We start from the raw sequence: 115343 nt of genomic DNA, 5'->3' as shown, positions 1-115343 counted from the left end.
CGATGAATAAAGACAGCCCAATTCAAGCTTCTCCCACATTATTATGTATTCCTGATATAAGTGGATTTACCAAATTTATGAGTGATACAGACTTTGATTTAAGTTCTGCAGTGATTCCATCGTTATTAAACAAAATCATTTATGCTAATACGATCGATTTAAGAGTTTCTGAAATAGAAGGAGATGCTATTTTCTTTTATAAAACGGGAAAGCTTCCTTCTTTTAAAGATTTAATACATCAATGTAGAGAATTTTACGTCGCATTTTATAAAGAATTAAAACGTTTAAAAATAGCATATAAAGATCACGATCAAGTAAACAAAATACCAGCTATTTTAGGTCTGAAGATTGTTTTACACTATGGAAATGAAATTGGAACTGTTCAAATTGGAAAAAACATAAAACTCTTAGGAGAGGATGTTATTATTGCACATCGCTTACTCAAAAATGATATTTCACAAGACGAATACCTACTACTCTCTCAAGACTTAATGGATCAATATAAAGATGATGTCATAGAACGTAATTTTGGATGGGGAACACTAAAAGACGGTGATGATAAGTATAAACATATTGGAATTGTAAATTATAGCTATATCAATCTAGAACCGCTAGTAGATTAAAGAAATACTCTAATTTATAGCATTTGTTTTTGTACATTTAAATCAAAAATGACACCTCTAAAACAACTGCTATGATTTTTAACCCTTTTAAGACCTCTTCTACCTTACTTTTATGTGGAATTTTAGTACTCTCAAGTATTTCATGTAAAAATGAAACGACAAAAAAAGAAACTGAAACAACAGTCACTAAAAAAGTAAATCCTAATAATGCATCCTTAAAAAATGCATTAACACTCTATGCATCTTTTGATAATGGAGTCAATGCCGATTTTGCATTGGGAGATGCGCAATTATATTCTGTCCCTAATCGAAAAGCAAGAGACTCTGCACAAGTAGGACTGCATAAACAAGGAGTTAGCATTTCTAAAGGAGAAGGACATTTTGGAGATGCCCTCTTATACGCTGAAGATAGCCGCGGATATATCTACTACCCGAGTAAAAATAATATTGCATATAACACAGAAAATTGGGAAGGTGCTATTTCGTTTTGGCTAAGCCTTGATCCTGCGACAGATCTTGATCCTGGCTATTGTGACCCTATTCAGATTACAGATGTCAGTTATAATGACGCTGCGATTTGGGTGGATTTCACAAAAGAAAACCCTAGAGACTTCCGCTTAGGTGTCATAGGAGATCGAGATAGTTGGAACCCAGAACCAAAAGGTCCTGATAATGAAAATCCAATTTTTATAGAACAATTGAAAGGCGTTTCTAATCCGCCGTTTGCTAAAGGAACTTGGACGCACATCCTTATTAATTATACAGGCTTAAATACAGCACAAGGAAAAGCTGCTCTTTATATGAATGGCGAACTTAAAGGCATTCGAAAAGACATCAAAGACCCATTTACCTGGGAGTTAGAAAAATCTAATATTTACTTAGGTCTAGGATATATAGGTCTTATGGATGAACTTTCTATCTATAATAAGCACTTATCTCAAGAAGAAATTACAACGCTATATTCATTAGAAAAAGGCGTACATCAATTATTAAAGTAATGTTTTATACGCTTTCGCGAAAGCGAACTTGTGAGGTTCATGACCAGAGGGAAAGCGAAGCGTTAAAGCGTATACCACCACCATCATATTAACAACACACCACCATGAGACTCTATTCACTCTTTCTCTACACTGCATTTTTGCTTATCATTTCTTGTAAAACAGAACCTACAAAAACAGCAGAACAACAACGATGGGATACCCACGTTAAAAACACAACGATCATTAGAGACGATTTTGGAGTCCCTCACATCTATGGAAAAACAGATGCCGATGCTGTTTTTGGACTACTCTATGCGCAAAGTGAAGATGATTTTAATCGTGTGGAACAAAATTACATTTGGGCAACAGGACGTCTGGCAGAAGTTGAAGGGGAAGAAGCGATCTATAGTGATGCGCGCGCAAAATTGTATATGACCCAAGAAGAAGCGATTGCAAACTATGAGCGTAGTCCTGAATGGCTTAAAGAATTATGTATTGCCTTTGCAGATGGGATTAATTACTATTTAGAGACGCATCCAGAAGTGACGCCACGTTTACTTACACATTTTGAGCCTTGGATGCCTATGTATTTTAGTGAAGGATCTATAGGAGGTGATATTGAACGTGTGTCTACGCGTAAAATAAAAGCAATGTATGAGGCTGGTATAGAGATCCCTGAAGCAACAGCTATTGCCATGCAACACGAACTAGAAATGCAAGAACCACAAGGATCTAATGGTATTGCGATTTCAGGAAAGCTCACCAAATCTGGAAACCCGTTATTACTTATTAATCCACATACGTCCTTTTATTTTAGAGGCGAGGTTCATGTGGTAAGTGAAGAAGGACTGAATGCCTATGGCGCCGTTACTTGGGGGCAATTTTTTGTTTACCAAGGATTTAACGAAAAAACAGGCTGGATGCACACCTCTACCTATACGGATGTCATAGATGAATTTGTAGAAACTATAGAAAAAGACGCTAATGGGAAATTGGTTTATAAATATGGAGATGAATATCGACCTGTAGTGCAATATGATATGACGATACGTTATAAAGATGGAGAAGAAATGAAAGAAAAGATACTTCCTGCTTATCGTACACATCATGGTCCTATTACACATCTAAAGGATGGGAATTGGGTTGCTTCTGCGCTGATGTGGGATCCAGTAAATGCTCTAGAGCAATCTTATATTAGATCTAAACAAGATGGCTATAAAGGGTTTAGAGAAATGATGGACATTCGCACCAACTCTTCAAACAACACCGTATATGCTGATGCCGAAGGGAATATTGCGTACTTCCATGGAAATTATATTCCTAAACGAGATACTTCTTTTGATTATACACAACCTGTAGATGGTAGTAATCCAAAAACAGATTGGCAAGGCTTACATACTGTAGATGAAACGATCATGTTGTTAAATCCTGAAAATGGGTGGTTACAGAATTGTAATTCAACGCCTTTTACGGCTGCCTTGGAATACAGTCCTAAAAAAGAAGACTACCCCTACTATATGTCTATAGATAGAGAGAATTTTAGAGGGGTACATGCGATTGAGCTTTTAAAAGAAGGGAAAGACTATACCTTGGAAAGTCTTATCGAATTGGGTTATGATTCGTATTTACCAGCTTTTGAAGCATTAATTCCTGGGCTTGTAGAAGCGTATGACAAAGTAGATCGTACGAAAGAAATAGGTGCTTATATAGAACAACTCAGAAATTGGGATTATAGAACCTCTACAACCTCTATGGCAATGACTTTAGCGCATTATTATGGAACAGCCTATTTTAAAAATGGACAACGTCCTGAACAACGATTATCTGCTATGCACCTCCTCTCCTACTTTGGAAATGAGTCGCCTTTGGAAGAACGTATGGAGATTTTTAAAACGGTCATTAACCAATTAGAAACCGATTTTGGAACGGCTTTAATTCCTTGGGGAGACGTGCATCGTTTTCAACGTATCAATGGTGATATACGCCAGCCTTTTAATGATGACCTTCCAAGTACGCCTGTTGGTCTCGCATCTGGCCGTTGGGGAGCACTCGCAGCTTATGGGGAACGTTATAATAATGGTACTAAAAAAATATACGGTACTCGTGGTAATAGCTTTGTGGCTGTGATTGAATTTGGCGATAAAGTAAAAGCAAAAACAAGCCTCGCAGGTGGACAAAGTGGTGATCCAGACTCTCCGCATTTTGATGATCAAATAGAAGATTACGTAAATGGAAAGTTTAAAGAAGTGGCGTATTACAAAGAAGATGTTTTAAAAAGAGCTAAGAAAACATATCATCCTGGGGAGAAATAAAATTAGGTATTATTCAACGTTGTTTACCCACGTTTGAAAATTTATGAATGATCAACACATGTAGCATATAGGCAGGTTTATATGTTTCAGGTTTAAAAGTTTATATAATTTTTTACTGTTTTTTTTACTTCAACATTGTAATGATAACACTTTGCAATTATCTAAATTGTATTATAGATCTATCATTTTTTTATAGACGTATATTACTACTAAATACAACATAATTAAATGATTATCAATTATATCGCTATATTTGAAGGCATTCTTGTATTAGAGATTTGTTATTGATATACGTGTATTGTAAATAATAAAAATAAAACTGTAATTAAATTTGAAAACTGACATTCTTGAGAAATACAGCATGCCTACATATGTACTGATTTTGATTTTTTCAATTCTATTTTATTTTTTATTGTGGGGAGCTTCTGGACATAAATTGAATATTCAATTAACAGAGATATTAGGACTGATTTTCATGCTCTTTGGAATTATAATTGTACCAAATTATAAAAGTAAACGAATTAATAAAACAAAAAAATTAATTCAAATATTATCATTATTAATATCTGTCGAAACTATAATCCCTGGAATTGTAGTATTAATATATCTTTTCGGATTTAAATTTGGAGACGATATTAGTCCTATTGCAATCGTACTATTTTACTTAGTCCCACTGGTTTTTATAATCGCTAATGGAACAATAATAAAAGGAATTCTCACAGAATTGCGGAAGTAATATTGACTTCATCTAATTCAGTCTAAAGTATTATGAAAATACTACGAACAAATGCTCATAATTCAGAATTTAAAAGGCTGGTTCACTTACTAAATGCAGATCTTGCAGAAAGAGATGGTAAGACACATCCTCTAGCGCAATTCAATGACATCTCTAATTTAAATCATGTAGTTTTAGTATTGAAAAACGATAGCGCTGTTGGTTGCGGAGCAATTGCTACATATGATGTTAATACTATGGAGATTAAAAGAATGTATGTGTCACCAGAAACAAGAGGTCAAAGAATTGGAGAGAAGATTTTATCTGAATTAGAAAACTGGTCTAAAGAATTAGGATATTCTAGATGCATCTTATTTATGGGCTCAAAACAGCCCGAAGCTTGTAAACTCTATCAAAGAAACAAGTATTATCCTATAGAGAAATACGGTATACTTAAGAATATCCCGGATAGCATATGCCTTGCTAAAGATGTATAACTAAATACCAATAAAAAAATACGCTTTACCTTATCCTCCTCGTTTAATCAAAGAAAAATGTCCTCTGAAGGTACGGCCATCTGTGAAGGTAATAAGGTACCAATAATCATTAGAAGGCATAATTTCACCTTGATAGGTTCCATCCCAACCATTACCCATACGACGTCTTGAGAATAAGATTTTACCATAACGATCAAAAATCACAAACTGTTCTGTTGGATTTAATGTATTGGTGGCTCCATCTACTTTCCAAGTATCGTGTATGCCATCACCATTAGGTGTGAAAAAGTTTGGAAAACCAATGACAGCAACTTCTCCTGATACGATACCACACCCATTTCTATCTCTTACATATACGGTATGAAAACCTGAGGATACATTGGTAAATATGGGAGACTCAACAAATGGCCCTAAAATGTTATCTAAAGCATAGTCATAATCTCCTTCCCCAGAAACCGTCACTGTAATGGTACTACCATCTACCATGATACTTTCTATCGTAGCTATGTTTGAAGGCTGTACAGAAATACTCCGAGTCGCACTACAGTTCGTCGCATTTGTTACGGTTACTATATAAATCCCCGGTTCATTAATCGCAATAACTGGTGTCATAGCATTCAAAGTACTCCCATTAAATGTCCAACTATACGTAAGTCCATTTGTATTTCCTTGTACTCCACTATCTATATTGATCGTGTTTGGAAAGTTATTTAAACAATACTGAAGGGATATATCTTCAGCTAGTTCTGGTGTATCTAATACTTCAAGAGAAACCGTTCCAATAGCAATACAATCAGTTTCACTAAAAACCCTCACAAAGATCTCTTGTGTGTTTACAATGGTATTTATAAATGATGATCCTAATCGGTTTTGATCTAATGAAGCATCATTTTGCGATATATAATATTGTACAACAGCATCTACAGGTAACTGATCATTAAACGTAGCTGTAATCTCTGATAAAGAAAAACTAGTAAACCCATCAATGATCTCATCATCGCACAAAGCAAAAGGATCGATTTGTAAAGGAGTCACCGTTGTCGTTACTGTAATGATAACTTCTGCAATAGCAAAACATCCTGATTGGTTTTCTACTCTAGCATATACAACTTGACTAGGGCTTATAACTTCATACGCTTCGGGCATCGCTATTGGATTTGTATCTAACATGGCATCTGACGTATTTAAAAAGAAATCTGAAATAAAAAGAGCACTATCATTATTGGTAACTGCATTTGTGGTCGCAAATAAATTATAGGTAACACTTCCATCTTGATCGATGTCACAAACTTCTATAGACGTATCTACAACAGTCGGCGTGTCGCCAAATTCAATAATAACCTCTCCAAAAGATTCACAACCATTTTGTAATGCAACAGTTACTTCATAAACTCCAGGCCCATCTACCATTAACATTTCAGAGGTTTCTGCCGGTAATAATACACCATCTCTAAACCAAGTGTACCCAGTTGCATCTATTTCTGTAGCGTCTAACGTCAAAGCATCATTTTCACATAAAGCATTTCCTGTACTTAATAATCGATTGGGTCCTAAATCTGTAGCCAATTCGAAACTACCAGCTTCTAAAAACACGGCAGAATCAAATCTGAAATTTTGTTCATCAGCAATCACAAGTTTTACTTCATAGATCGTATTAGGAATAAGTTGTGCTGTTGCTTCAATGACTTTCGTTTGTCCATTAAAGTTAATAGGCACATTAGGGCCATTAAAACTTTCAAAGAAGAATTCGTTTACGGCTTCGCATCCATTAGGAATCTCTGGATGTACCGTTGTCACTTTTACAGGTGTCTCGGTATCGGGCACTAATGCAATATTCTCATATTGTTGTTCTCCTAAAGGGCGAATTAAAAAACCAAACAAATCCGAAAACCGACAGGTATTAGGATTCCCTTCTTGATATTCTTCTGAAGCAAAAATATATCTAAAGCTTATTTCTGATGCCGATGAGCTAAATTGAAACTCTAGTATCGTAGCATTGGTTGTATTAGATTCATTAAGTACTGCTTCTAGATCTGCATCACCTATCCATCCTGGCGCATCATCATCACTTAAACTAGTATTAGGACCCTGTGTGTTTTGTAATCTTCCTGTACTAAGTACAATCCCTTCTGCAAAGGGAAATGTGGTATTCGTCGCATCAAAATATCCATAACTCTGCTCATTTCCTCCAAAATTACCGCCTACCACATTGGTGACCAAAACTGTATCTATACAATCACTATCAATAAGAATATCTTCTATTAATTCTTGAGGAGAAAAACTCTGACTATCCACTTGTATGTTCTGAGAAAACATACAAAGCGAAAAGAGAGAAAATAAAAATAAAATAAGATGTTTCATTCTTTACTATAGCCTTGCAAAAATAAACAATCATAGTCCTTTCCAACCTATGAACTGCTATATTTTAATGTTAAGATATAGATATGTAACTAATGAATTTTGCTGTTTTTTTATACGCTTTCGCGAAAGCGTACTATTAATTTTTACCATTTTAGACACTAAAATAGCGATGATTTTGTATTAAAAAATCAATCATTTTTAAGCAAAAAACCGTCGTTTTCACAATGGTAAAACCGTAAATATTCATGAAAATCACCATAAAATCGATACGTTTTTTCCTTTTTTAGAAAGATTTTTCCGTAAAAATTGTGGAGTTAAACGATTTTTTTATTGCAGTTATCGAAAAGTGAGCAAAATAGTAAAATTGAGCCTTTTGTTTTACATAGTTTTGTCTCACCCAAATCTGATTAAAATGAAAAAGTTACTTATAGTTACTATGTTAGCTGTTGCATCTTTTGCAAATGCTCAAATTGGAGTTAATACAACAGAACCCACAAAAACACTGGATGTAAATGGCGAATTAAGAATTCGTACAACACCCGTAGAAGGTGCGACTCCAGCTACAACACTTGCTGTAGACAACAATGGAAATGTGGTAAAATCAAACAGATTGTCGCTTTATGATATTGCTACTATAGAAGCTGCAAATAGTATTAGAACAACACTTAGCTCAGGAACTGAAACTGTAAATAATATCGATATTGGATTGGCACAAACCATAACAATTCCGGCTAATTATGAAGCCGTTATCAAAGTAACTTATTCCGTTCCTATGGGTGCAGAAGTAGAAGATATGCCACTGGGAACATACATGGGAATTCGTTTTTTGAAAAATGGTGTTGAGGCACAAGCAGGATCACGAAAATTTTCATTACCACTTCAAGGTGATGCAGCGGGTCATTCTTCACAAATTGCAAAAATGAATACACTCTCTGCTTTATACACAGAGATACTTTCTGCAACTTCTTCTGATCGTACGTTTACGTTTTCCTTAAACGGATACATAGAGCAAAACGAAGAAATAGAAAATATTACCTATGTATTTAATAGATATGCTCAATCAGGAGAAAATTATAATTGGGGTAATGCAAACATGACAGTAGAAGTTTATATTAAATAACCTCTAAGGTTATTGAGTATCTTGCATCTATAAAAACACTATCTATTTTGCATCCCAATAACCTTCATAAATCATCGTATGACTTTGAATTATTACAAAAATGTAATCCGCTTTTAAAAGCATACGTTTTTGTAAATGAGTATAAAAACAAAACAATTGATTTTTCAAATGCGCTCGCTGTAAAAGCTCTTAATAAAGCTTTATTAATCCAGTATTATAATATCAATAATTGGGATATACCTAATGGGTACCTCTGCCCTCCTATTCCTAATAGAGTTGATTATATACATTATATAGCAGACATTATAAATACTAAGAAATACTGTAGGGGGCTAGATATAGGGGTAGGTGCAAACTGTATCTATCCTTTACTAGCAACACAACTCTACAAATGGGATATGGTTGGGGCCGACATCAGTAAGTCTTCAGTTGCTATTGCAAAACAAAATGCAGCTGAGGCTTTAACTGATATTGAGATACGGCTACAAGAAACTCCAGCAAATATCTTTAAAGGGATTATTAAAGAAGGGGAATATTTTGATTTCACTATGTGTAACCCTCCCTTTTACACTTCTGCAGAAGATGCTCAAAAAGCAAATACTCAAAAAAACAAAAAACTACAGATAAGTAAAACTACCTCTCGTAATTTTGGAGGTGTCTCTAATGAATTATGGTGCAATGGTGGTGAAGCGCTATTTGTAAAGAGAATGATCAAACAAAGTGTTGACTTTAAGCACTATGTTGGTATTTTCACAACCTTAATATCTAAAAAAGAGAATCTCCCAAAACTTATAAAACAATTAAAAAAGCTTCAAGCAACACCTCAAGTAATTGAGATGCAACAAGGGCATAAAAAAAGCCGTATTCTTATATGGAGTTTTACTGATTAAAACTGAGTATAAGGCAGCTACAAAGGTTATTCGTATTTGTGCTAATATATTTTTCTTTATATTTAGTTCAACTAACTAAATAATCATGAAATATTGGAAGACTACCCCTAGAAGAATTCTAATCATATTTCTTTTAGCGATTATTACTGTATCGTGTACGAAATCTACTATTTTAACTCCAGAGGAGCAAGATTGGTTAGCTAAAAATGATACTATTAAAGTAGCTGTTTTCCCCTACTACCCTCCTTATAACTTCAAAAATAAATCAGGTCAAGTAGAAGGTGTATTAATAGACTATTTATCAATTATAGAAGAAAAACTAGACTATACATTTGAACGTGTTGAGTATAATAACTTTACAAATGTATTACAAGATGCAAGAGATCATAAAATTGATCTCATATTAGAAATTCAAAGAAATGAAATTAGGGAAGAGTATTTAAATTTTTATGATAAACTTTTTGAGACTCCTTATGTCATTGTAAGTAATATAGATACTCCATTTGGTATTACATTAGAAGATCTTGAGGGTGAGACTGTAACTATGCCACAAGGGTTTGCCACCATAGATTATGTGAAAAAAAATTACCCAAAAATTAATATTGCAGATAATTGTAATCTAGACCTATCATGCCTCAAAAGTGTACAAAATGGTGAAGTACAATATTATCTTGGTCCCAAGGCTGTTACTAATTATTTTATTAAATCTCAGCAATTTGATAATCTAAAAATAGTTTCAGAATTAGATTATAATTACACCCCAGGAATAGCGGTTACAAAAACACATCCAGAACTAAGTGATATTATTTATAAAGCAACAGAGAATATTACATTTGAAGAGCGAAACAATATATTAGAAAACTGGTTATATAATATTGTGTCCCCTTTTTATACAAAAGCAAATTTCTGGATGTATATTCTAGGAGTTGTAGCCTTCTTGTTAATCACTATTATAGGCATTAACCGTTATCTTAGATGGAAAATTAAAGATCGTACGATAGAACTTGAAAAGGCTAAAAAGAAAGCTGAAGAAAGTAGTAAACTCAAAACATCATTTATTAATAATATCTCTCATGAAATGCGCACTCCAATGAATGCTATTATGGGGTTTACTGGTTTACTTAATAAAACAGGAATTACAATAGAAGAACAAGAAGAATATTCTAGCATTATTACAGATGGCTGTGCTCGCTTAATGGAAATGATGGATAATGTCCTAGAAATTTCGCTATTACAGAGTAGTCAAGTAACTCCACAAAAGAGGCATGCCAACATAAAAAAAGTGGTCAAAAACTCATTTGACAATTATACATCTAAAGCATTAAAAAAAGAAATTAATTACGAACTTATCGACACTATTTCAGAAGAAGATAGTAGTATTCTAATAGACAAAATCAAACTATCAAAAGCTATTAACTACCTAATAGACAATGCTATAAAATTTACACAGGAAGGTCATATCAAAGTTATAGTTAGTAAAGAAGAGAGCCGCATACATATTAGTATTGAAGATACTGGAATAGGTATTTCTGAAGAGCATTTAACTTCTATATTTGATAATTATTCAAAGTCTAGTAAAGAAGATTCTAACTTATTTGAAGGTTTAGGCTTAGGACTTTCTATTACAAAATCATATTGTAACATTATGAATGGACACCTTTCTGTAAAATCAGAAATAGGTAAAGGAACTACTTTTACACTAGATATTCCTTACCATCCCTCTAGTGTAATTACGACATCAACCAAAGAAAAGGTTATCAATGATTCAAAAGATGATGAGTATACTATTCTCATCGCTGAAGATGGAGAAGTAAATTATTTATTTCTAAAAACCATTTTAAAAAGATATGATAATCATAAATTATCTATCTACAGAGCCAAAAATGGAAAAGAAGCTGTCAATATATACACAGAAAACAATATAATAGATCTTGTATTTATGGATATTCAAATGCCTATTATGGACGGACACGAAGCAACAAAAGCATTAAAAAAAATAAATCCTCAACTACCTATAGTTGCCCAAACAGCATATTCTACGCAAGCTGACATCCAAAGAGCTTTTAAATCTGGTTGTGATGATTTTATTTCAAAACCTGTAGATCCAGCAGCAATTAGCAAAGTATTACATCGTTTTTTAAATTAAATTTCTTTGTTTACAAATTTCTAATCTTTGATTTCAATATATGCCAGAGCATTCTCATTTCAAATTATACAAACCTTATGGCTATATCAGTCAGATGCTGAGTAATGATGAGCGACAAGCACGTAAAAAGAAATTCTTACGCACATTATATGATTTCCCGAAAGGGATAATGGCAATAGGAAGACTTGATGAAAAGTCTGAAGGCTTATTACTTCTTACTACCGATGGAAAGTTAAGTGATACCATAAATCGATCGGGGATAGAAAAAGAGTATTATACACAAGTAGATGGAGCTATTACACAAGAAGCTATTGATGCTTTATCGAAAGGAGTAGAAATAGGTTTTAATGGAAAAAAATATCTAACAAAACCTTGTGTAGTTTCAAGACTAAATACAATACCCATCCTACCAGAGCGTTCTAAAAAGCTTCGTGATAATCGTCATGGACCTACTACTTGGATACGAGTTATTATTAAAGAAGGAAAATTTAGACAAGTACGCAAAATGACCTCAGCAGTAGGATATCCAACACTTAGGTTAGTACGTATTCGCGTAGGAAATATCACATTAGATGGATTACAACCCTCTGAAGTGCAAAAAATAACCACCTCTCAAATAGAAGGTATTAAATCCTAGGGCAAGTCCTGGACCTGATAAAAGGAATCGACCCAAGGGTTGAAATATTAAACCAAGATCCCGCTAAAAAAGAGGGATTAATTCAACTATCTATTTCATATGCGTCTTACAGACTTTATAAAATAGTGTTTCACTAATAAAAGATCAGATACTAACGATCAGCTCTTTGTAAGTAATGTCTCATCTATATATGCCAAGGTACCTCGGTATCGAATTCCATCTCTCTTGGTACTATTTACAAAAATGGATGTACTTCCACTACTAAATACAGTCATACTGATATCGTACGATTCGGAAGGTGATTTTGCAATAAATGTAATCACAGAAGATCGTTTTTCATCATTATGAACAACCTTATAGTCAGATACTGCTCCATTATGTTGTATGCCACCTGACTGATTAAACCCTCCCCCTATTCGTACAACACCAAAATAAGGCAAATGTATTTTTACCGAATCTGTAGAGGTAAATCTAATAATACCTGGATTATTAATTAAGTTGATTTGATTCATTGAGCGAGGATATACCCAATCTGCATTAAAGAAAAATGCTCCACTATCTACCAATGATTTTACTTTTTGATAGTCTTTGGTTTCAGTTTCTATTTTAAGCGTTTTTTTTTCTGATCGAGATTGTGACCATGTTACTTGAGAAATGGTTAACAGGAAAGTAAAGGCGAGCAAATACGTTTTCATAAGTAATCAATTTATTCAAATTACTAATTTATAATCAAAAATCATTCCTTAAAATCTATTTTTCTGAGTACGCTTTCGTACTTCGTCTCAGCTCAGCATAAACTTCTACGTCACTACGTTCCTTGAAAGCATATATATACCCTTTTAAAATAGAACTGTAACATTTCATTTTTCTTCGGGTCTCTACTACAAATAAAAACAAAACATCAATCTCAAAACTAATAATTATGACTTTCAAATCCATTATCACCATCGTTCTCGTAAGTTTTTTTAGTATGCAAGCCTTTGCACAGAAGCCTCTAAAGCTTTCTACAGATACGACCACAAAATCTTTTGATTATTCAGGATATACACAACTAGATGTCGCTAGTGATTTTCATGTAAATGTTTCTTTAGGACAACAAGATGCTATTACTGTAAATGCAAATAGTAATCTTATGGAATATGTAAACATCTATAAAGAAGGAAATACGTTATTTCTACGATTAAAGAAACATACGTGGTTTAAAGGAAAAATGATTTTAGATGTCACACTTTCTACAGATATGATTACAGATTACAATGCATCTTCAGATGCGATAGTAACTCTAAACACACCACTTAAAGCTGACACCATACGTATAAATTGTAAAGGAGACGCAGTATTTAAAGGAGATATTACCACTGATACTTTACTTATCAACGCAAAATCTGATGCGCAAATAAAAATAACAGGATCTGCAAAAACAATGAATGCAAATTTAAAATCTGATAGTGAATTTAAGAATAAAGACTTTACCGTACAGGACTTAACGATTGTACTGAATGGTGATAGTGAAGCGGTTGTTACTGTAACCAAAACACTAGATGCAATTGCAAGTGGAGATAGCGAATTACGTTATGCTGGAAACCCTTCAAAAGTAAAACAAAGTGCTAGAGGTGATTCTGATATCACTGCGATACGATAACAACAAGAACTTCCATTATATACAGAAAGAGCAGCATATCTTGAGATATACTGCTCTTTTATTTTGTTTAATTTCCAGCTGTGAGAATGTATTGAAAAAATTCCATTCCCATTTGTTCTCCATAACTTGAGTTTGTAAATAAAACAGCACCCCATTTACTTTCTGGCACAAAGAAAAACAAGGATGTAAATTTTTTGTCATTATTTCCTCCATGTCCATATACCTCTCCAAAAGGAAACGTACCGTTATAGAACCCTAAAGTAAGATGAGAGATTCCCATAGCTTTATTGGGATTATCATCAGGCAACTCTGTTTGTTTTTTAAATAATTCTGCATATCCATCTGAACTCAATCCATCTTTATTCATCCATGCAATCATGAGTTTTGCCCAATCTTTTGCTTCTGAGTTTACACCATACGCAGCTCCAAATTGCTTATTTCCTTGGTTACTCACAGGAAGCCATTCTCCATTTTTAAACGCTTGTGCTTTATTCTTTTGATTTTTAGTATTCGGAATATAACGTGTAACCGATAGTCCAAGAGGTTTTGCTACTTGTTTATGAAATCTCTTTTGAAGTCCTTTTGCATCTGTTTTTAATAGTTTTTGTAATACCAACGCTAGGTATTGGTATCCTTCTCCTGAATATTGAAATTGTGTGCCAGGTTCAAAATCTATGGTAAGCCCTGTTCTTCCATTTTCATCTCGCCAATTTGGAAATCCAGTGGTATGTGATAACACCATACGTGCTGTCATTTTTTTATATCGTTCATCATGCGCAATATCCTTATAAGGAAGATATGTATATAAAGGAATATCTAGCTCCAGAACTCCTTTCTCTACAAGTTGCATCACAAAAAATGCAAATAACGGTTTGGATAAGGAAGCGCCTTCAAAAATTGTTTTTGAGCTCATAGGTGTATTTGGCCCTTGTTTTCCTTTAACAGTATGATAAACAATCTCTCCATTATTTATAATTGCCAGAGATAGACCAGGCGTTCCTGTTTTTTTCATTTGCGCTTCTAAAAAAGTAGTAATAGCTTCTTCAGAAACTGTTTGACCAATTGGATTTTTAATAATTTGTCCATGTACCGAAAAGCTTATCAGGCCAATTACAATCCATTTAATAAGTGTTGTCATAACGAAGTTGATTTTTTGATTCATCCTCAAAAATCAAAAAATAAGTACAGATAAGAAAGCAAGAATAGATGAGTTGGGTTAAAATTAGGATCAACTAGAGTGATATGCATATTACCTATCCAGCCAAAGCCTAAAATTTGCTGTAGTACCAGAACTTGTCATCACTTTTTCTTTCACACCTTTCATGGTGAGTAATAATCTATTTTTAAAATGACTCTCCATTTCAAGGATATAAGACAGCTGTATAACTTGGCTCCTATTAATTCGGAAAAATTGATGCGGATCTAAGGTCGCATAGATATTTCCTATATTTTGAGAATATAAATGTGTAGCACCCTCACAATCTATCAGTTTACAAAAATCTCCTTCGGCATGAATTAGCGCAATTTTTGCGCTTTCTAATAGATGTAAGCCTTTTTTACTTTTAATGACAAATCGTTTCTTATAGGTACTATCCCCTTCTGATAATGAAGATTTTATATCACTGTATACTTGAGGGTTAAGAGGTTCTGCAAATAAGGTTGTATACTTAGTAAACGCCTGACTAATATCTTCTTGATTATAAGGTTTTAAAATATAGGCAATACCATTACTTTTAAATGCATCTAAGAGATATGCATCATATGCTGAACAAAAAACGATAGGAATTGTAATGGGTATTTTTTCAAAAACTTCAAATGAAAGTCCATCCAATAATTTAATATCAGAAAAAATAATAGTGTATTGATGTGTTTCTAAAAAATGATGCGTTTCTGTAATTGATCGAGCCCAGTCATAGGTAAATTCCCCTTTTAAGTGGTCTGATATATGCATACGTAATTTCTCAAAAGCAGGGATCTCGTCTTCTATGATTAGAATATGCATTGTTTAATCAATATTAGTTAGGGTTACAAGTGGCAAACATACTTCAAAATGGGTGTTTGTATCTGTAATTGAAATTGTTTTACCTACCAGTAACTCATAGCGTTCTTTTAAGTTTTTGAGACCTGTACCCATAGATTCAACGGCACTCTTCGCGTCACTATTTTTAGAATTTGTGAGTATGATAGCTTCTTCTGTAATTCTAAGATATATATGAATAGAAATACCATGTGTAATCTTATTATGTTTTACGACGTTCTCAATAACGGTTTGAAGTGCTCCTGATGGTATATAGGCCTGTACACTTCGGCTATACTCAGTATAAACTTCTGCATCGCTAGACATCTTGATAGCGGACTCATCAACTACTTCAAAAGTATACGCATCACCATATCGTGTTTGAATTAAATAAAAGTAATCTTTTGCCATCTTGAGCTCTTCCTGTAAAAGAACTATATCATCCTCTTTTGTTTTTATAAAATAACGATATAAAGAAGATAATCTTGCTATATATGTTTTAGCTTTTTGCGTATCAGAATCTATAAGCGCATCTACCGTATTAAGGTTATTAAACAAAAAATGAGGGCTTAATTGTGAACGAAGTAATTTTAATTCTGCATCTTTTTGTTTTTCTTTTACAACAGCAAGTGATGTTTGATTCTCAAAGTATTTCTTGATCATAATTACTAAAAATGGCATCGCTAAATCTGCTGATGAATAATAAAAACTATGCACGATAATATACCCAACAGATGGCAAATCACTCCAAGTACGACCAGATCCTAAATAATCACGTAATAAGTCAACAAACCCTGTGATAACAAGTGCAGCTATGCCTAAAATTAAAAATAAGAAGTACTGCTGTCTCTCTACAAAAAACTTTTGAGCGATCCAACGTAACATGAATAAAGCCGCTAGGGTTTTAAGTATGATAATTGGAATATCAAATAGAATCTGACCTAATGAATAGTTTTCTGTATAAAACTTTAAAGCCAGCCATATCGTCATTATAATCGTAAAAATGACAATTAGCTTATAATCGGATTTATTAAACTTGAGTGAAATCACAGCTTAAAAATAAGATACTATTTCCCAACTTAGCACATATACACCTTAGTAAAACGATGAATCGGGTTAAAAAAACGTTTAATAGAATAGAGTAAAGTATAACTCCACGTAAATGTATTTGACAAGCGTATTAATTTCTAGTGTCAAAAACACCGGTATACCAGATTTCAATACCATCACTATCAGTAATCTTGAGTTTAGGTTTTTCTCCGAAAGCAATTTCATTGACAAATGAATAACGTTTACCATTAATGACTCCTTGATAAGAAGCTGTCATTTTCTGACTATTACTTGAAGGAACCACATAATAGTTTATGATATTAAAATCGTTATTTAGTCGTACTGTTTCATTTATTGAATTATACCATACTACCTCATCAAGTTGCCCCTGATCGCCTCTTACGTATACAATACCTGCAACAAAATCTTTCGTACCAATATTTGAAGAAAGTAATTTACGTATCGCAAAACCAAACTGCCCAATTTCCATTGCTTTTTTTTGAGCTTCAAATTTTGCTTTTTTCTTTTCAAGCTTGATTTCCTTTCTAGATTTCTTTTCTTGTGAAAAAATAGGATTCATAGTAAATGCTAGTAGTAATAGCATAAAGATCTCTTTTTTTACGATTATACCTTGATTACCTGATGTTGCCTTCATATATAACGGGTTCTCTTTTATTTGTAGTTATTTTAACTATAGTTGATTCTCCTTTATGTACTATAATTTCTAAATGATAATTCTCTCCTGTTTGTGTAGTATCAAAAGTAACTATTATTGTGTTCTCATTATTTTTATACGTAAGTGAATAATTTGTGATCTTTGAAGCTAATGATATAAAAGTAAAAAGCTTTTGGATTATCATAGTAATTACTTATAAATGCTTACTCGTATATTCATGAATACAGATACACTAAATTATAGCTATGAATACTATCTATCGTACATGTGTCTTTATACGCTTTCGCGAAAGCGTATACAACAAAACGTATAACAAATAAACACTATTCATTAAAACGAAAGCTTTGCTATAATCTCCTCATTATCGGCTTTGGTAAGGCGTAAAAGTTGTGTTTCCTTGGTTTCTTTAATTGTTCCATAATACTTGAAGATGGTTACTTTCATAAAAGTTGGGTTTTCTACCTTTTGATATCGATCTCCATAATACCGAACCTTAATAAAGTAATCTCCCTTTATTGCTTTTTGAACAGTGTATTCTTCTGGACCAAACCCTTGTGTCATATCTTCAGACATCATCCCTCCTATCGTTGTTTTATTATGACTATAATAACACTCTTCTAAATTAGGGTCTATAATATGCAGATCTATATCAGTATCATTATGATTCCAATCTACCACAACACGAACATCATAGGGCATTATATCTTTATAATACGGCGGAACACTATCTAATTTCAAATCATCTTTATATTCATAAACAAGATGCTCGATTTCTTTTTCTGAAATGGTTTTAACGCCGTTAAATACACGTCGCTGATTATTCTCATAAATACTTCCATCTACAATAGACATCAATAAATCTAAAGCTTCTTGGCATTTTCCTATCGTTTCATAAGCAAGTGCTAAGTCTCTATAAGATTGTGAATCTTCAGGGCGTAATTCTAGTATTCGCTCAAAAATATATGCTGCAATATCATGAGCTTCTTCTAATTGCATCTGATATCCAAATACTTTTAGTAATTCGTAATCATCGCCATCCATCTCTGGAATATTAGACACAATACGTCTTGCATATATTGGATGATTAAATGTGTTCTTAAAGAAGTTAGCTACATCTATAAAATAAGCAGGTTCTTTTTGATACGAAGTACGTTGTATGAGATAGTATTCATAGGCTTTTCCCACATCTTTTATCTCACGTAATTCATTCAGATATGGTGTACTAATGCTTCGATCTTTTACACTAAGTTTCCCTTTATATTTTGGATATGCAGGAGTTATTGGCGTTTGTCCGTTATCTGGAATAATAATCGTAATTGGTAATGAATATACGACCTCGACTCTTTTCTTATTTTGCTCTCCAGGGCGCATTTTAGGAAGACTTTTTACTACACGTATCGCTTCTTGTTGTAAAATAGAATTTCCTGCTCTAGCGTTCGCATCTTTTATTTGTCCAAGGGTATCTATTTTAAACGTAATTAATATTCTTGATCTACCGGGTTGTAAGATTTGTTCATTAGCATACACCTCTTCATTAAAATTTTGCATCACAAAATCACCCACGCTATCTCGGAAACAGTTATTTTTATTGGAAGCATCTTCACAGCCAGGATATATTGGAGGGATATCTAATGCTACAAAAGGAACACCTCCATCTAAAAACCCATCAACTGGCATTGCATTTAAATCATTTGCTTCTCTCTGATAAACCAATGCATTTGGAGCTTCTGAAAAACCATATGAAATCGCCTCTACCTCTTCTATTCCGATAATCTCTTCTTCAATAATTTCTTCGTCATCTACAACTTCTATGATTTCAGGTGCTGGCGGAGGTGGTGGACTGTTTGAAGAAATTCCCATCATATCCAATGGTTCTCCCTCTGAAACCCTTGCTCTTCTTTCAGATGCCGTATTATCGATTCTTTGATCACCATTAACTACAGCCTTTGCTACTCCAACATTCTTTTTTTGAGATACAATTCGGTTGTATTCCTCTTGTAGTTCTTCCGGTGGTGTGATTTTATAACGCACATAATCCATCACATCATCAAGTACAATTAATGACGTATAATCTGTTACTAATTGATAGGTCGTTCCTAATGCTGTAATAACTTCTTTATTTTCTTTTACGTTTTGTGCTAGTATTTGGAGTTTTTCTTTTGCCCAAAGACGTTTTATGATATCGCTTTTCGCGAAAGCGTTATCAACCACAATCTCAACTTTATGAGATACCTTTCCATCATATCCAAACTGCAACGTAATACGATCTCCATTTTTAAGGTTTTTTCCAGCCATTGAAAAATCATTAGTCACTGCCTGTGCTGTATTTGGATAGATCTCTGCGTGTGTATTTGTAGATGTATATCCTAAAAACTGAAAAGATTGCTCGGTAAGTATAGATATGCCTTCTTTTGTCTCTGTATTTATAAGATTTATATAGGCTCCATGCGTTGTCGTTGCTAGTTGACGTAATGCTTGGTGATTTGCCTTCACCACACTATTTACAGTAAAAACAGGTATTTTACTATACATATCAAGCGTACTTAGTGTATGCATCCCATCGGTGAATAATAAGATGGCATCTCCTTTGAATTTTTGATCCGTAAGTATAGAATAGTCGGTTCCTCCATCATAGACTGTAGTCTCTAACGCATTTTTGAGAGCTGCCCATTGTTTGTTTTTTACTCTATAAGTAGCTGTTGATCTAATCGCATTACTATATGTGACAAGTGTTACATCTACATTTGAAAGGTCTTTGAAATAGGCATCTAAAAGATCGAATTCCTTTTTTAGACCTCTAGTCTTCATGCTTAAAGAAGCATCCCATAATAAGGTGATTTTTTTAGGCTTTCTTCGTGTTCTTTTCTGCTTGTTTACTGTTGTATACACATAGATGTATTCATCATTTCGCAACTTTTTTGCAACAGTTTCTTCTATAGGAATTTGAATACGAATAGGCTTGTTAGCTATATAGTTTTCTTTATGTACTGCCGTTGTGAAGTTTTGTTGCCATGGCGTGAACCCTAAACCATCGATTGTTCCTTTTTCTATAATAGGTTTTGTTTTTTGATCAAATACCGTGATTTTAAGATCAAAATTTTCTAATTCATTTTGAAACGCTAGCGGTATATCATAGTAATGTTTACCTTCTGATAATTTCAACTCTTGTTCATAAGCAAGTACAATACGTTTGTAACCTTTGGCTGGTATTGGATAGATACGTGCTTTATAATTATTTCCCGTTCCTTTTTCTAATAATGCGGGATCTACACGTCTACGCACGACAGCTTCGAAGGCAACACGTCCTAGTTCTTTATCTACTACAACAGCTTCTCTGAGTTTTCCATTAATATCAAGTGCAAATCTAGATACCGAAAACCTATCTCCTAACGGGAAATCTAGAGCACCTTCTAAAACAGCATTTGTTGGGTTGTAAAATTGCATATCGTATGTCGTTGTGGCAATATTACCGGTAACGACTACGTCTATATTCAGAGAAGAAAGCCCAAGAGGTTTATCATCTACTTTTAGAGTAGGAATTTTTTGAGCATGAGAAATGGAATAAAGACATAACAGTCCTAAGAGAATTACTTTTTTCATAATTGATGGTTTAAAAAATGAAGCTCTGGATGGTTGCTACCCTTCAAATCAAGTATTATGCCATTTGTAATTGTATGTGAAAATTAGGCTCTAAATATCCAATATCATATTTATTTTACGGCTACTGCCCATTTCGTTTTAAAATGGCTTGTCTCCATTTTTAAAAGTTGTTCTTCTATTTGTTCATCGGTCATTCCTGCTTCTTTCATATAGGTAACGGTACGTTCATCACGTAGCATTTTTTGTCTCAACACGCCTGTCGTCCCTACTATAGCAACCCACCCATGTGGCTTATTATTGACAAGAAACATAGAAGGATCCTGATTAAACTCAGGTTGTACAGCCGAAGAGCCTTGTCCATAGATAGAGGGAATTTGGGCAAATACATGACCTTGATGTATAGAGATAAAACCAGCATCAGACCAGTGTTCTAACACATATGTACTTTCATCTGTAGGGTTTTGTAATTCCATTTCCCACCCTACTCGTATAGGATTTCCACTTTGTACCAATGCGATTAACGTCTCTAGATCTCCAGATAATTGATTCCCATCTTTATCGGCTTCATAGATTACTTTATACGCGCTTTCTGTAGAAACTTGTGCTTGGGACAAACTGAAACATAATGCTAAAGCATAGTAGATAATTCTTTTCATGATATGGTTTTTAGTTGCTACGAAAATATCTAACTAGATGTAAGAGTCGTGCCAATGTTATGGTAAATATGTCTCAAGAGTTTGTTAAACAGAAGTTCTCTATTTTTAATTAGACCCAGTCAATAGTCATCCATATCACTATAAAGACAGAGAAACACTTAACATTTCTTTCACGCATGTGTATTTGCATTTTAACTACTTTTATCATAAAACCACCAAAATGAGAAAGATACTATTCACTATGGCATTAGGGCTGTTGTTAACACCCCTATTTGCAAACACTTCGATCACAGATGGATTTATCACAGGAAATCCTGAAATAGGCTCTATAAACGCAATGACCTTCAGCCCTGAAGGTGTTTTATTTATAGGAGATAGTCAAGGCGCTCAAATCGTTGCTATCGATATGAGTACAGCTCCAAAAGCAACGAATGAGAAATTACACATTCCAGATGTAGAACTCCTTTTAAGCGAACTTTTAGGAGCTGATAGTGACCAATTACAAATTGTAGATATGGTTGTCAATCCTGCAAATCAGAATATCTATATTGGTACACAGCATAGCTCAGGGAAATCAATCCTTTTTCTAGTGAATAATAATTCTCTAGAAATGGTACCATTACAATCGGTTTCGTATACGACCTCTGATGTTTCTAATGCAGTTGCCCCAGAAGCAAAAGACCGTCGCGGAAGATCATTACGCAAATGGGCTATTTCTGATATAAAATACGCAAACGGGCAAGTGATGTTATCTGGGTTAAGTAATGCTGAATTTGCTTCTACTTTTAGAGCTATTCCTTTTCCATTCACTCAAAAACAAAAAGCTAGTTCTTTAGAGATTTATCACGCTGCGCATGGGCAATATGAAACGGCTTCACCTATAAAAGCATTTACAACTACGCAAATCAATAATGAGCCACATCTTATCGCAAGCTATACGTGTACACCATTAGTGGTATTTCCATTAAGCGAATTAAAATCAGGAGCGCATACCAAAGGCCGTACAGTTGCTGAGTTAGGGAACTGGAATACTCCCTTAGATATTATTGAAATGGAAAAAGAAGGTGCTCGTTATATCTTAATGGCAAATACCAATAGAGCATTGATGAAAATTAAAGTAGCAGATATTGAGTCTTTTGGAGATTCATTAACAACACGTGTTCCTGAACGTGCAGATACCGCTGGTGTTGATTTTATCAACTTACCATTTGTAAATGTGCAACAATTAGATAAGCTTAATGATACTGAATTTGTATTTATTCAACGAGAAGCTTCTGGAAAATTAGCACTGAAAACAAGTAATAACCGTTGGTTATAAACGATCTATATAAAAAAAGAAGTATCCTGAGTATACTTCTCGTAGTAATAGCCTTGGAGATGAATGCTCAATCTCCAAGGTTTTCTTTTACTAGTGATACCATAGCTTTAAAAAATGATAATGACTCAAAAAAATCACTTTTTAAAGTATATAAAGGTTCATATACTTCTATAGATCAAACCGTATCTAAAAAGGCAATTCTAGGAAGGTATTCTCAAAACGATACGGAGACTTATTTTATTCCCATACTCCCCTTTCAAAAAAATAGTCACTATACCGTCGTTTATAATAACGAAGTCTTTCCTTTTACACTAGCACTAGAATCGTCTTACACCCATTTGCAGATACAAGCTTTATATCCTAATTCAGATACACTGCCTGCTAATTTTTTAAAATGGTATGTACAATTTTCAAAACCTATAAACCCTTCAAAAGTTTATGACCACATCACGCTTATCAATAACCGTGATATGACTAAAGTAGATAGAGCATTACTTCCATTAGAAACGCCTTTACTATCTAATGATGGAACATTACTTACCTTGTGGATTGAACCTGGACGCCAAAAAAGAGATTTAGGACCTAATAAACGTCTTGGAGAAGTACTTATACCCAATGAATCTTATACATTGATTATTGACAAGAGCTTAAAAGATCGTCAAGGAATCCCTATGGAAACAGATTTTAAACATTCCTTTACAGTGATTACTTCAGATCGTACAAAGCCTTCTATTACTACTTGGGAACTACAACCTCCCCTAGCGAATACAAAAGCCCCATTAGTAATACAGTATGAAGAACTTTTAGACTATGGAAGTCTTCAAAATTCCTTACACATTGTAGATCTCTCTGGAAAAAAAATTAAAGGAAAATTCACAATTCAATCCAATCAAAATAAAATTATTTTCTCACCACTAAACAATTGGATTAAAAATACTTACACTATAAAACACAAACCTATCATTGAAGATGTTTCTGGTAATAATTTAGAACGATTATTTGATCAGGATATTACCATTACAAAAGTGCCTCCAATACTAGAACTATCTTTTAGTATAGAGTAAGGATCTATATAAAATCACTAAGCACTTTTACACTTTCAATTTTCCTGTATACATCGTAGTCTCTCTATCACTCCCTTCGAGTTTTAAAATGTAATCTCCATCTAGTGTAGCACTAAACGTATATTCATAGGTATTTCCTTTATAGGCACTTACAAAACTTGTTTGAACTTTTCTACCTTGATCAAGATATGAAACAACATAATTAGTTATATTCATTTCGGTTTCTAAATATTGGGGATTGTTATTTGTATATGCCGCTTTTATAGTAGCTAAATGCGCATTTACTTTATCTCCATATACCTTTACAATACCTCTTCCTGTTGCATTAGAAGTGACTCGAATATGACTCCCTCGTACTGAAATTGATTTCACCTCAAAAGTAAATGTTGCATTTTCAAAAGAGGTTTTGATGGCTTCAAATTTTTCTATCTTTTTTTGTTCTTTTCGTTGTTTTTTACTCGTTTTAGATTGCGCAATAGTAGTACAGCTAAAACTTATTAAGACAAGAACTACGATAAGTTGTTTGATAAACATAAGCTATTGATTTTTAGATTACAATAGACACAATAACGAACTTAACTTCATTTTAGAAGTAAGCTTTTATAATAAAACACCTATCAATTACTTAAATTCATGAAAATCGTAATCAATAAAAAAGATAATTATGATTGATGCTCATCTAGCCATTGTATATAATCTATCACTTTCTGTAACGCACCATTACTTTCATCATTGGTATGGTTAATCGCTATAGAACAATTGTATGCTGGAAAATGTATAAATAACGTACCCCAAAAACCAGAATGCATATAGGCTTCTATATCAGATTTTTTTCCTTTAATATACCCAAAACCTAAACGATACTCAGTCAACGGATCACCAGAAAATTCAGATTTTAAAAGCATTACGGGTAAGGTTTCAGATTGTTCATAAATCTTATCTGAAAATAATGCTTGTAAGAAGGTTGCTAAATCTCTTGTTGTAGACTGTAATCCTCCACCTCCATATAAATCTACAGAGTTATCCCATACAGTTGCATCTATAGTATCCATGTATCGTCTTACAGAAGTTGGTAATCCATTAGGGCGATCTTCTAGTGATTCTAACCATGTAGAAGACATTCCTAATTGGTCAAATTTCAGTAATTCTCGCATGCCTTGTGCAAGGCCTTTACCTGTCTGTTTTTCTATGATTTCTCCTAATAATACATAGCCCGTGTCACTATAGTGATAGTTTTCTCCTGGTGCTCCTTGCGGCGTTCCATGATCCATGGCCCATTGTATTTGTTCGGTACGTGTCCATCGTTTATTAGGATCTTTAGAGGCTTCAGTGATGTAATCCATATTGCCTTCGGCATAATCAAAAAGACCACTCGTATGCATCATACAGTGTTTTACTGTGATTTTAGAAGGGATATACCCGCCTTTTTTTAGAATAGCAATGTGCTCTTTGGAAATATAGTCCGTAATTGGATCGTCTATTGATACAAGTCCTTTTTCGCGTAAGCGTAAAATACTCGTAGAAACAAAGGTTTTAGTTAAACTCGCAATTCGGAAAGGTTGATCTGGAGATAGCATTTGGTTTTTAGTCGTACTGTCATAGCCAGATGCGCCTGAAAAATTGATTCCCAATTGAGGGGAGATCACGGTGAGGGAAACTCCAGCAACGTTGACATCTGTCGCCTGTACTTCTTCTTCTAAAATACGGGTAAGTACTTCTTCTGGAGAATCTTCATAATTTACTGCTGTTTTTTGATTTTTGCAGCTTAAAAGACATAGTGCCATGCATAAAAGGTAATATCTGATCGTCATTATAGTATTGTTTTTTGCAAAGATTACGCTTTCGCGAAAGCTACCATTGTAAAAATTCGTCATGAATACTTTGGGCGGACTTGTATAAAGGCAGGAGTTTTTAATAATTGCGCGGGTGTAAATGACGTATACCGCTTTATTTCTTTGATAAAATGACTCTGATCATAATACCCATAGGCATCTATATAATGCTGCCAATCTGCATTTTGAGTGGTGTATAATTCTCGAACCGCTTGCTTATATCGTTGTAATGATTGAAATTTTTTAGGAGTCAATCCTGTATCTCTTTTAAAATGACGCTCTAGAGTGGAATACGAATACTTTGTGGCTTCCATAATGGTTTTAAGATCGCAGGTAGCGCTTATTTCTTGTGCCATTTCAACTACAAATCCTTCTCGCTCTCTTTTATAATGCGCAATCAACCATTGATCTAGTTCTATAGCTATTTCTGGGGCTGTTAACGTTTGTAAGTGTGATCTAAACTGCTCTATTTTAGCATCAAATACATCATTTGTATATGCAACTGAATCTCGCATAAGAGTATCTGAATCAAGATCTAAAAAAGGTTTTAACGAAGAAAGTCCGCGGGATTTAAATTTAATAATAACACAGGCTTTAAGATGCGTTAAATCCATAACTACTTCTTTATGAATGAAACTAAACAACTGACTTTTATTAGATTTGAAACGTTTCCCCATATAATCAATGGTATAATACCCTCCCAATACAATAATCATATCTGGAGTAATTCCAGGATAAGCATATAATTGGTGATTCCCAAAAGACAACTGCGCAATATCATCTATAATCCAATAATGATCGATGTGACGTTGCAATTCTGGAATTTGAGGTTCAAATAACATAGAGAATGATTAGCTATACTAAGATAGACGCTTTTTGTAACGTTTTGTGACATAAAATGCTTTTTATTTTTAACCACACCTTTCATAAAACACCTTCACCACAGGTAAATACACCTTAGCACAAAAAGGGCTTCTAATACCTAATAATGAGTCATTTACCTTGCAGATTATTATAGTTAAATCTTGAATTTTGTTATCTATTATTTAAACTATAAAGCAATGAAAACGACATTTAAAGAGAATATTCTTGTGAAGCTACAAGGAAATCTTCAGGTAAACTCAGAAGAAGAAGGAAAAAGAGACTTTATTGAAGGAGAGATGAAACTCCAAATTGTAGAAAAACATGACAAAAGTATTTGTATTAAACTAGCAAAGCTAGGATGGTATGGTCTAGGTGTAGCATCAAGAGGAAAGAATACTGGCAAAATAAGTGGTATGGCTCATTTTGGAAAAAACACCTTAAAACGAGATAAAGAAGGGCTTTCATTTACCATACAAACTACCTCAGATATTGTATATAAAGCTATTGAAAATGAATTAGGAGTTACTTGGATTAGTGACCATGTGACTACTGTTGAGTCTGAAACTTTTGAAACCATCGTTTCTGGAAGGTTTGATATCTCTTCTGATAATGAAGGGAAATATCAATTAAGAGACCTTACCATTACAATGCGTTACAAAAATGGAGGTATTCATCTAGTAGATACCTTAGAATTATATCAAAAGCGCCCATCTACATTTCTTTTAGCTGGTTCTACATTAGGAGATATTGCCAATATAGGAAATTGTCATCCTGATCTAGAGGTAAATGAACGCACACTAACGATTCAACCTGTAGGATATAGAAGTAGTACTTCTGATATGTCTCCTACGGGACAATCTGTAGCGGTTCAAATGGCATCTGCAAGCACTGTTTGGGGAAAATGTTGTATTAATTTTAATGTATTACCTATTCACATTATTACAGATGCAACCCTTAAAACAAGTAGTAATATTGCTAACATCAGAGCCTCGTATACGTCTCCAAATGCAAATGCCATTGAAGTATTTGTAGTAGACAATAATTTACCTTCTATAGGAGGAGGTGTTGCCAATGCGTGTAACTCTATATTAGGGAATGTAGTAATGAGTGATAACAATGCCGGAAACCCACAATTATTAGCACATGAACTAGGACATATTCTAGGCTTAGGACATCCTGGAGCTACTTTTTCAGGCTGTACAGAACCAGATGATAATACCGTAATGACACCGTCTGGCTCTCCAAATATCCCTAATTCGACAAATAATACACATTGGAACTGTATTAATGTTGCAAATCCTGCACTTAGTACATCTACAAATACATGTTGTTTAATGCATGATATTCCAGATACCGTATTAAAAGATTTCCCAGAAGATGCTGGTATTGAATCAAATCCTGGATTTCCTGGAAGAAACTTCTACGCTATGTCAAATGTATGGAACCGTCAGGCAAATGTAGCTGGAGGTTTAAATGCAGATGGAACTCCAGATCATGAAAACCCTGCACGATTTGAAATGGACGGAGTTACCTTACACACCAACTATTTATTTGCAAAAATTGATGTATTAGAAAACCTACGTGTAAGAGATGCCGAAGTTCGTTTTTATTTAAAACATCCTGGTGCAGGTGGCGGAGCCGCAAATATTCAATTATTAGGAGCTGCTCCAATTACAGGAACGCTTACACCTGGAACAACACAAACAGTATCGCTTCCATGGACAATACCAAATGGTAGTCCAACACATAGTTGTGTCTTTGCAGTGGTGCATACACCAGCAGAACCTGGCGAAGATATCACCGCTCTTACATGGGCACAGACAGAGCAATTGGTTAGAGATAATAATGATTGGGCGCAAAGAAATCTAACGATCGAAAGCACATTGATGAATTTTGGTAATATCGCTGAAGATCAACTTTCTTTTCAACCTATCATCATAGATTATCCAGACGAAAAAGGACTAAAAACGGTACCATTACAAGTAGCTGTAACAATAGCAGAAAATAAAATGATTGATGCTGTTGAATTAGTGTTCTCAAGTATGGATAAATGCATCATGGTCAAACCAGGAGAAGACCCAACTATCGAAATTACAGATTCATTACGCCCAGGCACTAAAGTATTGATGGTTGTAAGAGCAAAACTCAACAAAGCAAATGTTGAAATTGGTACTGTTCAAGAAATGGTAGGAATAACGCCTATCCTCGGTGAAACAAAAATTGTAGGTTATGGTTTTAGTTTAAAAACTGATAAAAACTCAAATGCAATAGCTCAACTCGTAGATAGAATACAAGGCGCTTTTACTGATTTTGGTGAAATTTCAGGAACGACAGATTGGGATTGTTTATGTAAAGAGTTACAAGAAGTACGAAGAAATGGTTGTTCCTCTCCTACTACATTAACAAAGCTATTCAGAAATAAAGTGGATAGTGTAAAAGCATTACAAGAGGTGTTACAAAAGAATGTAGAAGAAGCATACCAATTTGCAGATATGGACTATGCCTTTGAAAAATTCTATCGTACTATCAAAAATCAAGAATCAGATGCGCGTCTTTTTGATTCCATTCGAGACTTGATGAATAGATTTGAAACACTCAACTGGTGTCTATACTTATCTCACAAAGGAACTCCCTTATTACAAGATGAAGATTGTTAAAGATACGCCTAAAGGGACATGATATTTGGATAAAAAATGTTTACCTAAATATTCTAAGTAGGAAATCATCTTTTAATTTTAAAAGCTATACGTTTAGTACGTATAGCTTTTGTTTACATAAAAAAGAACATACATGTGATGCTAAAAAGTATGCATCTTTTTAATGTTTTAAAAAAGATGACATTCATTTCTGATACATCTAGAGTCCCAACCGCCTCCGCAATCTTCATTTGTATCGCAATAAATACCACTAGCACAAGATCCGCCTCCTGTTACTGATTTCTGTTTTGATGTCTCTAATTGTTGTACACCTTCTTGATTTAAAATGTTCTTTAACATTACTTAAAAATTTTAAATGATTATTAATACTTCAAATGTATACAACTAACTGAATGACAATAGCTAACACCGATAGGCGCTTACTAGCTAAAACAGTGACTACTAGCGTAAATTATTCAAAATACGGTGTAGTAAAAAGAGTGAGAAATGGTATAATTGTAAGTTATTTATGCAGTTTGGATACTACTTTATACGCTTTCGCGAAAGCGTATTCATTACAATTACCAATGAAAAGCATATCTCTTGCCGTTATATCTTCGCCTGATACGTATATAAATCAAAATACCTCCCTTCTTTGGCTATAAGCTCATCATGTGTTCCTTGTTCAACGATACGACCTGCTTCTATCACCAGAATTTGATCAGCTTTTTTAATGGTGCTTAAACGGTGAGCAATGACAATTGTAGTTCGGTCTTTTACAAGCTCAGTTAATGATTTTTGAATTAAGGCTTCACTTTCTGTGTCTAGATTGGATGTTGCTTCATCTAGAATAATAATCTTAGGATCGGCGAGAATGGCTCTCGCAATGGCAATACGCTGTCGTTGTCCTCCTGAAAGTTTCACACCTCGCTCTCCAATTAAGGTATCTAATCCCTCTTCAAAACGATCTGTAAATTCATTCACATACCCTGCTTTGACCGCTTGCAATAATCGTTCTTCACTAGCATCTGGTCTTGGGAATAAGATATTCTCACGTATCGTCCCTTCAAACAAAAACTCATCCTGTAAAACAACGCCTAAATGTTTTCTAAAACTACTTAGCTTGACTTTAGACAGATCCTGATGATCTATAGAAATTGTTCCAGAATCTGGGTTTAAGAAGGTCGCACTCAATCCTGCAATGGTAGACTTTCCAGAACCTGAACTTCCTACTAGTGCAATCACAGAACCCGCAGGCGCTTTAAAACTAATATCGTGTATGACCTCTTTCCCTTCTTCATAGGCAAAAGAAACCTTATCAAACTGTAGATTGCCTTTAAATTCTGTTAAGGTTACTGTACGATCTCCTACTTCATCTTCAGGAGTCATATTCATCAATTCTTCTGTACGATCTAATCCTGCTAGCGCTTCTGTAAGTTGGCTCCCTATATTACTCATCTGTACAATAGGTGCGATCATCAGTCCTAAATACAACGTAAAAGATAAAAACTGACCCGTTGTCATTTCGCCTTGAATCATAAAATAACCGCCTATTCCCATAATACCTACAGAGGCTAGCCCTAATAAGAAAGTTGATGAACTTGTCATTATTGCCGTTGCCGTTAGACTCTTCTTTACATTCTGAAATAAAAGGTCTACACCTTTCTCAAAGGATTTATTTTCTTGATCTTCTGCATTAAACCCTTTAATAACACGTACCCCAGCTAGTGTTTCTGTTAATCTCCCTTTTACTTCAGCATTAATCTTTCCTCGATTTCTGAAAATAGGTCGTATATACTTAAATGCTCGTAACGCAACATATCCAAAAATGGTGACAGGTAAGAAAACAAATAAAGTCATCCAAGGATTAATTTGTATTAATAATACAATAGAGACCACCGCTGTAATGGTACCTCCTACCAATTGTACCAATCCCGTTCCAATTAAATTACGAACCCCCTCTACATCGCTCATAATACGAGACACTAATGCCCCTGATTTTGTGTTATCAAAAAAACTAATAGGAAGTGACAATACCTTTTTCTGTACTTGCGCTCGTAATTCTGATATTACATATTGTGCTTGTACACTTAAAATGCGAGTTAATAAAAAAGAGGTGATCGCTTGTACTAGAAGTGCGCTTCCGACAAACCATAAAACATTATCTAGTCTATCTAAATATTTACAAAACACAATCTCATCTATTAATACTTGTGTTTGCCATGGTAATACTAAGCTAGCTAATCGGCTAATAGCAATAAGGATTAATCCTATAAATACCAATTTACGACGTGGCCAAATAATGGTTTTAAATGCTTTTCCTATTGTGATTCTAGACTTTTTATCTTTTTTAGTATTCGTTGAAGCGTTTTGTGCAAATTCTCTCATAAATCTATAACTACATAATGTATATCAAAGATAGGTATACTTCTAAGTATTTATTCTAAAGTTTACCATAGATATATTTTAAGAAACTGTTGATTTTGAAACTGATAAAAAATACTTATTTTTCATACTTCGAAATAGACTTACAGTACTAATTACCTATTAAAATAAATTCTATGATTAAAAATAACATTGCTTTGATATTGACAAGCTTCGTCATTCTATGTTCATCTATACAATTACAAGCACAAGAAGTTCCAGACGGATGGCATTTATTGGATAAGAAAAAAGATGGATATCCCGGAATAAGCCTAGATAAGGCATATAAATTATTAAAAAACAGAACTCCACAACCTGTAATTATTGCTGTCTTAGATTCTGGATTAGATATCGAACATGAAGATTTAAAAAATCGTGTTTGGAAAAATGAAGATGAAGTCGCAGGAAATAATACAGATGATGATGGCAATGGGTTTATAGATGATACCATCGGATGGAATTTTATAGGAAACGCTAATGGAGAAAGCTTAGTGGCAGAAACCCTAGAGATGACAAGAATTTATAGAGACTACCTAAAACGTTTTGGCACGAAAGATAAGTATACCATTACACCTGAAGAAAGAGAAGACTATCTTATATTTCTTGGTTTTAAAGAAAAATATGAAGAAGCAAAACAAACATGGCAAGAGCGATATAATGATACTAAAGAAGAAAGTGATTTTTTAGAATCGCTGGTGCCACCATTACTAAAAGCATTAGATAAAGAATCTTTTAGCAGAAAAGAGCTTGAAAAATTTAAACCTCGTTCTTCTAACATCGAAAAATTAAAAGCAACCTATTTAAGAATATTGGATCGTAATAATGGACGACTTACTTCTGAAGGACTTATAGATAGGTATACTTCATCTGTAAGCCGACTAGAAGAAGTTGAACTTCGCCTCAAATACAATTACAGCCTAGATTTTGATGGACGTACTATAGTGGGAGAAACAACATCAGGATATGGAAATTCTGATGTCTCAAAACGATCTGAGCACGGAACTCATGTTTCAGGAATTATAGGAGCTCAAAGCGATAATAAAATTGGTGTTAGAGGAATTGCACCAGAAAGCATTATTATGCCTATACGTAACACGCCTATGGGTGACGAAGCAGATGTAGATGTGGCTAATGGAATACGATATGCTGTAGATAACGGAGCGCGTGTCATCAATATGAGTTTTGGTAAAGACTATTCTCCACAAAAAGAATTGGTAGATGCGGCTGTAAAATATGCGCAAGAAAAAGGCGTATTACTAGTACACGGAGCAGGAAATGATAATACGAATATCGATTATTATTACAATTTCCCTTCTCCATTACTTTTAGATGGAACTGTGGCAACCAATTGGATTGAAGTAGGTGCCACATCTGGTAACTATAATGAAGATTTTGTCGCTAGTTTTTCAAATTATGGAAAAAAAGGAGTTGATGTTTTTGCGCCTGGTGTTGATATTTACTCGACCTTACCAAATAATGAATATGGAAACCGTAGTGGTACGAGTATGGCGTCTCCCGTAGTTACAGGAATTGCAGCTTTATTACTTTCTTATTTCCCAGAGTTAACTCCTGAAGAAGTTAAAAGTATTATTGAGGACTCTGCAGTATCTGCATCATTAGAAGTACATAAGCCTGGTACTGAAGAACCAGTTCCATTTGACACATTATCTAAAACAGGAAAAGTAGTCAATGCCTATGAAGCCGTAAAACTAGCATTAGAACGCACTAAATAAGTAATTAGAAGAGCTACGTTATTCCATGGAGTAACGTAGTTTTTTTAAAACTATTTATGTCCGCTCCATAATTTATTTCCAATAATGACAGGCATTACTTCTTTTTTATAATTTCTGCTCAACGGAATTTTATACTCACGTATACAAATCTCATGCGATTCTATCGCGTCTATTTTTGCAATAGCGACTACATACGATTTATGAACTCTAATGAAAGCTTTTTTATCTAACTTTTCTATCACATTTTTGAGAAAAAGTAAAGTTATATAACGTCTTTCTGTGGTTTGAATAATCACATAATTCTGCATGGCTTGTACAAAAAGAATCGTATTCACATAAATCTTTTCATACTTCCCATCACTTTTAATAAAAAAACAATCTTGTTCTTCTTGAATCAATACAGTATCAGTTGCAGATTGTTGTAATGCATACTGCTTTTTTGCTTTTGTGACTGCAGCAAAAAACCGATTAAACGAAATAGGCTTTAATAAGTAATCCAATACGTTCAATTCAAAACCTTCAATAGCATAATTAGGAAAGGCCGTAGTAAGAATCGTAATAGGCGGACTTTTAGTCATTTTCAAAAAATCCAATCCATTAATAACCGGCATTTGAATATCTAAAAATAACACATCTACATCTTCAATACTCAGTGATGAATTCATTTCTAATACGGTAGTAAAACTCCCTACACAACTAAGAAAATCAATCTCTTGAATATAATTTGTAATACATTCTCTTGCCAAAGGCTCATCATCTACAACTATACATCGTATCATGCGGTTACTTTTTGAAGTTGAACATGGACCTGTTTTGATAGAACTAAGGAAAGTTGTACTGTATACCGATCTTTATTTTCTGTTACTATCAAAGTATACGTATCTGGATATACTAAATCGAGTCGACGTTTTACATTTTTAAGTCCTAGACCTTTATAAGAAGCATCTTCTAACGTATGTGTCTGAATTTGAAAATTAGCGCTATTGGCTATAAAAAATGTCAGCACACCATCTTCTATACGCAAATCAAATTGAATCCATTTCTTTAATTGATGATCTTCTGCCAAATGTTTGAACGCATTTTCTATAAATGGAATCAAAATAAAAGGAGCAATCATAAGATCTGTTGGTACGGTTTCAGGATACGATTCTTCTAAAGAAAAATTATCGTTTTGTCGCAAGCTTTCTAACTCTATAAAACTCTTAATATACTGTATTTCATTACTCAATTGAATGGTAGGTGTATTACATTCATACAATTGATACCGTAATAAGCTAGAGAATTTTACAAGGGATTCTGAAGCCATTTCTGTATTCTTATTGATCAAAACAAAAATGGAATTAATCGTATTAAATAAAAAATGCGGATTAAATTGAGATTTTAAAAATTTAAGCTCTGTCTCTAATTTTTCTTTTTCTAGGAGCTGTTGTTGTTTTTGAGATAACAACCAGTTTTTAGCCAATTTAATACTCATTCCCAATGTCATTGCTGCAACACAAGAAGGAAACGCATTATTCTTAAAAATAGTAATTGGAGAAGCTGGAGTTATCTTAAACAGTTCATATGGAGAAATTCCTACAATAGCACCCGATATATAATAATTGCAGGTAATAAATAATGCCGTTCCTATTAACGTAGCTATAAGACTTCCAAAAAAATAAATATACCTGCGTTTTTCTAAAAATTTAGGAATCAACACATACAAACAAAAGTAAACACCTAGCGCTTGAAAAATAACATATCCTAAATACTTAATGATATTTTGAGGTTCTAGTAATGTAGTAAAAACACGAATGATACTCCCCTCATAAACAGACCACCAAACAAAATGATATAAGGCCCATAGTGCAATATGATGCCCTTTATATTTCATGATCTGAGAAATAATAGATTCTAATCGTTTAGTCATTCTATAAAAATACAATAAGACCTAAGTAATTACTATAGATTATTTGACAAGAAGTAAGAAATAATTGATAAGTGGCTATTTACACCTAAGTATCGTCTGCAAATGCTTGTTTTTAGCATGATATACCGCTTATAAAGAATCTTCTACCTCTTAGCAATCCTATTTTCTTTCTATGAATTCTCTGTAGTTATTGCGGTATCAACAATCCAAGATTATGAGAATACATATCCTTTTAATAGTATTAATAATTACATATACTGGCTATAGTCAAGTAACGGGTCATGTCATAGATTCAAGCGAAAATCCAATTCCTTTCGCTAATGTAATGTTATTCACAAGCGATACCCAAGAACTTATAAAAGGGGTTATTACAAATGAAACGGGTGATTTTAAAATAGACGATATCCCAACAGGTCAATATACCTTACAGGTGAATTTATTATCCTATCAAACATGGAATTCGGAGTCGTTCGCTTTCGCGAAAGCGGACACAAAAACAATCCCAATCATTACACTATTAGAGGAAGCTACCGCTTTAGATGAAGTTGCTATCGTCGCCAAAAAGAAGCTCATCGAACGCACACAGGAAGGCAGTATTATTAATGTACAGAGTAGTATTCTTACCAAGGGAAGCTCTGCTTTACAGGTATTAGAACGCTCACCAGGTGTCATTTTAGATCAACGAAATAATAGCTTTTCACTAAATGGAAAAAGTGGAACTACGATTATGATTAATGGAAAAACACAACGAATTCCGACTTCAGACCTTATTACACTATTACAAGGAATGAGCGCCGACAATATTAAAAAGATAGAACTCCTTACCAATCCTTCTGCACGTTATGACGCCGATGGGAATGCCGGAATTATAAATATTGTGCTCGATAAAAATGAAGCATTAGGCACAAGAGGAAATGCAACCCTATCGGCTGGATATGGAGAAGGGTTTAAACAAACCACCAGTCTATCACTTAATTATGGAACCGAGAAAACTACTGTATACGGTACATATTCATTTTCTTATGACGATACCTACAGTACTTGGAATGGTCTCGGAAGGACTAATATACCTGTATTTGGAGGAGAAACTTTTATAGACTTCACCAGTGAAACATCACAACTTAATAGAAGTCATAATATCACATCTGGCTTTGAGCATCAACTTACAAAACAATCTCTTTTTGGTGTAAGTCTTTTATACAATCAATCCAACCCTGCGATTACTACAGATAACCGCGGACTCTATAACTTTCCAACAAATCCATTTCTAGATGCGCGTATTAATTTACAAGCTGATGGACAATGGAAAAATTATAATACCTCAGCCTTCTTTGAAACCAAAAATGACAAACATACCTTTGGAATCACTGCAGATTATATAAATTACAAAAATGATACACCAAACAACGTACAAAGTATCTATTTAGATGAAAATGGAACGCCCTTTCAACCTGAAGGGGAGATTTATAACAATGGAAATCGAGGCACCAATAGCACTTCTATTGATGTAGGTGTTTTAAAAGTAGATTACAGTAGACCTATCAATAATAAACTAAGCTTAGAAGGAGGCCTAAAAGGGTCATTGTCTAAAACAACAAACAATGCACGTATTGAAATTCAAGAAGGAGATACCTTCGTCACCGATCCTCGATTTATAAATATCAATGAAAATACAGAGCAAATTGGAGCTATTTATGGAATTGCAAATTATCAACTAAGCCCTACAATCAATACCCAACTTGGTCTTCGCTATGAATATTGGAATCAAGAATTTGATGATGCCAGCTTAGATAGACGTTTTGGACAATTATTTCCTTCGCTATTTATTACCAAAACAGTATCTGATACTAAAAGCTGGAATTTTGCTTATACACGTAGAATCACAAGACCTAATTATACAGACCTCGCTTCTTTCTTAAGTTATAATAGTCCTACATCGGTTTTTAGTGGAAATCCGCAGCTTTCTCCTGCCATTACAAATACGCTCACAGCTACTTATGCCTATAAGTCCTATAGTTTCTCTTTAATTGCGACACAAGAAGACAATCCATTGGCGCGTTTTCAAGTAACCGAAGATGATCGTAGTGATCTTGCTATTATAGCTCCTCAAAATTTGAAATATCAAAATAGTATAGACTTCCAATCCAATATCCCTGTCAAAATAAATAACTGGTGGCAACTGAATCTTAATGGTACGATTGGGGTACGACAATTTAAATTACTACATACGAGAGACCAGCTTACACATGACTATGTACATTACAATTTTAATGGCAGTCAGACCATACAATTTCCTTCAAAAATTTCACTAGAACTATCTGGGTGGTATACGTCAAAGCATTTTAATGGAAGTGCTACGGTGAGAGGATTTGGGTCTGTAAATGCAGGAGTAAAAAAGGAATTTAAAAATGGGAGTAGTCTACAATTGAGTGTCACCGATATCTTTAAAAGTATTGATATCAAATCACAAGTCGGTGATCTTACAACAGAAGTCTATGACAATGTCTTTGATGTACGCTTCCGGCCAGAATCTACAATTTCTAGTATTTGGCGTATTAGTTTTTCATACCCATTTGGAAATACAAAAGTAAAAGAAGGAACAAGTAGATCTAGCGCCGATACTGAGAAAGCGAGGATTCAGGAATAAGAATTTGTATAAAGTAAAAACGAGTCATTGTATCTTTTTTTTATAATATCGAGATTTATAAAAAAAAATTAGTTTTTTAATGTTTAGAATTAGGTCCACCTGCGCTTGGAAAGGCTATATGACCTTTGTTTGTGATTTTTTGAATTTTAGTATAGTATTCCTTTCCTTCTTTTTTATACATAAGAATCGCTTCTTCTTCAGTAATCTCAAAAGGAGGTTTTTTTTTCGGAGTTATATCTGGAGTAGATCCATTAGTAGTACTCGTATTCATTGGAGTTTTAAAATGAGCAACATATCGATTTGCTTCAAAAAAAACCTGTGCATTATATTCTTTAAAATACAGTGTCAAAAGTTCTACAGATGCAGGTACATCATTTATATCAATATAAAAATCCATTCCAGAACCTCCTCCTTTAACACCTGCCACCCAAGTTCGATAATAAGATGCATCTCCTATAAACTCAGGAGTACTTAATTTTTCGAAGGAAGCACATTGGGACATAGTCAAAAATAATAATACACTAATAGATAAGGCGTAAGATCTAGTCATAGTTTTAAAAAAAGATTTTAAAGCTAATTTATAAAATAATACATAAAGTATATTCAAACAAAAAATTACTTAATACTATTTTATAACTATCTAATTTTAAACATCATATATTTTAAAATAATCATTAAAATTTCTTAATCCTCAAAAGCTTGAAATTCTACTAAATGTAAACTAGGGTTAGCGCTGTTTCTCAACAGATTTAATCGTATAAAGCGTGCTTTTGTAGGAGATATATGGTCTTCAGTGCCTTCTGGAGTAGATATTTCTCTATTTGTACTTCTATCCACCACTTGTTGCCAAGAATCTCCATCTACAGAAACATCTATCGTATATTCATAAAATCGGCTGCCATCCCAATAGGTATATGTTTTAAATCTAGTAATAACATATTCGTTTTCAAGATCTATAACTGCCCAATTATTTCCATTGGTTCTTAACCCCCAGTGATCTCTGCGGGCAATCTCTCCATCATTGATTAGTGAAGATGTCCATAATTCATTTTCTCCTTGGCTTGTAATTACAGGTTTATGCGTTGTTAAACTTGTCTCTAGACCAGGTTTTACATACCCATGCCCCCAAGAAGATCCAATTTGCATATCCATATCGTCAAACAATCCTATTTGAACGGTCTTAGTATCATGAATTACAAGAGGGTCTTTGTATATAGTACTTGTTGCCTTAGGACGATTCCCATCAATAGTATATCGTAACGTGCCTTTTCGTTTTGTTGTAAATGTAAGCGTAAGAGAATCTGCAAACTTATGATGTTGCCAACTATGCGGTGGTAAGTCTGTAATCAACCCTTTTATATTCGCTTTTATAGGAGCTAAGAAATATTTCTTTTCTAAAGTATGTCCTATGGCTTTTTGGTGTTTGAAAGCCTGAAAAGAGATCACGCCCGTTTTTTGTAAAATAATTGGTGCTGTATATACAGGATCTGTCAATGTAGGTATACGACCATCTTGTGTATAATGTACTGTGATATCCTCTTGCTTTGATTGTATTTTTATAGATAAAGTATCTTCAAATTGAAAATTCTCATACCGATTGGCATCTTCCCAATCTCCTTGTGTCAATCCTTCTTCTATAAGCCTGAAAGGAAATAAAATAGCGTCTAATTGTTTATCAGACGCCTTGTTTCTTAAGACATACGACGTATAATCTGTTTTGTCTGAATTCCATAACCGTTCACTCATTGCTGCAAGACGTTTACGTAAGCTTATCAGTTCTTTATATTGTCCTTGCTCCCAAGCACACATGGAACCACCAGCAATCATTTGAGATTGTTTTACTAAATGTCCAGATAATGAGTCTGGAGTTTGATGTGTTTTCCATTGTCTTGGGGACCAATTATAAATAGTTTCAGGAGACCATTTACGATTATTAACGACATATAATGGTTTCCAAGAAGCATTAATAATAGTATATTGATCATCCAGTAGCATTTGAGGTGTATAATCTGACATATCCCAAGCCATAATCACAAAATCTTTAGGGATGTTAACCGAACTCTGCCCATTAAACCCAGACCATATCATAGGCTGTTTTCCGACCTTTTTCACTTGTTCCCCTACTCGTACGATAAAATGATGGTACAAGTCATTAAGAGAGGCTAATTTGTATTCTTTCATATAAGCTTGTACCTGAGGATCTGTATCAAACCCTCCTGTGTGGACTTCATCACCGCCTATATGTATATAAGGACTTTCAGGAAATGCTTCTGCGACTTCTTCTAATAAAACCTGAATACCCTCATATACTTGCTCACTTCCCATGTTTAAGGTATAGTAGTTTGCATTAGTATTTTCGATAGCCCAGCGTTTTGCATCCGCACGGATAAAAGCACTTGAATGACCTGGCATATCAATCTCTGGTATTAAAGTAATTCCATACGCTTTCGCGAAAGCGTTTAATTCCTTAAAATCATTTTTAGAATAGTGTTGCTCACTCATTAAGTTAGGAAATGCCTCACTCGGAAATGTAAATAGGCTATCATCTGTTAAGTGTACATGGACATACTTCAGTTTATAAAATCCAGCAAGAGCTATTAATTGTTTTAAGTTTGCCACCGAATGCCAATTACGAGATAAATCAATCATCAATGATCGATACTCATAATCAGGTTGATCTTTAATAATCCCAATTGGAACAGTACCTTCCTCAGTAATAAGTTGAGATAAGGTCATAATACCATGACGTACCGCACGATCACTTCCTCCTAAAATATGGATAGCATCTTCTGAAGATGCAAGCACATATGCGTCTTCTTCTAAAGAGGTCGTTATTTCTAATTGCAATCTATCTGAGGTTAAGTTTTCTTTAGTAACTAGAGAATGTGGTGCGAATATGACTTGATCTAATAAAAACTGAAATGCACCAAAGTCATTTTCTGTTGTCCCTAAATTTTCTGGAAGTGTTGTTATATCTATAAAATCATTGACCAATAAGACCTCTTGTGGAGCAGGAACTATGGTATGTTGATAGATTGTCGAGGCATGATCAGATAAACAACTTGTCAATGTAACAAATAGACAGAAAACAGATACTCTATAAATGATGTTCATATATACTACAAATTACTTCTATTCCCCTATTCTAAAGAAAAACATAGATGTTAGTATGCGAAGCTACTAAATAAAGGAATTAAAACAAGCAACCAAAAAGTTGCATATAAAAATAATTTTTATAATTTAGCAACTAATTAGTTGCATTAATCAAAAAATCAATACAAAATGAAAGACATTATTTCAAAAGAACAGTTATTTAATCATTCCATTCAGAAAGTATGGGATGCTATCACCAATCAAGAACAAATCTCAACGTGGTTTATTCCTGCTACTTTCAAAGCAGAAAAAGGGTTTCAATATACCTTTAATGCCTCAGGAGATGAATGCTCTCCCATACATGGAGAAGTACTTGAAGCTACACCTTACACACTTATATACTCATGGATTGTGACTGAAAATCCTGTGGAAACTATTGTAAAGTGGGTCTTAGAAGAAGTTGAAGGAGGTACTAAGTTATATTTAGAACATTCAGGTATTTCAAACTATAATGATGAAACCGCTGTTGAGATGTTTCAAAGTTTTAATGGTGGTTGGGATCAGTGTTTAACGGGGCTTATGGGGTATCTAAAAAACCTAGTACATGCAGGATAATATCACTAAAATATTAAAAGCGATTGCAGACCCTACAAGGCGTGAAGTATTTCACGCCTTGGTGATTGCAGCAACTGCCATGCCTATTACGCAAGTTTCTGCTCAGTTTAATATGACGAGACAAGGCGTTACAAAACATCTTAAAACACTAGAAGATGCAGGTTTAATATCTATAGCTACTTCCGGCAGAGAACGTTTTTGTAAAGCAGAAACAAAACCGCTTCAAGAAGTCAAAGATTGGTTAGCGTTCTACGAGCAATTCTGGGATACGAAATTAAATCAGTTAGGCGATTTTTTAGATCAAAAAGAATAAGTACTCATTTATTTTTAAGTGCGTAAACACAATTTTTAGGAACGTCTATATCTTTCTTATCAGTAAGTGAAAATTCAAACTTTTCTAATAATTGTTTAGAAGAAGTATTATTCTCATGGGTATATGCTTCTATAGTATGTAACTCTAATGTATCAAAACCAAAACGTACTATAGCTTGTAATGCTTCACTCATATAGCCTTTTCCTTGATAATCTGGGTGTAAATCATAGCCAACTTCAGCTGTTTTTCGATCTTCAGAAAAATGCCAAAGTGATATCGCGCCTATATACTGATCTGGGTTTTCTTTTAATGTAAGTACCCAATAGATACTCAGTCCTACTTCCCTATCTCTCAAACGATCGTTAATAAAAAGATCTATTTGTTGTAATGATTTGGGCGGCACACGTTGTATATATTCATTTACTTTAGGATCTGTACGCATAAAGAAAATCGTCTCCCGATCTTCTATTTTAGGTGCTCGAAGATGTAAACGAGAGGTTTCTATAGGGGCAAATTCTGAAAAGTTTATAGACATATATCTAATGATTTGTTAGTTCTAGGCGTTCTTATTCTTTATCAACCTATAATAATACTATTTTTGTGCAAATAGTTATTCATTGTATGAAACAAATAAGCCATTGGCTCTATAATTTTTTAATTGATAAAGGACTCTCTGTCTCTGTGGCAACTTATGTCAATGTCATTGTTTTATGTATACTTTTAGTTGCTGTCTTATTAATTGTAGATATGCTTTCGCGAAAAATATTACGTAAAGTATCTAGCGGGATCGCTACAGCTTCAAAAACAAAACTCGATGATTTACTTATAGAAAATAGAGTTCCTAGACGTGTTGGACATTTACTACCACTCCTTATTGCCTATTGGACGGTACCACATATTTTTCAAGACTTTAAAGATTTAGAGCTTTTTGCCATTAAATTTTTACAATTACTAGGAATTGTATTGGTATTACGTATTGCACGTGCTTTCTTAAACTCATTAAAGAGTTATTTTAAAACCAAACCAAGACTTAAAGACAAACCTATAGATAGTTACATTCAGGTATTTATGATTTTTGCTTGGTTTGCAGGCGTATTCCTAGCATTAGCTGTTGTCTCTGATATTGACTTATGGAAGTTCTTAGCTGGTTTAGGAACCATTTCGGCGGTTATTATCTTAGTGTTTAGAGATACCATTCTAGGTTTTGTAGCTAGTATTCAAGTGGCCACCAATGATATTGTACGTATTGGTGATTGGATCACATTTGATAAATATGGTGCTGACGGAGATGTTATAGAAATAAACTTAGCCACCGTAAAAGTTCAAAACTTTGACAAAACCATTACAACTATACCTACCTATGCATTAATCTCAGATAGTTTTAAAAATTGGCGCGGGATGAATGATTCTGATGGAAGGCGTATCAAAAGAGCTTTATATATTAAACAAGAGAGTATAAAATTCTTAGCAAATGAGGATATAGAAAAACTAAAACAAATTCATCTAATAACAACATATCTCACCGATCGTCAAGAGAAAATAGAAGCTTCTAATACAACCTTAGGTATTTCAAGAGAACTTCAAGTAAATGGTCGTAATCTTACTAATATTGGTGTTTTTAGAAAATATATGGAAACCTATATCTCTCAGCATTCTGCTGTTAATAAAGATATGATGATCATGGCGCGTCAATTAGCGCCTACATCGCAGGGAATTCCTCTGGAAATTTATTGTTTTAGTAGTGACAAACGATGGCAAAACTATGAATACATAATGGCTGATATCTTTGATCACTTTCTAGCTTCTATCTCTTATTTTGATTTAGAATTGTTTGAGTTACCAAGTGCAGGTGTCTATGTCGCTGGAAAAAAACTTCATTAAATATGAATTTTACAAAAGTTCTATATCCAATTATTGGCATAATTCTTATAGCTATTATTATACAAGTTACTTACAAAGGTTCTAACGAATCTACTGATGAAGTATATTATGCAGAGGTTAATCTAAAACTTCAGGGAATAATTCTAAGACAAAGACCTTTGGACTATATGCATGGTTATAGTATTATTGATATTAAGATCATAAGTTCTAACCTGAATGATTATGATGAAAGAGAGAATTTAAGAGCTCATTTAGGAGTCATTAATACCGATAAAGCAAGTCTTGTATTTAATGGAGTCGTTAAAGAAGAGGATTCTATATCAATTAGTGGTAAAAAGTATACCATTTTCAGAAACGGAAATATTGTTATAAAAAATGAGCTAAGTTTACCGACTATAGATTATTTCTCAAATCCTTTTATAGAAATAAATAAAAAAATAAATCTTTAAAAAAGTTACTCGCAAGCTACAGTGAGTGTAATACCATTTAATGTTTTCCAAATAGAATGATCAAATGTTTTTGGTGAAAATGTAAAAAGTACAGTATACTTATTTGTTTCTTCACAAAAACCTGATACTGCCTTTATATGTAGCGTTTGTATGTCTTTTGTAAAAAAGGCATCAAAGATCTTTGCTTTTCCTATATATGATCCTTCATTACTGTTTTCTGGTACAAAAACAACGTTTGCATTAGGAATATCAGTAAGACCGTTGCCTTTACCTACCAAAGCCATTAGTCCGTTAAAATAAGCTTCAATATCCTTTTCTAAACGAGTTGCTGTTACACTTGGGTCTTCGTCCAGATACCATAAGAATGTATAAGTCCAAAACTCCTCACTATCTGGTGTTCCCCACCCTTTTGCAAAACGTACTTCTTCTATTCCTTTATAATCTAAGGATGGTGCAAATGCGATAGGAAATGTTAATTGCTCACTTCGCCAAGGTTCATCTATTTTTAGAAGTAATTCTTCTTCTTGTGTAAAAGCAGATTGTGCAATAAACACATATAAAAACAGAAATAGTATCGTTGATTTCATAGATAATAAATGAGGTATGGTTGGTTACGCTTTAACGCTACGCTCTCCCTTTGGTCGTGAATCTCACAAGTTCGATTTCGCGAAAGCGTATAAAGAATAAGTAAAGTTATGATTAGTCTTTTACGATAATAACTGTGGCTTTAACGCCTGTTGCAAGATTCCAAACATTGGAAGAGATCACTTGTCTATTATCATCATACATTACAAACTGAGCGGTATTAGGTCCTGAAGTTCCTTGATTTAATGCTGTGATATCTATTTTATTAAATCCCGTTTTAAGGTCTATATAAAACCCTTGAAATTCACCAGCGAGATGAATATTAGGATGTATAATCGTATCATTTACAGCGACACTTACTCTATCTCCATCTACATACTCATGGTCTCTGTATAAGAAACGAACAAATTTAGAACCACTTTTAAAATCGCCAAAATGCTGATCGTTATAATATTCTGGTTTTAAACCTGCATCTTTTGTGTAATTATTCTTGTTATTAAGCTTATTTTCTAGTGCGGTATAATCTTTTTTTGCAAACTCTTCCCCTTCCATAAAACGAACCTCTCGTTTTTTGGTGCCGCTTTCTGGTTGCCCTAATTTCACTTTACTTTTTACAGAGAGTGTTTCTGACGAAATGCTTGATGAAGCATTTTCTGGAGAGACTAAAATTGGCTTTGGAGCTTCATTATTCTGTTTGCCTTCAATCTTAATAGATTTACGAGGTGCATCTAATTGAGCATATCCTATACTCACACAAAATAAGGTTAGTATGAATAGGATTTTTTTAAAAATAGATGTCTTAGATGTAGTTTTCAAAATAGCTATTTGATTAGTAAAGATAGTAAATGCGTATTAATAATAGGTGATCCTTAACATATCCATTAACAAGTTTTGTACCAAAATCATGCTGAAATGAACTTTAATTTTTTACTTAGGTCGTAAAATTATGTATCTCTTAACATAATGTATTTAAAATAAAAAAGGAACGGCAAGCGTTATGCTAGCATCAATCAAATCGAATCATTTATGAAAATCACCTTTTTTTATTTTTTAGCTCTCCTACTATGTATCACTACCGCATGCAGCACGCGTGATGACGATGGAAACTCAAATAGTGGCATAGAATGTCTTAATCTAGGCGCTCAAGAATTAACACTTACTATCGAAGATTCTTTTACGACACTTCCTTCTAAAGTATCTGTGTTTTTTAGAGTGACAGATCTAGATGGTAATGGCGTACCAGGACTTAATCCATCTGACTTTAGAATTTTTGAACAAGGACGTAATGATACTTGTTTTAATGAAATTTCAAGTTCAGAATCTTCTGCAGAGATTTCTCCTAATTCACAGATTTTTATAAATAATACCATCTTAGTCCTTGATTTAAGTAATAGTGTTTTGAGTTCTAGTTTACAAGAATTAAAAGATGCTTCAATTAGTTTTATTACAAATGTAGTACCGTCTATTCCTACAGATTCTTTTCAAATGGGTATTTATTGGTTTGATGGAGAAGATGTATTACACGAGTTACAAGCACCTACATCGAGTGCTACTGTATTACAAGATGCTATAAATAGTATTACTCCAGAAATTAGTAATGATCCTTCTACAGATCTATATGGCGCTGTTATAAAATCGACGCAAGTCGCAGAAGACCTCATTACAAATGCAGAAGCACAAGATATTTTTGGAGCGGCATCTATTGTCATCTTTACAGATGGTACAGACCAAGCTGCTCGTTTTACAGAACAGGAAGCATTAACCGCAGTTGCTAATGCAGATGAGAATATTTCTTTCTTTACGATTGGTCTCGGTAATGAAATAGACGAAAATACACTTACACAAATAGGAACTGCAGGAAGCGTTTTTGCAACAGATAGTTCTGAACTAGAAACTGTGTTTAATCAAGTTTCAAATAATGTAGCCAATCAAGCAAATAGTTTTTACTTATTTGAATATTGTAGCCCAAAACGAGATGGTAGCGGAATGAATAACTTAGTCATTCAAGCAATTTCAAACACAAGAACTGGTGTTGTAGAAGCCTCTTTTGATGCTACAGGCTTTAGTAGTGGGTGTCAATAAATTACTAGTAATTTGTGTAATTCATCGATTTTTTTGTGTATTTTGTCTCTTAAACTATAAAAAAGGGTATTTTTAATATTCCCTAATCAATATCTGCTGTAGATTTATACTATGCTAGTTTCTGAATCAAAATTAAAATACGAATTAGAAGATGTTTATATCCTCTCTACGGGTGTATTCTATTTCTTCGAAGATTTCATTATCTCTGAGATAAATGAAGGCGTTCATTTTAATTGGGAAGCAGCTCAAGATATCATAGAATTAGCCTTAAATCATTACGGAAGTGGTTCTAAAATATCATACATTTCTAACAGAATACACTCCTACTCTATTGAGGCGCAAGACTGGTTAAAATTTTTTAAACAAAGACATACACTTAGAGCTTTTGCGGTAGTTACCTATTCAAAAAGTGGATTGATTAATGTCATGATGGAAAAAATATTTTTCAAATCAAGAATCAAGACATTCGAAAATTTATATGAAGCAGCTGAATGGGTAACCACTCATAAACCTACAATAAGAGATAAATCTTTAGTCAGCTAAGCAGTTTTCTATTTAAAAAGAAAATAACTTTACAACAAAACGATACTCATACTTTGTATTTTAACTATACAACTAGGTTATTAATCTAGCGTAGTTACTTCCTGTCTAATCAGAACATATATAAAAGAATAAGTATTGTATTTTTCATATATGAAAACATTTGACTACAAAGCTTTACCCCACTTTGAAGAGACCTATATTTTACAATGTGGCACATTTTACTTTTATAAAGACTTTATTATATCACAGATAAATGAAGGAGAGTATATTACTTGGGAAAGCGCTCAAGAACTTATTGAAATTGCTATCAGCCATTATGGTAAAAAAATAAACCTTTCTCTTATATCTAATAGATATAATGATTACGATATAAAATATGAAGATTGGGAAAAGTTCTACAAAGAAGGTTTTCAATTAAAAGCATTAGCCATTGTAGCATATACAAAAAATGGTTTAATGGATTTTATGATCGAAAAGAAAAAATTTCGTCATAAGATTCGCAATTTTTATAAACTAGAGAAGGCAATAGAATGGATTACATCTATGGAATAAGCATTAGATTATTCTTCTAAAAGTGGAGATGGATAATAATCTACTTCTTTAATTTTTAAACGATTTACATGCTTTTTAAGTCGTTCTATATAAGAATCCCAACCTATATTATCTTCTTTTGACCAACCTAATTCTGCATGACCTATAAGTCTAGGAAATGCTAAATATTCGATGGCATTCATATCTCTTACGGTTTCTGTCCATAAAGGAGATTCTATGCCTATAATTTGTGAAGAAGGGACGTCTTTCAATAGTGTACGAGGGTTCCAAATATAAGCACTATCAATAGGAGTTACTCCTGCCCACGTGAGACCTATCTTTGTCTCTTTTGTATATTTCATATCAAGATATGTTTTAGGAGCTGGAGATAATACCACAGAAGCACCTTGTTTTGCTCCTAGCGTTGCGATCTCACTATTTGTCCAATGCTGTACAATAGCTTCATCAGAAATACCTGCGCTTTGAATATCTTCCCATCCCATTACATTCTTACCATATTTTTTAACAATCGCTTGTGCTTTGGTCAAAAACAGATTATACTCTTTTTTTGGTGTAACATGAGACTCATCACCTCCTAAATGAATATAATCACCATCGGTAAGTGCTGCCAACTCTCTAATGACATCATCAAGAAATGTATAGGTCACTTCACTATCCACACAAAGTGTGCTGAATCCTACTTTCATTCCAGTATATAATGCTCGTGCTTTCCCATCACAATTTAATTCTGGATAGGAAGCTAATGCTGCATTGGTATGTCCTGGCATATCAATCTCAGGAATAATTGTAATATGATGCAGTTTTGCATATGCGACAATATCTCTATACTGTGCTTGTGTATAAAACCCTCCTTGATCACCTCCTACTGCACTGGTGCCTCCTATTTCTGTAAGTTTTGGCCATGATTTTATTTCGATACGCCATCCTTGATCATCTGTAAGATGTAAATGTAATTTGTTGATTTTATAGCTAGCAATTAAATCTATATATCGTTTTACATCTTGTACAGAAAAGAAATGTCGTGCTACATCCAGCATTGCGCCTCTATACTCATACGTAGGCGCATCTTGTATTTCTACTCCAGGAACTGCCCATACTACAGCTGGTGTTACAGTAGCAGCAGCTATTGCATCGGGTAGTAATTGATATAAAGTTTGAATTCCCATATGCAAACCAGCCATTGTTTTTGCTCTAATAATGATACGATCTTTAGATGCCTTAAGTAGATATCCTTCATCATTAGAAATTTCAATTGCATTCGGGTCTAATACAAAGTGAATGCTATTTTTTGCTAGCTTGCTTTCGTTCTTAGATGGTAATATCCATCCGCTTGCTTTTTCAAAACGTTGCAAAAATCTTTGTGCTATTGCTTGACTTTCTAAACGAGTTCCTGCATAAACCGTTGTATTTTCATCAATGAGAAACCCTTGATCAGAAGTAGCAATTTCATTAGGGTATGGTATCAGTGAACGTTCTTCTGCCGATAGAAACACTTCTGGCTTTTCAGGAGTACAACTGACACAAACGTATAATAGAGCGGCAATAATATAGATATATGTTCTCATAGGTGAAAAATACTAAATTTATGAATCTAAATGATAATACCCACATTTAAGGTAGGCTCCCTCTGGAAATCCAATGGGGTGGTCACTATCGTGAAATGTTTTTTCTATTACTTTAAAAGCGTCTTTATGTTTTAAAATGCCTTGTTCAGAAATATCAAAAAACTGCTGAGCTGTAATTCGTGAAGAACAAGATGCAAGTACTAATATTCCGTTTTTTGCAACCAACTGTGTTCCTAACATAGCCAGTCTACTATAACTATGCTTAGCACTTTCAATCTCTTTGGCACTTTTAGCAAAACTAGGAGGATCAATCACTACAATATCAAACCTTTGCTGTGTGTCTATAAGTTCTTGTAAACCTACAAACGCATCGATAGCCATGATACTGTGTTTTCCTGTATTGGGATTTAATTTTCCATTCTCTAGCGCGACTTGCAATGCTTGTGCACTGATATCTAAACTTATGACTTCAGTAGCACCGCCAGCAAGCGCATGTACAGAAAATCCGCCCGCATAACTAAAAACATCAAGCACTTTTTTCCCTTTAGATAACTCACCTACACGTTTTCTATTATGTCTATGATCTAAGAAATAACCCGTTTTATGACCATGAATTACATTGGCAGAAAAGCGTATCCCATGTTCCTTAAAATAGATAACTTCTGAAGGTAATATCCCATGAATGACTTGTCCATCTTTAAATCCATGTGAATTAGATTTCTGTAAATTACGACTCAATCGGATAACAACAGTACGTACTTTAGATATAGAGACTAGCTCCGGTAAGATCATTTCTAGGTATGGAAACCATATTCCTGTATACAACTTAACCACTAACACATCCTTATAAACATCGGCAATTAAGCCTGGGAATCCATCATTTTCTCCAAAAATAAAACGATAACTATCGGTATCTGTTGCTAGCAACTCGGCTCTTTTAGAAAAAGCAGTATCGATTTTTTGTTTAAAAAAAGAGGTGTCAGGAGTTGCGGGAGCAGCACTAAGTACTTTGATTCTTATGGGAGAATCTGGATCATATAAACCTATTGCAAACACTTTGTCTTTACGCTGATCAAAAAGAATCGCTATATCTCCTGCTTTTCCTTCTTTATTCTGTTTAGCAATACTATCTTCAAAAATCCACGGATGTCCTTGTTTCACTAGCTTTTCAGCTTTTGGTTTTAGTTTAATAGCTAGACGCTGTGTTTTTATATGTGGAAATTGGATCATTAAAATATGCTATTAAAAATTATAAATTAAAACTAAGGACTATATTAGTTACTTTTTTATAAACTTATGCATATAATCATTCCCATTTTTAAATGTAATTTTAACAAAATAAACTCCCCTCTTTAAAAAAGATACGTCCATTGAATAATTTTGGTATATATTATTAGTTTCAAAGACATTTGTACCTAATAATGAAAAAACATTAATACTCTGGATAGGTAATTCTTTAGAATTAATGTGTAGTACGTTCTCTGTTGGAGTCGGATAAATTTTGATGTTTCGTTTTACAAACTCATCTAAAGAAAGAGAATAATTTCCATGTACTGCAACGTTCCCTTCAGGAGTTGTGATAATCAATATTTTATCTCCATTTGATTCGTCTATTATTTCATAATCAAACTCTCTATCAAAACCAAATAGTATTGTGCCAAGATATTGATCCTCAAGTTCACAATCAGATTCACAATCACCTAAAGTTACGCCGCCTTCGTTAACTATAAAACTGTCTTCATTAAATACAGTAGGTGGAGCAAATTCAGCATAATAATTAAATCCATTAACAGTTGCATACACATCAAATCCAGTTGAAGGATCATTAAATACAATAGTTGCAGAAGAAACAGTAGAAACGGTAGTCTCCCCATCAATAACCATATAATGTAATATCCATTCATTAGCAAATAAGTCTTCTTCTTGAGATAATCCAACTAAAGGAAAAAGTAATATTGATATAAATAAAATATGTTTTTTCATAATATTCTTTAAATGAATACATTGTACTTATAATACATTGTAAATAAAGATATAAATCATTTAGAAACTGTACTAATTTCTTTTGTTTTAATAGGTTAAAAACTTAATCTTTAACTTTATGCTACTTATTATTTTATAGATATACGCTTTCGCGAAAGCGTATACAACCTCATCATCATTTTTTGTATTTTAACGGTATGAAAATACATCATTTTTTTATAGCCTTTTTATTGTTTTCTATGACAATAACAGCACAAGAATCTCCTCTAGTAAATATCGAAACCTATGGCGGAACCTATGCCTATGATGTCAAGTATGCTACAGACGATAATTTTTTAAAAACAACCGTATATGATTGTGTGCAGTGCTTGCTTTTACCTGAAGTAGCCGAAGCCATCGCAGCAGCCAATCATGATTTTTGCGAACTTGGCTATAAAATTCAATTCTTTGATTGTTATAGACCTCTTTCTGTTCAAAAGAAAATGTGGGCTATCTATCCTAATCCTTCCTATGTAGGAAACCCGTATAAGAGCGGTTCTATACATAACAGAGGAGCTGCAATTGATATGACCATTGTAAAGTTAGATGGAACGCCTTTAGATATGGGTAGTGATTATGATCATTTTGGAAAAGAAGCGCATATAGATCACCCAAATCATACAGATACCGTAAAAGCAAACCGTAAAATCTTATGGGAAGTCATGAAAAAGAATGGGTTTTCTGTGATTAGAACAGAGTGGTGGCACTTCAATTATGATGCGAAAAATTATGGACTCAAAGTACTGGACATTGATTTTGATTGTTCTGAATAGTATTATATCTCTATAAAAAAGCCCTCAAATAAGAATTATTTGAGGGCTTTTTTATGCTCTAGATTATTGGTTATTTAGGATCTAATAAAGCATCTATTCTTGCAATTACATCTTGGTAATGGTATTTTGTAATTCTATTAATGTTTCCATTTTTAGCGTTTCTTAGCGTAGCACGTAATGTAGTAAGTTCTCCACGTATTAACGATTTAATATCTGACGTATTTGTGTTATACACAAATGTACTTTCAAAACCTGGTCTCCCGCGTCTTCTTCTAGGTCCTTCATCTGTCATTAAAAATTGCATTCTATCTACATACGATTTCTGTAAATTACGTCTATAAATATCTACACTTTGACCTCTTGATGCTTCAGACCACAGTCCTTTGCGTAATTGAGAAAGCATATCATAGGCACTATAATACTCGTCATTAAGTGTTTCTGCATCTATTAATCGTCCTATTCTATCAAAACTTAAAAGTCCGTTTAAATAACGTGATTGCACGTTACGCATACGTTCAAAATAACCTGCATGATCTATGTTTTGTAATATAGAAGCATCTGCTAGCCAATCTTGAGTTTTAAATAGGTTTGCTTGAAGCCACTTCATGGATTCCTGCTGTGCATTTTTATCTAAATGTGTGTACACAACGCCTGCTTGGTCAGGATTCTTAAGATTTTCATATACGCCTCCTATATTAGTTACGACATGTCCAACATATCTACTATACACTCCTAATAACTCTCCGTATAATTCTTCTAAATCTTGATAGTTATTGGTTTGATCTGACGTCCAGGCTGGTAAGTTTTGAGCTACATATTGTAGGTTTTTAATCCCGTATGTACTTGCTTTGATAGGATCGTCTCCAATTCCTTCTGTTTGTGATTGCGGATCAAAACGACTAGATTGACGTCCAAATTTATAGATAGGATCATTTGCTTTTTCTAAGATCCATTTATTTAATGTAGGTACCTCTCCTTCTGTTGTTGCATTTGGTAACCATCTATAGCCCCAATTGACAGCATAATGATCATAAGGTCCCATTTGACGTACAAAACGAATATTTTGATCCCCTGGTTGTGCTATATAGTTATATCTCGCATAATCCATAAGACTTGCTGCAATTCCATTTTTTTGTGTAAAAGCACCATCTCTATACGACTCTACATCATACGCATAACTAGCTGCCATATTATGTGGAAACCCTAACGCATGCCCTACTTCATGAGCAATCACCATACGCATCATCTCCCCTATTTCTTCATCTGGAGTATTTAATGTACGAGCACTTGGGTTTGCAGCACCTGTTTCTAATAAATAACGGTTTCTATAGCTACGTAAATGGTTATGATACCAGATAATATCACTTTCTATAATCTCTCCACTACGAGGATCAGAAACGCTTGGTCCTACAGCATTACGTGTTGTACTTGCCACATAACGAACAACAGAATAACGTATATCTTCTGGGCTAAATTCAGGGTCTTCTTCTGGGGTTGGCGCATCCTTTGCTATAATTGCATTTTTGAATCCTGCCGTTTCAAAAGGTTTTTGCCAGTCTTCTATACCTTGTTTAATATACTTCTGTAAATTTTCAGGAGTACCTGGATCTAAATAATATACAATTGGTTTTACGGGTTCTACTAGCTCGCCTCTTGCATATGCTTCTGGATCTTTAGGTTCTAATCGCCATCTGGATATATAGGTTTTTTCATCTGCTTTTAAGGCATCACTTCCATAATCAAACTGACTCACTGTAAAAAAACCAACCCTTGGATCTGAAATTCTAGGTTGCATAGGTTCTTCTGGCAAAAGAATCATAGATTGATTCATTTGAAGACTGATAGACTCTGTACTACGAGCAGTAGGCGGCTCTGAAGCGTCATACGTAAAGTCTTGTTTTACTTCTATATTTAGTGGGTAACTTTTTACGCTGTTTATAAAACTACGAGACGCATCTAATCGCTTTACTTTATATTGTTTACGCAAAAATGAAGGCAATCCGCTAATGGCTTTTACGTCTGTAGAAAACAGTTTTGTAACATCAACGACTACAGCCGTAGAGTCTTTATTAAATGCCTTGATATCAAAAGCATATAAAGTAGGTTCGTAATTATTTACACGTACAGAATTACTAATCGCTTTTGTACTATCGGCAATGTTTCTAAACGATTTTACTTTGAGTAATATCTTATCTTGAAAACGTTGCCAGTGAACTACTTGTTCATTGGTTTTTGTTCCCGCATTAAAAAAGCCTCCTCCTAAACCAGAAGGGATTTGAGCAATACGACTTACCCATAACATGTCTTTTTCTAATACTGAAAAAGGGATTTCATAGAGATATGATTTTTTAACGCGATGTACTTGAAAAAGACCACTATCCGTTACAGCATCTTTAGTAACTACATCTTTATAATCTTTGATAGCATCTTTATCTTTCTTTTCCTTTTTGCTATCTGATTTTTCTACTTTTTCAGGAATTCCTTTCTTTTTCTTTTTATTTCTTTTTTGAGCTTGTATAGTACTCGTAAAACAGAATATACATAGCAAACTAAGCGCTAAAATTCTTCTCATAGGATGGGTTGTTGATGTGGTGATATTTAGTCATAGCAAAATAAGAATAACAAAATACTTAACAATAACTTACATCAACATTAACATTTTAATAAGAGAAGTCTCTTTAAAAGTTATTGTTTAGAGAAACGAAATCGAACAGTTTCTGGAGTAGTCAGATCACCTGATCCTCCCCAGCCTTCATATCCGAATACTAAGTCTAATTCGAAAACAGTGTCATCGGTAAGGTCAACGAGTCCAAAATTTTCATCATCAGGACCTGACAGGGAATGAAAAGCAGAATTTCGACAAAAAAGGTTTATAGATTGATAAATCTTAGGATATGCATTATTTCCTGCAATAGTAAACTCAAGGCCTTCACCTATAAGCCCCGTTAATCTAACATTAGGTGTAGATCCTGCAGAAATAGTTACCACTCCTTCATTATTTGAAAACAAAGTAGATTCTCCTCCTACAATTTGATAATCATAAACACCTGTAAACAAATCGTCGTCTATCGTATCAATAACATTAATTACATAACGATATGGCGACTTAAAAAAGCAGGCATCTGTAAGAATAGAAGCACTTCCATTTTCAGTACTAAATGTCCGACCATCTGTAAGATGTATTTCTGCACGTAATTCAAATTGATCTCCCGCTTGAATTGTTTCAGAATTCAGAGCAAATGCTTGTATAGCTTCTTCATAGGTTACTTCTATAGTTCCAACGGGTAATCCATTAACTCCTGTTTGAAAATCAGAACTAGGAATATCTCTTAACACAATTTCAGAACTACTATCATTTCCATTGGTTGGAGTTCTATCTAAATACTGAAGATACAATCTTACAAAATCAAAGATTCCACCTTCTTCAAGGTCTTGTTCTTCTAAAACTACTGTAAAAGTACTTTGGAGATCTGTACGTTCAAAATTTGGTGAAACTCTATCTATATTTCGCAATATAGCGCCTCGTTCTATCTCTTCTACAACTACATCTATTGCTTTATCATCTTCACTACAAGAAAATGCAAGAAAAATAAGTAACAGATAGGTAAATTGGTATAGTTTCATATGATAAATAGTCTTATAATTATTGTTTTGAAAAACGAATTTTAGATGGCATATTTTCAAAATCGCAAAACGCATCAAACCCTCCAAAAGCCTCAAGAATATGTAATTCAAAAACAGTATCGTCATTTGGGTCTGCTGTGGTGACAATCATATCTGGACCAATAAGAACTCTATCAGACCTATCCATTGTACATCCAAAAGGTAATTTCTGATATCTAGTTGCGATTATAGCATCACATACAACACTAAATTCAATTTCGAAATTAAGAAAATCAAACACTCTAAAGTTAGTAGAATGTTCTCTATTTCTTATATCTACCAATCCTTCATCTCCAAAAGTAGGTCCGAAAAATCCATCTTGAATACTCGTATATTCATAAATCCCTGTAAATAAGTCTTCATTTATAGGTTCTACAATATTAATTAAATACGTAAATGGTGACATAAAAAACCCATCCGTATTCACAACAGTGCCCGAAGAATTTGTCACATTAAACGTTAAACCATCTGACAGATTAAGGTCCATATCTATACGAAATTGATCTTTACAATTTGTTTGATTTATGGTTAATCCCGTTGCGTCTAAAAGTTCTGTGAAATTATATTCCAGCGTTATCGCTGGTAATGAAAAATCACTAGATGTAAAATCATCTCGTGTAAGTGTCTCTAATAATATTCTTTGAGTTGATACCGAATTACCCGTAGGCGTATTATCTATGAATGATACAAAAACATCAACCGTGCTTAATAATCCTCCTTCTTGAATATCTTGTTCTTGTAGATTTACACTAAAAATACTTTCTGGATTATCGACTTCAAATTCTCCATTATTAAATTGTAATGTTCTGAGAACAGCACCTCTATCAACTTCCTCAAGAACCGTTTCTATTGCTTTTTCTTCATCATTACAAGAAATACATAAGAAGATACTGAGGATAATAAATGTAATTTTTTTCATAGGATATATTTAGTTGATTCATTAATTGTTTCACTGGACTCTTTTGAGAATATATAGATTCTCTCTAAAACCTTTTGTATATGCTTTATACGCTTTCGCGAAAGCGTACTATTGCTTAGAAAACCGATACCGTATTGTAATAGGATCTGATGATAGATCTCCTCCTACCCAGCCATCATAGCCTCTAACAAAATCGGCTTCAAAAACAGTATCATCTTGAAGGCTTAAAACTCCAAAATTATTTTCTTGAGGACCCCAAAATACTCTATTAAAAGGAGGATCACATAGTAATCTAGGTTCTTCTTGATAAATATCAGGTATTACAAAACCATCGGTAATTGTAAAATCTAAAACCGAAGAACGTCTTTGGTTAGGAAAGTCTCCATTAATAATTGTAGTAATCCCTGAAGTAGAAAATTCTTCATTTTCAGATGATGAAGAAATAACTTCATAACTGTATACTCCCGTAAATAACGTATTTTCAATAGGGCTGATGACATTAATTTGATAATAAAAAGGTGAATTTTCACAATACTTAGAAAATATAGTAGGACTTCTATTTTCATAGCCTATAATTCGTCCATCTTTTAAATACATATCTGGACGAATGTAAAATTGATCACCCGGAGCAATATCTCCTACACTAAGTCCTAGTGCATCTAGTGCTTGCTGAAAACTATAATTCAGTAAGATACGTGGTCTACCAAACTCTCCTGTATAAAACTCTGATCTAGGTATATCCTGCAAAATAACCTCTCCTCTATTATCTGTTCCATTTGAAGTATTACTCTTAAAGCTTATATACACTCTTATAAAATCAAAGAAATCACCTTTTTCTTGATCATGGGCTCTTACTTCTACAGAAAATCTACTTTCTAAGTCATTCATTATAAAATTAGTATTGCCTATTTCTGTGTTTATAAGTAAAGCGCCATTAGGTGCATTTAAAAGAATGTCTATAGGTTTTTCATCAGAACTACAACCTACTACTGTTAACACAATAATCATTAATTTGATAACTATATTTTTCATGTTTGAATTACGTAAAGGATTATAATTATTTATCTTAATTATTATAAAAGGTTGCGTTTTCACATAGAACCATATGCATCTAAGCTCAAATAAAAAATCAACTCATTTAGTTTCATAGCATAAAAAATATACGCTTTACTGCTTTGAAAAACGATATCTAGAAGGTGCCGTTTGATACCCACATTCACCATCAAATCCTAAATATCCCTCTACAAACCATAATTCAAAAACCGTGTCATCCATTGGATCAGCAACACCAGGTATAGTGTCTGGGCCTAATAAGGTAGGTGCCGCATTACGAATACACCAACCTTCAGGAGAGGACAATTGATTTTTCCCCATAACTATTAGATTATCTACCACAGTAAATTCCCAACGTCTTGGTTGTTCTAAGCCTACATGATGTAAATTATGATATGCTCTAAATTCTCTTGTATTTGAAGAGTGTCCTTTTACGACTTCAATGATAGTTCCATTTGGAAAAGGCTGTCTAAGTTCATCTACAAAAGTTTGTCCGTTAGGGCCATCCAATATAGATTCCATAAGGTACATCCCTGTAAAAAGATCTTCTGGTATAGGTTCTACAATATTTATCGTGTAACAAAATGGGGAGCTAAAAAAAGTATCAAATGCAATGATAATAGAACTCGCATTAAAGGCATTAAAAATACGACCGTCTGTAAGATTTAAATTTAAACTTACTAAAAATTGATCTTTCACTGAAACATCGCTTACTGTGAGTCCTGTAGTCACTAAAAGTTCTTCAAAAGTATATATTAGTGATGTAGTAGGAAGATTGTTTGATCCTGTAATCCATTCTGAAGCAGGAATGGTTTCTAATAAGGTAGGAGCAACAGAATTATTCCCGTTAGAAGGTGTATTATCCTTTAATTGGACAAATACCTCAACATCTTCTAGTAATCCCCCTTCTTCTATATCCATCTCTTCCACGTCAATATGAAAGGTGCTTTGAAGATCATTGATATTAAAATCAACATTATTAATAGCAGATGTGCGGACTACAGCGCCTCTCTCTACTTCTGCTACAACCATTTCAATGGCTTTATCTCCATCGGTACAAGAAAACAGTCCTCCTAGAAGGAAGAGTAGTACGTATTTATTTTTCATTCGGGTTGGTTATTTATTTAAAAATATAACTATAAACTAGATCTGGCGTATATACCGATAATAATTAACTTATAATCAATCTTATATTTTCAAGTGTTTGTATTATAATAATTTCCTCACTTTTAGTTTTTATATACCAATAACAAACAATCATTTCGTCTTAAACTAGAATATATTGTACTTAGAAGTTCTATTTTATCTCACTGCATAAGAGAACTAAAATGCATATAACACAAGTAAAGAGAGATCATTTTATTATTGTTTAGATAGTCTAATTCTAGATGGAGCAGTTCCGAAGCCACAATTACCATCAAAGCCTAAGTATCCTTCTACGAACCATAATTCAAAAACCGTATCATCATTAGGATCTATCGTAGCATTTACGGTATCTGGTCCTAATAGTATTGCTGGGTCAATACCACAAAACCCTATTTTGCTAGACAATAAATCTTTGCTAAAAACTGCTTCATCACAAACGATAGTAAATCTAAAAATACGAGGGAACTCTTGTTCAATAGACAGCCTATGACGTAAACGCATTTCACGTACATTTGTAGAATGTCCTTTATACACTTCTACCAATTGTGGCTCATCACCAAAAGTAGCGCCTAATGGTCCATCCAAAATGCTTTCTAATTGATAGATTCCTGTAAATAAATCTTCTTCTATAGGCTCAATGATATTAATGGTATAACAAAATGGAGAACTCCAAAAATCATCTGCAGCAAGAATTTTAGAACTTGACTGCCCTGTGGTAAACGAACGACCGTCTGTCAATTTTTGATTAATTCTAACCTCAAATTGATCTTTACAAGACATCTCATCCATCGTTAAATTAAAAGCATTCAAAGCTTCTTCAAAAGAAACTGTGAGCGGACTTACCGGTTTTCCAAATTGCCCTATCGTAAAAACATCACGTTCTAATGTTTTAACTAATACTTCGTTGGAGGGTATTTCTCCTGTTTTTTTATACGTAAGATATACTTCGATAGCTTCTAATAAACCACCATTTTGTTCATCGTGTACTTCTAGCTCTACCCTAAAAACATCGTCAGGGTTTGTAATAGAAAAATCTGCGTTTACAGTTGCTGTTGTACGTACATAAGCTCCTATTTCTCTTTCATCAGCATTGGTAAATGCTACTTTATCGTCATTAGAACATGATAGTATAAAAAAACAAAGGAGTATAGATAATCGTAATAGTGTAGACATAACTTGGTGTAGTTGGTTTAGTAATGCCTAAAGTAAAGATGTATATAAATTAGTAAGTCACGACCGATAATAATTACCTAATTACCTCCTATCATAAAAGGAAGTAACTATTAAGAATTTTCAAGCCGATCTTTTACATACTCAACTTCTTTTTTACCGTGAGGTTTTGCCTTTCCATCATCGCCAAGTCCTACCATGACAATACGCTCTATGGTAATAATAACCTCACGTGTCATCTTATTACGTACTTCACATGTAAGCGTTAAAGAAGCTGTTCCGAACTTGACAACCTCAAGACCAATTTCTATGATATCTCCTTTTTTTGCGCTTGCGCGAAAATCTATCTCACTCATATACTTTGTTACGGTACGCGGGTTTTCAAGCTGAATAATCGCATACAAAGCAGCTTCTTCATCAATCCATTCTAGTAATCTACCTCCAAAAAGAGTCCCATTTGGATTTAAATCTTCAGGTTTTATCCATTTACGTGTGTGAAAGTTCATTTGTATATATTTCCGAGAAGTTGGAAATCTCATCCAACATCTATAATTGATTAATTACAAATTTAGTTTACTTCACAACAATAATAGCAAGCATACGATATCAAATTCTTATATTCGTATATACGCTTTCGCGAAAGCGGACCTAAACCACATACCAAAGAATAACAGAAACGACTAAACCTATAATAGCGATTAATGAAGTCATCACCGTCCACGATTTAAAGGTTTCTTTTTCTGTCAATCCTAAATATTGTTTTACCAACCAAAAACCACTATCATTCACATGCGAGAATATTGTAGCTCCAGAGGCAATTGCAATCACGAGAACTGCTAATTGAGGCGGACTCGTTTCGGTAAGGCCAAGTAGAGGAGCCGTAATTCCCGCAGCTGTAATCATCGCCACCGTAGCCGATCCTTGTAATACACGTACAACAGCCGCTACAATAAATCCAAAAACAACCGGTGGAAAAAAATCTGTATTTAATCCTTCGGCAATCATCTTACCTGCTCCTGTATCTATAAGGATTTGTTTAAATGCGCCACCAGCTCCAGTAAGTAATATAATCACGCCTGCTGGGTATAATGATTTTGTAGAAATATCTAATAACTGTTGTTTTGAAAATCCTTTATTAATCCCTAAAACATACCAAGCTACAAGATTTGCGATAATAAGCGCTACAAAGGGATGCCCAAGTAAACCTGCTGCATACCTAAGCCATCCAGGTAATGTATCTTGATCAAATAACGGACTTCCTAATACTGTATTACATACAATTAAAAAGATAGGAATCGCAATAATCAATAAGATCGTTACTGCAGAAGGCGCATTTTCTGGAACTTCTGTGATCGTTACCATATCTTCTGGCGTTTCAATATGCATTGTTTTAGATAATCGTTTTGCAAGCATAGGACCTGCAATGATTGCCGCTGGTAATCCTGCTAAAAATCCAAAAATAATGACATATCCAAGGTCAGCTCCAAGTATATCTGCTACAGCAATAGGTCCAGGCGTAGGTGGAATAAAGGTATGTGTAATAGCAAGTCCAGCTAATAACGGAATGGCATATAAAAGCAATGATTTTTTAGTTTGTTTTTGTAAGGCATAAATTAAAGGCACTAGAATAATAAAGGCTACATCAAAAAATACAGGAATTGCTACTAAAAACCCAGTAAGCATAACTGCCCAATGTGCACTCTTCACACCAAAGAGTTTAAGCATTGATTCTGCAAGTTGTTGTGCACCTCCAGACCGTTCGAGTATCGCACCAAACAAGGCTCCAAGTCCCACGACTGTAGCAACAAAACCTAAGGTCCCTCCCATTCCGTTCTTTACACTATCCAGAATAGTTTTAGGATCCATGCCCGCAATCACACCTACCACAATACACGTAATCAATAACGCAATAAATGCTTGAAATTTCAATCGAAGAATTAAGAATAATAAGACGCTAATACCTATAAATACTGCTGCTAGTAATTGTATGTCCATAATGCGTGGTGGGTCTTTGAGTAATGAGTCTTTGAATACTACTAAATTATTTACTTTTTAAATGTTTTTGTAGAGAATATATCATCTTTTCTATTCCCAATGGGTATGAAATGATCCTTCTTTATCTTTTCGTTCGTACGTATGTGCTCCGAAAAAGTCTCGTTGCGCTTGTATCATATTTGCAGAAGAGTCTCCTTGAATCATCGCATTGAAATAGGAAAGTGATGCACAAAAAACAGGTATGGCTGCACCAGCTCCTACACTATCTTGTACTACTTTTTTTAATGCTGCTTGTCCTTTTGTCATTTCTGGTATTACACTTTCGTGAAATAATATATTGTCATCAAAACCATGTAACACTGAAATGATTTGTTCCATCAATGTAGAACGTATAATACAACCATTGGTCCAAATACGAGCAATTTCCGAAAGATGCAAATCCCACTCATATTCAGAGGAAGCTTTTCGAAGCGTTTCAAATCCTATCGCATGATTGATAATCCGTGCTGTTTGATATGCTTCTCTAATTGTAGCGATATCTAACTCATGAATCTCTGCTCTATCAATCGCATATAATGATTGCCCTTTAACACGTTGTGCTTTTTCTGAAGATATAATTCTAGCAAGTACCGATTGTGCTATCGTATCAAAAGGGACTCCTATTTGTAAAGCTGCTGTTGTACTCCAACTTCCTGTTCCTTTTTGTTTTGCTTTATCTAAAATCACATCTATCAATGGTTGACCATTTTCTGTTTTGCGAACAATCTTTGCTGAGATCTCCAATAAATAACTATTTTCTGCCCCTTCATTCCATGTGTCAAACGTCTGAGCTATCTGTTCTAATGATAAGCTACAATGATTACGAAGAATATCATATGCCTCAGCGATTAATTGCATTTCTGCATATTCAATCCCATTATGAATCATCTTTACAAAGTGTCCAGAACCTCCAGAACCAACATGCGCACAACATGCATTTCCATGAGCATCTCTCGCAGCTATTGCTTCTAAAAATGGTCCGACGTGTTCATATGCTTCGGCGGTACCTCCAGGCATTATGGAAGGACCTTTTAAAGCACCTTCTTCGCCTCCAGAAACACCTACACCTAAGAAATGAATTCCTTTCTCTTTTAATACTTCTACACGACGTTGTGTATCTACGTAGTGACTATTTCCGCCATCCATGATGATATCACCTTCAGATAGGTACGGTTCTAAAGAAGTAATTACAGTATCTACTGCGGGACCAGCATTGACCATCAGGAATATTTTTCGCGGAAGCGAAAGTGATTTTACAAAAGCTTCTATATCATCAAACCCTTTACTATTGGTTAGTTCTGGATATGAAGTAACAAAATTTACAGCAACATCTTCTTCTACGCCTGATACATGTCTATTAAACAAAGACATAGATATGTGATTATTGGCAAAATTTCGCGAAAGCGATTTCCCCATAACTCCTAATCCTATAAGGCCCAATTGTGATGTGTTTTGTGCAGTAATGGTATTCATAATATATTGTAGTAATCTATCTTTTTGTAAACTAGCATCGCAAATGATTCCAGACGTTGGAGCTTCTAACGTATCAAATTGAGATTGTAATAAATCAGGATTAAAAAAATGATTTTTACGAGCAGCAAGTCGTTGTTGTATACTCTCAAAATTTGCCGAAAGGTAGATGGTCTTTACCTGTAACTGATCTACTTTTAGTCTATCCCGATAACTTTCTTTAAGTGCTGAACAAGCGAGAACAGCTCCTTTGGTTTGCCATTGATCATATTGGTTTACAATACGGTCTAACCAAGGCCACCTGTCTTCATCTTGAAGCGGAATCCCTGAGGCCATTTTATCGATATTTGCTTGAGGATGAAAATCATCTGCATCATAAAACGGAATATTCATTTTTTGTGCAATGGCTTTACCTAACGTAGTTTTCCCTACTCCAGAAACGCCCATTACGATGTATATAGTTGCCATTAAAATAAGGTAGGTGTATTCGTGTTATTTTGAGAAAGTGTTTCTGGAATCTTTATATCTAATGATAATGCACTATTCAGTTTTTTTATAAAATAAGCAGAAAGTAAAGGCGATTCTACCTCAACATTTTGATGAATAAAGAAATGTATGTTTTTCAATCCCTGAGACGTCCATTTTTGTAAGCGTACTATCCAATCATCTAATCGCGTATAATCACTTTCATGATTGGCTCCTACAAAACGGATAAAAGCTTCATTATTTGTTAAACGCATATGCATGATATCACGTCTTCCTGCTGTATCTACAAGCACATTAGCCATATTATTTTCTTCTAATGCATGATATAAACGATCGGACACTTGCGGATCATTAAACCAATCGGTATGCCTAAACTCTAGTGCAATAGGTACATGAGAAGGCCAGTTATTGATAAAGTTGTCAACTCTATCAAAATTTTTAGGTTGAAAGTTATTATGCATTTGTAAGAAGATCGTTCCCAACTTTTCTTTTAAGGCCAGTGTATGATCCAAATATTCAGGGATGTATTGTTCAGAATCAATAAGTCTTTTCAAATGACTTATATTGTTGGTGATTTTAGGAAAAAACTTAAATCCTTCTGGGGTTTTATCATACCATTTTTCATACTGTTCTTTTGGAAAAAGCCTATAAAAAGTAGCATTTAATTCTATACAGTTAAACTGACTTGAGTAATAGCCTAATTCATCTTTTGTACCTCTTGGATAAAAGTTTTTTAAATCTTGTTTATTCCATTTTGCACAACCTACATATACCTGAAGTGGATCTGAACTGGAAGTACTACTTAATACTCTTTCTGTATCTATGTGATCCTGAGGTAATGTAAAATCTATCGTTTCTGGTTGTTCTACTTTTCCAAATTTCATGCTGAGCTGTTGTAAAATGATAAAGATAAAAGAATCGTCTTTACTTACGATATTTAGGATATAAAATCAACTACAACGTTAGCGTAAAAATGAGTATATTTAATAAAAATTCGCGATTCTTTGTACAGATAATAGAATATAGCTTAGAAGCTTAATTCTAGGATGTTAAAAATAATTTTACAAGTAATCAATATACTCCTTAAAAATAGAACGTTAAAAAAACCAAAAAATCTGTAACAAAAAGAACACGCAATAGTCTTATGGCTAAACATCAAACAACAAACACACAAATTATATTTTTATGAAAACGATTAAATTATTAGTTGCAGTAGTACTTATGGCTGTTGCTATACCAGCTACACAGGCTCAAACTGCAGATGAGATTATTGCAAACTATCTTGAAAATACAGGAGGTGAAGATGCTTGGAAAGCTGTTAAGGGAATTAAAATGACCGGTTTTATTAAGGTACAGGGTCTTGAAATACCTATCACTCAAATTCAAATGACAGACGGAAGAAATTATGGTGTAGCTGATTTTCAAGGACAAAAGTTTTATTTTGATGTTTTTGATGGAGAAACATTATGGAGTACAAATCAAACGTCTATGAAAGCTGAAAAAAGTGACACCGAAAGTGCTGAAAACAGAAAATTAGACAGTAATGATTTTCCTGATCAGTTTTTAAACTACAAGAAGAAAGGGTATACTTTAGAGCTTTTAGGAAAAGAAACTATTGAAGGAACGGAAACATTTAAAATTAAGTTAACAAAAGAGCCTATTAAAGTAGATGGACAAGAAGCTCCTAATGTTGTTTTTGTATACTTTGATACTGAAAATTTTGTTCCTATTGTTGAAGAGCGAGAAATTCCTTCTGGACCAGCTAAAGGACAGATTGCTTCAACAAAGTACAGTGACTATACTGAGTACAACGGATTATATTTCGCAACTTCAATTGTATCTGGTCTTAAAGGACAACCGGGCGGTCAAGAAATAGCAATAAAAAATATTGATTTCGATCCAGAAGTAACAGATGATATGTTTGCGTTCCCTACTCAGGAATAAGAGATAAATATATACAAACCTCAGTCGTAAAGATTGAGGTTTTTTATTTCGCTTTAAGCGAAAAGATATACCAATACTAATCAATCAGAATTCTCATGAAAACTAAAAACATTTTTTTAGGGTGCCTCTTTGCATCCTTTGCTTTAGTAGGTACTGCGCAAGAAATTGTCCTTAAAGGAAAAGAACTTTTTGGAGATATTACCGCTAGACAAATCGGACCTGCTTTAATGAGTGGCCGTATTATCGATATGGAAGTGCATCCAACCAATCCACAAATTATATATACAGGTACTGCGGGTGGTGGTGTTTGGAAATCTAATGATGGAGGTGCCTCCTACGCTCCTATTTTTGAAGATCATATCCAATCTATTGGTCAAGTAGCTATAGATCCTAATGATCCAGATAAAACAATTTGGGTCGGTACTGGTGAAATCTGGACACGTAACTCTGTTTCTATAGGAGATGGATTGTACAGATCTAAAGATGGAGGTATTAATTGGGACAAAATGGGATTTGACAAATCAGAGCGTATTTCTGGTATAGAAATTCACCCTAAAAATAGTGATGTAGTTTATGTAGCTGTATTAGGGTCGCTTTGGAGTGAAAGTACAGAGCGTGGTATTTATAAAACTACTGATGGAGGAAAAACATGGAATAATATCTTATATGTAGATGAAAACACAGGTGCTGCCGATTTTATGATGGACCCAAACAATCCAGATATCTTATATGCTGCGATGTGGGAACATAGACGTACGGCTTGGGATTTTAATTCTGGAGGACCAGGGAGTGCATTATATAAGTCGACAGATGGAGGTGCTACATGGAATAAAATACACAAAGGGTTTCCTGAAGGGATGCTAGGGCGTATTGGTATTGCTGTAGCTCCATCAGATTCTAATAGAGTCTATGCCGTAATAGAGTCTGAAAAAGACAAAGGATTATATCGCTCTAATGATGCAGGAGCCTCTTGGGAACTCACCAATAGTGATTTTTCATTAACGGTTCGTCCCTTTTACTTCTCTAGAATTGTAGTTGACCCTAAAGATCCTGATGTCGTAGTAAAAGGAGGATTAAGTGGATCTATTTCTAAAGATGGTGGAAACACCTTTATTCCTTTAGGAAATATGCATTCTGATATTCATGATATCGTTTTTGATATCAATAACTCTGATAGAATGCACGTAGGAACTGATGGTGGTGTATACCGTTCTTGGAATCAAGGCACTACAATGGAAATAGTAGCTAATTTACCTTTATCACAATTTTACCATATTAGTGTAGATGATGCTGAGCCTTATCGAATTTATGGAGGACTACAGGATAATGGTTCTTGGTATGGTCCTTCTTCTTCTCCTGGAGGTGTAGAAGCGCGTGATTGGGTACGTGTAGGTGTAGGTGATGGATTTAGAGTATTAAAACACCCAACGAAAGAGATTCTATATTCAGAAATGCAAGGTGCTGATAATGTGTGGCGTTATGATATGGAGCGCAACTATACAAAGAACGTAAAACCACTTCCTGTTGCTGGGTATGATGATTTACGTTTCAATTGGAATGCTCCTATGGCCGTAAGTGCACATCAACCCGATCGTTTTTATATGGGAAGTCAGTATTTACATGTGAGTGATAATATGGGAGATACCTGGAAAATTATTTCTCCAGATTTAACGACAAACGATCCTGCAAAACAACCTACAAAATCAGGTGGGCTTTCTAATGACACTTCTGGGGCAGAAAAGCATACAACCATCTTTACGATTGCAGAATCACCAATGGATGAAAAAGTACTTTGGGTAGGAACTGATGATGGAAATGTACAAATTACCAGAGATGGTGGTCAAAACTGGACCAATGTTACTGCAAATATCCAAGGGCTTCCTGCCAATACATGGGTATACCATATAGAAGCAAGTGTGCACGGAAAAGGAACTGCTTATGCCGTATTTGATGGACATGCACGAGGCGATATGAAACCTTATGTATATAAAACAAAAAATTATGGAGCAACTTGGACAAGCATAGTAACAGATGACATCCCTTTATTTGCTCGTAATATTCAAGAAGATTATGAAAATGAAGACTTATTATTCTTAGGTGCCGAAGATGGTTTATACATTACCGTTAACGGAGGTAAGAATTGGTCTCATTTCACCAATAACTTCCCACATACAGCAATACATTTTCTAGATCTTCAGAAAAAGACAAATGACTTAGTTGCTGGTACCCATGGACGTGGTGTCATTATCATTGATGATATTAGTACACTACGTGAAGTTACGCAAGATGTACTAGCAAAGAAAGTACACTTTTTTAATACAAAACCAGGAACTATGGTTGAAGAAGGTGGTTTTGGCGGCGGTAGTACTGAATTAGAATTTGTAGGACCAAACCCTGGGACTTCAGTACAATTAAAGTATTATTTAAAGAAAAGACATACGTTTGGAAAAATGACCTTAGAAATCCAAGATATGGAAGGAAATAAGATTACTTCTCTTTCTCCTGGGAAATCAAAAGGAATTAACATTGTACGTTGGAACTATACCTCCAAGGCACCTAAAAGCGCCGCTGGAAAAACCCTTAGTTTTAGTGGTTTCCAAACGTTAAGAGCAAAAGCGGGTATGTATAAAGCTGTCCTTAAAAAAGGAAAAGATACGTATGAGACTACCTTTGAGATTAAAAATGATCCTAAATCTTTCATCACAGCTAAGGAAAGAGACGCACAATATACTACTGCTAAAAAACTTTTTAACTTACAAGAAGACTTAGCATATATGGTATATGAAATAGATGAGACAATCAAAAATGGAGAGAAAGCCATAGCAACAAATCCAAAAGCTAAGAAAGTAGCACAAGCGCTTATCAATGAGCTAAATGCGATAAAAGAAACATTAGTAATTACTACAGGTGATAACTATGTAGATTCTGCCCCACCTCAATTACGAGAAAAACTAGGGCAATTATATAGCGATGTTGCTGCAAACTTTGAAGCACCATCACAAGCACAATTAGAAAATCTCACCTTACTTTCTGATCGTTTTACAAAAGCAAAATCCGATTACGGAAAAATTAAAAGTAAACAACTAGCTAAGTATACTAAGTTTATAGAAAAAGCGGGATTACCTGCTATTGAATTAAAGAGTAAAGAAGACTTTTTAAAGTAATAATTCATTTTTATAGAATACGTAAAAAAGCCTCCAATTGGAGGCTTTTTTAGTTGTTTATTAACGGTTTTTTTACAAAAAATGCATTTTAATTCAAACTCATTGAATATCATCTATTTTAAGTCCTAATTAAATTAAATTTTAGCTAAAAATTTATTGTTAAAAAGCAAGTCGCATCAGAAAAATGATACTATTTTCGCGCCTTAATTTTTTTAAAAACTATATTCAATGAAAAAACAATTACTCTTAACATTCCTACTAGGTATTGTATGTTGTTTTAACTCTTTTTCTCAAGAAGAAGATACAACAACAGAAGCTCTTTTCAACAAGTGGTCTATCGATATAAGTGCTGGACTGAATAAGCCTGTACGTCCAGTAGTAAGTGGTGCATTTTCAAGTACACCATCTCCATTTACTGTAAATCTTGGAGCACGTTATATGTTTAATACAAAAGCGGGTTTAAGAGCAGGATTAGGATATAATAGTTTTACTGAAGGGGATGCCGATGTAGAGTTTGAGAGTACGTTGTATACATTTTCTCTTGAAGGTGTTATTAATCTAGGAAATGTACTGGATTTTAAGGAATGGACACAAGACTTTAGTATTCTTGCTCATGGAGGTATGGGATATGGAAGACTTACTTCAAAAACGCCCGTAGATAGAGCTTTTGGAGATGCCGACCAGGTATTAAGTGCTATCGTAGGAATTTCTCCTCAAGTACGTTTATCGGATAGAATTTCTTTATTTGGAGATGTTACTGCAGTAGGGAACATCAGACAAAACTTAACGTTTGATGGAAGTGTTGTAAATAGAACCCTAAGAGGATTTGATGGTTTCTACATAACAGGAACTATAGGAGTACATATCGCTTTAGGTAAAAGTAAAGTACATGCAGATTGGTATGTAGAGGAAACTATTGATACTGAAAAAATAGACGATCTAGAAGAACGCCTTGCGAAAGTAGAAACCGACTTAATTGATACAGATCAAGATGGAGTTGCAGATTATTTAGATCGTGAGAAGAATACGGTATCTGGCGTAGCAGTAGATACAAAAGGATATGCTGTAGATGTAAATAAAAATGGTATCCCAGACGAGTTAGAAGCTGGATTAGAAGCACAATACGCTAAGAAAAGCGACCTGAAAAACCTTTCTTCTGGTGGAAGCTCTGATATTATTGCAAAACTATTAAATGACGGGTATGTAAATGTATACTTCCAGTTTAACAGTACAAAACCTGAACTTTATAGTTTAGATGCAATTAACTACCTTATTAAATACCTATCTGCAAACCCAAGCAAAAAAGCAGAGCTTATTGGATATGCTGATGAAGTAGGAAATGCAACATATAACCAACAACTTTCAGAAAAAAGAGCCAAAAGAGTATTTGATATTCTTGTAGCATCTGGTATTGATGCAAGCAGATTATCTATTACTGGTGCTGGTGAAGATACTGGAATCACAGATACTGATGCTAGACAACTTGTACGTAGAGTTACCTTCAAACTTAAGTAATCGTATATCTACTTATAGTGTTAATTCTTTCAAAGCCTCTGTTTTACAGGGGCTTTGTTCGTTAATAACTGGTTGATAAACTCTGGGTACGCTTTCGCGAAAGCGTATACTGTATTCGTATTTTTAATAAAACTCAAAATTATGAATGACAGGCCCAATGATATTAAACGCATACGACCAGAAATTCCTTCCGCTAGAGTTCACGACCAAATGAGTAGTGAAGAGCGATTTCAAAATGAAACCATTCGACCTATTCTTAAATTACAAAGCCCCTTATTGATCGAAGTTTTTCGTAACTATATTGCTAAGCATAAAAATGTATTTTATGACTTATCTATAGAAAAAAGAACTGATTATATTGAAAATGCCATTCATAAGGATATGAAATTCCGTAATGGTCTTAAAGGTATTATCATTGGTCAATTTACGGTAGAAGAATATCTTACCTATATCCAGAATTCATCAGCTTTGAATAAGAGAATGATGAATATCACAAAAGAGCGTCTTCTTAGTAATATTCAAGTATTTGAGCGACCTATAGCATTAACCAAAGCGAGTTAATGCAAATTCCCGAAAGTCAAAATAACACCCCTATAGATCCCTCATCTCCTGTTGAGTTGGTGGTTTTTATAGCGCTGCCTATATTATTAATAGTGGTGTATTTTATTGCACGGAGGCGACGTAAAAATAAAGACGTTTAATCTATTAATGATACGCCATTCAAATCGGTAGTTAGTACATCACTCATTAAGTCAAAGAAAGGTCGTAAAAGCCTATAATGATGTAATACTTTTTCTCCAAAATCTGGAGCATGTACCTCAGCATCTGTAAAAGAATGCGTCACTACAAAATTCTTAAGGCGTATTAAATCAATATTAGGGTCGTCTTTGCTAAACCCTTTAGGTGCTGTTTTCACAGGGTCCCAGGCATCAAATTTTCCTCCATACGCTTTCGCGAAAGCGGGCTCAGAAAGAATAGCACGTATTTCACTACTATCCATTTGAAACTCCGTACGGATACGTAATAAATCTTTAGGTTCTGGACTAAAAAAACCACCCGCAACCACAGATTTCCCTCCTGGTTCTAATCGCAAATAATACCCACCTCTACGGTGTGCTCCTGCCCTACTAAAGCTTACACTACGATGTACATTATAAGGCGTTTTATCTTTACTAAAACGAATATCTCTATTGATACGGAAAACTTTTAATTTCTCAATCTCATCATCTTCATTCAAACCTGACTGAATAGCTGCATAAAACGCTTTTAAAACTTTTTCGCTTGCTTGGTACTCTTTTTTATGCTCCGTCATCCAATCACGATGATTGTTCTTTTTTAAAGATTTTAAGAAGGTAAAAGATGATTTTGGTACTGTATTCATTTCCTATGAGATTAAACCCGTTTTATGCATTAAAGATTTGTAATGTATAGTTCAAGATGAAGAACTAAAGATAGTAAATTGTGTGAGACTACATACGCACATCGTGAAGCATCAAACCACTAGGTTGTGCGATATGTTCCAGTTTTATGGTATTTCCTGGCACTAAAGTTTCCTTTATAAAATCTAGATCTATCTTTCCTTGTCCTAGGTCAAATAATGCGCCCATCATCAAGCGTATTTGATGTCTTTTAAAACCTTTGCCACATACCCGAAACACATAACTCTCCTCTGGAAAAAAACTCGCTGTATATAACTCGTTTTTAATAATCTCGCTCACATCTAATGTGCTAATGGTTTTAGTTTCAGGGTTTGCTTTATAAGCGTATGTCCTAAAATCATGTGTTCCTTCAAAAAGACGCGCACCTTCTTGCATGAGTGCTATATCCAACTTTGTATTAATATTCACCATATAGGGTGCCGCAAATGGATGGTTTTTTTCTCCGTGAGAAAAGAGATAGATATACTCCTTTCCTTTGGGAGCATCCATGACATTAAATGCTTTATCAACTTCTGTAATGTCAAGGCAACGGATATCCTGAGGCAGATTATCATTCAATAGCTTTAAGAAGCCATCACTTGGTAACGGTTCATCTTTTAGAAACAACTCTACATATGCCACATTTGCCGAGACTTTGGCATCAGTACGACCAGAAGCCAGTAGTTTAAAGTTTTTACGGTCCAAAACATATGAAAACGTACGTTCTACCATACGTTCTACCGTAAGTACATCAGGTTGTTTCTGCCAACCATGGTATCGAAACCCTAAATATTGAATCTTTAATAAGTAATAGAATCGCTTGTCAAACATAGATGCGAATTTAACTTTGAAAATAGTTCTTACCACTAAGAAAATTAAAAAATTTGTACATTGTTAGTACTAACAACCAAAAATAGACTGACAATGACTACAACAAACAAACCAAGCGTTGCATTTTGGATTATTGCAATTGTACTAGGCTTACTTTGGAATTTAATGGGAGTATATGCCTTTTATTTAGATAATTTTGGAGGAGAAGAAATACTCGCAAGTATGTATACCGAAGAGCAACTGGAATACATAAAAGGAATAGCTTCGTGGGAAATAGTATTATATGGAGTAGCTACCATAGGTGGGCTTTTAGCAGCTATTATGATGCTAATGCGAAAGAAATTGTCTGCATTATTATTTTTAATATCCACATTAGCTGTTGTAATTTCAACAATTTACGGCCTTACCGCTACAAATCATTTAGAAATTTTTGGAACGATGCAATCCATATACTTTCCTATTATTATTATAGGTATAGGTTTTTTCTTGTATTGGTATTGTAAAAAATCAACTAAAAAAGGATGGTTATCCTAAATAGGATAAAAATAGTACAAAAGGTCACTTAAAAAAGTGACCTTTTGTATTTTTAAAATTAATAGAACGTATTTTTCACGTGATGTAATGCACAAAAAACATGTATTATTCTAATAGAATGTAACAGAAATAAGACATAAACGACTGATAAAGTACCTTACGCTTTTAGTTTATGCATCAATATTCCTGGAAAAAAAAGTTTTTAAGTTTTCAAACGGATCTATATCTAGATGATACGATTATTGGATACTTTACTTTCGGGGTATTTATGAAAAGTTACATCGAACTTTTAGGAAATAGTTATACTGTTAAAAAGAATAGTATTTGGGGTTATACCTATGAAGTTTATAAAAATGAGGATAAAACACCCATCGCTAAACTTATTTTTCCGTTTTGGAGTTTATCTGCTAAAATTGAATATAACAATACTGTATATGAAATGATATATCGCACTTCTCTATTATTATTTCACTTTCATCTATATCATAAAAATCAGAGTATTTATGACTATGATGCATCAAAATATAGGGGTCATATAAAGGTAATAGAAAAAGAAGATCCCCTTCTTATAATCTTAGGTCTTTATTGTCACGCAAGCAGGCGTAGAAATAACTGATGGCAATATAGTGTATCTTTAACGTCGTGAAACACATACACGGTTTTTTAGCATCTCCTCCCCTATGGATAAACTCACAGTTTGGGCTTCAACAGTTTACGATTCCTAGCATAGACCTATCTACCTTTGAGCCACATCCTATTCCTAAAAAGCTACGACTAGGACATCAGATAGAATATATATTGCATCAAATACTATCACATTCAGAGGCTTATGAAGTGCTAGCGCATAATATTCAAATACAAAAGGGAAATGACACTATAGGAGAGTTAGACTTCATTATACACTCCTCCCTACCGGCGAGGCAGGTTCGCGAAAGCGGAAAACTCCTCCACATAGAACTTACTTATAAGTTTTATATCCTAGACCCAACGATCTCCGAACCTATTCACAGATTGATGGGACCAAATAGAAAGGATTTATTTTTTACAAAATTGGAGAAAACAATACAGAAACAACTCCCACTTATTCATACGGAAGAAGGAAAAAAAACACTTAAAAGTCTAGATATCGATGCTTCCCAATTAGAACAACAAGTGGTATTTATGGGGCAATTGTTTACTCCCTACAACATGCAAACACCTTCTATACATCCATTAAACACTGATTGTATTGTAGGTTTCTGGATTCGTATGCAAGATTTTATAGCTGATGTGTTTAAAAAATATACATACTATGTTACCTATAAATACGAATGGATACATACACCTCATGAGGATGTAACTTGGATATCACATTTTAAAGTTTTGCTAGAGATAGAACAAAAACACATACAAAAGCGAGCTCCCATTGTATGGATTAAAAAAGAAGATACTCGTATAGAAAAATGTTTTGTGGTATGGTGGTAAGATATATTACCAAATCATTCATCGTCTGGGTTCTCTTTCTTTTTAGATGTCTTAGGTAATCTTTTAGCCTCTTTTAAGGCCTTATGCATCATCCATTCTATTTGCCCATTAACGCTACGAAATTCATCATCTGCCCATTTTTCAATTTGTTTGAACGTCTCTGGGTCAATACGAAGGACAAATGATTTTCTTTTACTCACGTTTTAGGCATTTAATGTACCCGCATTTACAATAGGTACAGCTTCTTTATCACCGCAAAGTACAACCATTAAATTACTTACCATAGACGCTTTTTTATCATCATCAAAATCTATGATATTATCTTCAGATAATTTGCTTAGAGCATCTTCTACCATACCTACAGCACCTTCAACGATTTTCTTACGCGCTGCAACAATAGCAACAGCTTGTTGTCTCTTTAACATGGAGCTTGCAATTTCTGGCGCATAAGCTAAATATCCAATCCTTGCCTCCATTACTTTAATTCCTGCAATCGCTAAACGCTCCGTGATTTCATTCTCTAGCGCTTCGTTTACCTCATCCATCCCAGATCGTAATGTAAGTTCTGCCTGCGCATCATCAAAATTATCATACGGATACGATCCTGCAAGTTTTCTAACAGCTGCATCTGTTTGTACTCTTACAAACTCTTCATAATTATCTACATCAAACGCAGATTTATAGGTATCGCTTACTTGCCAAACTAAAATAACATTAATCATAATAGGGTTTCCAATCTTATCATTTACTTTCACACGCTCACTATCAAAATTTCTTGCTCGCAAAGAAATTTTCTGTCTTGTATAAAAAGGATTTGCCCAAAAGAATCCATTATCTCTAACGGTTCCTTTATACGCTCCAAACAATACTAAAACTTTAGAGCTATTAGGATTTACAATAAAGAACCCTTTGATAATTAATAGAACAACAGGAAAAAGCACTAAAAACATAGGGTTTTTAGTGACTACTACACCAACTATCATACTAATAATCACTATAAATAATACGAATAACATTATGTATCCATTAGTAGGTTGCAATTGAGTTTCATTTTTCATAATAATATCATTTTGATATCACAATAATACTAATAATTTTTCAATTTTAAAAATGAGATTATTTAGATTACTTGAAAACAAGCTATAAAAGTTAAAACATGGGATATTAAAATCATAAATGGTAATATCTCATTATTTTTTCGTCTTTTGTAATATCAATCAATTATAATCACTCATGAGAATCATTCATTTAATCACATTTTTTCTATGCGCATATGTATCAGTATATGCGCAACAAGATTTCATCAAAGTAGCGCATAATGAAGTTTTAGGCACTCTTACCTTTATAGCTACTGCTAGCAATCAGCCAGGTAGTGCTCCATCCTATCAAAAATATATTAACGAAGCTGTAGGTAATGACGCTGACTTCACACAGCTCACCAAACGTTTTGCTAGTATAGATGTAGAAACAAGTATTCATAGAGAACGGTATCCTGAAAAAAGACATCCATTTACGAGTACCATGGATCTATTGTGGGTAGCAAGTGCTAACTCAACAAGCATAGATGATTTTGCAACGCGCACTATTGGATTTCTACCTCCTAATGATCATACTGCACTTATAGAAATTATGCATCAGATACTCCCTTATTATAAGAAACATGTGTGGTCTACCACAACTACTCAAAGAGCGCAATTAGAACAATCTATACAAGGATATGTCCCTCAAATAGAAACACTATTCAATAAGGTCAATGTATTCCTTGGAAGTAATTGGTCTAAGAGCACGCCTTTTAAAATCATGCTCTATCCTATTCCTCTAAAAAGTGGCGGTACAACAGCAATTCCAAAAGGAAACAACTTAATTTGCTCATACCTATCTGAACGAGAAAAAGAAGGCGAAGATATAGTAGGTATTGCGATACATGAAATGAATCATATCTTATTTGATGCACAACCGTTAGCTCTTCAAGAAAACATAGATACTTGGTTTACAACCTCCAGTAATCCATATGCTGCATTGGCATATGATTTCTTTGATGAAGGTCTTGCGACAGCCGTGGGAAATGGTTGGGCATATGAACAACTTAATGGAAAACTAGATACAGGTGAATGGTATAGTTTTGAATATATAAATGGGTATGGAAAAAAGTTATACCCGCTTGTAAAAACATATATGAACGCCAATAATACCATTGATAAAGCCTTTATTGAACAAGCCATCATACTTTTTGGAGAAGCATTCCCTAAAGCGATTACAGATCTTGATATTCTCATGAATAACCTCAACATCTTCTCGCAAACAGAAGATGAGTCATTAATGGATGTATATTTTGCAGGTGTTAGAGAGCGTTTCAGAATGCGCTCTGCCTATTTCTCTAGTCCTATCAATCGTGATGATTCTTTTACCCGCTTACGCGAAAACAATAGAACAAAGCTTATCGTTGTAGATAAAGATCAGGGAAGTATCTTCCCTATCTTACAAAAGCAATTACCGTCATTGCCTAAAAACACAGACTTGAACACTTCTTTTGTGACTAGTTTTTATGATAAAGAAACACAAAGTACTATTGTTCTAATAAATTGCCTGCAGAAAGAAGACTATGGACCTTTGATGGATCAGCTAAAAGCAGAAAAGTATGTTACATATGGTAAAATAATATCCTTAGAATAAGAAGAAATAGTATATTTAGATGTTCAAATATATTACCTCGGGGCAAGCCCACGAGGCATTTATACAAAACTAATTTTAATTTCGAGGCAAGCCTCGAAGTAGTAAACCCCTTTGGCGGGGCTAATAAATACCTTTTGAAAAAATATCCTTTTGATGCTTCTTTAAAACACCATTTACTAGTAGGTCTTGCACTTGCTATATGGATTTTTATATTCTTATACTTTACAGAACCCTTAGATGTAAATGAATTTGGTGATCGAGAAAAGCTTATATACCTCCCATTTTACGGACTTATAGGAGCCTTATGCTACATCATTATGCTTCCACTTCAAAACTTCTTGTACAAGCGCTCTGATAAACAATGGTCGTTAAAGAATGAAATTATATTCAACCTAGCTTTCATTGTTTTTTCTTTCGTATTAGCTCGTACATATTATGTATATGTAATCGTATATGGAGAATCAAACCCATACACTTTATGGTATTATACTACTAGTATTTTTATTCCTGCTATTGTAACTATATTGCCTATTGTACTAGCTGGAAGATGGGCCTTAGGAAAATACAAAAACAAACGTCTTGAAGAGGCAAAGATCGAAATACAAGGAGAAGGCAATTATGAGAGTTTACGATTACTATTCAATGATTTGATTTGCATACAATCGTCCGATAATTATGTCGAAGTCTCCTTTTTGGATAACAACACACTTAAAAAGCAACTCATCAGAAACAAACTTTCTGTCGTTGAATCTAGTTTCCCTGAACTTATCAGAACCCATCGTTCATTTTTAATGAATCCTTATCATTTTCAATCTTGGAAAACCGAAAATGGGAAGTTAGCCATCGTAGCATCAAATGCTATTTTCATCCCAATATCAAAGACCTACTCCACAGCGGTAAAAACAACTATAAATTCCACCACAAACTAGATACATTTCACCCCAAAGCCTCATATATAATAGGCTCATTGATTTTTGTGAAATACTTTTGAACCAGAAGTCAAACATAAAAAATCAATTATGAAAACTAAATTAACTACCGTATGTACCGCTTTATTTCTTATCGTATTTGCTTTCGCGAAAGCACAAACATCAACATTATGTGATTGCAAAAAGGATCTTGATTTTCTTGCTACTAAAATGCAGGATATGATCTCTTACAAAAAACAAATTAAAGATACTAAGGTCTCAGAATTTCAAAATGTATACAAAAGACTTTCTGATGAAATGCAATCACCTATCACCAAAGTAGATTGCTTATTTAAACTCAACACCTTACTAAGTGTTGTGAAAGATAAACATGCGAGTATCTCATCTACTGGTGATGTAATTACAAAAGAACAATATCAAGATTCTATATATAAATCTAATTTTAAGCAAACTGCTATTTTTAAAGAGCATCCTACGGTAACAGTCAATCTAACAGAATTACGCGCTAGATTAGCTCAGATACCTTTTGAGAACATAGAAGGTATTTATACAGATAGATATGTAGGCGAAATCGGTGTGTATGAAACAACAACAAAAGGGAAATATATCGCTGTTGTTTTAGAAAGTACATCAGATTTTTGGGGAGCTGGACAGATTGCATACCAGATCAATAAAATAGAAGGAGATGAATACCAAGTATTACGTTATCACCCATATTCTCGCAAATTATGGTTTCAAAAATCAATGTTAGCGTATAATGGGAAGTTATGGGGACTTCAAAAGGAATTAAATAGTCCTAACTATGTTGAAGCACCCTCTGAGAATGAGAATTGGGAATTTAAACAACTTACTGATGATACACAGTATTTATATTTTGGTTCTTTTTCAAATAGAAAAAGTAATGTAGAAGCATTCAAAAAGTTTTACGCTGAATATAAAGACAAGATTAATGCATCTAATGTCATTGTAGACCTTCGTAATAATGGAGGTGGTAATTCTAAGTACAGTGATCCTTTCGTAAAAATACTAAAGAAATCTGGCGCTAATGTATATGTGATCACTAACTACTTTACGGGAAGTAATGGAGAGCAATTTACATTAAAACTTAAAAAGATTAAAAATTCGGTTCACCTAGGACAACGTACCAATGGAATTATATCATACGGTATGAACTATGGTACATCCTACGACTCTCCTACTGGAAATTTTTCTTTCACACCTACCGATATGAACTTTCATAAGTTTATTCAATATGAAATGGTAGGGATACAACCAGAAATACGATTAGATTTTTCAAGAGATTGGATTGTTCAAACACAAGAAATTATAGAAGGACAACTTCCATAAATAGTAAATATATATTTTGTAAAGGCCATTGCACTCGAGTTTGACTTCTCGAATCGCAATGGCTTTTGTTTTAATATAACACACTAATAATCAGGTAATAATACGCTATTTATACAATATCACCTTTAGTACTTTTAAAAAATAACTATAAAAAATAAACGATGAGTTATTCTAAAAGACGTGCTCTGTTACCCGAGCAACCCGATTTAGTGATTATTATTACCGATCAAGAGAGAGCAACCCAACATTTCCCTCCAAATTGGGAATCTGAACATTTAAAAACCATGACCTTTTTAAAAGAGCACGGTTTCTCTTTTGATCGTGCATTTTGCAATTCTTGCATGTGTTCTCCCAGTAGGGGTACTCTTTTTACAGGCACCTATCCTGCACAGCATGGGGTTACGCAAACCCTTACTTGGGGAGGTCGCTACTCAAGTGCCGAGACAACATTAGACCCAAGTCTATTTAATATGGCTAGAATGTTACAACAAGAAGGCTATGATGTTCAGTACAGAGGAAAATGGCATTTAAGTAAAGGTGATACAGAAAATGATTTAAGTTCATCACAAATAGCACTTACAGGTTTTCAGGGATGGATTGCACCTGATGCTGGAGAAGATGTAAAACCAGAAAATTTTGGAGGCGGTTTTGCTAACCATGATGAGAAATATATTAAACAAGGAACCGATTATTTAAAAAGAATTCGAATTGAAAGAGAATCGGGCAAACCTAGAGTTCCGTTTTGCTTGGTATTATCATTAGTAAACCCCCATGATGTGTTAGCATATCCTGATGGTCTAGATTATGGGTATACCGAAAAAGATTGGTCTTCTAGAGCTATTCATTTACCAACATCTGTCACTGAGGATTTATTGAAAAACAAAAAACCAATGGCGCAATTTCAAACGATGAAAGCCGCTGGGAAATTATTAGGTGCATTACCCACTAGAGATGATAAATTAAATTATATCAACTTTTATGGGTATACACTTCAAAAAATAGATAGTCAAATAGGAGAATTTGTAGATGAGTTATATGCGGTTTCATCGCAAGGAAAAAAACTAGCAGATGACGCTATTGTAATTCGTCTTTCTGACCATGGAGAGATGGGAATGGCACATGGAGGGATGCGTCAAAAAGCATTTAATGTGTATGAAGAAACACTAAGAGTTCCAATGGTAATTTCAAATCCTATTTTATTCCCTAGACACGATACAAGTGTTGTCAAATCATCAGACAACCTAGCTTCCTTGATTGACATCATGCCTACGATTGCTTCCTTGGTTGGTATTAAAGAGCCCGCACGTTCTTTACAAGGTAAAAACTTAGTACCGATACTAAGAGACAATACAGAGGTTCAGGAATCTATCATGTTTACTTTTGATGATACAAAAGCTAGTTCTGCCGATGTTCCTTCTGCAGTATTAGCGGCAAATAGAATACGTTGTATTCGTACAAAAAACTGGAAATATGCATATTATTTTCATACCTTAGGAAGTTATCCTACAGAATATGAATTGTATGACTTAACTAATGATCCTAAAGAAATGAATAATTTGGCGTATAGTGACAAGAAAGCAATCCTTAAAATAAAAGAAGGACTGGCTCATCAACTAGAAGATTCTGAAAAGCACCTACTAAAACGCAAAACACTAATGTCGCAAGAGAATTAGAGGCAATGCAACTATTTAGCTGTCTAAAAAGTATCGTTTCTGTCAAAATGAGGTATATTCAAATGACGTACAAAATTTACTTTTTAGACAGCCTTTATGTTATTTATGCTGTTAATTAACGCTTTCGCGAAAGCGTACTCATTCTCTCCAAAATGTAATATCATTTTAGTTTGCCAATTTACAATCATCACTAGTGATACTACTTATGTCTAGAAATAAGCGTTTTTTCTACACTATGTAGTCCAAACCCTTTTGCCCGTAATAATACCATGAGATGGAAGATTAGGTCTGCGCTTTCATTAAGAAATAATAAATCATTATCATCTTTGGCCTCTATAACGACCTCAACAGCCTCCTCTCCTACTTTTTGCGCTACTTTATTGATCCCTTTTTTGAATAAACTCGCTACGTAAGAATCGGGATTATCTTCGGGATTATCTTTACGATCACGTATTACATCTTCTAAATGTGAAAAGAACCCATAATTAGGAGAGTTTCGTTCTCCCCAACATGTATCTGTTCCTTTATGACACACAGGACCTGTAGGCTCTGCTAACACCAATAAACTATCTTGATCACAATCTACTTTAATATCTACAAGATCAAGGTAGTTATTAGACTCCTCGCCTTTAGTCCACAAACGTTCTTTGCTTCTGCTATAAAATGTTACTCTTTTAGAATCTAAAGTTTTAGCGTATGCTTCCTGATTCATATATCCTAACATGAGAACGTTCTTAGTTCTTACGTCTTGTACAATCGCAGGAACTAAACCATCTGCAAATTTTGAAAAATCAATTGTCATAATTATTTATTTTGAGGTTAGATACGCACAGATATTCCTTGTGCTTTTAATTCGTTTTTTAATTCTGGTATGGATATTTCTCCAAAGTGAAAAACACTAGCCGCTAATGCAGCATCTGCTTTTCCTTCTGTAAATGCATCTTTAAAATGTTGCTTATTTCCTGCGCCACCACTTGCGATAATGGGAATAGTCAGCTCTTCAGAAAGCCTTGCTAATGCTTTATTAGCAAAACCATCTTTCGTTCCATCGTTATCCATCGAAGTAAACAAGATTTCTCCTGCTCCACGCTTTGCTACTTCTTTTGCCCAATCAAATAAATCAAGGGTTGTTGGTACTTTTCCGCCTACTAGATGAACGATCCAATTACCGTCTATACATTTGGCATCTATAGCCACGACAATGCATTGTGAGCCAAATTTAGCTACCAATTCATTAATCAAATCAGGTCGTTTTACAGCACTAGAGTTGATCGATACTTTATCTGCTCCATTTTTAAGAAGTATATCTACATCTTCTACAGATGAGATTCCACCTCCTACCGTAAATGGAATGTTTACTTGTGAAGCCACTCGCAATACAAGATCAGATAAGGTCTTCCTACGCTCTTCGGTGGCAGATATATCTAGAAAAACAAGCTCGTCTGCTCCTGTATCTGAATATACTTTAGCAAGTGCTACTGGATCTCCAGCATCTCTAAGGTTTACAAAATTGGTTCCCTTTACGGTTCTTCCGTTTTTGATATCTAAACAAGGTATTATTCTTTTTGTTATCATGTTTATAAGTACAAATAAATGAACGCCGAACGACGAACATCAAATTATAATTAATTAATTCTTTTTCTAACGGTTTTAATTGATGATACAGTAATCGCTAGTAATTCATTTGCCTCAGAAATAAGCCTTTTTATTTCTTCTGGATTTACTTCTGCCACTTCTTGAAGTATTTCTAACCAAAACATACTTTCATCTGCTTCTTCCTCTACAATCTTCATTTTATGTATAAAATCACGATCTGACTTTGCTCTATTTGCTGCTCTATAATTAGCGCCCACCGAACTAGAAGATCTTATTAACTGACGAATAAAAGCATCAAACTCTCTAGATTTCGGGAATTGTTTACAAAGCTCCTAGCAATCAATAGTAAATTTCTTTGTTCTCTTTTTCAAATCACGCATATACATCAATTTTAAAGTTGATTGTTCATTGCTCGTTGTTAATTATTCGTCGTTCGTAATTACCTGTTCGTAATTCGTCGTTCATTTATTCGTCATTCATTGTTCATTGTATTCAAGTCTAAACCGTCATAGAACCCTAAAGGACTATTTACAAGTGTTTTTATCCAAAAAGCAATCTGCCCTGTATGGTAACTATAATGCTCTACGGCATGAATCACACATCCCATTCCTGAAAAATGAAATCCTTGTACGTTTCGCTTTTTTAAAAGTTGCTCTTCTGATGCATTTTGGATCGTATTCTTCACTTCCTTTACTGTAACTATTAATTGTTCTAAGAGCGTTTCTTTCGTATATCCATCTATAGCATCAAACTCTGCATCTCGATCACGAGCATCCTCTTTCTCACCAAGGCTTGAAATGACATATTGCGTCATATTACCACATAGGTGTAAAATTTGATTCCCAAGACTATTACTTGAATGATTAGGACGTTGCCAAACGTGTGTATCATCAATTTTCTGAAAGGCAATAGTAATCATACGTGTACTCTCATCTATGCGATAAAGCGCGTTTTCTTTAAAATCTGTTACCCAAGGTGACTCCATACTTAGTGATTTAAAATAAAGTGTTCTAATTGTTTCAAAGTGATACGATTCTCATAAATGGCCTTTCCTATGATCGTGCCCTCACAACCTAATTCAGCCAATTTAGGTAATTCATCAAAGGTTGAGATACCGCCAGAGGCAATAAGTTTGAGGCTATTGTCATGCTGAGCTTGTCGAAGCACATTTTGACCTTCGACAAGCTCAGGTTGACAAGTATTTAATATTTCTTTATACAAATCAAAGCTAGGACCTTCTAACATACCGTCTTTACTAATATCCGTACAAATCACATAGTGAACTCCTTTTGCTTGATAGTTTGTTATAAACTCTACGACATCATCATCTGATGCTTCTAACCATCCGGAAATAGCAATTTTCCTATGATGTGCATCAGCGCCTAAAATAATCTTGTCCGATCCATAGGTTGTTATCCAATTTTCAAAAATTACAGGGTCTTTTACTGCAATACTTCCGCCTGTAATTTGGGAAGCACCACTTTCAAAAGCGATATGTAAATCTTGATCTGTCTTTAAACCACCACCAAAATCTATTTTTAAACTTGTTTTTGAAGCTATTTGCTCTAGAATCTTATGATTTACAATATGCTTACTTTTTGCACCATCAAGATCTACTAAATGTAAATATTTGATTCCATGCGCTTCAAAGTTTTTAGCAACCTCTAATGGGTTTTCATTATATATTTTTTTAGTATCATAATCTCCTTTGGAAAGGCGTACACACTTTCCGTCTATGATATCTATGGCTGGTATTATTCGCATTATACATGCCCGCGAAGGCGGGTATCTTTTATTTGGTTAATCGCAGTCTAAATCTATAAACTATTTATTTCTTTTTAATGCCTCTTGACTGCGCTCGAAGGGACAATATATATTTCGTTTTTCTACTTTCTACTTTTCATTAGCATCCCCAGTAACGTCATTATCTGTACTCTCAAAACACAAAATAGTCGTTCTCATATTAGATCGCGTTCTATGTAATACATCTTTAGGCACTTTAATCATTTGCCCTTTCGTAAGAGTTTCTGTTCGGTCTTCAAAATCTACAAACAACTCTCCTTCTACTACAAAGAAAAATTCGTCGCTTTTACTATGTGAATGCCAATAAAAATCCTTTTGCAATACACTTACTCTTACCACATGGTCATTAATTTCACACACTGGAAAGTTTTTCCAATCATCAGTGATATTTTCTGTAAATGCTACTATATCTTGTTTTTGATTACTCATTACTGAACTACATTTCTAGAAAATTCTTTAAAATCTGTTCTCCTGTGCGACTGCTCTTTTCTGGGTGGAATTGCGTTCCGTAGAAGTTCGCTTTCGCGAAAGCGGCACCATACGGAATCCCATATTCACAAACGGCAATGGTTTCTTCTGTTACAGGCGCATAATAGCTATGTACCATATAGATAAATTCATCATTTTCTACATTTTCAAACAACGGCCCTTTAAGACTAGAGATACTATTCCATTGTATTTGTGGGATTTTTACGCTACTTCGACTAGGCTCAGCATTGGTTTCGCGCCCACCTAAACGGTCGGCAGGAAAGCGTACCACATCTACATCAAAGATTCCTAATCCTTCTGTATTTCCTTCTTCCGAAAAATTACACATGAGTTGCATCCCTAAACAGATTCCTAAAACAGGTTGTTGTAATGTAGGAATAACGGCATCTAAACCACTTTCTTTTAGTTTTTGCATCGCGCTACTCGCTTCGCCTACCCCTGGAAATATCACCTTATCAGCATTTCTTATTTCTTCGGGATCATGACTTAATGTTGCCGTAAACCCTAAGCGTTCTATCGCAAACTTAATGCTCTGAATATTCCCGGCGCCATAATCTATGATGACGATTTGCCCCCTAGCCCCCGAAGGGAGAATATTTTCCTGTTTCATATTTTTTTATTTTCATATCCGCGAAGGCGGATATCTTATCCTAACCTACGCTATTATTTTTAAATTATCCTACCATTCCCTTTGGGAGTTAGGGTACTATAACATCCCCTTAGTACTAGGTAAAATCATTTTATTTGGATCTCTTTTGATGGCTACTTTAATGGCTTTTGCAAAGGCTTTAAAAATAGCTTCTATCTTATGATGTTCATTGGTGCCTTCGGCTTTTATATTAAGATTTGCTTTGGCACCATCTGTAAATGATTTAAAGAAATGATAAAACATTTCTGTAGGCATTTTACCAATCATTTCGCGTTTAAAATCGGCTTCCCAAACGAGCCAGTTACGGCCTCCAAAGTCAATGGCTGCTTGCGCTAGACAGTCATCCATCGGTAAACAAAAACCATAACGTTCAATTCCTAGTTTGCTTCCTAAGGCATCTGCAAATACTTCGCCTAATGCAATCGCAGTGTCTTCTATGGTATGATGTTCATCTACTTCTAAGTCTCCTTTTACTTGGATATCCAAATCCATTGCGCCATGTCTCGCTAGTTGGTCCAGCATGTGGTCAAAAAAAGCAATTCCTGTATGGATAGATGATTTCCCGGTACCATCAAGATTTAGTGTGATCTGGATGTCGGTCTCATTTGTTTTTCGCGAAAGCGTACGAACTCTATCTTCTAATTTTAAAAACTCATAGATTTTTTGCCAATCATTACTTTCTAAAGCAATGTCTTTATCCAATTCTGAACGTTCAATCGTGATTTCTCCAGTTCCTAAATGCGTCTCATCATTGATATAAATACCTTTAGCTCCTAAATTGGTAGCTAATTGCATATCTGTAAGGCGATCGCCAATCACAAAGGAATTAGCAAGGTCATAATCTTCAGAGAAGTATTCGGTTAGTAAGCCTGTACCTGGTTTGCGTGTATCGGCATTCTCATGTGGAAATGTGCGATCTAGAAATACTTTATCAAAAACAACGCCTTCATTTTCAAAAGATTTTAGGATAAAGTTGTGTACTGGCCAAAAGGTATCTTCTGGAAATACATCAGTTCCTAATCCATCTTGATTAGTAATCATCACAAGTTCGTAGTCGAGTTCTTGTGCAATTTTACCTAACCACGTAAATGCTTTTGGATAAAAAATCATCTTTTCAAAAGCATCTATTTGCTCATCTGCAGTTTCTTTGATGATGGTTCCATCACGATCTATAAATAAAACTTTCTTCTTCATGGTAGTTATAAATTATGACGCTAAACGTATCGTAGTGTCTTGTACTTTTTTAGTTTGAAATGGCATTTAAAGCCGTTATTAATTGTTCGTTTTCTTGAGCAGTTCCTATCGTAAATCGCAATGTATTTTCACAAAGCGGTTGTGTACTTCTATTCCGAATTACGATCCCTTTTTCTACTAATTGTTGGTATCTTTTATCTGCATTATCAACTTTAACTAACACAAAATTTGCATCTGAAGGGAATATTTTTTTTATATAATTTATATCAACCAACACTTTACTTAAACTATTCTTATTATCTAGTATTGAGCTAATTTCATTATTATAATTATTTGTATTTGTAATATGTTTAACTGCTTTTTGCTGTGTTAATTCATTTACATTATACGGAGGTTTGATCTTTTTTAGGATAGCACAAATGTCTGCAGAAGCAAATGCCATTCCTAATCGTATTCCTGCCATTCCATATGCTTTAGAAAGCGTTTGAGTGACGATCAAATTTGGATATTGATCTAATCGTGTAATCCAACTTGGAGAAGAAGCAAAATCAATGTATGCTTCATCAATAACCACTACTCCATCAAAACGATTTAGAATCGTTTCTATCTTATCTCCTTCAATAAGATTACCCGTAGGATTATTTGGCGAACACAAAAAGAGAAGTTTGGTATTTCCATCTACTTGTTCAAATATCGTTTCGATGTCTGGTTGAAAATTTTCAGTAAGTAATACTTCTCTATTTTCAATATCATTTGTATTTGCCAGCACTTTATACATCCCATACGTAGGTGGTAAACTAATCACATTATCTTTTCCTGGAATACAAAAGGCTCTAAAAATAAGATCTAATACCTCATCACTTCCATTTCCGAAGAGTATACCATCTTCATTCATTTCTTTCTGGGTAGCAATAAGTTGTCGTAACGCACCCTGTTGTGGGTCTGGATAGCGATTTACACCATTATTAAAGGGGTTTTCATTAGCATCTAAGAATACCATGTCTTTATTAAAATCTGTAAACTCATCTCTCGCAGAGCTATAGGCTTTCATTTTTGCAACATTAGGCCGCACAAGTTTATTGATATCAAATTGTTTTCTCATAGCTATTATGAAGTTGCTTTAGCAAGTTTATCTAATCGCAGTGTTACTGCATTTTTATGCGCTTCTAAGCCTTCTGCTGATGCCATGACTTCAATAGCATTTCCTATATTCTTAATTCCTTGTTCAGAAATCTTCTGAAACGTCATACTTTTCAGGAAACTATCTAGATTTACACCACTATATTGTTTTGCATAACCGTTAGTTGGAAGCGTATGATTTGTACCAGAAGCATAATCACCAGCACTTTCTGGGGTATAGTTTCCTATAAATACAGAGCCTGCATTTTGAATACCATTTACATAAAAGTCTTCATTTTCCATGCATATAATAAAATGCTCAGGACCATACATATTTATCAACGCCAGTGCTGTTGCATCGTCTTCTACATAGATCAACTTACTATTATCTATGGCTTTTTGAGCTATACGCTTTCGCGAAAGCGTACCAATTTGTATTTGAATTTCTTTTTCCACAGCTGTCATCAAAGCACGAGACGTCGTCACTAAAATCACCTGACTATCTGTACCGTGCTCTGCCTGGCTTAATAAATCGGATGCAACAAAAGCAGCATCGGCCGTGTCATCTGCTACAACTAGAAGTTCTGAGGGACCTGCCGGCATATCTATAGCAACCCCATACTTGGTAGCAAGTTGTTTTGCTACAGTTACAAATTGATTTCCGGGTCCAAATATCTTATAGACTTGCGGTATGGTTTCTGTGCCAAATGTCATCGCAGCAATTGCCTGAATCCCGCCTACTTTATAAATTTTAGTTACACCACATAGCTGTGCTGCATAGATAATAGCAGGATGTACAGATCCATCTTTTGAAGGTGGAGTACATAACACAATCTCTTTACAGCCTGCTATTTTTGCAGGAATCGCTAACATTAATATCGTCGAGAATAAAGGCGCTGTTCCGCCAGGTATATACAATCCAACTTTTTGAATAGGGCGTTTTTCTTGCCAACAAGAAACACCTGGTGTTGTTTCTATTGTAATACGTTCTGTTTGTTGAGCTTTGTGAAACTTTTCAATGTTATTTTTTGCAAGCTGTATAGCATCTTTAACTTCTTGATCGAGTATTGCTCCTGCCTCAGCTATTTCCTGAGAGGATACAATGGTTGAATTTAGAGTAACGCCATCAAAAATAGAAGTATACTTAGCTACAGCGACATCACCTTTTAGTTTCACTTCTTTAAAAATATCGATAACCGTAGTTTCTATATCTTCTACTGTTTGTGTAGGGCGTTTGAGAATAGCTTCCCAATCTTTCAGTTCTGGAGTATTTATTTTATTCATTACAAAACCATTTTTTCGATTGGACATACTAAAATCCCTTCTGCGCCTGCAGATTTGAGTTGATCAATGACATCCCAAAATCTATTTTTATCTATCACACTATGCACACTGCTCCATCCTTCTTCGGCTAATGGTAATACTGTAGGACTTCTCATACCGGGTAATATATCTATGACAGCATCTAATTTTTCATTTGGCACATTCATAAGTACGTAACGACTACGTTGTCCTTTCAGCACACTACGAATTCTAAATCGTAATTTTTCTAAAATTTCATTACGTTCTTCAGAAATCTTAGGAGAAACTGTCAACACTGCCTCTGAGGTTAACATCACTTCTACCTCTTTTAAATTATTTTTAAATAAGGTACTTCCACTAGAAACAATATCACAAATCCCGTCAGCTAGTCCAATATTAGGTGCAATTTCTACAGAACCATTAATAATATGCAATTCTACATTAACCCCTTTATCTTTCAAATATTTTTTCACCGTGTTTGGATACGAAGTAGCAATACGTTTTCCTTCAAAATCTTGCACTGATGTATATTTCTCATTTTTAGGTATCGCAAGTGACACTTTGCATTTTGAGAAGCCTAGACGCTCTATAATTTGTAAATCTTCTCCTTTTTCAATAAGTGTATTTTCACCTAATATAGCGATGTCAATGACTCCATCTCTAAGGTATTGAGGAATATCACCATTACGGAGATAAAAAACTTCTAAAGGAAAATCTCTAGCTGTGGTTTTTAATTGATCTTTTCCATTGTCAATAGAGATGCCACAGCTTTTAAGTAATGCCAGTGACTTTTCATTAAGACGTCCTGATTTTTGAACTGCAATTCTAATTTTTGTATTCATTTTTTCTTTTAATAATTATAGCTTGAATTATCCAAAACAAAAAACCCGCTTGAATAACTCAAACGGGTTTCGATATCATAAAATACAGACATATCATTTCACCTCGCTTGAGCGATATAAAGTAAAATGATGATGATGTATTGTGTTGTTTTTCATAACTGGTACAAAAGTATTCTATTTTTTGTTAAAAACAAGTGTATAACCCAATTTAATATTTACTTAACAATAAAAAGTTTTTAGTAGATTTGATACGAAATCACTTACACTAATTTGGGGAAAAACAGTAAATGAAAGGTTTTTGGGGTACATTTTTTATATTTCTATTGTGGGCTATGGCTGGAATATACTATATACACATAAAAGAGGCAAAAGACATTCCTGAGAAATCCCCTATTACGATTCCTGTAGAAAAAAAAGTCGTTAACACGACTCCCTTGGAGATTGCAAAAACAGTAACTCCAGAAAGTGCAACTGAATCTCCAGAGATAGTTATAGACAGTGTAATGACAGACATCACAATTACAGATTCCACTCTTACTTCTAATGCAACTACTATCAATGAAATAGATGACAGTAGTCTATATATAAATGATAATACAAATGTAGATTCTCAATTGCTAGCAGAAGAAATCAAAAAATCTATTGCTATTAGTGATACGATAGATATTAACAAAGATGAACCTACAATTGAATATAAGAGTGAAACTATTATAGCTAAAATTCCAAATGCATCTTCTCAAATTTTTTATCCTAGGTATGCAAATACCGATCTTATATTAGACAAAGAGCTTATTGCGTATGCTACACAATTAAAAAAAATACTAAAAGAAAATCCTGACAAAAAGGTGACTGTTATTGGGCATACCGACAATGTGGGCAATGCAGAAGATAATTTTAGGATCGCTTTAAAAAAATCAAGACAAATAAAATGGTATCTTACGACTCAAAGAGGCATAAAAAGATCAAGAATATCTGCTATATCTAGAGGTGAATCTAGTCCTATTGAGGATAATTCAAGTACTTGGGGCCGTAAAAAAAATAATAGAATTGAGATTATTGTTGATTAATAACATATCTGAAAGTCAAGACACGATATCTATCCCTATAGCCTATGTAGAGGTATTTGTGATGATGCTTGGTGCTTTTGTTATTGGATATGTAGGCGCTACATTATATGAGCGCTATCGACATAAAGCAACGCAAGTAGCCGTAGATAACGATATTGACCTCCTCAAAAAAGAAATACAAGATCTAAAAGAAGAAAACGAACAGCAAAATAGAAAGTTAAGCTATCGTAAAGATCGAATGGATCAAGAATATGAGCAAGTTAATTTTCAAAAGAGAGCTTTCTCTGATGATGTACTTTCTAAAGGAACAGCTGCAATCACTCAAAATGTTGCTAAGATTGATTTTGATCGTATTGGATATGCAAATACAGAGAATAAAGATGATCTCCAAAAGATAACAGGAATAGGTCCCTATACAGAGACAAAGCTTAATGACCTTGGGATTTTTACTTTCGAACAAATAAGCAACTTTACCGAAGAGGATATCATAGCTGTTACAAAGCTTATCAAATTCTTCCCTGATCGAATTAAAAACGACCGCTGGGTTTCTAAAGCACAACAGTTAAAGTTTGAAAGCGCTCAGCAAGCTAAGTCTTCTCCTTCTGAAGATGTAAAAAAAAAGATGACGAGAGTTAATTAATCCCATCTATAATTATCTACTAAAAAAGCATTGATTATAATTATTCTTCTAATGACAGAAGAAGATTGATTTGATTTAAAAAACATTGTACATATCAATCGCTTTCTTATTGATATTTCTATTTCTCACTTTTTTTCTTTGGTATTGGTTTCTTATAGGAGTCATTGTATCTACATATTCTTTTATAAAAGCGCTCATCGTTGTGATCAAAAAATAATCAAATATTCACCTATTCTTATCTTAAGACAGAACACCCTCTTTTACATAAAAAAAAGCCCATTACACATAATGTATAATGGGCTTTTATATTGACAAGGAATATATACCTTATTCTACAAGAGAATCAGATTATTTACCTTCCATTTTAGCTTTAAGAGCTGCCAGTGCGTCATTAGCATCCCCTAACGTTGGTTTTGCTTCATCAGCTTGCGCTTTTGCTTTCTTAGCTTGTTGCTTAACAATTCTTGCTTCATCTTCTTTATGGATTACCATATGAGATGCTACAACACGTTTAAAGTCTTTATTAAACTCTATTACTTGGAATTGAGCTTCTTCACCTTTACCTAGTCTAGAACCATCTTCTTTCTCTAAGTGACGTGTAGGAATAAAAGCAGTGATATCTTCATTAAAGGCAACTGTTGCACCTTTATCTACAATCTCTTCGATACTAGCAGTATGCTTTGTACCTACTCCAAAATCAGCTTCATATTTATCCCAAGGATTCTCTTCAATTTGCTTATGACCAAGACTTAATTTACGTCCTTCTACATCTAACTCAAGAACAACTACTTCTAGTTTATCTCCTACAGCACAGAATTCAGATGGATGTTTTACTTTCTTAGTCCAAGAAAGATCAGAGATATAGATTAATCCATCAATACCTTCTTCTAATTCTAAGAATACTCCAAAGTTTGTGAAGTTACGCACAACCCCTTCGTGGCGTGAACCAACTGGGTATTTTGACGTAATATCAGTCCATGGATCTGGAGCAAGTTGTTTGATACCAAGGCTCATCTTACGATCTTCGCGATCTAATGTAAGAACAACAGCTTCTACCTCATCACCTACTTTTACAAAATCTTGTGCACTACGTAAGTGTGTACTCCAAGACATTTCAGAAACGTGAATTAGTCCTTCTACTCCTTCTTCTACTTCGATAAATGCACCGTAGTCTGCAATAACAACTACTTTACCTTTTACTTTATCTCCGATTTTAAGAGTTTCACTTAATGCATCCCATGGGTGCTTAGAAAGCTGCTTAAGACCTAATTGGATACGTGTTTTATCCTCATCAAAGTCAAGGATTACAACGTTTAATTTCTGATCAAGCTCAACGATTTCATTCGGGTGGTTGATACGAGACCAAGAAAGATCTGTAATATGGATAAGTCCATCAACACCTCCAAGATCAACAAATACTCCGTAAGAAGTAACGTTTTTAACAACTCCTTCAAGTACTTGACCTTTTTCAAGCTGCCCGATGATCTCTTTTTTCTGCTCTTCGATATCTGCTTCGATAAGTGCTTTGTGAGATACAACAACATTTTTAAATTCGTGATTGATTTTTACAACCTTGAATTCCATTGTTTTATTTACATACTGATCGTAATCACGAATAGGCTTTACGTCTATTTGTGATCCTGGTAAGAATGCTTCGATTCCGAAAACGTCAACGATCATTCCTCCTTTAGTACGTGCTTTTACAAATCCGTTTACGATAGTACCTTCATCATGTGCAGCATTTACACGATCCCATGCTTTAATTACACGAGCTTTACGGTGAGATAATACTAATTGACCTGTAGCGTCTTCACGTACATCAATAAGTACTTCTACCTTATCTCCTTCTTTAAGATCTGGATTGTAACGGAACTCATTAAGAGAGATTACACCTTCAGATTTTGCATTGATGTCAATAATAGCATCACGATCTGTAATACTAATTACAGTTCCCTCTACTACTTCATCATTAAGAGTGTCAACAAAATTCTTTGCTACTAAAGCTTCAAATTCTTCTAGTTGCTCATCATCTACTACGTCAATACCTTCTTCGTATTTTTCCCAGTTAAAGTCTTTAAGAAATTGTTCTGGATTTGCTTGAGCAGGAGATAGCTCAACTTTTGGTGCTGCTGTTACAGCTTCTTCCTGAACTTCAGGATTTTTTGTTTCTTCAGCCATTTGCTAAAAATTACATTAGTACAAGAAATAAGTTTCTGTTACTAATGGGGTTTGTATTTTACGCTTTCGCGAAAGCTCTTTAAACCTCAAAACCGTAAAAGTGGTTTTTTTCGTTTTAAGTATTCCCTTACTGACGGCTTTCTAAAGGTTGTCAAAAAGGAGTGCAAAAGTACGTATTGTTTTCTGATTTTCAAAGAGTAAAATAGACAATCTCACACTCTTCTTCACATAAAAACAATTTACATAACTATATATATAGAAGTACTATTAAAATCTACAATAAACCCAATACTAAACATAAACTGATAACCAATTATTTATATACACTCAAATAATTCGTTAAACTTTATTAATAACACTTATTTATAGATGTAATTTATCTAATTTAGACGCTATTAATCAATCATAAATTTATCACATGAAAAAAATTACTTATTTATTAGCACTTATAACTGTAACTGCCTTTGCTCAACAAGAAACAAGTTATAACTCAGAAACAGTACCTTCTTCAAATACAGGGGAAACAACAATTGCTACAATCACACGTGTAGATAATGGTAGTTTTGCTGTTGTTGATACTTTTACAACCTTAGCTGAATTTAATGAGGCTATACTTGACTGTACAGATGGTACGCTTCAATCTGAAGATTTTTCAAATGGCCCAGCTGCCATTACAGTATGTGGTGAAACGATTAGTTCTGCTGGAGATGGCTGTTTTGCTGCTGGCGAACTTGAAACTGGTTTTAGTGTTTCTTCTTCTGCAGTTCCTTCAAGTGTTGTTTTTATTGCTCCAGGAGCTATTGGAAATACAGACCCTTTAGTAGGATCTACTAGTTTTGCAGATTTCACGATTATAGACTTTGATCCATCACCACAGGCAGTAGCATTCGATCTTTGGGAGAACAATGACCCAGTAACAACCATAAGAGTATTTAGTCCAGAAGGTGACTTAATAGATACTTTCAATGCTGACACACCTACAAACACTCAAACATTTTTTGGTTTTTTTGCAAATGAACCTATTGGATCAATAGAACTAGAAGGTGCCAATGGTAGTGGAGAGTTATTTGGTAACTTCTTATTTGGTGGTGATTGTAGTAATTTAGGAATTCAAGATGAATTATTAGCTAGCGTTACTGCCTATCCTAATCCTACTGCCGGACAATTAAGTTTAACTATTCCTTCTAGTATTAGTGTTGAGAAAGTATCTTTAATTGATATTACTGGGAAAAACACTCAAGTTCGATTAGTTAATAACACACTAGATATGAGCAGCCTTGCTACAGGTGTATACATTTTAAAATTAGAAACTTCTGCTGGAACATCTACTCAAAGAGTAATCAAACAGTAAATACATTATATAACATTTAGAAATAGTCCTGTAAGTAATTTGCAGGACTATTTTTATATCCACGGATGTCAGTTATCTTTGAAATAAAACTAAACATTTAATATTTTATTTATTCTATATGGGAACTCCATGGCATTTATATCTTATGGCAATCATGTACATCTGTATAGGATGCATGCATTTTATAAAACCAAAAGCATTTTTAAGCGTGATGCCTAGATATATTCCCGCGGGATTAAAAATGGTATACTTAAGCGGGTTTGCAGAAATTGGACTTGGCATTATGCTTTGTTTTGAAGCAACTAGAACCTATGCAATATGGGGGATTATAACAATGCTTATTGTATTCTTAGTAGTACATTGGTATATGATTGTAGATGAAAAATTTCATAAAAAGTTTCCAAAACCTGTATTGTGGTTTCGATTTTTACTTCAATTTGGATTGATGTATTGGGCGTATTTTTATTTGTAATATATTTTAAAATGTCATTATTTCCATTAGAACCATATCGTTTGGATTTATCAGGAGCATCTGTGATGTATTATCCCAACTTCTTGACACCAGAAGAAGCTTCTCATTATTTTAAATTACTATATAAAGAAACGCCTTGGCAACAAGATGATATAAAGGTATTTGGAAAAGTATATCCACAACCTCGTCTCACGGCTTTATATGCAGATAATAATTTACCCTATTCTTATTCTAATATAACAATGCATCCTACATCGTTTACTTTCGCTTTAAGCGAAATAAAAAAAAAGGTAGAAGCTATTTCAAATACTGAGTTTACGACCTGTTTATTGAATCTTTATAGAGATGGAAAAGATAGTAATGGTTGGCATGCAGATGATGAGAAGGAATTGGGTAAAAACCCTACTATTGCTTCAGTAAGTTTAGGCGCTAGCAGGGTATTCAAATTAAGGGATAAAAAGGCTAAGTCTTCTGTTCACTCCATGTCTTTAGAACATGGAAGTCTGTTACTTATGAAAGATGCCACACAACATAACTGGCAACATCAAGTACCTAAGACTTCAAAATTTGTGGAACCAAGAATCAATCTAACGTTCCGAACAATCAAGGGGTGAAAGCCATCGTTTTCATATAAAGATCTAGAACGAGGTTTGTTAAAATAGAACATTAGGGGGCATTCTATTTAAAGTAAACGTTCGTCCCAGATCGTCTTGTATATATTCTAATAAAATATATACGCTGGGGGTTGTTACAAGTAGCTCAATTTTTTATAATAATTTCCATACCATCTATTTATAAAAAGCCATATAGAGAGCAGGGATAATAGCAACATGAGTAATGAATTACCTATTTGATAGTCTGTCAAGAAATATGTGATGGTCGTACAACTAAATATAAGGACCGTCATTATTATAGTTTCTTTATAATAGACTTCTAGTATAAGCATAAAGCCTAAAGCAAATTCTAAAAAAGGAAAAAGAGGTGCTATCAGCTGAAAAAGTTCGTTGTCTAATACTTCCGTACTTTTTAGATACATTTCTAATTTTGAAATGTATGAACTGTAGATCACTATATGATATAATGATTGTGCTAGCATAAATAATCCTAATCCGAATTTTATGACGATATGTGATAGCACCTCTAATCTCATGAAAATCACTTTATTAACCGAGGGCAAAATTATACTAAGCACGCATAGTAATTCTTGTATTTTTTTTATTAAAAATTGTACAAAATTCGTAACTTACTGATTATTAATATAACTATAACGTTTTCGTTAATCGTAAAGGCTTCTAATTAATTGTAAAAAATTAAAAACACCATTGTGAAAAGTTTCAGCTTACATGATACATTTCTAATAAAGCAGTTTAAAAAAACTGGACTTCACAAGGATCCTGAGCCTAGAAATTATTTTGAAATTATATTTATAGAAGAAGGGAAAGGAAAACACTTTATAAATGAATTTATAGTTACTTATGAAAATGGAGACATTTTTTTAGTTGCCCCAGAAGATAAACATCATTTTGAAATAGAAGAAGAAACCACGTTTTGTTATTTTCAGTTTACAGAACTCCTCTTTTCGAGTAAAATGAATCTTCCAGACAGATCCTATTGGTTACACCGTATAGAGCGAATCATTCACCATCCTAATCTTTTACCTGGTGATATTATAAAAGAAAAATACGATCGAAAACTGATCTGGCATATTCACGATGTTATTAATCAAGAGTATATCAGTGAGAAGGAGTTCTTCAAGCATAATATATCAAACATGGTAAGTACTACCTTGAGTATTATTGCTAGAAATATTACGAGAGATTTCCAACCTGTAAAAGAGATTCCTAATAAGGATGTGCCTACCACTATAGATCAAATATTATCATATATAAGACAACATGTATATGAAACTGATCTAATGAAAGTGAGTTCTTTAGCTTCTCATTTTAATATGACTAATAGTGCTATAAGCTTATATTTTAAAAAGAAAACAGGAGAGTCTATACATCATTATATACTCATGTATAAATTACATCTTATCAAATATAGATTGAAAAATACAGATTTTACAGTGTCTGAGATTGCATATCAATTAGGTTTTACAGATGAAAGTCATCTCACACGTATTTTTAAGAAATACAATGAAATGACGCCTAAACAATACAAAAACAAAGTATTGCAAGAAAGTAATAATCCGTTAAATATTTAAGATACTACCCAAACAATTCATTGAGTAAACCCGCAAGACGAATCCCTCCTTTTTGTAATTGAGATCGTAAAGGATTAAAGTATTGATACATATATTTATACCCTAGCTTCTCTCCTACTTTCGTATGCTTATAGATATCTTTTACAAGTGTACGACTATCTTCCATCCAATCTCTTGCTGTTCCTTGTTGTAAAAGCCCTACTTGTTTTTTTGACAAACGTGGCATCGTTGTAGCCAATTCTGAATATGACATATTATAATGCTCGATCATTTGAGTATCCCAAACCCTGTGTAAGTTTGTGCCATCTCTAAACCACTGTACTTGAAAATCATTCCCCCCTTTATCTTCTCCAATACCTGTATGTAATGGTTGATGTAGATCACCTATAAAATGTACTAGCATCTTTAAATAAAAAGCCTTCTCTTCTTTAGAACTATTCTCATTTTTAATGACTTCTATACAGGTAGTGATTCCTTGTAGTATATCTCCTCTATCACTTTTAGCATGAGTATCATACGTTTTATCAAAAGGAACATTTACATAATGCCAAGGTCCAAATGGTCTATATTTTTGATCACTTTTTATTTCATCAGCATATGTAGAGACAAGTGCTAAGGATTGACCATCTAACAATTTATTTATTTCTTTTTTTGCTTTTCGCGAAAGGTACTGTTCTGCAATAGCTCCTGTAGTACGGTGCCCTGTTTTTCCCCATTCGTATCCAACCGCTTGTACTAAAGAACTACTTATTAGAAATAGTGAGATAATTATATATTTCATTGAATTATTTTTTTGCAAAAATACAATGAAATTGAAGACATACTGTTATAGTAGTAGTTAAGAATAGTTTCATAAGTAACAATACATAATCATTACCTTTACAAATAGATTAGGTTTTAATATTCATTATATGAAATACGTACATTCAATTCTACTTACCTTCTTAATTTTTCAAATAACACATGCGCAAAACACTCCAATAGAAAGAGATGTTAAAGTAAATCAGTATGTGTATGGCACATTATTACAACCTAAAGAAGGTGCTGACAATTTAATCATTATTATTCCGGGGTCTGGACCGACAGATAGAAATGGAAATCAACAATTAACACGTAATAACTCATTACGTATACTCGCAGAGAAGTTAGCTGCGTCAGGAATTGCTACCTTTAGATATGATAAACGTGTGCTTACTTTATTAAAAAAAGGAGCATTACAAGAGGAAAAATTACGTTTTGATGATTTTGTAGAAGATGCAGTAGCTACGGTGAATTATTTTTCAAGTAGAAACAGGTATACTAATATTTACATTATTGGTCATAGCCAAGGTTCATTAGTAGGAATGATTGCGGCACAACAATCAAAAATTTCCGGATATATCTCTCTTGCTGGGCCTGGACAGACCATAGATCAAACTATTTTAAGCCAAATAGCACTTCAAATGCCTGATCTTAAAGACAAAGCGCAAGAAGCATTTACGCAATTAAAAGAAAATGGAAAAGTAAAAAAATACAGTCCTGCATTATCTTCGATATTCAGACCTGAGACACAACCATTTATGGCTAGCTGGATGAAATATGACCCAAAAGTAGAAATTCAAAAACTACAAATTCCTGTCTTGATTGTAAATGGAACCAATGATATTCAAGTAGATACAAATGAGGCTAAATCATTAGCTAAAGCCAAATCTGATGCTTCATTAATCCTTATAGAAAATATGAATCATGTATTACGTATTATTGAAGGAACTGATGCTTTAGAAAATACAAAGTCCTATAACGAGCCAAGACGCCCTATTTCTGAAGAACTTATCAATGTTATTAAAGATTTTATTACAAAGTAACTTAACACTTTGTAATAACTTATAGGAATAAGCATCTGTTTTCTTACATTTACATTTTTAGAAAATTTATTTATGAAAAAGATTATTTTTTATGCTTTCATTGGGGCATTCTTAATTTCTTGTGGAGCAACACAGGATCTAAACGTATCAAAAAACACTACAGTTCAAGTTGCAATAGATCTAGTTAATATAACAGATGATAAAGTATCTGTGCGTATTCAACCTGGAACTATCACTACTGATAACGTTGTATTCTACATTCCTGAAACAGTACCAGGCACCTATTCTGATGATGATTATGGTACTTATGTAGAAAATTTAGAAGTATTTTCTAAATCAGGTACTCAACTTAATGTTGAAAGAACTTCTCCAAATACTTGGCAAATAACAGGAGCTTTAAAGCTTGGGTATATTCAATATCAAGTAAATGACACTTATGATATTGAAGCAGAACATGAAATTTTTTCTCCTTCAGGAACCAACTTTAAAGAAAACGAGCAGTTTATGCTTAATCTGCATGGTATGGTAGGATATATACAAAACCAAGAAGAGTATACCTATAATATAGATATTAATAGACCTGTCGAAATAGCGCCTACAACTTCATTATCTAAACAAACCGTTTCTACCTACACACAAGCAACTTTTGAAAACGCTCAGCAAATAGATAGCTATTTAGCAAGACGTTACTTTGAGGTCATTGATAATCCTATTATGTATAATAAGCCCAACAAAGAGGTATTTGATATACAAGGCATCACTATAGAAGTAAGTGTATATAGTCCGAATAATGTTGTAAAAGCATCAGATCTTAGACCTAATATTGAAAAGATGATGAAGGCTCAAAAAACATATTTAGGAACTATGAATACAACTGATCGCTATAGTATACTATTATATTTAAGCAGTCTGGAACCAGATGATGCACAAGGTTTTGGAGCATTAGAACATCACAAATCAACTGTTGTAGTATTACCAGAAATGCTTCCAAAAGAAGCCATGGATGGTGCAATTATAGATGTAGTTGCCCATGAATTTTTTCATATTGTAACTCCATTAAACTTACACTCTACAGAAATTCATAAGTTTAAGTATAATAACCCAGAAATGAGTCAACACTTATGGATGTATGAAGGAATTACTGAATATTTTGCTCAGCATTTTCAAGTATACGAAGGATTAGTTACTAATGCAGAATTTTATAATACTATTGTCTCTAAGATTACAAATTCTAAAAGTTATGATGATTCTTTATCATTTACGAAAATGAGTCAAAATATTCTAGATGAACCCTATGCATCTGATTACGGAAATGTCTATGAAAAAGGGGCTCTCATTGGAATGTGTTTAGATATTTTAATGCGAGAAAATAGTAAGGGAGAAAGAAGTTTATTGAGTTTAATGAAAGAACTTACAGATCGCTATGGTCCTAATCGTCCATTTGAAGATGCAGCTATTATTCCTCAAATAACAGAAATGACATATCCAGCTATTGGCGACTTTTTCGAAAAACATGTGATAGGCACCGAGCCTATTAATTATAGTGCCTTTTTTGATAAAGTAGGTTTAGAATATAATACAAACCTTGTTCCTACTGGATATTTAATGGACACTACAACTAATACTCCATATATAGATGCTTCTCAAGCTGATAATACTATTTTTATACGAAAAGGAATTGAGCTTCACTCCTTCTTTAAAGAGATGGAATTAAAAGGAGGTGATATCTTAAAAAGTGTAAATGGTACATCGTATGACTTATCAAACGTATATGCCTTGTTATCTAACTCAAATACATGGAAAGAAGGTGATGACATTACTTTTATCATACAAAGAGATGAGGAAGAAATGACACTTACTGGTAAGGTAACTCAAGCACAAATCAATAAAGCGAGTATTACCGAATTACAATACTTTGTAGAAGGTCCAGAATTAAGACTTCGTCAGAGTTGGTTAAAAGGATCATAAAAAATATTTTTGAATAGCATATTAGGTATATATTTGCCGCCATGCACAGAAAATTACTCTTTCTAACCATCTTGCATGTGACCCTTTTATCCTTTGCTCAGGAAAAAGAGGTTTTGGTTAAATATATCGATTCAGAGATTACGATAGACGGAAGACTAGATGAAAACGTATGGAGTCAAGTAGAACCTGCAAAAAACTTTTGGCAGTACTTCCCTACCGATACTGTTCAAGCTAAAAGTCAAACTGAAATTAGATTCTTATATGACGAACAAAAGCTATATGTAGGCATTAAAGTATACGCTCCAGGTAATGACTATATAGTACCTTCATTAAGAAGAGATTTTAGAGCTGGTGGAAGTGATAATATCACTCTGATGTTTGATACGTTTAATGATGGCGCAAATGCCTTTCTTTTTGGATCAAATCCAGAAGGTGTATTACGAGAAGCACTTGTGTCTGGTGGAGGTACAGATTTAAGAGGTTTTACTACTAGCTGGGATACAAAATGGGTAGGTGAAACCGAAAAATATGACGGTTATTATATATGCGAATGGGCCATCCCCTTTTCTGCATTAAAATTTCGTGAAGGAGAAACCAGATGGCGTTTTAACTCCTATCAATTTGACACCCAAGGAAACGAACGAAATACTTGGATACAAATTCCGCAAAGTCAGTTTATATTCAATTTAGCTTATATGGGAGATATGGTTTTTGAAAAACCATTAGGAAGCCCGCGTAGTCCTATATCTGTGATACCTTATGTAAATGGACTTGTTGGAAAAGACTTTGAAACAGATGATGAAACAACCGATTTTAAAGTAGGCGGCGACGCAAAATTTACGATAGGAAACAGCCTTAATTTAGATGTCACAATCAATCCAGATTTTTCGCAGGTAGAAGTAGATAATGTTATTACAAACTTGAGTCGTTTTGAAGTAAATCTACCAGAACGACGTCAGTTTTTTATTGAAAACAACGACCTCTTTGCAGATTTTGGAGACTCTCGTGCTGCAAATCCTTTTTTCTCTAGACGTATAGGAATTGCAACCGATATAGATGGGAATTCTACGCAAAATGATATTCTTGCAGGTGCTCGGTTGAGTGGTAAGCTCAATAATAATTTTAGAATAGGATTACTCAACATACAAACTGCAAATGATACCGAACAAGAGATTGCAGGAAACAATAATACAGTTGTTGCATTACAACACAAAGTATTTAGTCGTTCTAATATAGGTGTCATTTTTGTAAATCGACAAAATACGAGTGACGAAGCTTTTGTTACTCCAGACGAAGAATACAACAGACTCATAGGGTTAGATTATAACTTAGCTAATAAAGACAATAGCTGGAACGGTAAGTTTTTTATCCACAAATCATTTACACCCAATACAAGTAGCAATGATTTCTCTGGGGGTGCACGATTAGAATACAATCGTAATAATTGGCGTGTACTTACTTCTAATATTTTTGTAGGTGATAATTTTAATTCTGATTTAGGCTTTATACCTCGTAAAGATATTTTTAGGACGTTTAATAGAGTGGAACGTCTTATTTTTCCGAAAAAAGGAAAAATAAACAGACACATTTTCTCCTTAGGAACGTTCTTTGTTTTTCGTCCAGAATTAGATTTCCAAAAAGCAGATCACACGTTTGCCCCTCGTTGGCAAGCAGAATTTAAAAACACAAGTAACCTTAGTATTACGGCACGTTCTAGATATACACTACTTTTTGGCGGATTTGATCCATCGCGATCAGATGGGCTCGAACTTGCAGAAGGTACTGAATATTATTACGAAAGTGTAGAAGCAGAATATAGATCTGATATGCGTAGTATCTTTTCATATAATCTAAATACAACCTACGGAGAGTTTTTTAATGGTGATCTACTCACCCTACGAGGTGGAATCAACTTACGATTACAACCTCATCTAGTCTTTGGGTTAAATGCTCGTTATGATCGTATAGATTTACCTGATCCTTTTTCAGACAATGATATCTGGCTCATCAGCCCTCGTATGGAAGTCACTTTTAATAAATCATTATTCTGGAATACCCTCATTCAGTATAGTTCATTACAAGACAATCTAGGTATCAACTCTAGACTACAGTGGCGTTTTGCGCCACTTTCAGACCTTTTCTTAGTGTATAATGACAACTATTTTACAGACAACGTTTTTGCCCCACGCGTACGCTCTATTAATCTTAAAGTGACATATTGGTTATATTTATAAGTATATTGTGGTGCTGAGTACGCTTTCGCGAAAGCGTATAAAGAATCATTAAAAATCATCAATATTACTCGTACTTTATGGAGGAACACGCTTTTTTTACAAACGATGCGATTGTTTTTGGACTTCTCGCACTGGCATTAGCAGGAATATTTTATACATCTAGTCAAAAATCAGGCTTTTGGAGCAAATTCTATAAAATAATTCCAGCGCTATTATTATGTTATTTAATCCCCGCTATATTCAATTCTGTAGGGCTTATAAGTGATAAAACATCAAATTTATATTATGTAGCCTCTAGGTATTTATTACCCGCATCACTTGTATTAATGACATTGAGTATTAACCTAAAAGCAATCGCTAATTTAGGCGTAAAAGCGCTCGTGATGTTCTTTACAGGAACAATAGGTATCATTATAGGAGGGCCAATAGCCATATTATTAATTTCTCTCGTATCTCCAGAAACCGTTGGTGGTGCCGATTTTGATGCTGTTTGGCGTGGATTATCTACACTTGCAGGAAGTTGGATAGGAGGCGGTGCAAATCAGGCTGCTATGCTAGAAATATATCAATACAATCCAGATAAATATGGAGGAATGGTACTTGTAGATATTGTTGTTGCAAATCTATGGATGGCGATTTTATTATTTGGAATTGGGAAATCCAATCGTATTGATAAATGGCTTAAAGCAGACAATACTGCGATTACTGAACTTAAAGAAAAAGTATCCACATTTGCAGAGAGTGTCAAACGTAATCCTAGTTTAGCTGATCTCATGATTATGATGGGACTTGCCTTTGGAGCTGTTGGTATTGCACATTGGGGTGCCGATGGTATGGCTGGTTTATTTGAAAATATACCTAAAGATTCGGCATTAGCTTCTTTTGGATCTAAATTCTTCTGGATGGTCACCATCGCTACCGCTATAGGAATCTTATTATCATTTACAAAAGCTAAAAACTATGAAGGTGCAGGCGCTAGTAAACTAGGAAGTGTTTTTATCTATATACTTGTTGCTACGATAGGAATGAAAATGGATTTAGGATCTATTTTTGAAAACCCAGGGCTTATTGCTATAGGACTTGTTTGGATGGCTATTCATGCTGGACTACTTATCCTTGTAGCAAAACTTATCAAAGCACCATTCTTCTTTCTTGCTGTAGGAAGTCAAGCCAATGTAGGAGGTGCTGCATCAGCGCCTGTAGTTGCTGCTGAGTTTCATCCGTCACTAGCGAGTGTAGGGGTATTACTGGCTGTTTTTGGATATGTAGTAGGAACCTATGGAGCAATTTTGTGTACAATTTTAATGGAAATGGCAGCCACAAGCTAGTATTTCAATAAAAATAATAGCATCTTTGTGCTTTAATTGAAACCATATTAATGAGAAGATTTTTTGCCCTTTTGCTATTAACTTGTATAACAATCGCTTGTTCTGAATCAAAAAACTTTACAGTTTCAGGAAGTGTAAAAGGCCTTAAAAAGGGTACCCTATATCTACAACGCATCCAAGATACGGTATTGACAAACTTAGATTCTCTAGAAGTAGATGGTGATCCTGAGTTTGAATTCTCTCTTAATTTAGAGGAAACAGAAGTACTGTACTTACACTTAGATAAAGTAGACGCTTCTGGATATGATGACCGAATTATGTTTTTTGCTGAGCCTGGTGAAATGAATATTACTACATCTCTGAAGAATTTTGAGGGTTTTGCCGCTGTTATTGGGGCAGAAAACCAAATGAGATGGACAGAATTCCAGAAAATGAATCAGAAATTTAACAATAAGAACTTAGATCTTATTAAAGGGTCTTATGAAGCTCAAATTTCTGGAGTACAAGATGATATTTTAAAATACGACGACTCATTACAAAGTTTACTAAAATCTAAATATAGATATACAGGACAATTTGCATCTACAAATGCAGATTTAGAAATGGCTCCTTTTCTTATACTAAGTCAAATACCAGACGCAAACATCACATATCTAGATACACTATATAACCGTTTTCCAAATAAGATAAAACGTTCTAAATATGGAAAACAGCTTAAAAAATTAATAGAAGAACGTAAATCTACAGAACAAGAATAAATATATTATACGAAAACTTAATCATAGCCAGACCATTTAGAGATCAAAATGTAGGTTGTAACTATGTTTCTATAAATGTAGATGACTTTACACAGTATCTAAATTAAGCATATACATAAATTCCCCATCTACGTATGTTAAGATGGGGAATTACCTAGTTGGTTAGGTTGGTTATTTACGTTAATATATTGTGATAATTATAATTTCACAAGTCCATTTAAAATATTCTCACAGTCTTCTATATAAGATTTTAAAAGACCTTGTGATGTATAAGTTATAAATTGTACAGTACCCTCTGGACTCGAGTAGTAATACCCATAATAGGTAAATTTGATCCCTTGTAGAGTTCCATTAAGTTGTAAAAATAATACTTTCTGTCCATTTACAGTTCTATATTCTTCTTGTACAACTTCTAAATCTGGTGCTACTTCCCTCCCATTTTCTAAAGCAATCTCTTTTAAATTTTCTGTAGGAATCTCTAATGTTTCTGAGATAATCATCCCATATAAATCTTCTCCTTTCAATTGAAGTTCATATTCTGCATCTGGGTTATCTTTTGCTTTTTGATAACTCCACTCTGTAGGATCCAACCAGACACCTACATCTGTAGTTTTACTTTTAAGTAAAAATATAGCATCTTCATCTTTTACAAATGGATCTGGGTTAACGGGAGTTTCTTGTGCATTTACTAGTAAACTTCCTAAGAAAATTAAAGCATAAAATATATTCTTCATAAATAGTTAGCTAAATATTAAGAATTGCTAATTAATGAAAAAAAAATAACTTTTTAGGAGATTTAAAATAATCTTAATCTAAGAAAACACACTATACAAAGTATACTCAGGAAGCTGCATACATTAGTAAAAACTGATGATGTATCTCTAGAATACGATCGTATTCTAAAAGCTGTTATACAAGGTATCCATAGAAAATAATATATATTATAAAAGCCGGTGATAACCGCAAGAACGATCGTATTCTAAAAAGTGTGCTGAAAGCTACACTTTTTAGAATACGATCACCCACCTTAAGGTCGTGAGGGACTTTATATAAAACAAAAAAGCCTCTCATTTCTGAGAAGCTTTACAAAGAGCCGATGGAGGGACTCCCTTCGACTACGCTCAGGATAAACTTCTCGTCCCTCTCATTTTATTTGAAATAATGAAACATTTTGAAAACAAAAAAGCCTCTCAGAATTGAGAAGCTTTTGAAGAGCCGATGGAGGGACTCGAACCCACGACCTGCTGATTACAAATCAGCTGCTCTAGCCAGCTGAGCTACATCGGCATTGCGGCTGCAAATATAAAATAGAATCTCATATTTGCAACAACTTTTTTAAAAAATTTTTACAATTTATTGATACGATCTACAAGACCCGTTGCTTTTTCCTCAAGTTCAGCACGAACCGCTCTTAAATGTTTTTTTCTATCCTCTACTTTTCTGTCATTCACTTTTTCGATAAGTGCGTCAAATGTTCCAATCGCATCATCAATTACTGCTTCCCCTTTTGATGCATCACCTTCTGGATTAAGTGCTTCCCAAACGTATACAGCGTCTATGATATCTCCTAATACAAAATTGATGTCTTTCTTTAAATCTCTAATATTTGCCATAATCTATTATTTGGTGCAAAATTAAGATAATTTAAAGCGTTTTACAGATAAACTTCAAGAAATTTAGCATCTGTACCTTCTACTGTAACAGATGTGCAATCTGCTGGGATGAGAAGTGTTTCTCCTAACTTTAGTTGATACGTTTCTTCTTGATGTGTACATACCATTTTTCCAGCTACCATCATAAGTACCGTAAAACTATCTGTACGGTCTATAGAATATGAAGATGCACCTAGTAACGTAATGTCTGTTTTAAAAAATGGACAATGTTTTAAAACTTGTGCCCCAATAGTTGTCGGGTTATGTTTTAAAATATATCCTTCAGGATTTGTATAGTTTAATGCTTTACGTGCATGATCTATATGTAAATCACGTAAAGTTCCGTCAGATTGTTTACGATTATAATCAAATACACGATACGTGATATCTGATGTTTGCTGGATTTCTGCTAGCACAATCCCCTTCCCTATGGCATGTATCAACCCTGCACTTATAAAAAAAGAATCTCCGGCTTTTACATCTAGATATTGAAGGTTGTCATTTACAGTTCCATTAGCAACAGACTCATCAAATTTTTCTTGAGTCATCACTCCATCAAAACCAACTATAAGCTGTGCACCTGGATCTGCTTTAAGGATATACCACATTTCTGTTTTTCCTTTGCCATTATGCAGTTTTTCAGCAAGTGCATCGTCTGGATGTAACTGGACAGATAAATCATCTGCAGCATCTATATATTTAATAAGTAATGGGAAGTTTTCTCCAAATCTTTCTACTACAGAAGTTCCTAAGACCGCTTTCGCGAAAGCGGACATCACTTCACCTAATGTTTTTCCTTTTAATTCTCCATTAGTAACGATACTTTGTCCGTTAGGTAAATCTGCAATTTCCCAACTTTCGCCGAAAGGCAAATCTTCATCTGTTTTAGACAAAAATGTCTTGAGTTGTTGACCTCCCCATATTTTTTCTTTGAGAATAGGCTTACATTGAATAGGATACCAATTAGTTACGTTCATCAGATCGTTGTTTATGATTTGGAGTACTTTTGAATAAAAATAAACAACTATTAGTTGTTTTCCAATTCTAGCGTGTAAGTTAACATCCTGATTATCTTTATTTTTAGATTAAAAAAGATACTGATTCTTTGCTTACTCACCTTTATATATTACAAAGTTACGAGGTGTTTCGTATAATGTAATAGTAAGATCAAATTTAGGATCTAGCATTGGCTTCATTTTATTATAAATCACAACAGCGATGTTTTCGGCAGTAGGATTTAAGTCTTTAAATTCTGGAACTTCTAGGTTTAAGTTCTTATGGTCGAAAGCATTTTCTACTTCAGATTTAATGAGATCTTTAACAATTTTTAAATCTATTAAATAACCAGTTTCTCGATCAATCTCTCCTGTAATACCTACGATGAGGTCATAATTATGACCATGATAATGAGGGTTACTACATTTTCCAAAAATAGCTTCATTGGTTTCGTCATCCCATTCTTTTCGATACAGTCTATGGGCTGCATTAAAATGTGCGCGTCTATTTACTGTAATTTTCATGATTCCAAGTGGGAATAAAATCGTTCAAAAATAATTTTAAACCATGCTGTGTATTCTTCAGGATGTTCTTGAATATCATCCTTTACCTGTTCTAATGGCATCCATTTCCAAGAAGCAACTTCATCTTCGTTAATTTCTGGTTCTCCATTATAAGATCCAATTAAAATATGATCAAGTTCATGTTCTGTAAGACCATTATCAAAAGGAGCTTTATAAATAAAAGAGGTTGTTTCTTTAAGCGGCACTACAAATCCCATCTCTTCTTGCAATCTTCGGGTTCCTGCTGCTATATTATCTTCTCCATCTCTTTGGTGACTACAACACGTGTTGGTCCACAGTCCGGGAGAATGATATTTATGTAGGGCTCTTTGTTGAAGCATCAATTCGTTTTTATCATTAAATATAAAAACGGAAAAAGCGCGATGAAGTATTGCTTTTTCGTGGGCTTCCATTTTTGGCATTAAGCCTATTTGATTATCCTGCTCATCTACTAGGATTACGAGTTCTTCTTTCATATTCCATGTAAAAGTACAAAATAGGTGTTTTATTATACAAAAAAAGCGCCCTTAATAAGAGCGCTTTTAAAAATAGACGTAAATAAGCTTTATCTATCCCCCAATATAATAAATTCACTACGCCTATTATCTTGATGTGCAGCTTCACTGCACGCAACATTATTTGTACATTCATTTACAGGACTTGATTCCCCGTATCCTCTTCCTGTTAAACGTGATCTACTGATTCCTTTATCTATGAGCCATTGTATCGTTGCATCATTTCTGTTTTGTGATAGCCTTTGATTGTAGGAATCATTACCTCTACTATCTGTATGTGATCTCACATCGATACGCATTGTTGGATTTTCTTCTAGTACAACGAGGACTTTTGCTAATTCTTCGGCTGCATCTGGTCGTATATTAAATCTATCAAAATCGAAATAAATAGGATTCAAATTTAAAATATCAGATAGATTTTTCCCTGGTTCTAGTGGTTTGTCTTTCTTTTCTAATTGTAATAAAGCCTCGAGTTCTGCTGAGGTAGTAGGAATTGTAATTATTTTTTCTTCAGGAATATATCCTTCTTTTTCTGCTCTTACAAGCATTTCTTTATCGCAACTAGGATCAAAAGAAAATGTAGCGCTAGCATCTGTCACAGAGGTTCCGAATACATTCTTATTTGTATCGTATAACGTTACTGTAGCATTGCTTAACTTTTCTCCTGTGTCTTTATCTGTTACAAGGCCATTTAGTGTGATAATACATGGTGGTGGCGGAGTTTTAATACGTTCCAGCATATAGATATCATCATTCCCTGCTTCATTATTTCTATTTGATGATAAAAATCCAACATTTGAGGCTGTATTAATTATAAAAGAAAAATCATCACTAGCTGTATTTACAGGTTCGCCAAGATTTATAATATCTGAGACTTCTCCATTGTTTCCAATGGTAGTTTTAAAGATATCTAACCCACCTAAACCAATGTGCCCCGTTGAAGCAAAATACAGATGATTTTCATTACTAATAAAAGGATAAGATTCTCTTCCTTCTGTATTAATTTCATTTCCTAAATTTACTGGAGCACTAAACGTACCACTATCTTCTATAGTAACATACCAAAGATCTGCATCCCCAAATGTACCTGGCATATCGGAAGAAAAATATAGTCTTTTTTCATCTGGACTCAATGCAGGATGTGCGATGGTATAATCATCACTAGAAAAAGGAAGTTCTTCTACATTAATCCATCTACCTTTATCATCTTTAGTCGCTTTATAAATTTTTAATTTATTAGTCCCATCAATATCATCTCTATACACCCCATTGTTATAGTTATTTCTGGTAAAATAGACCGTATTTCCATCTTTTGTAAATGTAGGTGTGCTTTCATGAAAAGGACTATTAATACTTTTATTAAATTTCTTTGTATTTCTAGAAGTTACTTCTTCGTTAGAAACTAATTCTAAAGACACTTCATAAAGGTCTAAGAAAGGTTGTCCATTCCATGCATGTATTCTTTTAACAAAAGCTCCAGTATCTTTTGCAGAAGAAAAGATAAGCTTGTCATTATAAAAAGCGGGACCAAAATCAGAATATCCAGAATTTATAGAGGTCTCTGTTACTTTATAAGTATCCTTGTATTTATCTATCGTTCTTAAATAATCTGGATTATCATTAAAAAGTTGCGCTCTTTTATCGTTTTTATTTAATTCTTTAAAACGAGTCATAATCTCATCAGAACGTCTATAATCTTTAGTTCCTTTAAGTGAAATAGCATATCTAAAGTAAGTTTCTGGTTCTATATTTTCAGAATACTTATCTATGAGTTTTCCATACCAGACTTGTGCTTTCTCGTAGGATGCATTTAAATAGTAACTATCTCCTAATCGTTTATATAAATCGGCAGATTCATAACCTTTATCTGCTACTTTTTGATATACGTTTTGAGCATTTACATAATTATAATTATCAAAGCCTTTATTTCCTTTAGAAATTTTACTTTCTTGAGCTGTTGTAATGACAGGGGTAGATAAAATAAATAAGAGAATAAAGTATTTTTTCATGGTTCTAATGTATTAGAAGAATCTAGGTGTTAGTAACCTATCATACTCGTTAAATAATTCAAAACGTAAGAATATTTCAAAACTTCCATCATTGAATGTTGTGTTCCCTAAATCTGTTGTCTCACGATCATATGCAAGACCTATAAGCATACTATCTGATACTTGGAAACCTGCAAGACCACTAAAGGCTGCATCCCATCTGTAAGCTGCTCCTAAATGAAGCTTCTCTAAAAATAAAAAGTTGGCGGTAAGATCTACCTGTAATGGAGCGCCTGCTACTGCTTTTATTAATGTGCTCGGCTTAAATTTTACTTGATCTGAAACATCAAAAGTGTATCCCAAAATACCATAGTAATTAATACGCTCTTCAGCTACAAAACTTGTTCCATTTGAGTTGTTACTCTCATTAAAGTGATCTGTCTGTATTAAGTTAGGAGCACTCAAACCAGCATAAAAACGATCTGTATGGTAGTATACTCCTGCTCCAATAACAGGGGATATCTTATTATCTATATTCTGAGCAAAACGTGGATCTGTAGGATCAAAAAGGTTTAGTCTCGTAAAATCTACATCTAAAATATGTCCTCCTCCTTTCAAACCAAAACTTAACTTCCCTTTATCTGAAGTATCGATTGTATAACTAAAATCTACGCCAATGTAGGTTTCTTGTGAAGGTCCTAATGCGTCATTTACAATAGATAATCCTAATCCCACTTTACTTTCTGAAATAGGAGAATGAATACTTAAACTCTGTGTACGAGGAGCGCCATCTAAACCAACCCACTGGCTACGATGTAAACCTACAATACTTGTAACTCCTCTATTACCAGCATAGGCCGGATTAATAGCCACAGTATTATAAATATACTGTGAATATTGAGGATCCTGTTGTGCCGAACTATTGAAAGTAATAAACACAAAATAGATAAGACACCCTATTGTTAAATGCTTCATTTTTTTACAACTTTTACAAATACTTACTACTATAGTATTTATATGATTATTTATTTTTTTAAAGTTGAGTACGCTTTCGCGAAAGCGTACCCATATTTACTTTTTTATATATTATCTATTAAGGTATAGATACCCAGCTTGCTGTCTAGTCTCACCGTCATCATTTACATATCTAAGTATGTAATAGTATGTTCCTACTGGAAGCTCTTTCCCTCTATTTAAGGTAGCTCTTGCCTGTGAAGTACCGTCAAACGCATCAGCATCATTTAAATATCCTTCTCTGAAGTATACTTCTACACCCCATCTGTTGAAGATCTGAACTGTATTATCAGGGAATCTGTCAATACCACGTATGATAAACACATCATTAGAATTATCGCCGTCTGGTGTTACTCCATTAAATACTTCGATATCTTCTTCATTAAGTACTCCCGTAATAATAATTACTGTCGGATCATCTGTAGGATCTCCATTTACATTTTCGATATTTCCATCATCTGGAGTTTCTATAGTTTCAGGATCTTCTATTGGGTTTCCATTTACATCAGATCCTGTATCACTGATATCTTCTACTTCCGTGTTATTAATATCGAATCCTCTTACTGTAGCTTGATTAATTACAATCAACTCTTCTATATCTTGTTCTGTTAAGATATATGTGGCAGTGAATGTAGTATCATCCATTTCTCCAGGAAGAAGATCAATAGGTCCTCCTTCTACAGTTACTAATGGATCATCTATCGTAATATTAAATAAAGAAACATTTCCTGTATTTGTCACTTTAAACGTATACTGAATAAGCTCTCCTGCTTCTGTAAATTCATCACCATTTAAGTCTATAATCATTCCAGACTTAATTAAGCTTATACTACGATCTTGACATAATGCAGTAACTGTTGGATCATTTTCCATGATACTATTATCATCAGACAAGTCACTATATACAGTTCCATCTGGTGCGGTTCCTTCTACAATTGCTTGATTCTCAAATTCACCAGCATCGATATCACCTTGATTGATTGTATAACTTCCAGTGTATGTCCATGTCTCATCTATATCTAATGCGCCATCTGCGTCTGTATCACCATCTACAAATAAGATATCTGCTATAAATGGATCTGTAAGTGTAATATTTGACAATGTAACATTTGTCCAATTTGTAACTGTAAATGTATATGTGATTGTTTCATCTATATTACTACAGCCATCTCCATTCTCATCATTAAATACACCTACTTTAATAATAGCTATACTATCTGTAGGGCTATTTTCCTGACAGATTTCTGTTACTGTTGGATCATCTTCTAATATACTATCGTCATCTGATAGATCACTTACCATGGTACCGTCTGCTGCTAC

General features: G+C 34.0%; 103 protein-coding genes, 1 tRNA gene and 1 pseudogene. 44 read left to right on the top strand and 61 right to left on the bottom strand.

Translation table 11 applies throughout. The features are described from left to right. Positions 1 to 2 precede the first annotated feature (2 nt). The 5 genes from Q1A60_RS16480 (at position 3) to Q1A60_RS16460 (ending at position 5127) form a co-directional block, all read left to right on the top strand. Positions 3 to 623 carry a DUF2652 domain-containing protein gene (locus Q1A60_RS16480; RefSeq protein WP_299767128.1) on the top strand — a complete coding sequence of 207 codons (621 nt, stop codon included), beginning with the start codon at positions 3 to 5 and terminating at the stop codon, positions 621 to 623. Between the two features lie 71 nt (positions 624 to 694). Beyond that, positions 695 to 1621 carry a LamG-like jellyroll fold domain-containing protein gene (locus Q1A60_RS16475; protein ID WP_299767129.1) on the top strand — a complete coding sequence of 309 codons (927 nt, stop codon included), beginning with the start codon at positions 695 to 697 and terminating at the stop codon, positions 1619 to 1621. A gap of 104 nt (positions 1622 to 1725) precedes the next feature. After that, positions 1726 to 3915, top strand: coding sequence for an acylase (locus Q1A60_RS16470; RefSeq protein WP_299767130.1), 2190 nt, complete (start codon positions 1726 to 1728; stop codon positions 3913 to 3915). Between the two features lie 331 nt (positions 3916 to 4246). Continuing rightward, a complete protein-coding gene (locus Q1A60_RS16465) occupies positions 4247 to 4651 on the top strand; it encodes a hypothetical protein (protein WP_299767131.1) in 405 nt (134 codons plus the stop codon). Between the two features lie 32 nt (positions 4652 to 4683). Beyond that, positions 4684 to 5127 carry a GNAT family N-acetyltransferase gene (locus Q1A60_RS16460; protein ID WP_299767132.1) on the top strand — a complete coding sequence of 148 codons (444 nt, stop codon included), beginning with the start codon at positions 4684 to 4686 and terminating at the stop codon, positions 5125 to 5127. Positions 5128 to 5157: 30 nt separating this feature from the next. Here the strand turns inward: Q1A60_RS16460 and Q1A60_RS16455 are convergent, their stop codons facing one another. Further along, the gene (locus tag Q1A60_RS16455) at positions 5158 to 7488 is read right to left on the bottom strand and encodes a choice-of-anchor L domain-containing protein (RefSeq protein WP_299767133.1); all 2331 of its coding nucleotides are present in this window, start codon (positions 7486 to 7488) and stop codon (positions 5158 to 5160) included. A 412-nt stretch (positions 7489 to 7900) separates the two neighbouring features. Between Q1A60_RS16455 and Q1A60_RS16450 the strand changes: the two genes are divergently transcribed. From Q1A60_RS16450 to Q1A60_RS16435, 4 genes are all read left to right on the top strand, one after another. After that, a complete protein-coding gene (locus Q1A60_RS16450) occupies positions 7901 to 8608 on the top strand; it encodes a hypothetical protein (protein ID WP_299767134.1) in 708 nt (235 codons plus the stop codon). A 47-nt stretch (positions 8609 to 8655) separates the two neighbouring features. Further along, positions 8656 to 9498: a 23S rRNA (adenine(1618)-N(6))-methyltransferase RlmF gene (rlmF, locus tag Q1A60_RS16445; RefSeq protein ID WP_299767135.1), complete on the top strand. Its 843-nt coding sequence runs from the start codon at positions 8656 to 8658 to the stop codon at positions 9496 to 9498. 85 nt (positions 9499 to 9583) lie between these two features. Beyond that, complete coding sequence (locus Q1A60_RS16440; RefSeq protein ID WP_299767136.1) at positions 9584 to 11644, top strand: transporter substrate-binding domain-containing protein; 2061 nt, start codon at positions 9584 to 9586, stop codon at positions 11642 to 11644. A 40-nt stretch (positions 11645 to 11684) separates the two neighbouring features. Continuing rightward, positions 11685 to 12281, top strand: a complete 597-nt coding sequence (locus Q1A60_RS16435) for a pseudouridine synthase (RefSeq protein ID WP_299767137.1) — start codon at positions 11685 to 11687, stop codon at positions 12279 to 12281. Between the two features lie 158 nt (positions 12282 to 12439). On the opposite strand, the gene Q1A60_RS16430 is transcribed toward Q1A60_RS16435, so the two are convergent. After that, positions 12440 to 12976, bottom strand: a complete 537-nt coding sequence (locus Q1A60_RS16430; protein ID WP_299767138.1) for a DUF4251 domain-containing protein — start codon at positions 12974 to 12976, stop codon at positions 12440 to 12442. 227 nt (positions 12977 to 13203) lie between these two features. On the opposite strand from Q1A60_RS16430, the gene Q1A60_RS16425 reads away from it, so the two are divergent. Then, positions 13204 to 13923 carry a head GIN domain-containing protein gene (locus Q1A60_RS16425; protein ID WP_299767139.1) on the top strand — a complete coding sequence of 240 codons (720 nt, stop codon included), beginning with the start codon at positions 13204 to 13206 and terminating at the stop codon, positions 13921 to 13923. Between the two features lie 67 nt (positions 13924 to 13990). On the opposite strand, the gene Q1A60_RS16420 is transcribed toward Q1A60_RS16425, so the two are convergent. The 7 genes from Q1A60_RS16420 to Q1A60_RS16395 form a co-directional block, all read right to left on the bottom strand. After that, entirely contained in the window at positions 13991 to 15061 is a 1071-nt protein-coding gene (locus tag Q1A60_RS16420) for a serine hydrolase domain-containing protein (protein WP_299767140.1), read from the bottom strand. Positions 15062 to 15172: 111 nt separating this feature from the next. After that, positions 15173 to 15925: a LytTR family DNA-binding domain-containing protein gene (locus Q1A60_RS16415; protein WP_299767141.1), complete on the bottom strand. Its 753-nt coding sequence runs from the start codon at positions 15923 to 15925 to the stop codon at positions 15173 to 15175. Between the two features lie 3 nt (positions 15926 to 15928). Continuing rightward, positions 15929 to 16990, bottom strand: coding sequence for a sensor histidine kinase (locus Q1A60_RS16410; RefSeq protein WP_299767142.1), 1062 nt, complete (start codon positions 16988 to 16990; stop codon positions 15929 to 15931). Between the two features lie 130 nt (positions 16991 to 17120). Next, on the bottom strand, positions 17121 to 17645 hold the full coding sequence (locus Q1A60_RS16405) for a hypothetical protein (protein ID WP_299767143.1): 525 nt from the start codon (positions 17643 to 17645) through the stop codon (positions 17121 to 17123). Then, positions 17626 to 17850: a DUF4251 domain-containing protein gene (locus Q1A60_RS21630; RefSeq protein ID WP_363322598.1), complete on the bottom strand. Its 225-nt coding sequence runs from the start codon at positions 17848 to 17850 to the stop codon at positions 17626 to 17628. The genes Q1A60_RS16405 and Q1A60_RS21630 overlap by 20 nt, the downstream gene beginning before the upstream one ends. Before the next feature lie 146 nt (positions 17851 to 17996). Then, on the bottom strand, positions 17997 to 21266 hold the full coding sequence (locus tag Q1A60_RS16400; protein ID WP_299767144.1) for a VIT domain-containing protein: 3270 nt from the start codon (positions 21264 to 21266) through the stop codon (positions 17997 to 17999). Between the two features lie 110 nt (positions 21267 to 21376). Continuing rightward, positions 21377 to 21922: a hypothetical protein gene (locus Q1A60_RS16395; RefSeq protein WP_299767145.1), complete on the bottom strand. Its 546-nt coding sequence runs from the start codon at positions 21920 to 21922 to the stop codon at positions 21377 to 21379. 220 nt (positions 21923 to 22142) lie between these two features. Between Q1A60_RS16395 and Q1A60_RS16390 the strand changes: the two genes are divergently transcribed. Together Q1A60_RS16390 and Q1A60_RS16385 are read left to right on the top strand one after the other, a co-directional pair. Next, positions 22143 to 23240: a hypothetical protein gene (locus tag Q1A60_RS16390; RefSeq protein WP_299767146.1), complete on the top strand. Its 1098-nt coding sequence runs from the start codon at positions 22143 to 22145 to the stop codon at positions 23238 to 23240. Positions 23241 to 23299: 59 nt separating this feature from the next. After that, a complete protein-coding gene (locus Q1A60_RS16385) occupies positions 23300 to 24304 on the top strand; it encodes an Ig-like domain-containing protein (protein ID WP_299767147.1) in 1005 nt (334 codons plus the stop codon). Between the two features lie 27 nt (positions 24305 to 24331). Here the strand turns inward: Q1A60_RS16385 and Q1A60_RS16380 are convergent, their stop codons facing one another. From Q1A60_RS16380 to Q1A60_RS16370, 3 genes are all read right to left on the bottom strand, one after another. Then, entirely contained in the window at positions 24332 to 24838 is a 507-nt protein-coding gene (locus Q1A60_RS16380) for a DUF4251 domain-containing protein (RefSeq protein ID WP_299767148.1), read from the bottom strand. Positions 24839 to 24966: 128 nt separating this feature from the next. Continuing rightward, positions 24967 to 26088 (bottom strand): serine hydrolase, encoded by a 1122-nt coding sequence (locus tag Q1A60_RS16375; RefSeq protein WP_299767149.1) that lies wholly within the window; start codon positions 26086 to 26088, stop codon positions 24967 to 24969. Between the two features lie 86 nt (positions 26089 to 26174). Beyond that, positions 26175 to 26978, bottom strand: a complete 804-nt coding sequence (locus tag Q1A60_RS16370) for an AraC family transcriptional regulator (protein WP_299767150.1) — start codon at positions 26976 to 26978, stop codon at positions 26175 to 26177. A gap of 219 nt (positions 26979 to 27197) precedes the next feature. Here Q1A60_RS16370 and Q1A60_RS16365 point away from each other — a divergent pair, with 219 nt between their 5' ends. Further along, positions 27198 to 29657, top strand: a complete 2460-nt coding sequence (locus tag Q1A60_RS16365) for a hypothetical protein (protein WP_299767151.1) — start codon at positions 27198 to 27200, stop codon at positions 29655 to 29657. Positions 29658 to 29825: 168 nt separating this feature from the next. Here Q1A60_RS16365 and Q1A60_RS16360 read toward each other — a convergent pair whose 3' ends face one another. Next, positions 29826 to 29996: a hypothetical protein gene (locus Q1A60_RS16360; RefSeq protein ID WP_299767152.1), complete on the bottom strand. Its 171-nt coding sequence runs from the start codon at positions 29994 to 29996 to the stop codon at positions 29826 to 29828. Positions 29997 to 30245: 249 nt separating this feature from the next. Beyond that, the gene (locus tag Q1A60_RS16355; protein ID WP_299767153.1) at positions 30246 to 32024 is read right to left on the bottom strand and encodes an ABC transporter ATP-binding protein; all 1779 of its coding nucleotides are present in this window, start codon (positions 32022 to 32024) and stop codon (positions 30246 to 30248) included. Positions 32025 to 32197: 173 nt separating this feature from the next. On the opposite strand from Q1A60_RS16355, the gene Q1A60_RS16350 reads away from it, so the two are divergent. After that, positions 32198 to 33793 carry a S8 family serine peptidase gene (locus Q1A60_RS16350; RefSeq protein ID WP_299767154.1) on the top strand — a complete coding sequence of 532 codons (1596 nt, stop codon included), beginning with the start codon at positions 32198 to 32200 and terminating at the stop codon, positions 33791 to 33793. A gap of 50 nt (positions 33794 to 33843) precedes the next feature. Here Q1A60_RS16350 and Q1A60_RS16345 read toward each other — a convergent pair whose 3' ends face one another. Together Q1A60_RS16345 and Q1A60_RS16340 are read right to left on the bottom strand one after the other, a co-directional pair. Next, the gene (locus tag Q1A60_RS16345; RefSeq protein ID WP_299767155.1) at positions 33844 to 34572 is read right to left on the bottom strand and encodes a LytTR family DNA-binding domain-containing protein; all 729 of its coding nucleotides are present in this window, start codon (positions 34570 to 34572) and stop codon (positions 33844 to 33846) included. After that, a complete protein-coding gene (locus Q1A60_RS16340) occupies positions 34569 to 35702 on the bottom strand; it encodes a histidine kinase (protein WP_299767156.1) in 1134 nt (377 codons plus the stop codon). The genes Q1A60_RS16345 and Q1A60_RS16340 overlap by 4 nt, the downstream gene beginning before the upstream one ends. Before the next feature lie 214 nt (positions 35703 to 35916). Here Q1A60_RS16340 and Q1A60_RS16335 point away from each other — a divergent pair, with 214 nt between their 5' ends. Further along, a complete protein-coding gene (locus tag Q1A60_RS16335) occupies positions 35917 to 38349 on the top strand; it encodes an outer membrane beta-barrel protein (RefSeq protein WP_299767157.1) in 2433 nt (810 codons plus the stop codon). A gap of 76 nt (positions 38350 to 38425) precedes the next feature. On the opposite strand, the gene Q1A60_RS16330 is transcribed toward Q1A60_RS16335, so the two are convergent. Together Q1A60_RS16330 and Q1A60_RS16325 are read right to left on the bottom strand one after the other, a co-directional pair. After that, positions 38426 to 38899: a hypothetical protein gene (locus Q1A60_RS16330; RefSeq protein ID WP_299767158.1), complete on the bottom strand. Its 474-nt coding sequence runs from the start codon at positions 38897 to 38899 to the stop codon at positions 38426 to 38428. Positions 38900 to 39033: 134 nt separating this feature from the next. Then, on the bottom strand, positions 39034 to 41463 hold the full coding sequence (locus Q1A60_RS16325; RefSeq protein ID WP_299767159.1) for a family 20 glycosylhydrolase: 2430 nt from the start codon (positions 41461 to 41463) through the stop codon (positions 39034 to 39036). A gap of 168 nt (positions 41464 to 41631) precedes the next feature. Here Q1A60_RS16325 and Q1A60_RS16320 point away from each other — a divergent pair, with 168 nt between their 5' ends. After that, positions 41632 to 42057, top strand: a complete 426-nt coding sequence (locus Q1A60_RS16320) for an SRPBCC domain-containing protein (protein WP_299767160.1) — start codon at positions 41632 to 41634, stop codon at positions 42055 to 42057. Next, positions 42047 to 42370, top strand: a complete 324-nt coding sequence (locus tag Q1A60_RS16315) for a metalloregulator ArsR/SmtB family transcription factor (RefSeq protein WP_299767161.1) — start codon at positions 42047 to 42049, stop codon at positions 42368 to 42370. The genes Q1A60_RS16320 and Q1A60_RS16315 overlap by 11 nt, the downstream gene beginning before the upstream one ends. Positions 42371 to 42374: 4 nt before the next feature. Here the strand turns inward: Q1A60_RS16315 and Q1A60_RS16310 are convergent, their stop codons facing one another. Then, positions 42375 to 42905, bottom strand: coding sequence for a GNAT family N-acetyltransferase (locus tag Q1A60_RS16310; protein ID WP_299767162.1), 531 nt, complete (start codon positions 42903 to 42905; stop codon positions 42375 to 42377). An 86-nt stretch (positions 42906 to 42991) separates the two neighbouring features. Between Q1A60_RS16310 and Q1A60_RS16305 the strand changes: the two genes are divergently transcribed. Together Q1A60_RS16305 and Q1A60_RS16300 are read left to right on the top strand one after the other, a co-directional pair. Continuing rightward, on the top strand, positions 42992 to 44251 hold the full coding sequence (locus Q1A60_RS16305) for a mechanosensitive ion channel domain-containing protein (protein WP_299767163.1): 1260 nt from the start codon (positions 42992 to 42994) through the stop codon (positions 44249 to 44251). A gap of 2 nt (positions 44252 to 44253) precedes the next feature. Continuing rightward, on the top strand, positions 44254 to 44700 hold the full coding sequence (locus Q1A60_RS16300) for a hypothetical protein (protein WP_299767164.1): 447 nt from the start codon (positions 44254 to 44256) through the stop codon (positions 44698 to 44700). Positions 44701 to 44705: 5 nt separating this feature from the next. On the opposite strand, the gene Q1A60_RS16295 is transcribed toward Q1A60_RS16300, so the two are convergent. Beyond that, positions 44706 to 45287, bottom strand: a complete 582-nt coding sequence (locus Q1A60_RS16295) for a hypothetical protein (RefSeq protein WP_299767165.1) — start codon at positions 45285 to 45287, stop codon at positions 44706 to 44708. Positions 45288 to 45399: 112 nt separating this feature from the next. Beyond that, entirely contained in the window at positions 45400 to 46101 is a 702-nt protein-coding gene (locus Q1A60_RS16290; protein ID WP_299767166.1) for a hypothetical protein, read from the bottom strand. Positions 46102 to 46311: 210 nt separating this feature from the next. On the opposite strand from Q1A60_RS16290, the gene Q1A60_RS16285 reads away from it, so the two are divergent. The 3 genes from Q1A60_RS16285 to Q1A60_RS16275 all read left to right on the top strand — a co-directional run bounded on the left by Q1A60_RS16285 (position 46312) and on the right by Q1A60_RS16275 (position 48462). Continuing rightward, positions 46312 to 47367 carry a VWA domain-containing protein gene (locus tag Q1A60_RS16285; protein WP_299767167.1) on the top strand — a complete coding sequence of 352 codons (1056 nt, stop codon included), beginning with the start codon at positions 46312 to 46314 and terminating at the stop codon, positions 47365 to 47367. A 111-nt stretch (positions 47368 to 47478) separates the two neighbouring features. After that, positions 47479 to 47910: a hypothetical protein gene (locus Q1A60_RS16280; protein ID WP_299767168.1), complete on the top strand. Its 432-nt coding sequence runs from the start codon at positions 47479 to 47481 to the stop codon at positions 47908 to 47910. Positions 47911 to 48060: 150 nt separating this feature from the next. After that, the gene (locus Q1A60_RS16275) at positions 48061 to 48462 is read left to right on the top strand and encodes a hypothetical protein (protein WP_299767169.1); all 402 of its coding nucleotides are present in this window, start codon (positions 48061 to 48063) and stop codon (positions 48460 to 48462) included. Between the two features lie 8 nt (positions 48463 to 48470). Here the strand turns inward: Q1A60_RS16275 and Q1A60_RS16270 are convergent, their stop codons facing one another. From Q1A60_RS16270 to Q1A60_RS16260, 3 genes are read right to left on the bottom strand one after another with little or no spacing between them, the layout of a single operon-like run. Further along, a complete protein-coding gene (locus tag Q1A60_RS16270; RefSeq protein WP_299767170.1) occupies positions 48471 to 50027 on the bottom strand; it encodes a family 20 glycosylhydrolase in 1557 nt (518 codons plus the stop codon). An 18-nt stretch (positions 50028 to 50045) separates the two neighbouring features. Next, positions 50046 to 51257, bottom strand: coding sequence for a class I SAM-dependent rRNA methyltransferase (locus Q1A60_RS16265; protein ID WP_299767171.1), 1212 nt, complete (start codon positions 51255 to 51257; stop codon positions 50046 to 50048). Positions 51258 to 51305: 48 nt separating this feature from the next. Beyond that, positions 51306 to 52010 (bottom strand): T9SS type A sorting domain-containing protein, encoded by a 705-nt coding sequence (locus Q1A60_RS16260; RefSeq protein WP_299767172.1) that lies wholly within the window; start codon positions 52008 to 52010, stop codon positions 51306 to 51308. A 197-nt stretch (positions 52011 to 52207) separates the two neighbouring features. On the opposite strand from Q1A60_RS16260, the gene Q1A60_RS16255 reads away from it, so the two are divergent. After that, positions 52208 to 52822: a M15 family metallopeptidase gene (locus Q1A60_RS16255; RefSeq protein WP_299767173.1), complete on the top strand. Its 615-nt coding sequence runs from the start codon at positions 52208 to 52210 to the stop codon at positions 52820 to 52822. Positions 52823 to 52892: 70 nt separating this feature from the next. Here the strand turns inward: Q1A60_RS16255 and Q1A60_RS16250 are convergent, their stop codons facing one another. The 10 genes from Q1A60_RS16250 to Q1A60_RS16205 form a co-directional block, all read right to left on the bottom strand. After that, entirely contained in the window at positions 52893 to 55394 is a 2502-nt protein-coding gene (locus tag Q1A60_RS16250) for a zinc-dependent metalloprotease (RefSeq protein WP_299767174.1), read from the bottom strand. Between the two features lie 113 nt (positions 55395 to 55507). Continuing rightward, positions 55508 to 56446: a hypothetical protein gene (locus Q1A60_RS16245; protein ID WP_299767175.1), complete on the bottom strand. Its 939-nt coding sequence runs from the start codon at positions 56444 to 56446 to the stop codon at positions 55508 to 55510. Between the two features lie 19 nt (positions 56447 to 56465). After that, positions 56466 to 57404 carry a hypothetical protein gene (locus Q1A60_RS16240; protein ID WP_299767176.1) on the bottom strand — a complete coding sequence of 313 codons (939 nt, stop codon included), beginning with the start codon at positions 57402 to 57404 and terminating at the stop codon, positions 56466 to 56468. 108 nt (positions 57405 to 57512) lie between these two features. Next, on the bottom strand, positions 57513 to 58436 hold the full coding sequence (locus Q1A60_RS16235; protein ID WP_299767177.1) for a hypothetical protein: 924 nt from the start codon (positions 58434 to 58436) through the stop codon (positions 57513 to 57515). A 135-nt stretch (positions 58437 to 58571) separates the two neighbouring features. Beyond that, positions 58572 to 59564: a hypothetical protein gene (locus Q1A60_RS16230; RefSeq protein ID WP_299767178.1), complete on the bottom strand. Its 993-nt coding sequence runs from the start codon at positions 59562 to 59564 to the stop codon at positions 58572 to 58574. A gap of 255 nt (positions 59565 to 59819) precedes the next feature. Then, positions 59820 to 60776 carry a hypothetical protein gene (locus Q1A60_RS16225; protein WP_299767179.1) on the bottom strand — a complete coding sequence of 319 codons (957 nt, stop codon included), beginning with the start codon at positions 60774 to 60776 and terminating at the stop codon, positions 59820 to 59822. A gap of 110 nt (positions 60777 to 60886) precedes the next feature. Further along, positions 60887 to 61279, bottom strand: coding sequence for a hotdog domain-containing protein (locus tag Q1A60_RS16220; RefSeq protein ID WP_299767180.1), 393 nt, complete (start codon positions 61277 to 61279; stop codon positions 60887 to 60889). A 142-nt stretch (positions 61280 to 61421) separates the two neighbouring features. Next, a complete protein-coding gene (locus Q1A60_RS16215; protein WP_299767181.1) occupies positions 61422 to 62768 on the bottom strand; it encodes a gluconate:H+ symporter in 1347 nt (448 codons plus the stop codon). A 90-nt stretch (positions 62769 to 62858) separates the two neighbouring features. Continuing rightward, complete coding sequence (gene gndA, locus Q1A60_RS16210; RefSeq protein ID WP_299767182.1) at positions 62859 to 64745, bottom strand: NADP-dependent phosphogluconate dehydrogenase; 1887 nt, start codon at positions 64743 to 64745, stop codon at positions 62859 to 62861. Beyond that, positions 64745 to 65647, bottom strand: coding sequence for a DUF72 domain-containing protein (locus tag Q1A60_RS16205; RefSeq protein ID WP_299767183.1), 903 nt, complete (start codon positions 65645 to 65647; stop codon positions 64745 to 64747). Before Q1A60_RS16205 ends, gndA begins: the two co-directional genes overlap by 1 nt. 301 nt (positions 65648 to 65948) lie before the next feature. On the opposite strand from Q1A60_RS16205, the gene Q1A60_RS16200 reads away from it, so the two are divergent. The 4 genes from Q1A60_RS16200 (at position 65949) to Q1A60_RS16185 (ending at position 71947) form a co-directional block, all read left to right on the top strand. Continuing rightward, entirely contained in the window at positions 65949 to 66707 is a 759-nt protein-coding gene (locus Q1A60_RS16200; protein ID WP_299767184.1) for an outer membrane lipoprotein-sorting protein, read from the top strand. A 95-nt stretch (positions 66708 to 66802) separates the two neighbouring features. Beyond that, on the top strand, positions 66803 to 69871 hold the full coding sequence (locus tag Q1A60_RS16195) for a hypothetical protein (RefSeq protein WP_299767185.1): 3069 nt from the start codon (positions 66803 to 66805) through the stop codon (positions 69869 to 69871). A gap of 228 nt (positions 69872 to 70099) precedes the next feature. After that, positions 70100 to 71386, top strand: coding sequence for an OmpA family protein (locus Q1A60_RS16190; RefSeq protein WP_299767186.1), 1287 nt, complete (start codon positions 70100 to 70102; stop codon positions 71384 to 71386). 141 nt (positions 71387 to 71527) lie between these two features. Then, a complete protein-coding gene (locus Q1A60_RS16185) occupies positions 71528 to 71947 on the top strand; it encodes a glyoxalase (RefSeq protein ID WP_299767187.1) in 420 nt (139 codons plus the stop codon). Positions 71948 to 72083: 136 nt separating this feature from the next. Here Q1A60_RS16185 and Q1A60_RS16180 read toward each other — a convergent pair whose 3' ends face one another. Continuing rightward, positions 72084 to 72767, bottom strand: a complete 684-nt coding sequence (locus tag Q1A60_RS16180) for a DUF2461 domain-containing protein (RefSeq protein WP_299767188.1) — start codon at positions 72765 to 72767, stop codon at positions 72084 to 72086. Positions 72768 to 72855: 88 nt separating this feature from the next. Further along, the gene (locus Q1A60_RS16175) at positions 72856 to 73635 is read right to left on the bottom strand and encodes a tRNA pseudouridine(38-40) synthase TruA (protein WP_299767189.1); all 780 of its coding nucleotides are present in this window, start codon (positions 73633 to 73635) and stop codon (positions 72856 to 72858) included. Positions 73636 to 73728: 93 nt separating this feature from the next. Here Q1A60_RS16175 and Q1A60_RS16170 point away from each other — a divergent pair, with 93 nt between their 5' ends. Both Q1A60_RS16170 and Q1A60_RS16165 read left to right on the top strand, forming a co-directional pair. Continuing rightward, positions 73729 to 74169 (top strand): hypothetical protein, encoded by a 441-nt coding sequence (locus Q1A60_RS16170; RefSeq protein WP_299767190.1) that lies wholly within the window; start codon positions 73729 to 73731, stop codon positions 74167 to 74169. Between the two features lie 642 nt (positions 74170 to 74811). After that, positions 74812 to 75633, top strand: a complete 822-nt coding sequence (locus Q1A60_RS16165; RefSeq protein WP_299767191.1) for a DUF1853 family protein — start codon at positions 74812 to 74814, stop codon at positions 75631 to 75633. A gap of 14 nt (positions 75634 to 75647) precedes the next feature. Here the strand turns inward: Q1A60_RS16165 and Q1A60_RS16160 are convergent, their stop codons facing one another. Both Q1A60_RS16160 and Q1A60_RS16155 read right to left on the bottom strand, forming a co-directional pair. Further along, positions 75648 to 75833 (bottom strand): Arc family DNA binding domain-containing protein, encoded by a 186-nt coding sequence (locus tag Q1A60_RS16160; RefSeq protein WP_299767192.1) that lies wholly within the window; start codon positions 75831 to 75833, stop codon positions 75648 to 75650. 3 nt (positions 75834 to 75836) lie between these two features. Further along, positions 75837 to 76691 (bottom strand): SPFH domain-containing protein, encoded by an 855-nt coding sequence (locus Q1A60_RS16155; protein WP_299767193.1) that lies wholly within the window; start codon positions 76689 to 76691, stop codon positions 75837 to 75839. Positions 76692 to 76866: 175 nt separating this feature from the next. Here Q1A60_RS16155 and Q1A60_RS16150 point away from each other — a divergent pair, with 175 nt between their 5' ends. The 4 genes from Q1A60_RS16150 (at position 76867) to Q1A60_RS16135 (ending at position 82255) form a co-directional block, all read left to right on the top strand. Next, positions 76867 to 78306, top strand: a complete 1440-nt coding sequence (locus tag Q1A60_RS16150) for a hypothetical protein (protein ID WP_299767194.1) — start codon at positions 76867 to 76869, stop codon at positions 78304 to 78306. A 134-nt stretch (positions 78307 to 78440) separates the two neighbouring features. Further along, entirely contained in the window at positions 78441 to 79235 is a 795-nt protein-coding gene (locus Q1A60_RS16145) for a LytTR family DNA-binding domain-containing protein (protein WP_299767195.1), read from the top strand. A gap of 90 nt (positions 79236 to 79325) precedes the next feature. Further along, entirely contained in the window at positions 79326 to 80582 is a 1257-nt protein-coding gene (locus Q1A60_RS16140) for a S41 family peptidase (RefSeq protein WP_299767196.1), read from the top strand. A gap of 161 nt (positions 80583 to 80743) precedes the next feature. Then, positions 80744 to 82255: a sulfatase-like hydrolase/transferase gene (locus Q1A60_RS16135; RefSeq protein ID WP_299767197.1), complete on the top strand. Its 1512-nt coding sequence runs from the start codon at positions 80744 to 80746 to the stop codon at positions 82253 to 82255. Positions 82256 to 82454: 199 nt separating this feature from the next. Here Q1A60_RS16135 and hisIE read toward each other — a convergent pair whose 3' ends face one another. From hisIE to hisG, 11 genes and pseudogenes are all read right to left on the bottom strand, one after another. Beyond that, positions 82455 to 83057, bottom strand: coding sequence for a bifunctional phosphoribosyl-AMP cyclohydrolase/phosphoribosyl-ATP diphosphatase HisIE (hisIE, locus tag Q1A60_RS16130; RefSeq protein ID WP_299767198.1), 603 nt, complete (start codon positions 83055 to 83057; stop codon positions 82455 to 82457). Positions 83058 to 83074: 17 nt separating this feature from the next. Beyond that, positions 83075 to 83830: an imidazole glycerol phosphate synthase subunit HisF gene (gene hisF / locus Q1A60_RS16125; protein WP_299767199.1), complete on the bottom strand. Its 756-nt coding sequence runs from the start codon at positions 83828 to 83830 to the stop codon at positions 83075 to 83077. A 50-nt stretch (positions 83831 to 83880) separates the two neighbouring features. Continuing rightward, a pseudogene (locus Q1A60_RS16120) lies at positions 83881 to 84171 on the bottom strand (four helix bundle protein); the annotation flags it as partial. A gap of 152 nt (positions 84172 to 84323) precedes the next feature. Then, positions 84324 to 84836: a DinB family protein gene (locus tag Q1A60_RS16115; protein ID WP_299767200.1), complete on the bottom strand. Its 513-nt coding sequence runs from the start codon at positions 84834 to 84836 to the stop codon at positions 84324 to 84326. Positions 84837 to 84838: 2 nt separating this feature from the next. Next, positions 84839 to 85615 carry a 1-(5-phosphoribosyl)-5-[(5-phosphoribosylamino)methylideneamino] imidazole-4-carboxamide isomerase gene (locus Q1A60_RS16110; protein ID WP_299767201.1) on the bottom strand — a complete coding sequence of 259 codons (777 nt, stop codon included), beginning with the start codon at positions 85613 to 85615 and terminating at the stop codon, positions 84839 to 84841. Between the two features lie 129 nt (positions 85616 to 85744). Beyond that, a complete protein-coding gene (locus Q1A60_RS16105) occupies positions 85745 to 86083 on the bottom strand; it encodes a cupin domain-containing protein (protein WP_299767202.1) in 339 nt (112 codons plus the stop codon). A gap of 7 nt (positions 86084 to 86090) precedes the next feature. Further along, a complete protein-coding gene (gene hisH, locus Q1A60_RS16100) occupies positions 86091 to 86753 on the bottom strand; it encodes an imidazole glycerol phosphate synthase subunit HisH (protein WP_299767203.1) in 663 nt (220 codons plus the stop codon). A gap of 96 nt (positions 86754 to 86849) precedes the next feature. Continuing rightward, entirely contained in the window at positions 86850 to 87986 is a 1137-nt protein-coding gene (gene hisB, locus Q1A60_RS16095; RefSeq protein ID WP_299767204.1) for a bifunctional histidinol-phosphatase/imidazoleglycerol-phosphate dehydratase HisB, read from the bottom strand. A 49-nt stretch (positions 87987 to 88035) separates the two neighbouring features. Further along, on the bottom strand, positions 88036 to 89088 hold the full coding sequence (gene hisC / locus Q1A60_RS16090) for a histidinol-phosphate transaminase (protein WP_299767205.1): 1053 nt from the start codon (positions 89086 to 89088) through the stop codon (positions 88036 to 88038). 5 nt (positions 89089 to 89093) lie between these two features. Then, entirely contained in the window at positions 89094 to 90389 is a 1296-nt protein-coding gene (hisD, locus tag Q1A60_RS16085) for a histidinol dehydrogenase (RefSeq protein ID WP_299767206.1), read from the bottom strand. Next, positions 90389 to 91249 (bottom strand): ATP phosphoribosyltransferase, encoded by an 861-nt coding sequence (gene hisG, locus Q1A60_RS16080; protein ID WP_299767207.1) that lies wholly within the window; start codon positions 91247 to 91249, stop codon positions 90389 to 90391. The genes hisD and hisG overlap by 1 nt, the downstream gene beginning before the upstream one ends. A 287-nt stretch (positions 91250 to 91536) precedes the next feature. Here hisG and Q1A60_RS16075 point away from each other — a divergent pair, with 287 nt between their 5' ends. Together Q1A60_RS16075 and Q1A60_RS16070 are read left to right on the top strand one after the other, a co-directional pair. After that, on the top strand, positions 91537 to 92316 hold the full coding sequence (locus Q1A60_RS16075; RefSeq protein WP_299767208.1) for an OmpA family protein: 780 nt from the start codon (positions 91537 to 91539) through the stop codon (positions 92314 to 92316). Beyond that, a complete protein-coding gene (locus Q1A60_RS16070; RefSeq protein ID WP_299767209.1) occupies positions 92297 to 92956 on the top strand; it encodes a hypothetical protein in 660 nt (219 codons plus the stop codon). Before Q1A60_RS16075 ends, Q1A60_RS16070 begins: the two co-directional genes overlap by 20 nt. A gap of 348 nt (positions 92957 to 93304) precedes the next feature. Here Q1A60_RS16070 and rpsA read toward each other — a convergent pair whose 3' ends face one another. After that, positions 93305 to 95134, bottom strand: coding sequence for a 30S ribosomal protein S1 (gene rpsA / locus Q1A60_RS16065; protein ID WP_299767210.1), 1830 nt, complete (start codon positions 95132 to 95134; stop codon positions 93305 to 93307). 418 nt (positions 95135 to 95552) lie between these two features. Here rpsA and Q1A60_RS16060 point away from each other — a divergent pair, with 418 nt between their 5' ends. The 3 genes from Q1A60_RS16060 to Q1A60_RS16050 all read left to right on the top strand — a co-directional run bounded on the left by Q1A60_RS16060 (position 95553) and on the right by Q1A60_RS16050 (position 97571). Next, on the top strand, positions 95553 to 96485 hold the full coding sequence (locus Q1A60_RS16060; RefSeq protein WP_299767211.1) for a T9SS type A sorting domain-containing protein: 933 nt from the start codon (positions 95553 to 95555) through the stop codon (positions 96483 to 96485). 145 nt (positions 96486 to 96630) lie between these two features. Continuing rightward, entirely contained in the window at positions 96631 to 96957 is a 327-nt protein-coding gene (locus Q1A60_RS16055; protein ID WP_299767212.1) for a MauE/DoxX family redox-associated membrane protein, read from the top strand. Between the two features lie 11 nt (positions 96958 to 96968). Then, the gene (locus Q1A60_RS16050) at positions 96969 to 97571 is read left to right on the top strand and encodes an alpha-ketoglutarate-dependent dioxygenase AlkB (protein WP_299767213.1); all 603 of its coding nucleotides are present in this window, start codon (positions 96969 to 96971) and stop codon (positions 97569 to 97571) included. A 134-nt stretch (positions 97572 to 97705) separates the two neighbouring features. Here the strand turns inward: Q1A60_RS16050 and Q1A60_RS16045 are convergent, their stop codons facing one another. Next, positions 97706 to 98107 carry a hypothetical protein gene (locus Q1A60_RS16045; protein ID WP_299767214.1) on the bottom strand — a complete coding sequence of 134 codons (402 nt, stop codon included), beginning with the start codon at positions 98105 to 98107 and terminating at the stop codon, positions 97706 to 97708. 174 nt (positions 98108 to 98281) lie between these two features. Between Q1A60_RS16045 and Q1A60_RS16040 the strand changes: the two genes are divergently transcribed. Continuing rightward, on the top strand, positions 98282 to 99163 hold the full coding sequence (locus Q1A60_RS16040) for an AraC family transcriptional regulator (RefSeq protein WP_299767215.1): 882 nt from the start codon (positions 98282 to 98284) through the stop codon (positions 99161 to 99163). Positions 99164 to 99167: 4 nt separating this feature from the next. Here the strand turns inward: Q1A60_RS16040 and Q1A60_RS16035 are convergent, their stop codons facing one another. Next, positions 99168 to 99944, bottom strand: a complete 777-nt coding sequence (locus Q1A60_RS16035) for a S1/P1 nuclease (RefSeq protein ID WP_299767216.1) — start codon at positions 99942 to 99944, stop codon at positions 99168 to 99170. A 130-nt stretch (positions 99945 to 100074) separates the two neighbouring features. Here Q1A60_RS16035 and Q1A60_RS16030 point away from each other — a divergent pair, with 130 nt between their 5' ends. The 5 genes from Q1A60_RS16030 (at position 100075) to Q1A60_RS16010 (ending at position 107295) form a co-directional block, all read left to right on the top strand. Beyond that, positions 100075 to 101007, top strand: coding sequence for an alpha/beta fold hydrolase (locus Q1A60_RS16030; protein ID WP_299767217.1), 933 nt, complete (start codon positions 100075 to 100077; stop codon positions 101005 to 101007). A gap of 72 nt (positions 101008 to 101079) precedes the next feature. Continuing rightward, positions 101080 to 102975 (top strand): peptidase M61, encoded by a 1896-nt coding sequence (locus tag Q1A60_RS16025; RefSeq protein WP_299767218.1) that lies wholly within the window; start codon positions 101080 to 101082, stop codon positions 102973 to 102975. A 77-nt stretch (positions 102976 to 103052) separates the two neighbouring features. After that, complete coding sequence (locus tag Q1A60_RS16020; RefSeq protein WP_363322597.1) at positions 103053 to 105209, top strand: DUF5916 domain-containing protein; 2157 nt, start codon at positions 103053 to 103055, stop codon at positions 105207 to 105209. 77 nt (positions 105210 to 105286) lie between these two features. After that, positions 105287 to 106537 (top strand): DUF819 family protein, encoded by a 1251-nt coding sequence (locus Q1A60_RS16015; RefSeq protein ID WP_299767220.1) that lies wholly within the window; start codon positions 105287 to 105289, stop codon positions 106535 to 106537. A gap of 50 nt (positions 106538 to 106587) precedes the next feature. Further along, positions 106588 to 107295 carry a DUF4369 domain-containing protein gene (locus tag Q1A60_RS16010; protein WP_299767221.1) on the top strand — a complete coding sequence of 236 codons (708 nt, stop codon included), beginning with the start codon at positions 106588 to 106590 and terminating at the stop codon, positions 107293 to 107295. 197 nt (positions 107296 to 107492) lie between these two features. On the opposite strand, the gene Q1A60_RS16005 is transcribed toward Q1A60_RS16010, so the two are convergent. From Q1A60_RS16005 to Q1A60_RS15965, 9 genes are all read right to left on the bottom strand, one after another. Continuing rightward, on the bottom strand, positions 107493 to 108029 hold the full coding sequence (locus Q1A60_RS16005; protein WP_299767222.1) for a hypothetical protein: 537 nt from the start codon (positions 108027 to 108029) through the stop codon (positions 107493 to 107495). A gap of 479 nt (positions 108030 to 108508) precedes the next feature. Continuing rightward, positions 108509 to 108582 (bottom strand) — tRNA-Thr (locus Q1A60_RS16000). 59 nt (positions 108583 to 108641) lie between these two features. Next, complete coding sequence (locus Q1A60_RS15995) at positions 108642 to 108908, bottom strand: hypothetical protein (protein WP_299767223.1); 267 nt, start codon at positions 108906 to 108908, stop codon at positions 108642 to 108644. Positions 108909 to 108949: 41 nt separating this feature from the next. After that, the gene (locus Q1A60_RS15990) at positions 108950 to 109924 is read right to left on the bottom strand and encodes a type I phosphomannose isomerase catalytic subunit (RefSeq protein WP_299767224.1); all 975 of its coding nucleotides are present in this window, start codon (positions 109922 to 109924) and stop codon (positions 108950 to 108952) included. Positions 109925 to 110056: 132 nt separating this feature from the next. Next, positions 110057 to 110467, bottom strand: coding sequence for a 6-carboxytetrahydropterin synthase (locus Q1A60_RS15985; protein WP_299767225.1), 411 nt, complete (start codon positions 110465 to 110467; stop codon positions 110057 to 110059). Beyond that, a complete protein-coding gene (gene idi, locus Q1A60_RS15980; protein ID WP_299767226.1) occupies positions 110464 to 110982 on the bottom strand; it encodes an isopentenyl-diphosphate Delta-isomerase in 519 nt (172 codons plus the stop codon). The genes Q1A60_RS15985 and idi overlap by 4 nt, the downstream gene beginning before the upstream one ends. Before the next feature lie 89 nt (positions 110983 to 111071). Further along, positions 111072 to 113030, bottom strand: coding sequence for an OmpA family protein (locus Q1A60_RS15975; protein WP_299767227.1), 1959 nt, complete (start codon positions 113028 to 113030; stop codon positions 111072 to 111074). Positions 113031 to 113042: 12 nt separating this feature from the next. After that, positions 113043 to 113984 (bottom strand): type IX secretion system membrane protein PorP/SprF, encoded by a 942-nt coding sequence (locus tag Q1A60_RS15970; RefSeq protein WP_299767228.1) that lies wholly within the window; start codon positions 113982 to 113984, stop codon positions 113043 to 113045. Positions 113985 to 114095: 111 nt separating this feature from the next. Continuing rightward, on the bottom strand, positions 114096 to 115343 hold a 1248-nt coding region (locus Q1A60_RS15965; protein ID WP_299767229.1), incomplete at its 5' end, for a gliding motility-associated C-terminal domain-containing protein.

Origin of the sequence: uncultured Dokdonia sp. (assembly GCF_947492535.1) — a bacterium.
Classification (GTDB): domain Bacteria; phylum Bacteroidota; class Bacteroidia; order Flavobacteriales; family Flavobacteriaceae; genus Dokdonia.
Note: the sequence above shows the minus strand (reverse complement) of the source record. Positions and strands in the feature narration are given on the sequence as shown.

What these genes read in the sequence shown, in the direction of transcription:
- Q1A60_RS16480 (WP_299767128.1), top strand. Translation starts at nt 3, where the DNA reads ATGAATAAAGACAGCCCAATTCAAGCTTCTCCCACATTATTATGTATT.
- Q1A60_RS16475 (WP_299767129.1), top strand. Translation starts at nt 695, where the DNA reads ATGATTTTTAACCCTTTTAAGACCTCTTCTACCTTACTTTTATGTGGA.
- Q1A60_RS16470 (WP_299767130.1), top strand. Translation starts at nt 1,726, where the DNA reads ATGAGACTCTATTCACTCTTTCTCTACACTGCATTTTTGCTTATCATT.
- Q1A60_RS16460 (WP_299767132.1), top strand. Translation starts at nt 4,684, where the DNA reads ATGAAAATACTACGAACAAATGCTCATAATTCAGAATTTAAAAGGCTG.
- Q1A60_RS16455 (WP_299767133.1), bottom strand. Translation starts at nt 7,488, where the DNA reads ATGAAACATCTTATTTTATTTTTATTTTCTCTCTTTTCGCTTTGTATG.
- Q1A60_RS16450 (WP_299767134.1), top strand. Translation starts at nt 7,901, where the DNA reads ATGAAAAAGTTACTTATAGTTACTATGTTAGCTGTTGCATCTTTTGCA.
- Q1A60_RS16440 (WP_299767136.1), top strand. Translation starts at nt 9,584, where the DNA reads ATGAAATATTGGAAGACTACCCCTAGAAGAATTCTAATCATATTTCTT.
- Q1A60_RS16435 (WP_299767137.1), top strand. Translation starts at nt 11,685, where the DNA reads ATGCCAGAGCATTCTCATTTCAAATTATACAAACCTTATGGCTATATC.
- Q1A60_RS16430 (WP_299767138.1), bottom strand. Translation starts at nt 12,976, where the DNA reads ATGAAAACGTATTTGCTCGCCTTTACTTTCCTGTTAACCATTTCTCAA.
- Q1A60_RS16425 (WP_299767139.1), top strand. Translation starts at nt 13,204, where the DNA reads ATGACTTTCAAATCCATTATCACCATCGTTCTCGTAAGTTTTTTTAGT.
- Q1A60_RS16420 (WP_299767140.1), bottom strand. Translation starts at nt 15,061, where the DNA reads ATGACAACACTTATTAAATGGATTGTAATTGGCCTGATAAGCTTTTCG.
- Q1A60_RS16415 (WP_299767141.1), bottom strand. Translation starts at nt 15,925, where the DNA reads ATGCATATTCTAATCATAGAAGACGAGATCCCTGCTTTTGAGAAATTA.
- Q1A60_RS16405 (WP_299767143.1), bottom strand. Translation starts at nt 17,645, where the DNA reads ATGAAGGCAACATCAGGTAATCAAGGTATAATCGTAAAAAAAGAGATC.
- Q1A60_RS21630 (WP_363322598.1), bottom strand. Translation starts at nt 17,850, where the DNA reads ATGATAATCCAAAAGCTTTTTACTTTTATATCATTAGCTTCAAAGATC.
- Q1A60_RS16400 (WP_299767144.1), bottom strand. Translation starts at nt 21,266, where the DNA reads ATGAAAAAAGTAATTCTCTTAGGACTGTTATGTCTTTATTCCATTTCT.
- Q1A60_RS16395 (WP_299767145.1), bottom strand. Translation starts at nt 21,922, where the DNA reads ATGAAAAGAATTATCTACTATGCTTTAGCATTATGTTTCAGTTTGTCC.
- Q1A60_RS16390 (WP_299767146.1), top strand. Translation starts at nt 22,143, where the DNA reads ATGAGAAAGATACTATTCACTATGGCATTAGGGCTGTTGTTAACACCC.
- Q1A60_RS16385 (WP_299767147.1), top strand. Translation starts at nt 23,300, where the DNA reads ATGAATGCTCAATCTCCAAGGTTTTCTTTTACTAGTGATACCATAGCT.
- Q1A60_RS16380 (WP_299767148.1), bottom strand. Translation starts at nt 24,838, where the DNA reads ATGTTTATCAAACAACTTATCGTAGTTCTTGTCTTAATAAGTTTTAGC.
- Q1A60_RS16375 (WP_299767149.1), bottom strand. Translation starts at nt 26,088, where the DNA reads ATGGCACTATGTCTTTTAAGCTGCAAAAATCAAAAAACAGCAGTAAAT.
- Q1A60_RS16370 (WP_299767150.1), bottom strand. Translation starts at nt 26,978, where the DNA reads ATGTTATTTGAACCTCAAATTCCAGAATTGCAACGTCACATCGATCAT.
- Q1A60_RS16365 (WP_299767151.1), top strand. Translation starts at nt 27,198, where the DNA reads ATGAAAACGACATTTAAAGAGAATATTCTTGTGAAGCTACAAGGAAAT.
- Q1A60_RS16360 (WP_299767152.1), bottom strand. Translation starts at nt 29,996, where the DNA reads ATGTTAAAGAACATTTTAAATCAAGAAGGTGTACAACAATTAGAGACA.
- Q1A60_RS16355 (WP_299767153.1), bottom strand. Translation starts at nt 32,024, where the DNA reads ATGAGAGAATTTGCACAAAACGCTTCAACGAATACTAAAAAAGATAAA.
- Q1A60_RS16350 (WP_299767154.1), top strand. Translation starts at nt 32,198, where the DNA reads ATGATTAAAAATAACATTGCTTTGATATTGACAAGCTTCGTCATTCTA.
- Q1A60_RS16345 (WP_299767155.1), bottom strand. Translation starts at nt 34,572, where the DNA reads ATGATACGATGTATAGTTGTAGATGATGAGCCTTTGGCAAGAGAATGT.
- Q1A60_RS16340 (WP_299767156.1), bottom strand. Translation starts at nt 35,702, where the DNA reads ATGACTAAACGATTAGAATCTATTATTTCTCAGATCATGAAATATAAA.
- Q1A60_RS16335 (WP_299767157.1), top strand. Translation starts at nt 35,917, where the DNA reads ATGAGAATACATATCCTTTTAATAGTATTAATAATTACATATACTGGC.
- Q1A60_RS16330 (WP_299767158.1), bottom strand. Translation starts at nt 38,899, where the DNA reads ATGACTAGATCTTACGCCTTATCTATTAGTGTATTATTATTTTTGACT.
- Q1A60_RS16325 (WP_299767159.1), bottom strand. Translation starts at nt 41,463, where the DNA reads ATGAACATCATTTATAGAGTATCTGTTTTCTGTCTATTTGTTACATTG.
- Q1A60_RS16320 (WP_299767160.1), top strand. Translation starts at nt 41,632, where the DNA reads ATGAAAGACATTATTTCAAAAGAACAGTTATTTAATCATTCCATTCAG.
- Q1A60_RS16315 (WP_299767161.1), top strand. Translation starts at nt 42,047, where the DNA reads ATGCAGGATAATATCACTAAAATATTAAAAGCGATTGCAGACCCTACA.
- Q1A60_RS16310 (WP_299767162.1), bottom strand. Translation starts at nt 42,905, where the DNA reads ATGTCTATAAACTTTTCAGAATTTGCCCCTATAGAAACCTCTCGTTTA.
- Q1A60_RS16305 (WP_299767163.1), top strand. Translation starts at nt 42,992, where the DNA reads ATGAAACAAATAAGCCATTGGCTCTATAATTTTTTAATTGATAAAGGA.
- Q1A60_RS16300 (WP_299767164.1), top strand. Translation starts at nt 44,254, where the DNA reads ATGAATTTTACAAAAGTTCTATATCCAATTATTGGCATAATTCTTATA.
- Q1A60_RS16295 (WP_299767165.1), bottom strand. Translation starts at nt 45,287, where the DNA reads ATGAAATCAACGATACTATTTCTGTTTTTATATGTGTTTATTGCACAA.
- Q1A60_RS16285 (WP_299767167.1), top strand. Translation starts at nt 46,312, where the DNA reads ATGAAAATCACCTTTTTTTATTTTTTAGCTCTCCTACTATGTATCACT.
- Q1A60_RS16280 (WP_299767168.1), top strand. Translation starts at nt 47,479, where the DNA reads ATGCTAGTTTCTGAATCAAAATTAAAATACGAATTAGAAGATGTTTAT.
- Q1A60_RS16275 (WP_299767169.1), top strand. Translation starts at nt 48,061, where the DNA reads ATGAAAACATTTGACTACAAAGCTTTACCCCACTTTGAAGAGACCTAT.
- Q1A60_RS16270 (WP_299767170.1), bottom strand. Translation starts at nt 50,027, where the DNA reads ATGAGAACATATATCTATATTATTGCCGCTCTATTATACGTTTGTGTC.
- Q1A60_RS16265 (WP_299767171.1), bottom strand. Translation starts at nt 51,257, where the DNA reads ATGATCCAATTTCCACATATAAAAACACAGCGTCTAGCTATTAAACTA.
- Q1A60_RS16260 (WP_299767172.1), bottom strand. Translation starts at nt 52,010, where the DNA reads ATGAAAAAACATATTTTATTTATATCAATATTACTTTTTCCTTTAGTT.
- Q1A60_RS16255 (WP_299767173.1), top strand. Translation starts at nt 52,208, where the DNA reads ATGAAAATACATCATTTTTTTATAGCCTTTTTATTGTTTTCTATGACA.
- Q1A60_RS16250 (WP_299767174.1), bottom strand. Translation starts at nt 55,394, where the DNA reads ATGAGAAGAATTTTAGCGCTTAGTTTGCTATGTATATTCTGTTTTACG.
- Q1A60_RS16245 (WP_299767175.1), bottom strand. Translation starts at nt 56,446, where the DNA reads ATGAAACTATACCAATTTACCTATCTGTTACTTATTTTTCTTGCATTT.
- Q1A60_RS16240 (WP_299767176.1), bottom strand. Translation starts at nt 57,404, where the DNA reads ATGAAAAAAATTACATTTATTATCCTCAGTATCTTCTTATGTATTTCT.
- Q1A60_RS16235 (WP_299767177.1), bottom strand. Translation starts at nt 58,436, where the DNA reads ATGAAAAATATAGTTATCAAATTAATGATTATTGTGTTAACAGTAGTA.
- Q1A60_RS16230 (WP_299767178.1), bottom strand. Translation starts at nt 59,564, where the DNA reads ATGAAAAATAAATACGTACTACTCTTCCTTCTAGGAGGACTGTTTTCT.
- Q1A60_RS16225 (WP_299767179.1), bottom strand. Translation starts at nt 60,776, where the DNA reads ATGTCTACACTATTACGATTATCTATACTCCTTTGTTTTTTTATACTA.
- Q1A60_RS16220 (WP_299767180.1), bottom strand. Translation starts at nt 61,279, where the DNA reads ATGAACTTTCACACACGTAAATGGATAAAACCTGAAGATTTAAATCCA.
- Q1A60_RS16215 (WP_299767181.1), bottom strand. Translation starts at nt 62,768, where the DNA reads ATGGACATACAATTACTAGCAGCAGTATTTATAGGTATTAGCGTCTTA.
- gndA (WP_299767182.1), bottom strand. Translation starts at nt 64,745, where the DNA reads ATGGCAACTATATACATCGTAATGGGCGTTTCTGGAGTAGGGAAAACT.
- Q1A60_RS16205 (WP_299767183.1), bottom strand. Translation starts at nt 65,647, where the DNA reads ATGAAATTTGGAAAAGTAGAACAACCAGAAACGATAGATTTTACATTA.
- Q1A60_RS16200 (WP_299767184.1), top strand. Translation starts at nt 65,949, where the DNA reads ATGAAAACGATTAAATTATTAGTTGCAGTAGTACTTATGGCTGTTGCT.
- Q1A60_RS16195 (WP_299767185.1), top strand. Translation starts at nt 66,803, where the DNA reads ATGAAAACTAAAAACATTTTTTTAGGGTGCCTCTTTGCATCCTTTGCT.
- Q1A60_RS16190 (WP_299767186.1), top strand. Translation starts at nt 70,100, where the DNA reads ATGAAAAAACAATTACTCTTAACATTCCTACTAGGTATTGTATGTTGT.
- Q1A60_RS16185 (WP_299767187.1), top strand. Translation starts at nt 71,528, where the DNA reads ATGAATGACAGGCCCAATGATATTAAACGCATACGACCAGAAATTCCT.
- Q1A60_RS16180 (WP_299767188.1), bottom strand. Translation starts at nt 72,767, where the DNA reads ATGAATACAGTACCAAAATCATCTTTTACCTTCTTAAAATCTTTAAAA.
- Q1A60_RS16175 (WP_299767189.1), bottom strand. Translation starts at nt 73,635, where the DNA reads ATGTTTGACAAGCGATTCTATTACTTATTAAAGATTCAATATTTAGGG.
- Q1A60_RS16170 (WP_299767190.1), top strand. Translation starts at nt 73,729, where the DNA reads ATGACTACAACAAACAAACCAAGCGTTGCATTTTGGATTATTGCAATT.
- Q1A60_RS16155 (WP_299767193.1), bottom strand. Translation starts at nt 76,691, where the DNA reads ATGAAAAATGAAACTCAATTGCAACCTACTAATGGATACATAATGTTA.
- Q1A60_RS16150 (WP_299767194.1), top strand. Translation starts at nt 76,867, where the DNA reads ATGAGAATCATTCATTTAATCACATTTTTTCTATGCGCATATGTATCA.
- Q1A60_RS16140 (WP_299767196.1), top strand. Translation starts at nt 79,326, where the DNA reads ATGAAAACTAAATTAACTACCGTATGTACCGCTTTATTTCTTATCGTA.
- Q1A60_RS16135 (WP_299767197.1), top strand. Translation starts at nt 80,744, where the DNA reads ATGAGTTATTCTAAAAGACGTGCTCTGTTACCCGAGCAACCCGATTTA.
- hisIE (WP_299767198.1), bottom strand. Translation starts at nt 83,057, where the DNA reads ATGACAATTGATTTTTCAAAATTTGCAGATGGTTTAGTTCCTGCGATT.
- hisF (WP_299767199.1), bottom strand. Translation starts at nt 83,830, where the DNA reads ATGATAACAAAAAGAATAATACCTTGTTTAGATATCAAAAACGGAAGA.
- Q1A60_RS16115 (WP_299767200.1), bottom strand. Translation starts at nt 84,836, where the DNA reads ATGGAGTCACCTTGGGTAACAGATTTTAAAGAAAACGCGCTTTATCGC.
- Q1A60_RS16110 (WP_299767201.1), bottom strand. Translation starts at nt 85,615, where the DNA reads ATGCGAATAATACCAGCCATAGATATCATAGACGGAAAGTGTGTACGC.
- Q1A60_RS16105 (WP_299767202.1), bottom strand. Translation starts at nt 86,083, where the DNA reads ATGAGTAATCAAAAACAAGATATAGTAGCATTTACAGAAAATATCACT.
- hisH (WP_299767203.1), bottom strand. Translation starts at nt 86,753, where the DNA reads ATGAAACAGGAAAATATTCTCCCTTCGGGGGCTAGGGGGCAAATCGTC.
- hisB (WP_299767204.1), bottom strand. Translation starts at nt 87,986, where the DNA reads ATGAAGAAGAAAGTTTTATTTATAGATCGTGATGGAACCATCATCAAA.
- hisC (WP_299767205.1), bottom strand. Translation starts at nt 89,088, where the DNA reads ATGAGAAAACAATTTGATATCAATAAACTTGTGCGGCCTAATGTTGCA.
- hisD (WP_299767206.1), bottom strand. Translation starts at nt 90,389, where the DNA reads ATGAATAAAATAAATACTCCAGAACTGAAAGATTGGGAAGCTATTCTC.
- hisG (WP_299767207.1), bottom strand. Translation starts at nt 91,249, where the DNA reads ATGAATACAAAAATTAGAATTGCAGTTCAAAAATCAGGACGTCTTAAT.
- Q1A60_RS16075 (WP_299767208.1), top strand. Translation starts at nt 91,537, where the DNA reads ATGAAAGGTTTTTGGGGTACATTTTTTATATTTCTATTGTGGGCTATG.
- rpsA (WP_299767210.1), bottom strand. Translation starts at nt 95,134, where the DNA reads ATGGCTGAAGAAACAAAAAATCCTGAAGTTCAGGAAGAAGCTGTAACA.
- Q1A60_RS16060 (WP_299767211.1), top strand. Translation starts at nt 95,553, where the DNA reads ATGAAAAAAATTACTTATTTATTAGCACTTATAACTGTAACTGCCTTT.
- Q1A60_RS16055 (WP_299767212.1), top strand. Translation starts at nt 96,631, where the DNA reads ATGGCAATCATGTACATCTGTATAGGATGCATGCATTTTATAAAACCA.
- Q1A60_RS16050 (WP_299767213.1), top strand. Translation starts at nt 96,969, where the DNA reads ATGTCATTATTTCCATTAGAACCATATCGTTTGGATTTATCAGGAGCA.
- Q1A60_RS16045 (WP_299767214.1), bottom strand. Translation starts at nt 98,107, where the DNA reads ATGAGATTAGAGGTGCTATCACATATCGTCATAAAATTCGGATTAGGA.
- Q1A60_RS16035 (WP_299767216.1), bottom strand. Translation starts at nt 99,944, where the DNA reads ATGAAATATATAATTATCTCACTATTTCTAATAAGTAGTTCTTTAGTA.
- Q1A60_RS16030 (WP_299767217.1), top strand. Translation starts at nt 100,075, where the DNA reads ATGAAATACGTACATTCAATTCTACTTACCTTCTTAATTTTTCAAATA.
- Q1A60_RS16025 (WP_299767218.1), top strand. Translation starts at nt 101,080, where the DNA reads ATGAAAAAGATTATTTTTTATGCTTTCATTGGGGCATTCTTAATTTCT.
- Q1A60_RS16015 (WP_299767220.1), top strand. Translation starts at nt 105,287, where the DNA reads ATGGAGGAACACGCTTTTTTTACAAACGATGCGATTGTTTTTGGACTT.
- Q1A60_RS16010 (WP_299767221.1), top strand. Translation starts at nt 106,588, where the DNA reads ATGAGAAGATTTTTTGCCCTTTTGCTATTAACTTGTATAACAATCGCT.
- Q1A60_RS16005 (WP_299767222.1), bottom strand. Translation starts at nt 108,029, where the DNA reads ATGAAGAATATATTTTATGCTTTAATTTTCTTAGGAAGTTTACTAGTA.
- Q1A60_RS15995 (WP_299767223.1), bottom strand. Translation starts at nt 108,908, where the DNA reads ATGGCAAATATTAGAGATTTAAAGAAAGACATCAATTTTGTATTAGGA.
- Q1A60_RS15990 (WP_299767224.1), bottom strand. Translation starts at nt 109,924, where the DNA reads ATGAACGTAACTAATTGGTATCCTATTCAATGTAAGCCTATTCTCAAA.
- Q1A60_RS15985 (WP_299767225.1), bottom strand. Translation starts at nt 110,467, where the DNA reads ATGAAAATTACAGTAAATAGACGCGCACATTTTAATGCAGCCCATAGA.
- idi (WP_299767226.1), bottom strand. Translation starts at nt 110,982, where the DNA reads ATGAAAGAAGAACTCGTAATCCTAGTAGATGAGCAGGATAATCAAATA.
- Q1A60_RS15975 (WP_299767227.1), bottom strand. Translation starts at nt 113,030, where the DNA reads ATGAAAAAATACTTTATTCTCTTATTTATTTTATCTACCCCTGTCATT.
- Q1A60_RS15970 (WP_299767228.1), bottom strand. Translation starts at nt 113,984, where the DNA reads ATGAAGCATTTAACAATAGGGTGTCTTATCTATTTTGTGTTTATTACT.